General features: G+C 61.6%; 115 protein-coding genes, 5 tRNA genes and 1 riboswitch (1 of these 121 cut by a window edge). Of the genes, 35 read left to right on the plus strand and 85 right to left on the minus strand.

Going from position 1 to position 111,264, the window contains the following annotated elements; translation table 11 throughout:
* On the plus strand, positions 1-418 hold the 3' end of the coding sequence (locus ABI582_RS21110) for a C13 family peptidase (protein WP_442120187.1). Its footprint begins 1,316 nt before the window's first position; the window shows 418 of its 1,734 coding nt (coding positions 1,317-1,734); its start codon lies off the left edge, out of view; its stop codon occupies positions 416-418.
* A gap of 27 nt (positions 419-445) precedes the next feature.
* On the plus strand, positions 446-1,093 hold the full coding sequence (locus ABI582_RS21115) for an oxidoreductase (protein ID WP_043199313.1): 648 nt from the start codon (positions 446-448) through the stop codon (positions 1,091-1,093).
* Between the two features lie 139 nt (positions 1,094-1,232).
* Here the strand turns inward: ABI582_RS21115 and ABI582_RS21120 are convergent, their stop codons facing one another.
* From ABI582_RS21120 to ABI582_RS21135, 4 genes are all read right to left on the minus strand, one after another.
* Entirely contained in the window at positions 1,233-1,520 is a 288-nt protein-coding gene (locus ABI582_RS21120; RefSeq protein WP_019472371.1) for a YceK/YidQ family lipoprotein, read from the minus strand.
* A complete protein-coding gene (ubiX, locus tag ABI582_RS21125) occupies positions 1,517-2,146 on the minus strand; it encodes a flavin prenyltransferase UbiX (protein ID WP_019472370.1) in 630 nt (209 codons plus the stop codon). Before ubiX ends, ABI582_RS21120 begins: the two co-directional genes overlap by 4 nt.
* Positions 2,143-3,492 carry a UDP-N-acetylmuramate:L-alanyl-gamma-D-glutamyl-meso-diaminopimelate ligase gene (mpl, locus tag ABI582_RS21130; protein ID WP_442120188.1) on the minus strand — a complete coding sequence of 450 codons (1,350 nt, stop codon included), beginning with the start codon at positions 3,490-3,492 and terminating at the stop codon, positions 2,143-2,145. The genes ubiX and mpl overlap by 4 nt, the downstream gene beginning before the upstream one ends.
* Before the next feature lie 66 nt (positions 3,493-3,558).
* Positions 3,559-5,547, minus strand: coding sequence for a sigma-54-dependent Fis family transcriptional regulator (locus ABI582_RS21135; RefSeq protein WP_442120189.1), 1,989 nt, complete (start codon positions 5,545-5,547; stop codon positions 3,559-3,561).
* Positions 5,548-5,802: 255 nt separating this feature from the next.
* Here ABI582_RS21135 and exaC point away from each other — a divergent pair, with 255 nt between their 5' ends.
* From exaC to ABI582_RS21180, 9 genes are all read left to right on the plus strand, one after another.
* Positions 5,803-7,323 carry an acetaldehyde dehydrogenase ExaC gene (gene exaC / locus ABI582_RS21140; RefSeq protein ID WP_019472367.1) on the plus strand — a complete coding sequence of 507 codons (1,521 nt, stop codon included), beginning with the start codon at positions 5,803-5,805 and terminating at the stop codon, positions 7,321-7,323.
* A gap of 238 nt (positions 7,324-7,561) precedes the next feature.
* Complete coding sequence (gene eat, locus ABI582_RS21145; protein WP_049277561.1) at positions 7,562-9,010, plus strand: ethanolamine permease; 1,449 nt, start codon at positions 7,562-7,564, stop codon at positions 9,008-9,010.
* A 46-nt stretch (positions 9,011-9,056) separates the two neighbouring features.
* A complete protein-coding gene (locus ABI582_RS21150; RefSeq protein ID WP_442120190.1) occupies positions 9,057-10,451 on the plus strand; it encodes an ethanolamine ammonia-lyase subunit EutB in 1,395 nt (464 codons plus the stop codon).
* A gap of 8 nt (positions 10,452-10,459) precedes the next feature.
* Positions 10,460-11,278, plus strand: coding sequence for an ethanolamine ammonia-lyase subunit EutC (gene eutC, locus ABI582_RS21155; protein ID WP_442120191.1), 819 nt, complete (start codon positions 10,460-10,462; stop codon positions 11,276-11,278).
* Between the two features lie 107 nt (positions 11,279-11,385).
* The gene (locus tag ABI582_RS21160) at positions 11,386-11,844 is read left to right on the plus strand and encodes a GNAT family N-acetyltransferase (RefSeq protein ID WP_016484718.1); all 459 of its coding nucleotides are present in this window, start codon (positions 11,386-11,388) and stop codon (positions 11,842-11,844) included.
* A 269-nt stretch (positions 11,845-12,113) separates the two neighbouring features.
* A complete protein-coding gene (locus ABI582_RS21165) occupies positions 12,114-12,761 on the plus strand; it encodes a DedA family protein (RefSeq protein ID WP_442120192.1) in 648 nt (215 codons plus the stop codon).
* A gap of 20 nt (positions 12,762-12,781) precedes the next feature.
* Entirely contained in the window at positions 12,782-13,597 is an 816-nt protein-coding gene (locus ABI582_RS21170; RefSeq protein WP_338745957.1) for a zinc-dependent peptidase, read from the plus strand.
* A 93-nt stretch (positions 13,598-13,690) separates the two neighbouring features.
* Positions 13,691-14,218, plus strand: coding sequence for an inorganic diphosphatase (gene ppa / locus ABI582_RS21175; RefSeq protein ID WP_016484715.1), 528 nt, complete (start codon positions 13,691-13,693; stop codon positions 14,216-14,218).
* A 183-nt stretch (positions 14,219-14,401) separates the two neighbouring features.
* Positions 14,402-15,103 (plus strand): LexA family transcriptional regulator, encoded by a 702-nt coding sequence (locus tag ABI582_RS21180; protein ID WP_442120193.1) that lies wholly within the window; start codon positions 14,402-14,404, stop codon positions 15,101-15,103.
* 288 nt (positions 15,104-15,391) lie between these two features.
* Here ABI582_RS21180 and ABI582_RS21185 read toward each other — a convergent pair whose 3' ends face one another.
* A complete protein-coding gene (locus tag ABI582_RS21185) occupies positions 15,392-18,331 on the minus strand; it encodes a TonB-dependent receptor domain-containing protein (RefSeq protein WP_442120194.1) in 2,940 nt (979 codons plus the stop codon).
* 189 nt (positions 18,332-18,520) lie between these two features.
* Between ABI582_RS21185 and ABI582_RS21190 the strand changes: the two genes are divergently transcribed.
* The gene (locus ABI582_RS21190) at positions 18,521-19,060 is read left to right on the plus strand and encodes a sigma-70 family RNA polymerase sigma factor (protein ID WP_338745953.1); all 540 of its coding nucleotides are present in this window, start codon (positions 18,521-18,523) and stop codon (positions 19,058-19,060) included.
* Positions 19,053-20,009 carry a FecR domain-containing protein gene (locus ABI582_RS21195; RefSeq protein ID WP_442120195.1) on the plus strand — a complete coding sequence of 319 codons (957 nt, stop codon included), beginning with the start codon at positions 19,053-19,055 and terminating at the stop codon, positions 20,007-20,009. The genes ABI582_RS21190 and ABI582_RS21195 overlap by 8 nt, the downstream gene beginning before the upstream one ends.
* A 15-nt stretch (positions 20,010-20,024) precedes the next feature.
* Here ABI582_RS21195 and ABI582_RS21200 read toward each other — a convergent pair whose 3' ends face one another.
* Positions 20,025-21,245, minus strand: a complete 1,221-nt coding sequence (locus ABI582_RS21200; protein WP_338745951.1) for a glycosyltransferase family 4 protein — start codon at positions 21,243-21,245, stop codon at positions 20,025-20,027.
* Between the two features lie 353 nt (positions 21,246-21,598).
* Positions 21,599-23,776 carry a TonB-dependent siderophore receptor gene (locus tag ABI582_RS21205; RefSeq protein WP_442120196.1) on the minus strand — a complete coding sequence of 726 codons (2,178 nt, stop codon included), beginning with the start codon at positions 23,774-23,776 and terminating at the stop codon, positions 21,599-21,601.
* 181 nt (positions 23,777-23,957) lie between these two features.
* Between ABI582_RS21205 and ABI582_RS21210 the strand changes: the two genes are divergently transcribed.
* The 3 genes from ABI582_RS21210 to ABI582_RS21220 all read left to right on the plus strand — a co-directional run bounded on the left by ABI582_RS21210 (position 23,958) and on the right by ABI582_RS21220 (position 26,969).
* Positions 23,958-24,650, plus strand: a complete 693-nt coding sequence (locus ABI582_RS21210) for a response regulator transcription factor (protein ID WP_442120197.1) — start codon at positions 23,958-23,960, stop codon at positions 24,648-24,650.
* A complete protein-coding gene (locus ABI582_RS21215) occupies positions 24,650-25,996 on the plus strand; it encodes a HAMP domain-containing sensor histidine kinase (RefSeq protein ID WP_442120198.1) in 1,347 nt (448 codons plus the stop codon). Before ABI582_RS21210 ends, ABI582_RS21215 begins: the two co-directional genes overlap by 1 nt.
* Before the next feature lie 82 nt (positions 25,997-26,078).
* Positions 26,079-26,969, plus strand: a complete 891-nt coding sequence (locus ABI582_RS21220; protein ID WP_442120199.1) for an alpha/beta hydrolase — start codon at positions 26,079-26,081, stop codon at positions 26,967-26,969.
* 38 nt (positions 26,970-27,007) lie between these two features.
* Here the strand turns inward: ABI582_RS21220 and ABI582_RS21225 are convergent, their stop codons facing one another.
* Positions 27,008-27,994, minus strand: a complete 987-nt coding sequence (locus ABI582_RS21225; protein ID WP_442120200.1) for a zeta toxin family protein — start codon at positions 27,992-27,994, stop codon at positions 27,008-27,010.
* Between the two features lie 95 nt (positions 27,995-28,089).
* The gene (locus ABI582_RS21230) at positions 28,090-29,316 is read right to left on the minus strand and encodes an RtcB family protein (RefSeq protein WP_442120201.1); all 1,227 of its coding nucleotides are present in this window, start codon (positions 29,314-29,316) and stop codon (positions 28,090-28,092) included.
* 70 nt (positions 29,317-29,386) lie between these two features.
* Positions 29,387-29,528, plus strand: a riboswitch (FMN riboswitch).
* Between the two features lie 80 nt (positions 29,529-29,608).
* On the opposite strand from ABI582_RS21230, the gene ribB reads away from it, so the two are divergent.
* The 5 genes from ribB (at position 29,609) to ABI582_RS21255 (ending at position 35,583) form a co-directional block, all read left to right on the plus strand.
* Positions 29,609-30,259, plus strand: a complete 651-nt coding sequence (gene ribB, locus ABI582_RS21235) for a 3,4-dihydroxy-2-butanone-4-phosphate synthase (protein ID WP_019472349.1) — start codon at positions 29,609-29,611, stop codon at positions 30,257-30,259.
* Between the two features lie 131 nt (positions 30,260-30,390).
* Positions 30,391-30,633, plus strand: a complete 243-nt coding sequence (locus ABI582_RS21240; protein WP_003255380.1) for an exodeoxyribonuclease VII small subunit — start codon at positions 30,391-30,393, stop codon at positions 30,631-30,633.
* Positions 30,630-31,517: a (2E,6E)-farnesyl diphosphate synthase gene (gene ispA / locus ABI582_RS21245; protein ID WP_442120202.1), complete on the plus strand. Its 888-nt coding sequence runs from the start codon at positions 30,630-30,632 to the stop codon at positions 31,515-31,517. The genes ABI582_RS21240 and ispA overlap by 4 nt, the downstream gene beginning before the upstream one ends.
* Positions 31,518-31,693: 176 nt before the next feature.
* The gene (dxs, locus tag ABI582_RS21250) at positions 31,694-33,589 is read left to right on the plus strand and encodes a 1-deoxy-D-xylulose-5-phosphate synthase (RefSeq protein WP_442120203.1); all 1,896 of its coding nucleotides are present in this window, start codon (positions 31,694-31,696) and stop codon (positions 33,587-33,589) included.
* Between the two features lie 122 nt (positions 33,590-33,711).
* Positions 33,712-35,583 carry a TonB-dependent receptor domain-containing protein gene (locus tag ABI582_RS21255; RefSeq protein ID WP_442120204.1) on the plus strand — a complete coding sequence of 624 codons (1,872 nt, stop codon included), beginning with the start codon at positions 33,712-33,714 and terminating at the stop codon, positions 35,581-35,583.
* Here ABI582_RS21255 and ABI582_RS21260 read toward each other — a convergent pair.
* The 12 genes from ABI582_RS21260 to nrdR form a co-directional block, all read right to left on the minus strand.
* A complete protein-coding gene (locus ABI582_RS21260) occupies positions 35,561-36,373 on the minus strand; it encodes a cobalamin-binding protein (protein WP_442120205.1) in 813 nt (270 codons plus the stop codon). The two genes, ABI582_RS21255 and ABI582_RS21260, sit on opposite strands and share 23 nt — an antisense overlap.
* Positions 36,373-36,792, minus strand: coding sequence for an MFS transporter (locus ABI582_RS21265; RefSeq protein WP_442120206.1), 420 nt, complete (start codon positions 36,790-36,792; stop codon positions 36,373-36,375). The genes ABI582_RS21260 and ABI582_RS21265 overlap by 1 nt, the downstream gene beginning before the upstream one ends.
* The gene (gene ribA, locus ABI582_RS21270; protein WP_016484701.1) at positions 36,789-37,406 is read right to left on the minus strand and encodes a GTP cyclohydrolase II; all 618 of its coding nucleotides are present in this window, start codon (positions 37,404-37,406) and stop codon (positions 36,789-36,791) included. The genes ABI582_RS21265 and ribA overlap by 4 nt, the downstream gene beginning before the upstream one ends.
* 244 nt (positions 37,407-37,650) lie before the next feature.
* Positions 37,651-38,394, minus strand: coding sequence for a substrate-binding periplasmic protein (locus ABI582_RS21275; protein WP_338745940.1), 744 nt, complete (start codon positions 38,392-38,394; stop codon positions 37,651-37,653).
* 15 nt (positions 38,395-38,409) lie between these two features.
* Complete coding sequence (locus ABI582_RS21280; RefSeq protein ID WP_442120207.1) at positions 38,410-38,913, minus strand: phosphatidylglycerophosphatase A family protein; 504 nt, start codon at positions 38,911-38,913, stop codon at positions 38,410-38,412.
* Entirely contained in the window at positions 38,910-39,878 is a 969-nt protein-coding gene (gene thiL / locus ABI582_RS21285; RefSeq protein ID WP_063424852.1) for a thiamine-phosphate kinase, read from the minus strand. The genes ABI582_RS21280 and thiL overlap by 4 nt, the downstream gene beginning before the upstream one ends.
* An 18-nt stretch (positions 39,879-39,896) precedes the next feature.
* Entirely contained in the window at positions 39,897-40,397 is a 501-nt protein-coding gene (gene nusB, locus ABI582_RS21290; RefSeq protein ID WP_016497782.1) for a transcription antitermination factor NusB, read from the minus strand.
* Entirely contained in the window at positions 40,394-40,870 is a 477-nt protein-coding gene (gene ribH / locus ABI582_RS21295) for a 6,7-dimethyl-8-ribityllumazine synthase (RefSeq protein ID WP_003255395.1), read from the minus strand. The genes nusB and ribH overlap by 4 nt, the downstream gene beginning before the upstream one ends.
* A gap of 91 nt (positions 40,871-40,961) precedes the next feature.
* Positions 40,962-42,053, minus strand: a complete 1,092-nt coding sequence (gene ribBA / locus ABI582_RS21300) for a bifunctional 3,4-dihydroxy-2-butanone-4-phosphate synthase/GTP cyclohydrolase II (RefSeq protein WP_019472340.1) — start codon at positions 42,051-42,053, stop codon at positions 40,962-40,964.
* 18 nt (positions 42,054-42,071) lie between these two features.
* Positions 42,072-42,737, minus strand: coding sequence for a riboflavin synthase (locus ABI582_RS21305; protein WP_016497780.1), 666 nt, complete (start codon positions 42,735-42,737; stop codon positions 42,072-42,074).
* A gap of 42 nt (positions 42,738-42,779) precedes the next feature.
* Positions 42,780-43,910, minus strand: coding sequence for a bifunctional diaminohydroxyphosphoribosylaminopyrimidine deaminase/5-amino-6-(5-phosphoribosylamino)uracil reductase RibD (ribD, locus tag ABI582_RS21310; RefSeq protein ID WP_019472339.1), 1,131 nt, complete (start codon positions 43,908-43,910; stop codon positions 42,780-42,782).
* A gap of 2 nt (positions 43,911-43,912) precedes the next feature.
* Positions 43,913-44,377 carry a transcriptional regulator NrdR gene (gene nrdR / locus ABI582_RS21315; RefSeq protein ID WP_003255402.1) on the minus strand — a complete coding sequence of 155 codons (465 nt, stop codon included), beginning with the start codon at positions 44,375-44,377 and terminating at the stop codon, positions 43,913-43,915.
* A gap of 107 nt (positions 44,378-44,484) precedes the next feature.
* Here nrdR and ABI582_RS21320 point away from each other — a divergent pair, with 107 nt between their 5' ends.
* The 3 genes from ABI582_RS21320 to trxA are packed head-to-tail and all read left to right on the plus strand — an operon-like array spanning position 44,485 to position 46,501.
* A complete protein-coding gene (locus tag ABI582_RS21320; protein ID WP_442120208.1) occupies positions 44,485-44,937 on the plus strand; it encodes a YbaY family lipoprotein in 453 nt (150 codons plus the stop codon).
* Complete coding sequence (locus ABI582_RS21325; RefSeq protein WP_019472337.1) at positions 44,938-45,597, plus strand: class I SAM-dependent methyltransferase; 660 nt, start codon at positions 44,938-44,940, stop codon at positions 45,595-45,597.
* Positions 45,598-45,628: 31 nt separating this feature from the next.
* The gene (trxA, locus tag ABI582_RS21330; RefSeq protein WP_442120209.1) at positions 45,629-46,501 is read left to right on the plus strand and encodes a thioredoxin; all 873 of its coding nucleotides are present in this window, start codon (positions 45,629-45,631) and stop codon (positions 46,499-46,501) included.
* A gap of 144 nt (positions 46,502-46,645) precedes the next feature.
* On the opposite strand, the gene ABI582_RS21335 is transcribed toward trxA, so the two are convergent.
* Entirely contained in the window at positions 46,646-46,990 is a 345-nt protein-coding gene (locus tag ABI582_RS21335) for a hypothetical protein (protein WP_442120210.1), read from the minus strand.
* A 130-nt stretch (positions 46,991-47,120) separates the two neighbouring features.
* Here ABI582_RS21335 and ABI582_RS21340 point away from each other — a divergent pair, with 130 nt between their 5' ends.
* The 5 genes from ABI582_RS21340 to ABI582_RS21360 all read left to right on the plus strand — a co-directional run bounded on the left by ABI582_RS21340 (position 47,121) and on the right by ABI582_RS21360 (position 51,104).
* A complete protein-coding gene (locus ABI582_RS21340; protein WP_442120211.1) occupies positions 47,121-47,696 on the plus strand; it encodes a DUF2796 domain-containing protein in 576 nt (191 codons plus the stop codon).
* Positions 47,697-48,407 carry an ABC transporter ATP-binding protein gene (locus ABI582_RS21345; RefSeq protein ID WP_442120212.1) on the plus strand — a complete coding sequence of 237 codons (711 nt, stop codon included), beginning with the start codon at positions 47,697-47,699 and terminating at the stop codon, positions 48,405-48,407.
* Positions 48,407-49,672 carry an ABC transporter permease gene (locus ABI582_RS21350; protein WP_442120213.1) on the plus strand — a complete coding sequence of 422 codons (1,266 nt, stop codon included), beginning with the start codon at positions 48,407-48,409 and terminating at the stop codon, positions 49,670-49,672. The genes ABI582_RS21345 and ABI582_RS21350 overlap by 1 nt, the downstream gene beginning before the upstream one ends.
* Before the next feature lie 126 nt (positions 49,673-49,798).
* A complete protein-coding gene (locus ABI582_RS21355) occupies positions 49,799-50,311 on the plus strand; it encodes a DUF3299 domain-containing protein (RefSeq protein WP_059395824.1) in 513 nt (170 codons plus the stop codon).
* 109 nt (positions 50,312-50,420) lie between these two features.
* Positions 50,421-51,104, plus strand: coding sequence for an OmpW/AlkL family protein (locus tag ABI582_RS21360; protein ID WP_014589498.1), 684 nt, complete (start codon positions 50,421-50,423; stop codon positions 51,102-51,104).
* Here the strand turns inward: ABI582_RS21360 and ABI582_RS21365 are convergent.
* Positions 51,092-52,297 carry an MFS transporter gene (locus ABI582_RS21365; RefSeq protein WP_442120214.1) on the minus strand — a complete coding sequence of 402 codons (1,206 nt, stop codon included), beginning with the start codon at positions 52,295-52,297 and terminating at the stop codon, positions 51,092-51,094. The two genes, ABI582_RS21360 and ABI582_RS21365, sit on opposite strands and share 13 nt — an antisense overlap.
* A gap of 101 nt (positions 52,298-52,398) precedes the next feature.
* Here ABI582_RS21365 and ABI582_RS21370 point away from each other — a divergent pair, with 101 nt between their 5' ends.
* Positions 52,399-52,842, plus strand: coding sequence for a winged helix-turn-helix transcriptional regulator (locus ABI582_RS21370; RefSeq protein WP_442120215.1), 444 nt, complete (start codon positions 52,399-52,401; stop codon positions 52,840-52,842).
* A gap of 132 nt (positions 52,843-52,974) precedes the next feature.
* On the opposite strand, the gene ABI582_RS21375 is transcribed toward ABI582_RS21370, so the two are convergent.
* The gene (locus ABI582_RS21375; protein WP_338745930.1) at positions 52,975-53,907 is read right to left on the minus strand and encodes an NAD-dependent epimerase/dehydratase family protein; all 933 of its coding nucleotides are present in this window, start codon (positions 53,905-53,907) and stop codon (positions 52,975-52,977) included.
* A complete protein-coding gene (locus tag ABI582_RS21380) occupies positions 53,900-54,784 on the minus strand; it encodes a sugar nucleotide-binding protein (protein WP_016497765.1) in 885 nt (294 codons plus the stop codon). Before ABI582_RS21380 ends, ABI582_RS21375 begins: the two co-directional genes overlap by 8 nt.
* A gap of 227 nt (positions 54,785-55,011) precedes the next feature.
* Here ABI582_RS21380 and ABI582_RS21385 point away from each other — a divergent pair, with 227 nt between their 5' ends.
* Positions 55,012-55,857 (plus strand): alpha/beta hydrolase, encoded by an 846-nt coding sequence (locus tag ABI582_RS21385; protein ID WP_442120216.1) that lies wholly within the window; start codon positions 55,012-55,014, stop codon positions 55,855-55,857.
* 11 nt (positions 55,858-55,868) lie between these two features.
* On the opposite strand, the gene ABI582_RS21390 is transcribed toward ABI582_RS21385, so the two are convergent.
* Entirely contained in the window at positions 55,869-56,678 is an 810-nt protein-coding gene (locus tag ABI582_RS21390; protein ID WP_016497761.1) for a helix-turn-helix domain-containing protein, read from the minus strand.
* A gap of 178 nt (positions 56,679-56,856) precedes the next feature.
* Between ABI582_RS21390 and ABI582_RS21395 the strand changes: the two genes are divergently transcribed.
* Positions 56,857-58,299 carry an alanine/glycine:cation symporter family protein gene (locus tag ABI582_RS21395; protein ID WP_061202630.1) on the plus strand — a complete coding sequence of 481 codons (1,443 nt, stop codon included), beginning with the start codon at positions 56,857-56,859 and terminating at the stop codon, positions 58,297-58,299.
* A 72-nt stretch (positions 58,300-58,371) separates the two neighbouring features.
* A complete protein-coding gene (locus ABI582_RS21400; protein WP_442120217.1) occupies positions 58,372-59,361 on the plus strand; it encodes an asparaginase in 990 nt (329 codons plus the stop codon).
* A 105-nt stretch (positions 59,362-59,466) separates the two neighbouring features.
* Here ABI582_RS21400 and ABI582_RS21405 read toward each other — a convergent pair.
* The 7 genes from ABI582_RS21405 to fdnG form a co-directional block, all read right to left on the minus strand.
* Positions 59,467-59,562 (minus strand) — tRNA-Sec (locus tag ABI582_RS21405).
* 6 nt (positions 59,563-59,568) lie between these two features.
* Complete coding sequence (gene selB / locus ABI582_RS21410; protein WP_442120228.1) at positions 59,569-61,491, minus strand: selenocysteine-specific translation elongation factor; 1,923 nt, start codon at positions 61,489-61,491, stop codon at positions 59,569-59,571.
* A complete protein-coding gene (gene selA, locus ABI582_RS21415; protein WP_442120218.1) occupies positions 61,488-62,915 on the minus strand; it encodes an L-seryl-tRNA(Sec) selenium transferase in 1,428 nt (475 codons plus the stop codon). Before selA ends, selB begins: the two co-directional genes overlap by 4 nt.
* Before the next feature lie 159 nt (positions 62,916-63,074).
* On the minus strand, positions 63,075-63,995 hold the full coding sequence (gene fdhE / locus ABI582_RS21420) for a formate dehydrogenase accessory protein FdhE (RefSeq protein ID WP_442120219.1): 921 nt from the start codon (positions 63,993-63,995) through the stop codon (positions 63,075-63,077).
* 4 nt (positions 63,996-63,999) lie between these two features.
* Positions 64,000-64,656: a formate dehydrogenase subunit gamma gene (locus ABI582_RS21425; RefSeq protein WP_442120220.1), complete on the minus strand. Its 657-nt coding sequence runs from the start codon at positions 64,654-64,656 to the stop codon at positions 64,000-64,002.
* Positions 64,653-65,603: a formate dehydrogenase subunit beta gene (gene fdxH, locus ABI582_RS21430; RefSeq protein WP_338745922.1), complete on the minus strand. Its 951-nt coding sequence runs from the start codon at positions 65,601-65,603 to the stop codon at positions 64,653-64,655. Before fdxH ends, ABI582_RS21425 begins: the two co-directional genes overlap by 4 nt.
* Positions 65,603-68,671, minus strand: a complete 3,069-nt coding sequence (fdnG, locus tag ABI582_RS21435) for a formate dehydrogenase-N subunit alpha (protein WP_442120221.1) — start codon at positions 68,669-68,671, stop codon at positions 65,603-65,605. The genes fdxH and fdnG overlap by 1 nt, the downstream gene beginning before the upstream one ends.
* A 322-nt stretch (positions 68,672-68,993) precedes the next feature.
* Here fdnG and ABI582_RS21440 point away from each other — a divergent pair, with 322 nt between their 5' ends.
* Entirely contained in the window at positions 68,994-69,482 is a 489-nt protein-coding gene (locus ABI582_RS21440; RefSeq protein WP_442120222.1) for a GlcG/HbpS family heme-binding protein, read from the plus strand.
* 70 nt (positions 69,483-69,552) lie between these two features.
* Here ABI582_RS21440 and ABI582_RS21445 read toward each other — a convergent pair whose 3' ends face one another.
* Entirely contained in the window at positions 69,553-70,104 is a 552-nt protein-coding gene (locus ABI582_RS21445; protein ID WP_016497749.1) for a single-stranded DNA-binding protein, read from the minus strand.
* A 9-nt stretch (positions 70,105-70,113) separates the two neighbouring features.
* Entirely contained in the window at positions 70,114-71,508 is a 1,395-nt protein-coding gene (locus ABI582_RS21450; RefSeq protein ID WP_442120223.1) for an MFS transporter, read from the minus strand.
* Positions 71,509-71,637: 129 nt separating this feature from the next.
* On the opposite strand from ABI582_RS21450, the gene uvrA reads away from it, so the two are divergent.
* Positions 71,638-74,472 carry an excinuclease ABC subunit UvrA gene (gene uvrA, locus ABI582_RS21455; protein WP_442120224.1) on the plus strand — a complete coding sequence of 945 codons (2,835 nt, stop codon included), beginning with the start codon at positions 71,638-71,640 and terminating at the stop codon, positions 74,470-74,472.
* 72 nt (positions 74,473-74,544) lie between these two features.
* On the opposite strand, the gene bfr is transcribed toward uvrA, so the two are convergent.
* The 50 genes from bfr to birA form a co-directional block, all read right to left on the minus strand.
* The gene (gene bfr, locus ABI582_RS21460; protein ID WP_003257116.1) at positions 74,545-75,009 is read right to left on the minus strand and encodes a bacterioferritin; all 465 of its coding nucleotides are present in this window, start codon (positions 75,007-75,009) and stop codon (positions 74,545-74,547) included.
* A 163-nt stretch (positions 75,010-75,172) separates the two neighbouring features.
* A complete protein-coding gene (locus tag ABI582_RS21465) occupies positions 75,173-76,612 on the minus strand; it encodes a catalase (RefSeq protein WP_338745917.1) in 1,440 nt (479 codons plus the stop codon).
* A gap of 171 nt (positions 76,613-76,783) precedes the next feature.
* Positions 76,784-77,170 (minus strand): 50S ribosomal protein L17, encoded by a 387-nt coding sequence (rplQ, locus tag ABI582_RS21470; protein WP_003255451.1) that lies wholly within the window; start codon positions 77,168-77,170, stop codon positions 76,784-76,786.
* A 42-nt stretch (positions 77,171-77,212) separates the two neighbouring features.
* A complete protein-coding gene (locus tag ABI582_RS21475; RefSeq protein ID WP_003255452.1) occupies positions 77,213-78,214 on the minus strand; it encodes a DNA-directed RNA polymerase subunit alpha in 1,002 nt (333 codons plus the stop codon).
* A gap of 22 nt (positions 78,215-78,236) precedes the next feature.
* A complete protein-coding gene (gene rpsD, locus ABI582_RS21480; RefSeq protein ID WP_012270238.1) occupies positions 78,237-78,857 on the minus strand; it encodes a 30S ribosomal protein S4 in 621 nt (206 codons plus the stop codon).
* A 15-nt stretch (positions 78,858-78,872) separates the two neighbouring features.
* Complete coding sequence (gene rpsK, locus ABI582_RS21485) at positions 78,873-79,262, minus strand: 30S ribosomal protein S11 (protein WP_003255454.1); 390 nt, start codon at positions 79,260-79,262, stop codon at positions 78,873-78,875.
* An 18-nt stretch (positions 79,263-79,280) separates the two neighbouring features.
* Positions 79,281-79,637 (minus strand): 30S ribosomal protein S13, encoded by a 357-nt coding sequence (gene rpsM, locus ABI582_RS21490; protein WP_003255457.1) that lies wholly within the window; start codon positions 79,635-79,637, stop codon positions 79,281-79,283.
* 131 nt (positions 79,638-79,768) lie between these two features.
* Entirely contained in the window at positions 79,769-79,885 is a 117-nt protein-coding gene (rpmJ, locus tag ABI582_RS21495) for a 50S ribosomal protein L36 (protein ID WP_002555468.1), read from the minus strand.
* A 28-nt stretch (positions 79,886-79,913) separates the two neighbouring features.
* A complete protein-coding gene (gene secY / locus ABI582_RS21500; RefSeq protein WP_003255459.1) occupies positions 79,914-81,245 on the minus strand; it encodes a preprotein translocase subunit SecY in 1,332 nt (443 codons plus the stop codon).
* Positions 81,246-81,680: a 50S ribosomal protein L15 gene (gene rplO / locus ABI582_RS21505; RefSeq protein ID WP_003255461.1), complete on the minus strand. Its 435-nt coding sequence runs from the start codon at positions 81,678-81,680 to the stop codon at positions 81,246-81,248.
* A 3-nt stretch (positions 81,681-81,683) separates the two neighbouring features.
* A complete protein-coding gene (gene rpmD / locus ABI582_RS21510; RefSeq protein WP_016393393.1) occupies positions 81,684-81,860 on the minus strand; it encodes a 50S ribosomal protein L30 in 177 nt (58 codons plus the stop codon).
* A gap of 2 nt (positions 81,861-81,862) precedes the next feature.
* Positions 81,863-82,363, minus strand: a complete 501-nt coding sequence (gene rpsE / locus ABI582_RS21515; protein WP_003255465.1) for a 30S ribosomal protein S5 — start codon at positions 82,361-82,363, stop codon at positions 81,863-81,865.
* A 3-nt stretch (positions 82,364-82,366) separates the two neighbouring features.
* Complete coding sequence (gene rplR, locus ABI582_RS21520; protein WP_003255467.1) at positions 82,367-82,717, minus strand: 50S ribosomal protein L18; 351 nt, start codon at positions 82,715-82,717, stop codon at positions 82,367-82,369.
* A gap of 10 nt (positions 82,718-82,727) precedes the next feature.
* Positions 82,728-83,261 carry a 50S ribosomal protein L6 gene (rplF, locus tag ABI582_RS21525; protein WP_003255469.1) on the minus strand — a complete coding sequence of 178 codons (534 nt, stop codon included), beginning with the start codon at positions 83,259-83,261 and terminating at the stop codon, positions 82,728-82,730.
* Positions 83,262-83,273: 12 nt separating this feature from the next.
* Positions 83,274-83,666, minus strand: coding sequence for a 30S ribosomal protein S8 (gene rpsH, locus ABI582_RS21530; protein WP_003255471.1), 393 nt, complete (start codon positions 83,664-83,666; stop codon positions 83,274-83,276).
* A 209-nt stretch (positions 83,667-83,875) separates the two neighbouring features.
* The gene (gene rpsN / locus ABI582_RS21535; RefSeq protein WP_009681970.1) at positions 83,876-84,181 is read right to left on the minus strand and encodes a 30S ribosomal protein S14; all 306 of its coding nucleotides are present in this window, start codon (positions 84,179-84,181) and stop codon (positions 83,876-83,878) included.
* Between the two features lie 13 nt (positions 84,182-84,194).
* The gene (gene rplE, locus ABI582_RS21540) at positions 84,195-84,734 is read right to left on the minus strand and encodes a 50S ribosomal protein L5 (protein ID WP_003255474.1); all 540 of its coding nucleotides are present in this window, start codon (positions 84,732-84,734) and stop codon (positions 84,195-84,197) included.
* A gap of 20 nt (positions 84,735-84,754) precedes the next feature.
* Positions 84,755-85,069: a 50S ribosomal protein L24 gene (gene rplX, locus ABI582_RS21545; RefSeq protein ID WP_003255476.1), complete on the minus strand. Its 315-nt coding sequence runs from the start codon at positions 85,067-85,069 to the stop codon at positions 84,755-84,757.
* 11 nt (positions 85,070-85,080) lie between these two features.
* Entirely contained in the window at positions 85,081-85,449 is a 369-nt protein-coding gene (gene rplN, locus ABI582_RS21550; RefSeq protein ID WP_002555479.1) for a 50S ribosomal protein L14, read from the minus strand.
* Between the two features lie 23 nt (positions 85,450-85,472).
* The gene (rpsQ, locus tag ABI582_RS21555) at positions 85,473-85,739 is read right to left on the minus strand and encodes a 30S ribosomal protein S17 (RefSeq protein WP_023534981.1); all 267 of its coding nucleotides are present in this window, start codon (positions 85,737-85,739) and stop codon (positions 85,473-85,475) included.
* 2 nt (positions 85,740-85,741) lie between these two features.
* Positions 85,742-85,933: a 50S ribosomal protein L29 gene (gene rpmC / locus ABI582_RS21560; protein WP_002555481.1), complete on the minus strand. Its 192-nt coding sequence runs from the start codon at positions 85,931-85,933 to the stop codon at positions 85,742-85,744.
* Positions 85,933-86,346: a 50S ribosomal protein L16 gene (gene rplP / locus ABI582_RS21565; protein ID WP_003255479.1), complete on the minus strand. Its 414-nt coding sequence runs from the start codon at positions 86,344-86,346 to the stop codon at positions 85,933-85,935. Before rplP ends, rpmC begins: the two co-directional genes overlap by 1 nt.
* Positions 86,347-86,358: 12 nt before the next feature.
* Entirely contained in the window at positions 86,359-87,045 is a 687-nt protein-coding gene (rpsC, locus tag ABI582_RS21570; protein WP_003255481.1) for a 30S ribosomal protein S3, read from the minus strand.
* 13 nt (positions 87,046-87,058) lie between these two features.
* The gene (gene rplV / locus ABI582_RS21575; RefSeq protein ID WP_003103908.1) at positions 87,059-87,391 is read right to left on the minus strand and encodes a 50S ribosomal protein L22; all 333 of its coding nucleotides are present in this window, start codon (positions 87,389-87,391) and stop codon (positions 87,059-87,061) included.
* A gap of 11 nt (positions 87,392-87,402) precedes the next feature.
* Positions 87,403-87,678, minus strand: a complete 276-nt coding sequence (gene rpsS / locus ABI582_RS21580) for a 30S ribosomal protein S19 (protein ID WP_003255482.1) — start codon at positions 87,676-87,678, stop codon at positions 87,403-87,405.
* A 16-nt stretch (positions 87,679-87,694) separates the two neighbouring features.
* Positions 87,695-88,519, minus strand: coding sequence for a 50S ribosomal protein L2 (rplB, locus tag ABI582_RS21585; RefSeq protein ID WP_008089816.1), 825 nt, complete (start codon positions 88,517-88,519; stop codon positions 87,695-87,697).
* A gap of 14 nt (positions 88,520-88,533) precedes the next feature.
* The gene (gene rplW, locus ABI582_RS21590; RefSeq protein ID WP_003255484.1) at positions 88,534-88,833 is read right to left on the minus strand and encodes a 50S ribosomal protein L23; all 300 of its coding nucleotides are present in this window, start codon (positions 88,831-88,833) and stop codon (positions 88,534-88,536) included.
* Entirely contained in the window at positions 88,830-89,432 is a 603-nt protein-coding gene (rplD, locus tag ABI582_RS21595; RefSeq protein ID WP_003255485.1) for a 50S ribosomal protein L4, read from the minus strand. The genes rplW and rplD overlap by 4 nt, the downstream gene beginning before the upstream one ends.
* Positions 89,433-89,444: 12 nt before the next feature.
* Positions 89,445-90,080, minus strand: a complete 636-nt coding sequence (gene rplC / locus ABI582_RS21600) for a 50S ribosomal protein L3 (RefSeq protein WP_003257089.1) — start codon at positions 90,078-90,080, stop codon at positions 89,445-89,447.
* A gap of 80 nt (positions 90,081-90,160) precedes the next feature.
* Complete coding sequence (rpsJ, locus tag ABI582_RS21605; protein ID WP_003186070.1) at positions 90,161-90,472, minus strand: 30S ribosomal protein S10; 312 nt, start codon at positions 90,470-90,472, stop codon at positions 90,161-90,163.
* 142 nt (positions 90,473-90,614) lie between these two features.
* On the minus strand, positions 90,615-91,808 hold the full coding sequence (tuf, locus tag ABI582_RS21610) for an elongation factor Tu (protein ID WP_016497741.1): 1,194 nt from the start codon (positions 91,806-91,808) through the stop codon (positions 90,615-90,617).
* A gap of 27 nt (positions 91,809-91,835) precedes the next feature.
* On the minus strand, positions 91,836-93,980 hold the full coding sequence (gene fusA, locus ABI582_RS21615) for an elongation factor G (protein ID WP_346614690.1): 2,145 nt from the start codon (positions 93,978-93,980) through the stop codon (positions 91,836-91,838).
* A gap of 30 nt (positions 93,981-94,010) precedes the next feature.
* A complete protein-coding gene (gene rpsG / locus ABI582_RS21620) occupies positions 94,011-94,481 on the minus strand; it encodes a 30S ribosomal protein S7 (protein WP_003246741.1) in 471 nt (156 codons plus the stop codon).
* Positions 94,482-94,587: 106 nt separating this feature from the next.
* Positions 94,588-94,959 (minus strand): 30S ribosomal protein S12, encoded by a 372-nt coding sequence (gene rpsL / locus ABI582_RS21625; protein ID WP_003255492.1) that lies wholly within the window; start codon positions 94,957-94,959, stop codon positions 94,588-94,590.
* Between the two features lie 211 nt (positions 94,960-95,170).
* The gene (rpoC, locus tag ABI582_RS21630; RefSeq protein WP_019472122.1) at positions 95,171-99,370 is read right to left on the minus strand and encodes a DNA-directed RNA polymerase subunit beta'; all 4,200 of its coding nucleotides are present in this window, start codon (positions 99,368-99,370) and stop codon (positions 95,171-95,173) included.
* A gap of 64 nt (positions 99,371-99,434) precedes the next feature.
* Positions 99,435-103,508: a DNA-directed RNA polymerase subunit beta gene (gene rpoB / locus ABI582_RS21635; protein WP_442120225.1), complete on the minus strand. Its 4,074-nt coding sequence runs from the start codon at positions 103,506-103,508 to the stop codon at positions 99,435-99,437.
* A 220-nt stretch (positions 103,509-103,728) separates the two neighbouring features.
* Positions 103,729-104,094, minus strand: coding sequence for a 50S ribosomal protein L7/L12 (rplL, locus tag ABI582_RS21640; protein WP_007957596.1), 366 nt, complete (start codon positions 104,092-104,094; stop codon positions 103,729-103,731).
* 77 nt (positions 104,095-104,171) lie between these two features.
* On the minus strand, positions 104,172-104,672 hold the full coding sequence (gene rplJ / locus ABI582_RS21645) for a 50S ribosomal protein L10 (RefSeq protein ID WP_016484649.1): 501 nt from the start codon (positions 104,670-104,672) through the stop codon (positions 104,172-104,174).
* Positions 104,673-104,869: 197 nt separating this feature from the next.
* Complete coding sequence (gene rplA, locus ABI582_RS21650) at positions 104,870-105,565, minus strand: 50S ribosomal protein L1 (protein ID WP_338745912.1); 696 nt, start codon at positions 105,563-105,565, stop codon at positions 104,870-104,872.
* Positions 105,565-105,996 carry a 50S ribosomal protein L11 gene (rplK, locus tag ABI582_RS21655; RefSeq protein WP_003255500.1) on the minus strand — a complete coding sequence of 144 codons (432 nt, stop codon included), beginning with the start codon at positions 105,994-105,996 and terminating at the stop codon, positions 105,565-105,567. The genes rplA and rplK overlap by 1 nt, the downstream gene beginning before the upstream one ends.
* Before the next feature lie 119 nt (positions 105,997-106,115).
* Positions 106,116-106,649, minus strand: coding sequence for a transcription termination/antitermination protein NusG (nusG, locus tag ABI582_RS21660; RefSeq protein ID WP_003255501.1), 534 nt, complete (start codon positions 106,647-106,649; stop codon positions 106,116-106,118).
* A gap of 9 nt (positions 106,650-106,658) precedes the next feature.
* On the minus strand, positions 106,659-107,027 hold the full coding sequence (gene secE / locus ABI582_RS21665; RefSeq protein ID WP_016484648.1) for a preprotein translocase subunit SecE: 369 nt from the start codon (positions 107,025-107,027) through the stop codon (positions 106,659-106,661).
* Between the two features lie 44 nt (positions 107,028-107,071).
* Positions 107,072-107,147: transfer RNA gene (locus tag ABI582_RS21670), tRNA-Trp, on the minus strand.
* 54 nt (positions 107,148-107,201) lie between these two features.
* A complete protein-coding gene (gene tuf, locus ABI582_RS21675; protein WP_016484647.1) occupies positions 107,202-108,395 on the minus strand; it encodes an elongation factor Tu in 1,194 nt (397 codons plus the stop codon).
* Between the two features lie 79 nt (positions 108,396-108,474).
* Positions 108,475-108,550 (minus strand) — tRNA-Thr (locus ABI582_RS21680).
* Positions 108,551-108,579: 29 nt separating this feature from the next.
* Positions 108,580-108,653 (minus strand) — tRNA-Gly (locus ABI582_RS21685).
* A 24-nt stretch (positions 108,654-108,677) separates the two neighbouring features.
* Positions 108,678-108,761: transfer RNA gene (locus ABI582_RS21690), tRNA-Tyr, on the minus strand.
* A 152-nt stretch (positions 108,762-108,913) separates the two neighbouring features.
* Positions 108,914-109,339 carry a hypothetical protein gene (locus tag ABI582_RS21695; RefSeq protein ID WP_338745911.1) on the minus strand — a complete coding sequence of 142 codons (426 nt, stop codon included), beginning with the start codon at positions 109,337-109,339 and terminating at the stop codon, positions 108,914-108,916.
* 7 nt (positions 109,340-109,346) lie between these two features.
* Positions 109,347-110,096, minus strand: coding sequence for a pantothenate kinase (locus ABI582_RS21700; RefSeq protein ID WP_442120226.1), 750 nt, complete (start codon positions 110,094-110,096; stop codon positions 109,347-109,349).
* Entirely contained in the window at positions 110,086-111,045 is a 960-nt protein-coding gene (birA, locus tag ABI582_RS21705; RefSeq protein ID WP_442120227.1) for a bifunctional biotin--[acetyl-CoA-carboxylase] ligase/biotin operon repressor BirA, read from the minus strand. Before birA ends, ABI582_RS21700 begins: the two co-directional genes overlap by 11 nt.
* Positions 111,046-111,264: the final 219 nt, after the last annotated feature.

Below are 111,264 nucleotides of genomic sequence, written 5' to 3' on the forward strand. Positions count from 1 at the left end.
CACTGCCTTGGCGCCATTGAAGGACCGCGACAAGGTAATCGTCATCTCGGCTTGCTATTCAGGGGGCTACATCGCCCCGCTCAAGGACGAGCGCACGCTGATCATGACCGCCGCCCGTGCCGACCGCGTGTCCTTCGGGTGCTCGGAAGAAGCCGACTTCACCTACTTTGGCGATGCGCTGTTCGCTGAAGCACTGAATCAGACCGACAACTTGAAACAGGCGTTTGAACTGGCACGCGCCAGCGTTGCCGAAAGAGAACAAAGGGAAGGCTTCGAGGCCTCGGAGCCGCAGCTGTGGGCACCGCCAGCAGTCCTTGAACACTGGCAGCGCCTGCGTCGGCAACAGGCCGAAGAAGCATTGCGCAGCGCCGCACAGGCCAAGGTGGGGGTACAGGCAAAATCGCCTGGCAGCCACTAGAATTGTGTGTAACAAGGGAGAGACATCATGTATTTGACGCCTCAGCATGTCCTGCTTGCCGGTGCCACCGGCCTGACCGGTGAACACCTGCTGGACCGCCTGCTCAACGAACCCACCATCACCCGCGTACTGGCGCCTACCCGCCGGCCGCTGGCTGAGCACCCGCACCTGGAAAACCCGGTGGGCGACCCGGCGGTATTCCTTCCACAGCTGGCCGGGCGGGTCGATATCGCCTACTGCTGCCTGGGTACCACGCTGAAACAGGCCGGCTCCGAATCGGCCTTCCGCGCAGTGGACCTGGACATGGTAGTGGCGTTCAGCAAGCGTGCCCGGGAGATGGGCGCACGGCATCTGCTGGTGGTCAGTGCGCTGGGCGCCGACCCGAAATCGTCGATTTTCTACAACCGGGTGAAGGGCGAGATGGAAGAGGCGCTCAAGGCCCAGGACTGGCCGCAGCTGACCATCGTGCGGCCGTCTTTGCTACTGGGCGAGCGAATCGAGCCACGGCTGGCAGAACAATTGGTTTCGCCGTTTTCCAGGTTGATACCTGGCAAGTACCGGGGGATCGAGGCGTGTACCTTGGCCCGGGCCTTGTGGCGGTTGGCGCTGGAGGAAGAAGACGGGGTGCGGATTGTGGAGTCGGATGAGCTGCGCAAGTTGGGCAAAACCCCCTGAAAGCTGCACTGTACCGTTGTAGGAGCGGCCTTGTGTCGCGATGGGCCGCAAAGCGGCCCCAGATTTAGTGATAGCGCAACAACTGCTGGGGCCGCTTCGCGGCCCTATCGCGACACAAGGCCGCTCCTACAAGGGCTGGCTAGAGGCCGCCGGTGGCCTGGAAGCCGACGCCGGCCGCAGTCAGCAATGACAACGGCAACAACAGGGTATCGAGCAGCATGCTGCCGGGCAGGTCCAGGCCTGGATACGCCGGTGCATCAGCCCCGTAATGATCGCGTGGGCAGCACCCGCCATTGATCACGTACAAATCCAGCCGGGTACCGGCATACACCACCGGCGCCCCAGGTTTTGCAGCATCCAGCGTGCGCACCGTGGCGCAGCCACCCAGCATCACCAGCGCCGCCACACCCAACAGCGCTCGCTTCAATCATCCACCCCGAAGTGGTGCTCGCCCCAACGCGGCAACATGTCCTGGGGAATGGCCAGCAGGTTGAGAATGCGCGCCACGACAAAGTCGACCAGGTCGTCGATGGTCTGCGGCTGGTGATAGAAGCCGGGCGCCGCCGGCAGGATCACCGCGCCCATTTGCGACAGCTTGAGCATGTTCTCCAGGTGGATGGTGGAGAACGGCGCTTCGCGCGGCACCAGGATCAGCTGGCGACGCTCCTTGAGGGTAACGTCGGCAGCCCGTTCGATCAGGTTGTTGCAGGCGCCCGTGGCAATCGCCGAAAGCGTACCGGTGGAACAAGGCACCACCACCATCGCCGCTGGGGCGCCGGAGCCTGAGGCTACCGGCGACATCCAGTCTTCCTTGCCGTACACACGGATCTGCCCATCGGCGGCGCCGGTGTATTCGGTGAGAAATGCCTGCATCGCCTGGGGCTTGGCCGGCAGCACCACGTCGGTCTCGGTGGCCATCACCAGTTGCGCGGCCTTGGAGATCAGGAAATGCACCTCGCGGTCCTCGCGCACCAGGCAATCGAGCAGGCGCAGGCCGTACTGGGCGCCCGAGGCGCCCGTCATGGCCAGGGTGATGCGTTCCGGCCCGCTCACTTCAGGGCCTCGGCCAACTTGCCGTGCAGGCCGCCAAAGCCGCCGTTGCTCATGATCACCACGTGGGTGCCCGGGCGTGCCTGGCCTTTGACCCGCTCGATGATCGCGTCGAGGCTGTCGGCCACCACGCTCGGTACCTCGCACTTCGCCGCAGTGGCAGCCAAGTCCCAGCCGAGGTTGGCCGGGGCGTACCAGATCACCTGGTCGGCGTCGTTGACGCTTTCCGGCAAACCGTCACGGTGGGCGCCGAGCTTCATCGAATTGGAGCGGGGCTCGATAACGGCAATCACCGGCGCCTCGCCTACGCGCTTGCGCAGGCCGTCGAGGGTGGTGGCGATGGCGGTCGGGTGGTGGGCGAAGTCATCGTAGATGGTCACGCCCTGTACTTCGGCAACCTTCTCCATGCGCCGCTTGACGCTCTTGAAGGCGCTCAGGCCCTCAATACCCATGGCCGGCACCACGCCGACATGGCGGGCCGCTGCCAAGGTAGCCAGGGCGTTGGCGACGTTGTGCTGGCCAGTCAGTGCCCAGTCCACCACGCCCTGCGCCTCGCCCTCGAACAGCACTTCGAAACGCGAGCCGTCGGGGCTGAGCAGGCGCGCCTGCCACTGGCCACCTTCGCCGGTCGTCTGCACCGGGGTCCAGCAGCCCATGCCGATCACCCGCTCCAGCGCTTGCTCGGTGGTGGGGTGAATGACCAGGCCTTCGCCGGGGATGGTGCGCACCAGGTGGTGGAACTGCCGCTCGATCGAGGCCAGATCCGGGAAGATGTCCGCATGATCGAACTCAAGGTTGTTGAGGATCGCGGTACGTGGGTGGTAGTGGACAAACTTAGAGCGTTTGTCGAAGAAGGCGCTGTCGTACTCGTCGGCTTCGACCACGAAGAACGGCGTGTCGCCCAGGCGCGCCGACACCGAGAAATTCTGCGGCACACCGCCAATCAGGAAGCCCGGGCTCATGCCGGCATGTTCCAGCACCCAGGCCAGCATGCTGCTGGTGGTGGTCTTGCCGTGGGTGCCGGCAACGGCCAGTACCCAACGGCCTTGCAGCACGTGGTCAGCCAGCCATTGCGGGCCGGACACATAAGGCAGGCCCTTGTTCAGCACGTACTCCACCGCCGGGTTGCCACGCGACATGGCATTGCCGATGACCACCAGGTCTGGCGCCGGGTCCAGCTGGGCCGGGTCATAGCCTTGGGTCAACTCGATGCCCTGGGCTTCGAGCTGGGTGCTCATCGGGGGATAGACGTTGGCGTCCGAGCCGGTGACGCGGTGGCCAAGTTCCTTGGCCAGCACCGCCAGCGAACCCATGAAAGTGCCGCAAATACCGAGAATGTGAATATGCATGGTCGACCTCGCAAAACATCGAGGCAGGGTAGCCCAGGGCGCGACAAATCGCACCCGCTGTTTCGCTCAGCCAGCCCTGGTGATGCCGTGTTTGCGCAGTTTTCGATACAAGGTATTGCGGCTGATGCCCAGGTGCTCGGCGACGCGGGTCAGGTGCCAGTGTTTTGCCTTCAGCATCTCCATGAGCGCTTGCCGCTCCGCATCCTGCAGGATCGGCCTCTTGTCGCGATCGGGCTGCAAAGCAGCCCCAGCGGCTTTTGTACCGCCGCTGAAACCCTGGGGCCGCTCTGCGGCCCTTTCGCGACACAAGGCCGCTCCTACAAGGGCGGGGCTGCTGCGGACAATGGCGGGGAGATCCGCGAATTCAATTCGGGCATCTTCGCAAAGCGCCACGAGCGTACGCAGCACATTGCGCATCTGCCGCACGTTCCCTGGCCAGGCGAAATCGAGCAGCGCCTGCCGCGCCCTGGGTTCGATATCGACCCGTTGCCCCTGCGCCTCCTGACGCAGCAGGAAGTCCAGCAACTGCGCCTTGTCACTGCGATCGCGCACCGCCGGCAGCGCCACCTCCAGGCCATTCAGGCGGTAATACAGGTCCTCGCGGAAACTGCCCTGCTCCACCCGCTCCAGCAGGTCGCGGTGGGTAGCACTGACAATGCGCACGTCAACCGCCTGCGGTTCACCCCCGATCGGCACCACCTGGCGCTCTTCCAGCACCCGCAGCAGGCGGGTTTGCAGGGCCAGCGGCATGTCGCCGATCTCGTCCAGTAGCAAAGTCCCGCCGTCAGCCTGCAACAGCTTGCCGCGCATGCCTTCCTTGCGTGCGCCGGTAAAGCTGCCACCGCGGTAACCGAACAGCTCGCTTTCAATCAGGCTCTCCGGGATCGAGGCGCAGTTGATGGCGACAAACGGCTTACCGCGCCGCTCGCTGGCCTGGTGCACGGCCTGGGCGAACGCCTCCTTGCCACAACCGGTTTCGCCGCGCAGCAACAACGGCACGTCACGCTCGAACACCCGCACACAGCGGCGAAAATCGTGTTGCAACGCCGGGTCGAGCAGGCAGATGGCCGGCTCCACCTCGCGCACGGGCTGCCGGTAGGCGGTGGGCACAGACCACACCGGCGTACGTGCCTGGCCGCGCAGGCTGGCGAACACCTGGCGGCCGTCCACCGTGCGTAGCGGCCAGACCGCACTGCCCGCAGGCATGGCGCGGTTGAACAACTCGTCGTGGCTGCAGGCAAAGAAGCGCTGCACGGGTTTGCCCAGCACGCCACCGCGCACGGTACCCAGCAGGTTCAGCGCACTCTGGTTGGCCGCGCAGATGCGCCCGTCACCGTCGAAGGCCAGCAGCCCTTCGCTGAACAGGCCGACCGACTCGGCCTGCAGGTGGAAACGCAGCAGCCACTGCTGCTCGAAATGACGCAGGAAATAGCAGCTTTCGATCATCTTCGCCGAAAGGTTGACCAATGCCATGGTGTGAAACTGGCTCTGGCGCGAAACATCGGGCCGGGCCGACGACACATCAAGCACCGCCAGCAGTTCACCGTGGGGGTCGAACACCGGGCTTGCCGAGCAGGTCAGCCCGGTATGGCGGCCACGGAAGTGCTCGTTCTGGTGGATGGTCAGGGCCTGGCGCTCGACCAGGCAGGTGCCGATGCCGTTGGTGCCTTCGCGCGCTTCGCTCCAGTCGGCGCCCAGCCACAGCCCCGCACGCTCGAAGCTGCGCCGCTCGGTGGGCGCGCTGACGCAATTGAGGATCACCCCGCGGGCGTCGGTCAGCAGTACCGCGTGGCCGGCCCCGGAAAGCTGCTGGTGCAGGCTGTTCATTTCAGGGTCGGCAATTTGCAGCACCTGGCACAGCCGCTCGCGGCTTTCCAGCAGGCGCCCGTGCTCAAGCACCACCGGGGCCGCGATCACAGCAGGGTCGAGGTGGTAGTCCTCCAGGCAACGCAGCCAGGAGCGGGCGATGGACGGGTCACTGCCGCCCTCCCCGGCGCCACCATGGGCAACGGTATGGACTTGCTGGGCATGGCGACTGAAAGGGTTGCTCTGCATTGTTGTAGTTCTCCGCAGATAGAGAGTCTGGTCAGCATCCTCCACCCGGGAAGCCTTTGCAATGCACCCGGCCATGACGTGTCGCAAATGGCACAAAGTGTCACCCCTGCGTGTACCGGCGCTGGCACAGCGTACGTTTACCGGGCCCAGGCAACTGCCCCAAGCCCTTGATTTGCCTGGCGTGCGAAACGCTGGCCCAACCTTTGCTCTACGCTTCTCAACTCCCCAACAAACATAACAGCCAGGAGACACACCATGCGTTACGCACATCCCGGTACCGACGGCGCGAAGGTTTCCTTCAAGAACCGCTACGGCAACTACATCGGTGGCGAGTTCGTAGCTCCGGTCAAGGGGCAGTATTTCGAAAACACGTCCCCGGTGAATGGCAAACTGATCGCCGAATTCCCCCGCTCCACTGCCGAAGACATCGATAAAGCGCTCGACGCCGCCCACGCCGCTGCCGACGCCTGGGGCCGCACTTCGGTGCAGGACCGCTCCAACGTGCTGCTGAAGATTGCCGACCGCATCGAGCAGAACCTTGAACTGCTGGCCATTACCGAAACCTGGGACAACGGCAAACCCATCCGCGAAACCCTCAACGCCGACATTCCGCTGGCCGTCGACCACTTCCGCTACTTCGCCGGCTGCATCCGCGCCCAGGAAGGCGGCGCTGCCGAGATCAACGAAGGCACCGTGGCCTATCACATCCACGAGCCGCTGGGCGTCGTCGGGCAGATCATTCCGTGGAACTTCCCGATCCTGATGGCAGCCTGGAAGCTGGCGCCTGCGCTGGCCGCCGGTAACTGCGTGGTGCTAAAGCCTGCCGAGCAGACGCCACTGGGCATCACCGTGCTGCTGGAAGTGATCGGCGACCTGCTGCCACCTGGCGTACTCAACGTGGTGCAAGGCTATGGCCGCGAAGCCGGTGAAGCCCTGGCCACCAGCAAGCGTATCGCCAAGATCGCTTTCACCGGGTCTACCCCGGTGGGCTCGCACATCATGAAATGCGCGGCCGAAAACATCATTCCGTCCACCGTCGAGCTGGGCGGCAAGTCGCCGAACGTGTACTTCGAAGACATCATGCAGGCCGAGCCAAGCTTCATCGAGAAGGCTGCCGAGGGCATGGTGCTGGCGTTCTTCAACCAGGGCGAGGTGTGCACCTGCCCGTCGCGTGCCTTGGTGCAGGAGTCGATCTACCCGCAGTTCATGGAAGTGGTGATGAAGAAGGTGCTGCAGATCAAGCGCGGCGACCCGCTGGACACCGACACCATGGTCGGCGCCCAGGCTTCGCAGCAGCAGTTCGAGAAGATTCTTTCGTACCTGCAGATTGCCCAGGACGAAGGCGCCGAGCTGCTGACCGGCGGCAAGGTCGAGAAGCTGGAAGGCTCGCTGGCCACCGGTTACTACATCCAGCCGACCCTGCTCAAGGGCAACAACAAGATGCGCGTGTTCCAGGAAGAAATCTTCGGCCCGGTGGTCAGCGTCACCACCTTCAAGGACGAAGCCGAAGCACTGGCGATTGCCAACGACACCGAGTTCGGCCTGGGTGCCGGCGTGTGGACCCGCGACATCAACCGTGCCTACCGCATGGGCCGCGGCATCAAGGCTGGCCGCGTGTGGACCAACTGCTACCACCTGTACCCGGCGCATGCGGCGTTTGGCGGGTACAAGAAGTCCGGCGTCGGCCGTGAGACCCACAAGATGATGCTCGACCACTATCAGCAGACCAAGAACCTGCTGGTGAGCTACGACATCAACCCGTTGGGCTTCTTCTAAAAATCCGGGATGGCCTCGGGGGCTGCTTTGCAGCCCATCGCGGCGCAAGGCCGCTCCTACAGGGACCGCACTGATCTCGAAAACTGTGCAGTACCTGTGGGAGCTGGCTTGCCGGCGATGAGGCCGGACCTGCATCACACAAACCCCGGGGCACCAACCGCTCTGGCTCGCTTCCTGCAGTACACATCACCATCGGCCCGAACCCTTCCGGCCACCAAGAAAAACAACAGGTGAATCTATGCCAAGCGATCATTCCGCCGGCTCGCCGGCAGGCTCTTCCGTCGACTTCGAAAAAGTCGGGTCGGACTACTTCCAGCAACGTGAACTGAAAAAAGGCGCGGCCGGCTGGGTACTGCTGGTTGGCCTGGGCGTGGCCTATGTCATCTCCGGCGACTATGCCGGCTGGAACTTCGGCCTGGCCCAGGGCGGCTGGGGCGGCATGTTCCTCGCCACCCTGCTGATGGCCACCATGTACCTGTGCATGTGCTTCTCGCTGGCCGAACTGTCGTCGATGATCCCCACCGCAGGCGGCGGCTACGGCTTTGCCCGCAGTGCCTTCGGCCCGTGGGGCGGCTTCCTGACCGGCACGGCAATCCTCATCGAATACGCCATTGCGCCCGCGGCCATCGCCGTGTTCATCGGCGCCTACTGCGAGTCACTGTTCGGCATCGGCGGCTGGGTGATCTACCTGGCGTTCTATATCGTGTTCATCGGCATCCACATCTTCGGTGTGGGTGAAGCGTTGAAACTGATGTTCATCATCACCGCCGTCGCCGCCATCGCCCTGGCGGTGTTCCTGGTGAGCATGGTGCCCCATTTTGATGCAGCCAACCTGTTCGACATCGCCAAAACGGACGCAGTAGGCGCCAGCAGCTTCCTGCCGTTCGGCTATGTCGGCGTGTGGGCGGCCATCCCTTACGCCATCTGGTTCTTCCTTGCCGTCGAAGGCGTGCCGCTGGCCGCCGAAGAAACCAAGAACCCCAAGCGTGACCTGCCACGCGGCCTGATCGGCGCCATGCTGGTACTGCTGGCCTTCGCCCTGCTGATCCTGGTGGTCGGCCCTGGCGGCGCCGGCTCCGAAGCGCTGAAGGCATCCGGCAACCCGCTGGTCGAAGCGCTGTCCAAGGCCTACGGCGGCAGCACCTGGATGGGCGGCTTCGTCAACCTGGTCGGCCTGGCCGGGCTGATCGCCAGCTTCTTCTCGATTATCTACGCCTATTCCCGGCAGATCTTTGCCCTGTCCCGTGCCGGCTACCTGCCGCGCAAACTGTCGGAGACCAACAAAAGCAAGGCCCCGGTACTGGCCCTGATCATCCCCGGCATCATCGGCTTTGCCCTGTCGCTGACCGGCCAGGGCGACTTGCTGATCCTGGTGGCGGTGTTCGGCGCTACGCTGTCCTATGTGCTGATGATGGCCGCGCACATCACCCTGCGCATCCGCCGGCCGAAGATGGAGCGCCCGTACCGTACCCCCGGTGGCATCTTCACTTCGGGTGTGGCGCTGGTGCTGGCGTGCATCGCCGTGGTTGCCGGCTTCCTGGTCGACCCACGGGTGGTGATTGGCGCCGCAGTGATCTATGCGGTACTAATTGCCTACTTTGCTTTCTACAGCCGCCACCACCTGGTCGCGGGCACGCCGGAAGAGGAATTCGCCGCCATCCAGCAGGCCGAAGAGGCCTTGCACTGATTGGCGCCACCCGCCGCGGGGCAACCCGCGGCTCTGGAGATTCTGTATGGCAAGTTTCGTACACACGGTAGGCCACCTGGTCTACCGCTTCGACAGCCTCAAGGACGTGATGGCCAAGGCCAGCCCGGCACGCTCGGGGGACTTCCTGGCAGGCGTCGCGGCCAGCAATGACGGCGAGCGTGTCGCCGCGCAAATGGCGTTGGCCAATATCCCGCTGACCCACTTCCTCAATGAAGCACTGATCCCTTACGAAGCCGATGAAGTCACCCGGCTGATCATCGACACCCACGATGCCCAGGCCTTTGCCCCGGTCAGCCACCTGACCGTGGGCGGCCTGCGCGACTGGCTGCTGAGCGAAGAGGCCAATGAAGACAGCCTGCGCGCCCTGGCGCCGGGGCTTACGCCGGAAATGGCTGCGGCCGTGTCGAAGATCATGCGCGTGCAGGACCTGGTGCTGGTGGCGCAGAAGATTCGCGTGGTCACCCGGTTCCGCGGCACCATGGGCTTGCGCGGGCGCTTGTCTACGCGCTTGCAGCCCAACCACCCGACCGACGAGCCGGCCGGTATCGCCGCCAGCATTCTTGATGGCCTGCTGTACGGCAACGGCGACGCAATGATCGGCATCAACCCGGCCACCGACAGCATCGCCTCGATCTGTGCCCTGCTGGAAATGCTCGACGCCATCATCCAGCGCTACGACATCCCCACCCAGGCCTGCGTGCTGACCCATGTCACCACCTCGATCGAGGCGATCAACCGTGGCGTGCCGCTGGACCTGGTGTTCCAGTCCATTGCCGGCACCGAGGCGGCCAACGCCGGGTTTGGCATCAACCTGAACGTGTTGCAGGAGGGCTACGAAGCGGGCCTGTCGCTGAATCGCGGCACCCTCGGGCAAAACCTGATGTATTTCGAAACCGGCCAGGGCAGCGCACTGTCAGCCAACGCCCACCATGGCGTCGACCAGCAAACCTGCGAGACCCGCGCCTATGCCGTAGCCCGCCATTTCAAGCCGTTTCTGGTCAACACCGTGGTCGGTTTCATCGGCCCGGAGTACCTGTACAACGGCAAGCAGATCATCCGCGCGGGCCTGGAAGACCACTTCTGCGGCAAGCTGCTGGGCGTGCCGATGGGCTGCGACATCTGCTACACCAACCACGCCGAAGCCGACCAGGACGACATGGACACCCTGCTGACCCTGCTGGGGGTGGCCGGGATCAACTTCATCATGGGCATCCCCGGCTCCGACGACATCATGCTCAACTACCAGACCACCTCGTTCCACGACGCGCTGTACGCGCGCCAGACCCTGGGCCTGAAGCCCGGGCCGGAATTCGAGGCATGGCTGGCCCGCACCGGCATCTTCACCCAGGCCGATGGCCGGGTGCGCTTTGGTGACAACCTGCCACCGGCCTTCCGCCAGGCCTTGGCACAGCTTGCATAGGGATGACCATGGACCATCGCACGCCTACCCCCGACAACCCTTGGCTGGCCCTGCGCAACCTGACCCCGGCGCGCATCGCCCTGGGCCGTGCCGGCACCAGCTTGCCGACCGGCGCGCAGCTGGACTTCCAGTTCGCCCATGCCCAGGCCCGCGACGCCGTGCACCTGGCCTTCGACCATGCCGGCCTGGCTACCCAGCTGGGTGACCGCGGGCGCGAAAGCCTGGTGCTGCACAGCGCCGCCAGTGACCGCCACCAGTACCTGCAGCGCCCGGACCTGGGCCGGCGCCTGAACGAAGCGTCGATTGCGACCCTGCGCCAGCATGCCCAGGCCAACCCCGGCGGCGTCGACCTGGCCATTGTGGTCGCCGATGGCCTGTCGGCGCTGGCCGTGCACCGCCACACCTTGCCGTTCCTGGCCCGTTTCGAGGAACAGGCCGCCGCTGACGGCTGGACCAGCGCCCCGGTGGTGTTGGTGGAGCAAGGCCGCGTGGCGGTGGCTGACGAGGTCGGTGAACTGCTGGGCGCACGGATGACGGTGATGCTGATCGGCGAGCGCCCAGGGCTGAGCTCGCCCGACAGCCTTGGCCTGTATTTCACCTACGGGCCAAAGGTCGGCCTGACCGATGCCTACCGCAACTGCATCTCCAACATCCGCCTGGAGGGGTTGAGCTATGGCATGGCGGCGCACCGCCTGCTGTACCTGATGCGCGAAGCCTGCCGTCGGCAGCTTTCGGGGGTGAATTTAAAGGACGAAGCCGAGGTCCATAGCCTGGAAACTGAACACACCAGCAACCAGAAGGGCAACTTCCTGCTGGGCAAAGGGTAAAAAACCTGTCACGGAAGGCGGATTGCACTTGTGACCTGCATTGGGCAGGATGCCCTTGAAAGCTGCTGGCATTCCGCTGTTTCCCCAATGGACTCTGAGGGCCGCACATGCGCATCATCAAGGCAACCCTGGAACACCTCGACCTGCTCACGCCGTTGTTCGTCAAATACCGGGAGTTCTATGGGCAGCTGCCCTACCCCGACAGCTCGCGCAGCTTTTTGGAAAAACGCCTGAAGCGGGATGAATCGGTGATCTACCTGGCCCTTCCCGATGATGACGACAGCAAGCTGATGGGCTTTTGCCAGCTTTACCCAAGCTACTCGTCGCTGTCGTTGAAGCGGGTGTGGATTCTCAACGACATCTACGTGGCCGAAGACTCGCGGCGCATGCTGGTGGCCGACCACCTGATGCGTGAAGCGAAGAAGATGGCCAAGGAAACCAACGCCGTGCGCATGCGGGTGTCGACCAGCGCCGACAATGAAGTAGCGCACAAGACCTACGAATCCATCGGGTTTCGTGAAGATACCGAGTTCAAGAGCTACATCCTGCCCATCAGCCAGGATTGACCCGCATGCCTGTACCGGCCTCATCGCCGGCAAGCCAGCTCCCACAGGTTGACCACTATCTCAGGTCGGTAGTCGACCTGTGGGAGCTGGCTGGCCGGCGATGAGGCCGGTACAGTCGATACAACCATCCAGGCCTTTCACCGTAACCCCCCGCTACAAACTCTCCGGGCATGATCCTCACTTCGCCGTATAATGCCCCTCCTGTCATGTGTGAAAATTTACCCATCCGCAGGTAACTGAGCCTACGCCCCAGAACACAGGTGCTGTACATGGATTTCAACCCGCTGGACCTTATCCTGCATCTCGATGCCTACCTCGATCTGCTGGTCACCAATTACGGTCCCTGGATCTACGCCATCCTTTTCACAGTGATCTTCTGCGAAACCGGGCTGGTGGTCATGCCCTTCCTGCCGGGCGACTCGCTACTGTTCATCGCCGGCGCCGTAGCGGCGGGTGGCGGGATGGACCCGGTGCTGCTGGCTGGCCTGTTGATGGCTGCCGCAATCCTGGGCGACAGCACCAACTACGTGATCGGCCGAACAGCCGGCGAGCGGTTGTTCAACAACCCCAACTCGAAAATCTTCCGCCGCGACTACCTGCAGCGCACCCACGAGTTCTATGAACGCCATGGCGGCAAGACCGTGACCCTTGCGCGCTTCCTGCCAATCCTGCGCACCTTCGCACCGTTCGTCGCCGGCATCGCCCGCATGCATTACCCACGCTTCCTTGGCTTCAGCGTTGCCGGTTCGCTGCTGTGGGTCGGCGGCCTGGTCACACTGGGCTACTTCTTCGGCAATGTGCCATTCATCAAGCAGCACCTGTCGCTGATGGTGGTGGGCATCATCGTCCTGTCGCTGGTGCCGATGCTCCTCGGCCTGTTACGCGGCCGCCTGGGCCGTGCGGCCAAGGCTCATTGAACCCTTAGAGAACAGCAGGCATGTGGTCGTTCAGCGCCTGGCGGCGCAAGCGTGCGCTGGCGCGTTACCCCATCGAGCCAAAGCAGTGGCAGGCCGTGCGCGCGCGCCTGCCCATGCTGGACGGCATCAGCGACGATGAAGACAACTGGCTGCGCGAAGCCTGCATCCTGTTCCTGCTCGACAAGCACCTTACCTGCTTGCCGGGTGTCGAACCCGACGACGAGCAGCGCCTGTTGTTGGCCGCCCAGGCGCAGCTGCCGCTGCTGCACCTGGGTGAGCTGAACTGGTACCAGGGCTTCCACGAAATCATCCTGTACCCCGACGACTTCAAGAGCCCCCAGCGCCACCGCGATGCCAGTGGCGTGGAGCATGTGTGGGACGGAGAGCACAGCGGCGAGGCCTGGCAACAGGGGCCGATCATTCTGGCCTGGAACGGCGTGCTGGCCAGCGGTGGCTGGGAGGCCTACAACCTGGTCATCCATGAGCTGGCGCACAAGCTCGACATGCTCAATGGCGATGCCAACGGCCTGCCGCCGCTGCACAGCGGCATGCCGGTGGATGAGTGGGCAACGGCCATGCAGCAGGCCTACGACGACCTCAACCGCCAGCTGGACAACAACCCCGACGCCGAAACCGCCATCGACCCGTATGCCGCAGAAAACCCGGCGGAGTTCTTTGCCGTCACCAGCGAATACTTCTTTAGTGCCCCCGACCTGCTGCACCAGGCTTATCCGTTGGTCTACCGCCAGTTGTCGCAGTTCTATCGGCAAGACCCGCTGGCGCGGCTGCACCGGCTGCAGGCCGAACACCCCGAATACCGCGAAAGCCACGCCTGACGGGGCCGCACATCAGGCCAGGCGTGGCATGCCCCGGCAGAATGTGCCTATAATCGCCGCCACTTTTTTGGTCAAACACGGGGGCACTGCCCAATGAGCTACAGCAAGATTCCGGCGGGCAAAGACCTGCCGAACGACATCTACGTCGCCATCGAAATCCCGGCCAACCACGCGCCGATCAAATACGAGATCGACAAGGACAGCGACACCCTGTTCGTCGACCGTTTCATGGCCACCCCGATGTTCTACCCAGCCAACTACGGTTTCATCCCGAACACTCTGGCTGACGACGGTGACCCGCTGGACGTGCTGGTGGTTACCCCTTACCCGGTAGCGCCAGGCTCGGTTATCCGCGCTCGTCCGGTTGGCGTGCTGAACATGACCGACGACGGCGGCGGCGACGCCAAGGTCATCGCTGTTCCTCACGACAAGCTGTCGCAGCTGTACGTCGACGTGAAGGAATACACCGACCTGCCAGCCCTGCTGATCCAGCAGATCGAGCACTTCTTTGCCAACTACAAAGATCTCGAGAAGGGCAAGTGGGTCAAGATCGAAGGCTGGGATGGCGCTGACGCCGCACGCGCCGCCATCACCAAATCGGTTGCTGCCTACAAAGGCTGATACCGGTTGCAAAAAAAACCCGCCTCGGCGGGTTTTTTTATGCCCGAATCAGCGACGAAAGCTTCCTCGGTAAAAAGTCCTACGCAGTCCTACAGCAACGCCCTACAAACAGGCATTTTTCGTACAAATTCCGTCAACAACCGGTTCATTTCCTTGCGGGTACCGCGTCGCTACACTCGCCCCATGAACACGTCCGGCGACCGCCTGAAAGCCCTCCTCCACGAATGTGGCCTGTCCCCTTCCGATTTCGCCGCCCAGCGCAGCGTCACACCGCAACACGTCAACAACTGGTTCAACCGCGGCGTACCCCTGGCCCGCCTGGACGAACTGGCCGACCTGTTCTGTGTGCATCGGCGTTGGCTGCGCACGGGCGAAGGGCCAAAATACCCAAACCCTGTCCAGCGCAACTACCCGCCCCGCCGGGCACTGATAAACCCGCCCAGCCCACTGTCGGCACCCCGTGCCCGCGAGCTGAAGGTGCCTTTTTACGAGCTGCAAAACGGCCTGCTTTCGCCGGTGGCCAGCAAACACCTGCGCCTGCCCGCAAAAGCGCTGAAAAGGTTGGGTGTGCACGCCGATAACGCCATCTGCCTGGCCATGCCTGCCAGCAATATGGTTCCGCTGGTGCCGCTGGAGGCCATCATGGCTGTCGACCTGGGCATGACGCGGGTAATTGAGGGCGAAACCTATGCGCTGCTGCATGATGGCGTGCTCAGGGTAAACAACCTCAGCCTCGGCCCACAGGGCACCCTGTACCTGCACAGCCATGACCGGCGCAATTACGCCGTCGAACGCTACACCCCCGCCCAGCGCCAGGCGCAGGGCCTGGAGATTATCGGGTGGGTATTTCACTGGTCGCATTTCCGCCAGCAGCGGCCCGGCTGAAACAACCTGTGCCATTTTTTGCTGGGCATCCTGCGCGTGCCCTTGTATGCTACGCCGCACATTAAGCCCCGACCGGCGCGAGCCGCGGTCCAGAGGGCTCGGCGATATCCCACACGGGCATCTGCCATCTCTTTCAGGCCCTTGATGGCCACACAGTTAAGGCGATTGCGGCTTACCATAAATTAGTCGGAAGCGTCCCCGAGAAGCCGGCCACAAGCCGGCTTTTTAATGCCCGCAGAAATGTCGGGGCGCTGGCGAAACCCTCTGCACCAACGCCCTCTGCGGCCTTCAGAACCGCGTCACTACCCCCACCCGCAGCGTGCGCCCCGGTGCCGGCATGAAGCTTTGCGCCAGCGGGTCCAGATAGTAGCGATCGGTCAGGTTCTGCAGCGAAGCATTCACCTCGGTGTTCTCGAGCAACTTGTACTTGAGGAACAGATCAAACAGCGCAACCGAGCGGTATTCCACCTGCGGCGTGGTGGCACCGGACTGCCAGGGCTTGTCGAGGGTATTGGTCGGCCCGGAGGTGTAGGTCACCCGACCACCCACGGTCAACGCCTCGTCGAGGAAGCGCACGCCGCTTGTCAGGTTGGCTGAAAACCGTGGCGGGTTCTGGGTGTTGGTATAAGAGCCCATGAAACTGCCCGGCGTACAGTTGGGTGTGTTCTCGGTCTTCTGGTACGGGTTGGCCGTAGCGCGAAGTTTGCCGGCGAAGTCCGCGTCGCAGGTCTCGGTCTTGAGGTAGTAGGTGGCCGAGAGGTCGGCGAACACACGGCCGGCATCGTAGTGCGATTGCAGCTCAAGGCCGCGGGTGCTGAAGCTGTCGGTGTTGCTGAAGGTCATCAGGCCCCAAAGCCCCGGGCTTGGATCGTAGTAACGGGTGATGTAGTTCTTTATCACGTTGTCGAAGTAGGCGAGCTTGAGCGCGGCCGAATCGTGCTCGGTAAACAGGTTGTCGCGCAGCGCACTGACGCCGATCTCCCAGCTCTGCGAGCGTTCGGGCTTCAGGCTTTTACCGGGGGCGACTTGCTGGGTACCCTGGCTGGTCTCGAACAAAGACGGCAGGCGCAGGCCCTGGGTGTAGGTGACATAGAAGAACGTGTCCGGCATCAGCTCGACGTTGATGCCGAATGCCGGCGAGAAGCCGCCGCCACTGCTGCTGCCCTGCGGGCTATGGTCGTAGCCTGTGACCACGCTGCTGATGCCTTCGGTGCCGACCTCCACGCTGGTCGCGCCGAAGTCGTTGAAACGCACACCATTGAATGGCTCGTTGCTGTTGCCGAAGACGATGCCGTTGTTCAGCCTGGGGTCGGTGGCATCGGTGTACTGGCCGTTCTGGTCGGGGAACCAGGTCATGCTGCCCCAGCCTTTCGGGCCACTCGCCGAGATGTATCGAACCTCGCGGTCCTGACGCCGGGCGGTGGCCAGTACGGTGTTGTCCCTGGTGTGGAAGTGGCTGTAACGGCCACCGCCCCACAGGGTCAGTTGCTCGATCGGCTGGTACTCGAGCTTGCCGTTAAAGCTGAACTCCTGCCGGGAGGCATCGCGCAGGGTGCGGTTGGCATCGATGTCATGCTGGGTGATAAGCACACTTTTCTGCGGCTGCAGGTCTTCGAGCTGGAAAGCGCCGCCCAGGTCGAGCTTGAAGTCGCCATGGGTCGTTTCGAACCGGGAGACGTTGTTCAGGTCGCCACCAATACGGCGGTTGTCCTGGCGGGTCCAGCTGCGGTCAGAACGAAACAACTGCGAAGCAGGCGCCGTCCAGGCCGAGCTCAAGCTGCTGGTTTTGGCGTCTGTCATCCACAGGTTGCTGGTCAGGTCGACCCAGGGGTTGCCGGCAGGCAGGTAATGGTAGCGCGCCGTGTAGGTGTCGATCTTCACCTCACCCAAGGGGTACTGATAGATACCCGCGGTGCCGAAACGGTAGATGTCGGAAGGCATGATCTCGGCAGTGCGACCGTCGTAGCGGCGATAGCCCAGGTCCAGCGTGTGGTCGTCGGCTATCCGCCAGGTTGCCTTCAGCAGGTACGAGTCGGTTTTCGATGAAGAGTTGAGCACTTCTTCCCCGGCGTTGTAGGTCATTGCCACGCTCGGCTGCTCCCGGCCGTATTTGTCATGGATGCGATAGCGGTCCTGGCCTTTCTTGCCGGAAAAGTAGTTGCCCTGGTTGCGGTGTGCATACGCCGCCACCACGTCCAGCCGCTCTGTGGTGAAGGCAAAGGCAGCACTGCCAGACTCAGCCTCCGAGCCAAACAGGCTGCCGCGGCTGTCGCGTGGCGGCGCGGTCAGGCTTTCATCCCTGGAACTGGCGCTGCGGTGAGCGGGGGCTACGCCGTTGTCCCAGAAGTCGCCCTTGAGGCGCACGCCGACCTGGTTGCCGTCCACCAGAATGTCCTGCACACCGATCGTCTGCATCTCCACCGTGCCGCCTATCGCCCCGGACTTGGTCGACGGCCCTTTGTTCACGGTCAGACTGCTGATCAGGTCGGGATCGATATAGCTGCGCTGCTGGGTTCCGCCATAACCTCGATAGACATCCAGGGCCTGCTCGGAACCATCGACCTTGACCGCTACCCGGCTCTGGCCCTGGATGCCGCGGATGTTGACGTCCAGGGCACCGCCATTGCGGGTGTCACCAACCTGCACACCAGGGATACCATTGAGCAGGTCGCCCGCAGACACCCGGCCAAAGCGGTCGATCTGCTCGCTGGTCAGGTGCACGGACGAACGTGGCGCTGTGTAGGTTTCCACCTCTGGGCCCTGTGCGGCGGCCTCGACCATCGTCGGCGACAACTCTGCTGCAGCACGGGCACCTGTGCCCTGCGCCATCACCACGTAGGTGCCGGTAGCACTTGGCACCAGCTGCAAACCGGTATTGGCGAGCAACCGCTGCATGCCCTCGCTGACCGTATACCGCCCTTTCAAGGCGGGCGCCGTTCGCCCGCGGATCAGGTCAGGCTCGTACGACAGCAGCAGCCCGGCCTGGCTGCTGAAGCTGCCGAGGGCTGCCCCCAACGGGCCTTGGGCAATGTTGTAGTCACGCAGCGTGGCGTCGTCCAGGCGGGTAGCCGTGAGCGCAGCCTTGTGGGCATCCTGGGCCAAAACCGCGCTGCTGTGCAGCAGGCCTGAAGCGCAGCAACTGGTCAGCGTGCAACGCAGCACAAAGTTGATGGGCGACAGGCAAGGCCGAGGGCGCGGAGCAGGTGAAGGACAACGTACTGGGAGCATGCTTTTCTCGCTCGTGGGGTTCGCGCCCACCACTGGCAGCGGGCTGTTACCTCCTCTGTCGCACGAGATCGAAAAAAGGATATGAATGGATAGGAAGCGTCCGAATTTACCGAACTGGCCTTGTGACTTGAGCAATTCTAGTGATAATGGTTTGCATTTGCGACAGCCCATGTATCAATTCAATCGACGATGAATGCCCCCTTCTCCCCGCCGAACAGTACCGAGCCGTGCAGTATCGAAACGCTGTACATCGAGAATCACGCCTGGCTGCGCAACTGGCTTGCCTACCGGCTGAGGTCATGGGGGCGCGGGGTGGCCGACGATCTGGCCCAGGATACGTTCCTGCGTGTGCTGGCCAGCCGCGAGGGCGCGCGGGTCGAGCCGATTCGTCAACCCCGCGCCTACCTGACGCGCATCGCGAACTGCGTGCTGGTGAGCTGGCGGCGCCGGCAGTCGCTGGAGCAGGCGTGGCTCGAAGCGCTGCTGTTGCTGCCAGAGCCCGAGCATCCTTCGCCTGAGCTGCAATGCGTGATCCTCGAGACCCTGCATGAGATCGACGCAGTTCTAGACAAGCTGCGACCGCGTGCAAGGCAGGCATTCCTGATGGCGACCCTGGACGGCATGAAGCAGAAGGACATCGCCGTGGCCTTGAACATAGCGCTGCCGACGGTGAAGAAGTACATCCACGACGGCTACCTGGCCTGCCTGACGCAGATGCCCGATGACTAATGGTACTGCAACGCCCGACGATGCCATCGCGCAGCATGTGCTTGCCCAGGCAGCCTCGTGGCTGATGCTGATGCAGGAAGGGCCGCTGCTGCCTGCCCAGCAGCTCGAACTGGAACGCTGGCGGCTCGCCAGTGAGGAGCACGAACGGGCATGGAAAAGGGCGCAGCGCCTGCTTTCACGCCTGGGCAGCCTGCCGCCAACGCTGGCCAGGCACACCCTGCAACGCCCCCCGGGCAGGCGCGCGGTACTGCGCGGGCTGGTTCTGCTGATGGGTGCCGCACCGCTTGGCTGGTGGGGCTGGCGCTCGCAGGTCGAGCGTTTTGCCAGTGATTACCAGACGGCTGTGGGCGAGCGCACACACGCGCGGCTGGCCGACGGCACGCAGATCATCCTCAATACCGACAGTGCCCTGCAGCTGCTTTTCGATAGCGCGCAACGGCTGCTGCATCTGCGCCGTGGCGAGGTGTACATCGTGACCGCTGCCGACCCACGGCCGCTGAAGGTGCAGACCGTGGATGGGCAGTTGCTTGCACTGGGCACGCGGTTCAGCGTGCGCCAGCTGGCCGATGAAACCTTGCTCGAGGTGTACGAAGGCGCCGTGCAGGTACGCCCCGAAAGCACCAGCGTGGCGGCAGGCGAGAACATCATCCGCGCCGGGCAGCAGGTTCGATTCAGCCGGGAGCGTCTGGGCCTTGTCAGGGAGGTGCATGAAACCAGCCTGGCTTGGCAACGCGGCTTGCTGGTGGCCGATGACATGCCATTGCACCAGTGGGCCCAGGCATTGATGCGCTACGCCGACCAGCGCCTGGAGTGCGACCCGGCGTTGAGCGAACTGCGGGTGTCTGGCACCTTCCCGGTCGATGATCTGCCGCTGGCGTTGGCCATGCTGGCCCAGACCTATGGGCTGCAGGTTCGCCAGGGTGCTGGGCGCCTGGTTATCAGTCGGTGATAGGGGCGCCCGTCGTCAGTCATTTGGGGCGCGCGGGTGGGCAGAGGGCGTCAAACTGCTTTTCAGAAATTCCTCGCGCACCTGATGCATCTGCAAGTGTGTTTTCCCGGTCGCATAATCCAACCCCGCAAGCCCCATTTCCAGCGCCAGCTCGGGATGCCGGGCAGCATGACGAATACGGTCTGCCAGGCTGGACGGGTTTCCGGTTTCAAACGTGAGCGTGTTGTGCTTGCTGGTTATGTCCAGCACCCCGGATGTGTCAGAACCGATGACGGGAACGCCCTGGCTGAATGCGTCAAAAATGATGCGGGGTTGTTCCTGTTTCAATGTCGGCACCAACAGCCAGTCATGCTGGGCAATGATGCTGAAAAAGTCTTTGCCGTAATCAACTGCGTTCAAGAACCTCACCTCGATGCCGCCATGGTTTTCAGCTGCAAAGCGTCGGCAGTGCTCTTTCAAATCACCCTCGCCCATAATGGTGACGGTGATATCAATGCTTTCGGCTTCCAGTTGCTCAATGGCTTCAAGGACCACCAGAACACCCTTATCCAGGACAAGGCGCGATGGGTAAAGCACGTTGAGTGTACGGTTGCGTCTGGCTTCGAATCTTTTTCTGACGGCCTCGGGCGTTGCCATGTATTTTTTATCGAGCCAGCTGGCAGGGTTGATCAACGTGTGACTGTTATTACTCCCAAGAAAATATTCCTTGTAAAAGGATTGCGTGAATATCCTGGCATTCGCCAGCTTCAGGCAGCACTTCAATAACAGGGTGTGCACATGGTGTTCGATGATTGCTCTGAGGGTTCGCGCCTGCCCCTGAGCCAACATCCAGAATGAAGATTCTATGACAATCACCCATTGGAAGCGGAACAACGGCTTGAGCGGCAATAGGTAAAAGGACAAGGGGAATGCCCAACCGGCCCCGTCAGAATGAACGATCCGGGCATGCTTGCAGGCAGTGATGACAGTTATGAAATTCGGAAAGAAGTTCTTTAATACTGACGACAGCCCATAGTCTTTGCGCAACCCATAAAGCCATTTAACATCCAGATGGCTAATGCTTTGCAGCCCGTCGACGTTGCCGCCTCTCTCGACAGGGCAGCACATGCCGAAGTTTTCTATATAGGTGAGATGAAGCTCTATATCTTTGACCCACAGGGGGTCTGTAAACAAACCACCTTGCTCGTCTACGACAACAGGAATTCGGGTGAACAGCATGTATGGGTCTTCAATCATATTCCCCTCACAGGGATGCCAGGACACTAACGTTTGAATTGTTTACATGGGGCTTACTCCTCAATACCAGCCGTCCATCTCAACAACGTTGTAGCGTCCTTGCAGACCTCCTGCGTACGCAGCAAGCGCTTCGCATGGGTTCACTCTAGTGCGGCTTAACAGATTGCACACGCGGTGTAGCAACAATTTCTCATCGTTTGCTGCCCCCTTGTAGGAGCGGCCTTGTGCCGCGATGGGGTGCGCAGCGGCCCCGACAATATCTGCGTGAAGCTGAAATTGCCGGGGCCGCTGCGCGTCCCATCGCGGCACAAGGCCGCTCCTACCGGGACCGCACGCGTGCCGGAACGAGCCGATCAGAAGTCGTAACGCGCCCCAACCATCATGCTGCGCGACGGCCCGTAGAAGTTGAACGTGGACGTCGACCCCACCCGCGACAGGTAGTCCCGGTCGAACAGGTTGTTGACGTTGAACGTGGCCGTCAGCTTCGAGGTAACCGGGTACGACAGCATGGCGTCGACCGTGGCATAGCCCGGTGCATCGATACGCACGCCACCGTTCTCGGAATAGAAGCTGCTCATCGCCGATACCCCGCCGCCAATGGCCAGGCCGGTCAGCGGGCCTTGGCTGATGGTGTACTTGCTCCACAGCGAAGCCTGGTTGCGCGGCATGATGAAGAAGGTGGTTTCGGCATCACCCTTGAGGGTTTCGGTTTCCATCCAGGTGTAGCCGGCCAGCAGCTCCCAGTTCGGCGTCAGCTTGCCGCTCACTTCCACTTCCGCGCCTTTGACGCGGGTCTTGCCGGAGGCCACCGAGAAGTTGGTGTCTACACCATCCTCATCGTATTCGGTGGTGGCGCGGTTCTCGTCGGTCAGGCGGAATACCGAGAAACGGGTATTCAGGTCGCCGCCAAAGTAGCTGCTCTTGAGGCCGAATTCGTACTGCTCGCCTTCACGCGGCTTCAGCACCCGGCCGTTGCTGTCGGTGTCGGACTGCGGCTTGAACACCTGCGAGTAGCTGGCGTACAGCGCATGGTTCTCGGTCAGGTCGTAGACCAGGCCGCCATACGGCGTGAAGTGGCCGTCCACGCGCTTGCTGTCGTTGGTGCTGGCACCGCTGCTCAGGGTGGTGGTGTAGAAATCACCGCGGTACCAGCTGAAGCGGCCACCGGCAATCAGCGCCAGGCGCTCGATCGGGCGGAAGGTGACCTTGGAATACAGGCCGTATTCCTCTTCCTGCATGCCGGTCTCGGTGCTGTAGTTGGGCGACGGTTTGGCGAACTGCTTGGGCGAGTAGGTGTTGACGTTGATGGCGCCCAGGTTGGTGGTGCCGTTGAGGTACTCGGTGTCGTAGTTCTTGTAGTCAGTGCCGACCACAAACTCACTGACCTGGCCGAGGGTTTCGAACGGCTGGCTGTAGCTGGCGTCCAGCGAGTAGGTGTCCTGGGTGAAGTCGCGGGCGCTGGCACGCTCGGAGTTGGCACCGGTGGTGGCATTGGTTGCGGTAAAGGCGTACAGGTAGTTGGTGTCGCGGTGCGAGCCGCGCGCCGCGATACGCCCATAGCCGCCGTTGTCGAAGCGGTGGGTCAGCTCGGCGACCAGGTCGGTGGTCTTGCCGTCGAAGTAGTTCCAGTCCGCCCCCAGGAAACGCGAATGGCTGAAGTCGGGCACATCACCGGACAACGTTGCCGGGTAGCCATTGTGCGGTGTGATGTTCTTCACTTCATGCATCAGGCCGAACGAAAGCGTGGTGGCGTCGTCCAGGTCGACATCCAGCGCGCCGTAGTAGCTGTTGCTGGTGTTGGCGTTGTAATCGACTTCGCCATTGGTGTCGTCACGGGACGCGACGAAGCGCCCGCGCACGCGGCCGGCGTCATCCAGCGGCCCGCTCAGGTCGATTTCTTCGTGGTTGGTGTCCCAGGTGCCATAGCTGCCTTCGACGTGGCCCTGGAACTCGGCAGTCGGGCGCTTGCGCACCATGTTGACGATGCCACCCAGTTCACTGGTGCTGCTGAACAGCCCGGCCGGGCCGCGCATGATTTCGACACGGTCGAACGCCGCCAGCGACGGCACGGTACCGAAGATGCTGGCCATCGGCGCCGGCAGGCCGTCAATATTGAACTCGCTGTACTCGTAGCCACGGGCGTAGATCGACGACCGGCCGCTGTCGTTGGTCAGGGTGCGCAGGCCGGCGGTGTACTTGGCCAGGTCATCCAGGTGTACGAACTGGCGGTCTTTGACGTAGTCCTGGGTGTACACGGTGATCGACTGGGGGATGTCCTTCAGCGCGGCAGGCGTCTTGGTGCCCACGGTCGCGGCATCGACGCTGTAGCCGCCGGTCGCTTCCGAGGGCAGCATGTCGTACAGCCGGTTACCTTCGATGGTCAGTGCCGGCAGGTCGAGCGAGGTGTCCTCGGCTGCCGCCTGGGTCGCTACCGTTTCGGCCAGTGCCGACACCGAAAACGGCGCCAGCAACCCCAGCACCAGCCAGCCCCGAGCCCGTCGCGAGCTCCCCACACCTTTGAAACCGTTCATGACACACCCTTCGCCCAAATGATAGTAATTCGCAAACGAAACAAGTTGCTTTTTGCGAACGATACCGGAGGGAAAACGGGGGCGCAGCAGGATTAACCTTCTTAACACACCCAGGCGTTGCCCTCGCCTGCTGGCAATGGGATGATTCGTAACTGATACAGGTTCTCATTCAAGGCTCGCCGTGCCCACCTCACTTCTCCTCGCCGAAGACGACGCAAGCCTGCGTCAGGACCTGGAACGCCATTTCCTCAAACGCGGTTTCCGGGTGCACGCCTGCGCCACGGGCACCCAGGCCCTGGACGCGATTCGGCAATCACCGTTCGAACTGGTGTTGCTGGACATCATGCTGCCGGGTATCGATGGCCTCAGCCTGCTCGACGAGTTGCGCCGGCAGCAGGCGGTGCCGGTCATGCTGATGTCGGCGCTGGGCGCCGAGCAGGACCGCATCAGTGGCTTTACCCGTGGTGCCGACGACTACCTGCCCAAGCCCTTCAGCCTGGCGGAGCTGGACGCACGGGTCGATGCCTTGCTGCGGCGCGTGGCATTTGATCGCGGCACGGCGCTGCGTGCCGACGTCGGCGAAGTGATGCTGGACCACGACCGCCAGGACGTTATCCACAACGGCAATGCCGCTGGCCTCACCGCATCCGAATTCCGCTTGCTGATGACGCTGCGGGCGCACCCCGGCGAAGCCTTGAGCAAACCCTTCCTGTACCAGACCGTGCTGCACCGGGCCTATACCCGCCTGGACCGGGGCCTGGATGTGCATGTGTGCAACCTGCGCCGCAAACTGGCCGACATCAATGCCCAGCATCTGCAGATCCAGGCCGTGCGCGGGCAGGGGTACATCCTGGTCGACACGGAACAGCCCTGATGCGGCGCCACCCGTTGCTGTGGAAACTGGCGGTCCTGCAGGTCAGCTTCTGCCTGCTGCTGATCTGGCTGATCTGGACCTGGGGCCTGTCCGTGGAGCGCAGCACCTATTTTCTGTCCCGGGCCGACCAGGATTACCTGGCGCGCTATGCGCAACAAGCTGAAGACGCCTGGAACCAGGGCGGTGCAGTAGGCGCCGAGGCCTGGCGCAGGCAACTGGAACAGGCCGAGGACACCTGGGTGGCGGTGATCGGCCCGCACCTGCAAAGCCTCGGCACCACGCCGCTGAGCGCCGAGGAGGCCAGCCACCTGACCTTCATGCGCAAACTGGACTGGCCCATGAGCCGGCGCCTGCAGGATGAGCTGCCCTACGTCAGCATCGAGTTCCCGCAACACCCCGAGCGCGGCCGCCTGGTGCTGCAACTGCCCGAACGCCTGCTGCCCACCGGCCTGACGCCGTGGACCCATGTGATCACCCACGGCGTTGCACCTGCACTGCTCGCCCTACTGCTGGGCCTGGCGTTGTACCGGCACTTGGTAGTGCCGCTGAACCGCCTGCGCGACCGCGCCGACGCCCTGCGTGCCGATGACCTGGACAGCCCCGCCCTGCCCCTGCTGGCACGCCGTGACGAACTGGGTGAACTGGCACAGGCCTTCGAGCACATGGCCGGGCGCCTGCGCCAGAGCCTGGAGCAACAGCGCATGCTGCTGCGCACGCTGTCTCACGAGCTGCGCACGCCCCTGGCACGCTTGCGCATCGCCCATGACAGCGATTTGCCGCCGGTGCAGTTGCGCGAGCGCCTGGACCGTGAAGTCGCCGACATGCAGAAACTGCTGGAAGACACGCTGGACCTGGCCTGGATGGACACCGAACAGCCCAGCTTGCCGACCGAGCCGATACTGATGGTTTCCGTATGGGAAGCACTGTGCCAGGACGTCTGCTTCGAAAGTGGCTGGGACCGCGCACGCCTGCCGTGTTCGCTTGGCACCGATTGCCTGGTACAGGCCCATCTGGACAGCCTGGCCCAGGCCCTGGAAAACCTGATGCGCAATGCCATTCGCCACTCGCCGGCCGAGGGCCGGGTCAGCCTGGAGGGCTGGCGTGAAGGCGACTGCTGGCACCTGCGCCTGAGCGACCAGGGCCCCGGCGTACCTGACGCCGACCTTGAACGCATCTTCAAGCCTTACCAGCGCCTGGCCGACAGCGGCGCGGGTTTCGGCCTGGGGTTGGCCATCGCCCGACGCGCCATCGAGCTGCAAGGCGGCCGCTTGTGGGCCAGCAATGGCCACCCTGGGCTGCGCCTGCACTTGACCTTGCCGATGGCCAAGGACTGTTTAGAAAGTTAATGCGCTTTACGCTCAATCAGGACTGATTATCATCTGGGCGTTCCAGCCTTGCGTTCTTCGCAAAGCCCTGACGAGACGCCTGATGAGCAAGATGACCCTGACGCTGGCTTTGGCACTGGCCCTTGCAGCCCCCGTTGCCCTGGCACAGCCCGAGCGCAACCAGAAGATGGACACCTCGCTGCTGCAGCGTCAGGACCTGGCCTACCGCTTCACCCAGCTCGACCTGGACTCGGCCGATGGCCAGCGTCATTACCGTTTGTGGGTCGGTACACCGAACCGCCCGGCGCCAGCATCGGGGTACCCGGTACTGTGGATGCTCGACGGCAATGCTGCGCTTGGCGCGCTGGACAGCCAGCAACTGGCCAAGCTTGCCGCCGGCCAGGCGCCCTTGCTGGTAGCCGTGGGTTACCAGACCGAGCAGCGTATCGAGCGGGCTGGGCGGACTTATGACTACACCCCAGCGTTGCCTGGGCAGGCCGAGCAGCGTGACCCGCTGACCGGCCAGCCCAGTGGCGGCGTGGATGCATTTCTGGACCTGCTGACCGAGCGCATGCGGCCGATGGTGGCCGGGCTGGCCCCCATCGACCTGCAGCGACAGACGCTGTGGGGCCATTCCTACGGCGGGCTGGCCGTGCTGCATGCGCTGTTCACCCGGCCCGGGGCGTTCAGTGACTATGCCGCGGCGAGCCCTTCGCTGTGGTGGCATGACGGGGCAATCGTGCATGAGGCGCAGGGGCTTGAACAACGCTTGGGCAACACCCCGGCGCGGCTGCTACTGATGCGCGGCAGCGAGGAGCCTGCCAACCCCAGGGCGCAGGTAAAGGGCGATGTCGAGAGACCTGCGCGCGAACTGGCAGCGGACCTGGCCAAGGTAAAAGGCCTGCAGGTGCGTTTCGAACGGTTCGAGGGGCTGGACCATGGGCAAATGCTGGGGGCATCGTTGAAGACGGTGGTCGAGCAGCTGGCCAGATAACGCCCTGTTCGCCTCGGGCCTGCTGCGCCCTCTTATCATCAGGGGTAGGTGTACTTGAGCAGGTACTGGCTCAGGTCGCGGAAGGCATCCCTGGAAATTCGGGGTACCAGCTCGGTGCTCCGGCCAAGGGTCTTGCAGCAGGCCATGACCATCTGTTGGCGCACCGGCTCATCAAGCATGCCGGCATGCACGACCTGGAAGAATTGCAGGTAGGCCCCAGAATCGCTGCCTTCAGGGCTGCGCCGGATTTCAACCGGTGTGTCATGGTAAGGCGCCCGGAAAAACGGCTGGCCATCGTAGTCCGGCTGCGGGGTCAGCACGCCAGGGGCATCACAGGTGCTGTGGCACAGCACCTTGCTCTGCTGATCCGTTTCGAAACCACGTTCATAAAGCGTGACCTGCGAGCCAGGGGCCTGCGTGCAGGCGTGTTCGAAAGCGTTCAGGATCTTTTTCGCATTCGCCTGTGAGGCCTGGATCTGCGACAACGCCACGAATCGCTCGATTTCGCCCTTGGCGACGCTCTTCACACCGCGGTCGAGGGTCGCCCAATGGCTGAATTCCACCTTGCAGGCGATCATGTGAATCTCGAAGCGGTAACCCGCCTCTACGGCCGCAGGCGGGAAGCTGGCGAATGCTTCGTCGTCCAGTGCCGTTTCCATGATGATGTTGTAGCGGTTGGCGAAGGCGTACCCAAAAACTTTGCCGCTCAGTGCCCTGATGAAGGCTTCGGTGTGCTCGTATACGTGCAGCACACCGTGCTCGCTCATTTCGGTGTAGTGCGGGTGCAGTTTGCGAAATTCTGGCAGGTAAAGCCGCACATGGTTCTGGTAGCGCTCGCTGGGCAGCAACTGCTTCTCCAGCAGGTAGGTCTTGCCTGACCCTTGCGCACCGGCAACGATGAGCATGTTCGGGGTTGGGTCACTTTCAGGCCCATCAGCTTCGCGCGCTTTGTCGAACAGTGCATGGTCGAGCTGGGCGAAGGCATCATCGACGTCGCTGTCGGTGAACGGGTAAAGCGTGGCCATATCTGCAATCCTCAGGTGTCTGCCCCAAGTGGGCTGCGCGACACTCTAGGAATTCCCCCGGCGCACTGTGTGGTAGTTAGTTAAAGGACTGCTCGCTACCCCTTCACACACACAACCTGGCGCAGGGTATGAACCACCTCTACAAGCGCCTGCTGGGCACGCATCACCGCGTCGATGTCTTTGTACGCCATCGGGATCTCGTCGATGACGTCCTTGTCCTTGCGGCACTCCACATGCGCCGTGGCCCGCCGTTGGTCCTCGACGGTAAAGCGGCTTTTGGCCTTGGTCCGGCTCATCACCCGGCCGGCGCCATGGCTGCACGAACAGAACGACTCCTCGTTGCCCAGCCCACGCACGATGAAGCTCTTGGCCCCCATCGAGCCCGGGATGATGCCCAGCTGCCCCTTCTGTGCCGACACCGCCCCTTTGCGCGTGACCAGCACTTCGCGGCCAAAATGCTGCTCACGCTGTACATAGTTGTGGTGGCAGTTCACCGCTTCCAGGCTGGCCTCGAACGGTTTGCCCAGCGCCTTGCGAGCAGCGCCGACCACGGCCAGCATCATCAGCTCGCGGTTCTGCCGGGCATACTCCTGCGCCCACTCCACCGCTTCGACATAGTCGGCGAAATGGCGGCTGCCTTCTTCGAAGTACGCCAGGTCCTTGTCCGGCAGGTTGGCCAGGTGCTGGCGCATATCGGCCTGGGCCAGCTCGATAAACAGGTTGCCGATGGCATTGCCCACACCGCGCGAGCCGCTGTGCAGCATGAACCAGACGCGGTCGGCTTCATCCAGGCACACCTCGATGAAGTGATTGCCACCACCCAGGGTACCCAGGTGGTGGCGGTTATTGGTCTTCTCCAGCCGCGGGTATTTGTCGGTAATGGCCTTGAAGCGCCCGGCCAGCTGGCCCCAGGCCTTGTCAGTCTTGGCCGGCACATCGGCCCAGGCGCCCTGGTCACGTTTGCCGAAGCTCTTGCCATGCGGCACCGCCTGCTCGATTGCACTGCGCAGGCCATGCAGGTTGTCTGGCAGGTCACGGGCGTGCAGCGAGGTGCGCGCGGCGATCATGCCGCAGCCGATGTCCACGCCAACCGCAGCGGGGATGATCGCCCCGACGGTGGGGATGACGCTGCCGATGGTCGAGCCCTTGCCCAGGTGCACGTCGGGCATCACCGCCAGGTGCTTGAAGATGAACGGCATCCTGGCCGTGTTCAGCAGTTGTTGGCGGGCCTCGTCTTCGACCGGCACGCCATCGGTCCACAGCTTGACCGGCTTGCCACCGGCGACCTGGATAATATCCATGGGCTTGTTCCTCGAATGCATGACGGCATGATACCGCCAAAGGTCGTAGAGCCGTGGGTTGCCAGCGGGGTGGCAAGGTGCTGTATGCTTGGGCGGTCTTCAGGGCGGGGTGCAAGTCCCCACCGGCGGTAAATCGAAAGATGAGCCCGCGAGCGCCCCGTCCATGCCGGGGGTCAGCAGATCTGGTGCAACTCCAGAGCCGACGGTCATAGTCCGGATGAAAGAAGGCGTCAGGCAGGGGCCATCCGGGCGCCCCTGCGCGCGCATTTTGTTCGCCCCGAGACGTTCATCGATCATTCACGAGGAGCGTTTCATGTCCACCCGTAACCACCCGCAATTCCCCGCTGTTTCCGCCGCCATCGCCGCCTTCCAGGCCGGGCGCCCTGTGCTGCTGCTTGACGATGACGACCGCGAGGACGAAGCGGACATCATTGCGGCGGCCGAGAACATTACGTTGCAAACCATGGCCATGATGATTCGCGACTGCAGCGGCATCGTCTGCCTGTGCCTGGACGAAGCCACCGTCGACGCACTGCAACTGGCGCCGATGGTGCAGAACAACCAGGCCCGTCATGGCACCGGCTTCACGGTCACCATCGAGGCCGCAGAAGGCATCACCACCGGGGTTTCTGCCCAGGACCGCATCACCACCATTGCCGCGGCACTGCGCTCCAGCGCCGAACAGCGTCATATCGTCAGCCCGGGGCATGTGTTCCCGCTGCGCGCCCGCAATGGCGGGGTGCTGACCCGCCGTGGGCACACCGAAGGCTCGGTGGACCTGGCGCGCCTGGCCGGCCTGCGCCCGGCGGCGGTGCTGTGCGAGCTGATGAACCCCGATGGCAGCATGGCCCGTGGCGAGCAGGTGGCGGTGTATGCGCGGCAGTACAACTTGCCGGTGCTGACCATCGAGGAGCTGGCGCGGTACCGCGAGGCGATGCTGGAACGGGAAGCAGAGCCGGCCTGATCCACCGAACAGGGCCGCTTTGCGGCCCTTTTGGAAGCGGCCTGTATCAGCCGGGCAGCTGTCGGAAGTTTGCTCCCCCCGCCCCGCTCTGCTAGTGTCGCGCCGTTCTGAATGCCACCGAGAAAGTCGCCATGGCCCGCAAAAAAGCCTCCCTCGATTTCGAGCAATCCCTCGCAGACCTGCAAGCACTGGTCGAGCGCCTGGAGAACGGCGAGTTGTCGCTGGAAGAGTCGCTGGCCGCCTTCGAGCAAGGCATCGCCCTGACCCGTGATTGCCAGGGTGCCCTGGCCCAGGCCGAACAGAAGGTACAAATCCTCCTGGAACGCGACGGCGAACTGGCCGCGCAGCCCTTCGACGCGGAGCCGGAAGCATGATCGGCACCTACCAGGCCAGTTGCCAGGCTCGGGTCGACGCAGCCCTCGAACCGCTGTTCGTTGCCCCGTCCAAAGAGCTGGAACGCCTGTACGCCGCCATGCGCTACAGCGTGATGAACGGCGGCAAGCGCGTACGCCCGCTGCTGGCCTACGCGGCCTGCGAAGCCTTGGGCGCCCCGGCCGAACAGGCCAACGGCGCGGCCTGCGCGGTCGAACTGATCCACGCCTACTCGCTGGTGCATGACGACCTGCCAGCCATGGACGACGACGACCTGCGTCGCGGCCAACCCACTACCCACAAAGCATTTGACGAAGCCTGCGCCATCCTCGCTGGCGACGGTTTGCAGAGCCTGGCGTTCAGTGCCCTGCTCGACCCAGGCCTGAGCCCGCAGGCCGACAGCATTCGCCTGGCCATGGTCCAGGCCCTGGCCAAGGCTGCCGGCCCGGCAGGCATGGTCGGCGGCCAGGCCATCGACCTCGGTTCGGTAGGCCTGAAGCTGGACCAGCAGGCACTGGAGTTCATGCACCGGCACAAGACCGGCGCGCTGATCGAAGCCAGCGTACGCCTCGGCGCCCTGGCCAGCGCCCGTGCCGAACAGGCGCAGCTGGATGCCCTGCAGGTTTATGCACAGGCCATCGGCCTGGCATTCCAGGTGCAGGACGACATCCTCGACGTGGAGAGCGACACCGCCACCCTGGGCAAACGCCAGGGTGCCGATATAGCGCGTGACAAACCGACCTACCCGGCCCTGCTGGGCCTGGAAGCGGCCAAGGCCTATGCAATCGAACTGCGCGACCAGGCGCTGGTCGCACTGCAAGGGTTCGGTGAAACGGCCGAGCCGCTGCGGGCCTTGGCGCGTTACATTGTCGAACGCCGTAACTGAGCAGCTACACCATTCCCTGTGGGAGCGGGTTGACCCGCGAATGCGATGTTGAATTTACGGACGCATTCGCGGGTAAACCCGCTCCCACAGGGGCCGCGTAACCTGTGGTCGAATGGGCACTTTTCCCACAATGGGGTAAACTGCCGCGTCTTCACACACCTATAACGACTCGCCTGATGCCCACGACGTTTCAAGAGATCCCCCGCGAACGCCCGGTCACGCCGTTGCTCGACCGCGCTGACACGCCTGCCGGCCTGCGCCGGCTGGCCGAAGCCGACCTGGAGACCCTGGCCGACGAACTGCGCCAGGAACTGCTCTACACCGTGGGACAGACCGGTGGGCATTTTGGCGCCGGTCTGGGCGTGATCGAGCTGACCATCGCCCTGCACTACGTGTTCGACACCCCGGACGACCGGCTGGTGTGGGACGTGGGCCACCAGGCCTACCCGCACAAGATCCTCACCGGGCGCCGTAACCGCATGCTCAGCCTGCGCCAGAAGGACGGCATCGCCGCCTTCCCGCGCCGCAGCGAGAGCGAGTACGACACCTTTGGCGTCGGCCACTCCAGCACCTCGATCAGCGCCGCACTGGGCATGGCCATTGCCGCCCGTCTGCAGAACAGCGCACGCAAGTCGATTGCGGTGATCGGGGACGGTGCGCTGACCGCCGGCATGGCCTTCGAGGCGTTGAACCACGCCCAGGAAGTCAACGCCGACATGCTGGTGATCCTCAACGACAACGACATGTCGATTTCGCGCAATGTCGGCGGCCTGTCCAACTACCTGGCCAAGATCCTCTCCAGCCGCACCTACGCGAGCATGCGCGAAGGCAGCAAGAAAGTGCTGTCGCGCCTGCCAGGCGCCTGGGAAATCGCCCGCCGCACCGAGGAATACGCCAAGGGCATGCTGGTGCCGGGCACGCTGTTCGAAGAACTGGGCTGGAACTACATCGGCCCCATCGACGGCCACGACCTGCCGACCATGATCGCCACCCTGCGCAACATGCGTGACCTGAAGGGCCCGCAGTTCCTGCACGTGGTGACCAAGAAGGGCAAGGGCTTCGCCCCGGCCGAGGTAGACCCGATCGGCTACCACGCCATCACCAAGCTGGAGCCGGCCGACAAGCCTGCCGCGCCGAAGAAAGTCAGCGGCCCGAAATACTCTGCCGTGTTCGGCCAGTGGCTGTGCGACATGGCCGCCGCCGACAACCGCCTGGTGGGCATTACCCCGGCGATGAAGGAAGGCTCCGACCTGGTCGACTTCAGCGAGCGCTACCCGGAGCGCTACTTCGACGTGGCGATCGCCGAGCAGCACGCCGTCACCCTGGCGGCCGGCATGGCCTGCGAGGGTAGCAAGCCGGTGGTGGCGATCTACTCCACGTTCCTGCAGCGTGCCTACGACCAGCTGATCCACGACGTGGCGGTGCAGAACCTCGATGTGCTGTTTGCCATCGACCGCGCCGGCCTCGTTGGCGAAGACGGCCCGACCCATGCGGGCAGCTACGACCTGTCGTACCTGCGCTGCATCCCGGGCATGCTGGTGATGACCCCGAGCGACGAGAACGAGCTGCGCAAGATGCTCAGCACCGGCCACCTGTACAACGGCCCGGCAGCCGTGCGCTACCCGCGTGGCACCGGCCCGAATGCGCCGATCAGCGGCGACCTGGAGCCACTGGAGATCGGCAAGGGCGTAATTCGCCGCCAAGGCGAGAACGTCGCCCTGCTGGTGTTTGGCGTGCAGCTGGCCGAGGCCATGCAGGTGGCCGAGCAGATCAACGCCACGGTGGTCGACATGCGCTTCGTCAAGCCGCTGGACGAGGCCCTGGTGCTGGAACTGGCTGGCAGCCACGCGCTGCTGGTGACCATTGAAGAAAACGCCATCATGGGTGGCGCGGGTGCTGCGGTGGGTGAGTTCCTGGCCAGCCAGGCAGTGCTCAAGCCGCTGCTGCACCTGGGCTTGCCCGACATCTACGTCGAGCATGCCAAGCCTGCGCAGATGCTGGCTGAGTGCGGGCTGGATGCGGCCGGGATCGAGGCTTCGGTAAAAGCCCGCATGGCCAAGCTCGGCTTGTAATACCTGGGGCCGCTCTGCGGCCCATCGCGACACAAGGCCGCTCCTACACAGGAACGCGCATTCCTGTAGGAGCGGCCTTGTGTCGCGATCGAGGGCGCAGCCCTCGCAAAATGGTACTGCCCATGAAAGCCCCAACTTTTGCCACCCTGCTCTGCCTCCCCCTCCCGCTGCTGGCCGCTGAGCGCGACGACGCCCTCAAGCTCCCCGACGTGCTCATAAGCGCTAGCCGCCAGGTCGAATCGCGCACCGCCACCAGTGCTGCCAATACCGTCTTCACCCGCACCGACATCGACCGCCTGCAACCCACCAGCGTCACCGACCTGCTCAGCCGCGTGCCTGGCGTGCAAGTGGCGCCTACCGGTGGCCGTGGCAGCCTGCCCGGCATCTTCATCCGCGGCACCAAGGCCGCACAAAGCCTGGTACTGGTGGATGGCGTGCGCATTGCCAACGCCACCTCCGGCGACAGCGGCCTGCAGTTTCTCGACGTTGACCAGATCGAGCGGGTGGAAGTGCTGCGCGGCTCGCGCTCGGCGGTGTACGGCAGCGATGCCATTGGCGGAGTGATCCAGATCTTTACCCGCCGCAGCAGCGGGCCCGGCCTGCAACCACGCCTGCGCCTGGCGGCGGGCAGCAACCAGACGTTCCAACGCAGCTTGGAGCTTTCAGGCGGGGATGGCGCAACCCGCTTCAACCTGGGCGCCAGCCTGGATGAAACGGCCGGCATCGACTCGACCGGGCCGTCCTTCGCCAGCGATGGCGACCACGACGCTTACCGCAACAAGGCATTCAACCTGAGCCTGAGCCACACCTTCGGTGAGCGCTTCGAGGCCGGGCTGAACCTGCTCGACAGCCGTGGCCGCAGTGAGTACGACAACCCGTTCGGCGGCTTCGACCCGGTCACCTTCGAAAGCTTCGGCCAACAACCCTACACCGATTTCAGCGTTAGCAGCCTGGGCAGCTACTTCGATGCCCAGCTCACCGACGCCTGGCATTCGCGGCTGGAACTGGCCCACAGCGAGAACCGCGACGACAAGCGCGACAAGCTCAGCGCCGAACGCTTCGTGTTCAACACCTACCGTGATCAGGTCACCTGGCAGAACGACCTGGCCCTGGGCGAGCGACACAGCGTGTTGCTGGGTGGCGACTGGTACGAAGACCGCGTGCACGCCAGCACCGACTTCACCGAAGACAGCCGCTGGAACCGCGCCGTCTTCGTCCAGCACCGCTACCAGGGCGAGCAGTTTTCCACCGAAGTAGGCGTGCGCCATGACCGTAACCAGCAGTTCGGCGGCCAGACCACCTGGAGCGGCAGCCTGACCGTACCGTTGAACGCACAGAATGATGTGCTGCTGTCCTACAGCGAAGGCTTTCGGGCGCCAACCTTCAACGACCTGTATTACCCCCAGTTCAGCAACCCGGACCTGAACCCCGAGCACTCCAGAAGCTACGAGCTGCAATGGCGCAGCCAGCTGACTGCGGACAGCCGCCTGGAAGCCTCGCTGTACCGCACCGACCTGCACGATGCGATCGTGTTCGGCCAGGACTCGATACCCCGCAACGTCGCCTCGGCCCGTATCAACGGCTTCGAAATGGCCTTGGCGCAACAATGGGGCGCTTGGCACAGCCAACTGGGCCTGGCACTGATCGACCCTCGTGACCGTGACAGCGGCCACACCCTCGCCCGCCGTGCACGCCGCACGTTGAGCCTGGACCTGGACCGTGAACTCGGGCGTTTCACCGTGGGCGCAGGCTGGCAAGCGGTCAGCGGCAGCTACGACGATGAGGCCAACCGCAACCACATCGGCGGCTATGGCCTGCTCGGTTTGCGCGGTAGCTGGGCAGCCACTGACGAACTGAAACTGGAAGCGAAGCTGGATAACCTGCTGGACCACACTCACAGCCGTGCCCTGTACAGCTACGAGGGTGCCTACCACCCCTACCGCGAAGAAGGCCGCACGCTGTTGTTCAGCGTTACCTGGACGCCGGCGCTTTAGCCGCGAGCAACGCGCACAAACGGGCGGTGGCTTCGATCATCTGCCCACTGGGCCGCTCAATACCTTTGTCGGGTACCACCAGCAAACCGCCATCGGCAACCGCACGTAGTTGCGGCCAGGCCTTCCAGCTGGCCAGTTGCGCCTGATCGCCCGCCAGGATGACCTGTGGATTGCGCAGCAGCACAGACTCCACATTCACCTGCGGTGCCGGCTGGCTGAGGTCGGCGAACACATTGCGCGCCCCGCACACGGCCAAGGCATCGCTCACCACCTGCCGGCCACCCAGGGTGTACAACGGCTGGTCCCATACCTGGTAGAACACCTGCAATGGCTCGTCACGCCGGTACTGCTCACGTAACTGCTGCAGCCGCTCTCGCAGGGCCTTAGCGTACTGATGGCCTTGTTCGGCACGGCCAATACGCTCGGCGATGGCTTCGATGTGCGCGATCAACTGGTCGATATCATGGGGTTCTGCACTGAAGGTGGCGATGCCCAGGCGCTTGAGCTGGTCACGCTGGGCAGGTGGCACGCTGCCCGGCCACAGCAGCAACAGCTCGGGGCGCAGGCTGAGCAGGCGCTCCATGTTCAGTTGCCCTTGGCGCCCAACCGAGGGCAGGTCGCGCAGCGCTGCCGGCCGCTCGCCACCGTCGAGCACCCCCACCAGCAGGTCATCGGCCCGCAGTTCGAGCATGATTTCAGTCATCGAGGGCGCCAGGCTGACCACCCGCAGGGGGTCAGCGGCCAGCGCGGTGCAGGCGAACAGCGCAAGCAGGCCTGGCAGCAGGCGCATCAGCCGAGCTGGCGTGGAATGCGATAGAGGTACAGCACCACCACGGTAGACAGTGCCAGCAGGATTTGCGGCACCGCCTCAAGGCCGACCAGCACCGACAATGCGGCAACCCAGGCCGGGAAGCACGCGTAGAGCATGGCCATGCGCCGTACCCGGGCCAGTTCGATCCAGGCAGCGGGCTCTTCGCCCGTGCCGAGCACCTTGGAGGTGGCGATCAGTACGCGCTTGTAGGCGCCGAAGCGCGGCAAGCTGAGGAACATGGTCGCCGCACCGGCGATGAACAGTGGCATGGCCAGCACCGGGATCAGCGCGTCACCACCACCAAAGGCCCAGGCCATGACCGGCAGCGGCACCAGGCCCATCGCCAGGTACTGCCACCAGGCCAGTGCCAGGCGCCGCTTGACCTGGGCGCGGGTCACGCCTGGGGCACCTCGCCCTGGTGTTCATTGCCCAGCATGTGGCCGAGTTTGCCGGCCTTGGTCGCCAGGTAGTAACGGTTGTGCGGGTTGTGGCCGGTGTGCAGCGGCACACGTTCGGCAACCACGATGTTCATGTCGGTCAGGGCTTTGACCTTGCGCGGGTTATTGGTCATCAGGCGCAGGGCTTTCACGCCCAAGTGCTCCAGCATCGGCAAGCAGATGGCGTAGTCGCGCTGGTCGGCGGCAAAGCCCAGGCGTTCATTGGCTTCGACGGTATCGGCGCCACCATCCTGCAGCTCGTAGGCGCGGATCTTGTTCAACAGGCCGATGCCACGGCCTTCCTGACGCAGATACAGCAGTACCCCACGGCCTTCACGGGCGATGGCCTGCAGCGCGGCTTCCAACTGCGAACCGCAGTCGCAGCGCTGGCTGAACAAGGCATCGCCGGTCAGGCACTCGGAGTGCAGGCGCCCCAGCACCGGCTGGCCGTCCGCAATGTCACCCAGGCTGAGCACTACGTGCTCGCGGCCAGTGGCTTCGTCGAGGAAGCCATGCATGGTGAAGGTCGCGAATGGCGTCGGGAGTTTAGAGGCGGCAACAAAGACGACGGGCACGTTGTGCTCCTGGAATAAGTTGGAAATTTCTCGTGGGCCGATTGTATCAGCCGGTTGCAGGCTGTGGGCGGGCTGAATACCGCGGGTTAAGATCGAAAAGTTCGATGCTTAGCAGCGCGGGCTTGGCAGGCTCTCTGTTGGAGCGGGTTTACCCGCGAAGCAGACAACGCGGTGCCTGGCACCGGCTCCGCCGGTGTTCGCGGGTAAACCCGCTCCTACAGGGACCGCGCAAGCCCTCTGAATGCTAATGCGGGCGGCTATCAGGGCCGAAAGGATACGGCTGTTTCCAGTGCTCGAAAATCGGCTTGAGCTCGCCGCTGCGCACCAGTTCGTCCATGCGCTTGTCGAACAGGTCACACAGCGCCTTGGCCTGGCCGTTGCGCGCAAACGCCAGGTACAGCGGCAACTCGGCCACATGGGTACGACGAAAGCGCTCGGGCTGGGATGACTGGCTCAGGACATAATCGACTTCGGTCTGTGCATCGATGTAGAAGTCCACCCGGTCATGCTCGAGCATCGGCAGAATGCCTTCGCGGCGCTGAATTTCACGGTATTCATGCACATCTGGCAGGTAGCTGCCGTAGTCGTAGCCGCGCACCCAGGCCAGGCGATACTTGCCCACATTCTGTGCAGTAGGCGCAGGTTTGCTGGCCAGCCCCAGGGCGTAGATGTGGTCCATGTCGAAGTGCCAGCGCGGGTACAGGTTGTCGTCGTTCTCTTGCTTGTACGAGCCCACCCAGGCATCGGCTTCGCCCCGTTTGACCAGCCCGACTGCACGGCTGTAGGGCGCGCTCTGCGCCACCACCTTGACCCCTGCCGGCTCGAACACCTTGCGCAGTACGTCCCAGGCCACCCCGGTACCGTCAGCGTTGGTGTAATCGAGCCACTCTTCACTGACCAGGTGGATCTGCTTTGGCACGCCTTCAGCAGCTGCCACCCATGGGGCAACGCTCAGCAGCATTGCCAACAGCAACGTCCTTATGGCCATTCACGCGCTCCCTGTTCAGGCAACCGCCCACACCAGAATCTGCATGCCCAGCCAGGCAAACACGCCGGCCAGGATATCGTCGAGCATGATGCCGACGCCCCCGTGCACATGGCGGTCGATCCAGCGGATCGGCCATGGCTTGAGGATGTCGAAGAAGCGGAACATCAGGAACCCTGCCAGCAGCCACTGCCAGCCTTCTGGCACCAGCCAGAGGGTGATCCACATGCCGACGATCTCATCCCAGACAATGCCTTCATGGTCGTGTACGCGCAAGTCATTGGCGACTTTGCCGCACAACCAGAAGCCAAACAGCATGCTCACGCCCAGCAACAGCCAGTAGCCCCAGTCCGGCAGCATCTGCCACAACGGGATGAACGGTATGGCCACCAGCGAGCCCCAGGTACCCGGGGCCTTGGGCAAGGTGCCAGAACCAAAGCCAAACGCGATGAAGTGCCACGGGTTGCGCCAGACCGAAGGCGGAACAAACTCCGCAGGCACCTGATTGGGGTGATCGGTCACGGTGTCTCCCTAAAGTGTTGATAGCCCCGCTGAACGGGGGTGATGTCCCGGCCCTGCGCGTCGCGCAAGGTCACGCCCTGCCCTTCGAGCACACGGCCAATGGTATGCACCTCGACCAGGCCGAGGTCAGCCAGGGGCGCCAGCGCCTCAGGCGGCAGCGTGAAGGCCAGCACGTAATCGTCGCCACCGGCGAGGGCGGCCTGCACGGCAGCCTCGCGCCCGAGGAACGCCTCTACAGCAGGAGACACTGGCACCTGGGCCAGGTTCACCTCCAGCGCAACGCCGGACGCCTTGGCGATGTGCCCGCAATCTGCGAGCAGGCCGTCGGAGATGTCCAGCGCCGCCGTGGCCCGGCCACGCAGCAGCGTGCCGAGGGTGAGCTGCGGCATTGGCGACCAGTAATGGGCCAGCAGCGGCTCGGCCTGCTCGGCCGGCGCCTCACGCTCGCCCAGCACCAGCGGCAGCGCGCCGGCCGCCTTGCCCAGCACACCGCCGACGCACAGCAGGTCGCCTGGCCGTGCACCGCTACGGCGCAACGCCTGGCCTGCCGGCACGCGGCCAAACACGGTGACGGTGATGCTCAGCGGGCCCCGGGTAGTGTCACCCCCGATCAGGCTCATGCGGCAACGGTGGGCCATGCGGCTGAGGCCGTCGGCATACGCCGCCAGCCAGTCAGGGCCAACGTCAGGCAGGGTCAGGGCGAGGGTGAAGCCGATCGCGGTCGCGCCCATGGCGGCCAGGTCACTGGCGGCCACGGCCAACGAACGCTGGCCAAGCAGCAGCGGATCGCAGACAGCGGGAAAATGCACCCCGGCGACCAGGGTGTCGGTCGACACCGCCAGTTGCTCACCGGGGGGAAGGGCTAGCAGGGCGCAGTCGTCGCCGATACCCAGGGCCACGCCCTCGCCGCCCTGCGCACAAGGCGCGGCGGCGAAGTAATGGTTGATCAGCTCGAACTCACCCATGGCTCTACAGCGCCAGAATCAGCGCTTGTTCGCCTTGACTTCGGCTTCACGCAGCGACGGTGCCAGCTTGTCCAGCACGCCGTTGACAAACTTGTGGCCGTCGGTGGCACCGAAGACCTTGGCCAGCTCGACACCTTCGTTGATCACCACGCGGTATGGTACGTCGACGCGCTTGATGAACTCCCAGGTGGACAGACGCAGCACAGCCAGCTCGACCGGGTCGAGCTCTTCCAGCGTCATGGTCATGCAAGGCACCAGCGCCTTGTCGATTTCGCCCTTGATTGCCGGAACCCCATGCAGGATTTCACGGAAATAGGCACCGTCGACATCGGTGAAATCGTTATCCACCCGGAACTGCGCTTCGATCTCGTTCAGCGAATGCTGCGCCATGTGCCACTGGTACAGTGCCTGGGTCGCGAGCTTGCGGGCTTCGCGGCGCTTGGCGCTTTTCGAGGGCTTGCCGGCATCCGCAGGTTTTGGATCGCGCGGGTTGAAACGATCGCTTTCGTCGCTAATCACTTGGCCTCCAACTGCGCCAGCAGGCTGACCATTTCCAGTGCGGACAGGGCAGCTTCAGCACCTTTGTTGCCGGCTTTGGTGCCGGAACGCTCGATGGCTTGTTCGATGGAATCGACGGTCAGTACGCCGAAGGCCACCGGAACACCGAACTCCATGGACACCTGGGCCAGGCCCTTGGTGCATTCGCCCGCCACGTATTCGAAGTGCGGGGTACCACCACGGATCACGGCGCCCAGGGCGATGATCGCGTCGTAGGCGCCTTGCTGGGCGACCTTTTGTGCTACCAGCGGGATTTCAAATGCGCCCGGGGCACGGATGATGGTGATGTCGCTTTCGCTGACACCGTGGCGTACCAGGGCATCAACGGCACCGCTTACCAGGCTTTCAACGACGAAGCTGTTGAAGCGGCCAACCACCAAAGCATAGCGACCTTTGGGGGCGATGAAGGTACCTTCGATGGTCTTCAGGGTCATTCCGATATTCTCATCTTCAAGAGCGAGGCCGCATACAAGCGGCCTCGACAGGGGTCTGGACTCGAGCAGAGGGCGTCAATGCCGCCTCAAGTCACTCGGAGGGCACGTATTCTACAACTTCCAGATCGAATCCGGATATCGCGTTGAACTTCATCGGCGAACTCATCAGGCGCATCTTGCGCACACCAAGGTCGCGCAGGATCTGCGAACCGGCGCCCACCGTGCTGTAAGTGGTCGGTGCCTTGGTCGGCGCGTCGCCCGCGCTTTCGCGGATGTGCGCCAGCAGCACGTCGCCGTCCAGCGGGTGGCCCAGCAGCAATACCACGCCGCTGCCGGCCTCGGCCACGGCGGCCATGGCAGCACGCAGGCTCCAGCGGCCTGGCTGCTTGACCAGCAGCAGGTCGCGCAGCGGGTCCATGTTGTGCACACGTACCAGGGTCGGCTCTTCGGCGCAGATCTTGCCCAGGGTCAGGGCCAGGTGCACGTCGCCTTCCACCGCGTCGCGGTAGGTGACCAGGTTGAACTCGCCCAGCTCGCTCTCCACCGGCTGCTCGGATACACGCTGCACGGTGCGCTCGTGAATCATGCGGTAGTGGATCAGGTCGGCGATGGTGCCGATCTTCAGGCCGTGCTCGGCGGCGAACACTTCCAGCTCGGCGCGGCGCGACATGGTGCCGTCGTCGTTCATCACTTCGCAGATCACGCCGCTTGGCTCGAAACCGGCCATGCGCGCCAGGTCGCAGGCAGCTTCGGTGTGGCCGGCGCGGGCCAGGGTACCGCCGGGCTGGGCCATCAGCGGGAAGATGTGGCCTGGGCTGACGATGTCTTCGGCCTTGGCATCCTTGGCGGCAGCGGCCTGCACGGTGCGTGCACGGTCGGCGGCGGAGATGCCGGTGGTGACGCCTTCGGCGGCTTCGATCGACACGGTGAACTTGGTGCCGAAGCCCGAGCCGTTGCGCGGCGCCATCAGCGGCAGCTTCAGCGTTTCGCAACGCTCACGGGTCATCGGCATGCAGATCAGGCCACGGGCGTGCTTGGCCATGAAGTTGATGTGCTCGGGCAGGCAGCATTCGGCTGCCATGATGATGTCGCCTTCGTTCTCGCGGTCTTCGTCATCCATGAGGATGACCATTTTGCCCTGGCGGATGTCTTCGACCAGTTCTTCGATGCTGTTGAGCGCCACGCGGCACCCCCTTCTCAATCAGGATTTCAAGAAGCCGTTGGCGGCCAGGAAGCTTTCGGTAATGCCACTGCCCTTGCTCGGTTCGGCAGCCTTGTCACCCAGCAGCAAGCGCTCCAGATAACGGGCCAGCAGGTCGACCTCAAGGTTTACCCGACGCCCTGCGCGGTAGTCGGCCATGATGGTTTCGGACAGGGTGTGCGGGACAATGGTCAGCTCGAACTCGGCGCCATTGACCTCATTGACCGTCAGGCTGGTGCCGTCGACGGTGATCGAACCCTTGTGGGCGATATACTTGGCCAGCTCCTTGGGTGCACGCACACGGAACTGGATGGCGCGGGCGTTATCGCTGCGCGAGATGATTTCGCCGACGCCGTCGACATGGCCGCTGACCAGGTGCCCACCCAGGCGGGTGGTGGGGGTCAGGGCCTTTTCCAGGTTGACCTTGCTGCCGCTCTTGAGGTCGATGAACGCGGTGCGTTTGAGGGTTTCGACGCTGACGTCGGCCCAGAAGCCATTGCCCGGCAGTTCGACGGCGGTCAGGCATACCCCGTTGACGGCGATGCTGTCGCCGAGCTTGACGTCGCCCAGGTCGAGCTTGCCGGTTTCGACGTAGACGCGCACATCGCCACCCTTGGGGGTGAGGCTGCGGATGGTGCCGATGGATTCGATGATGCCGGTAAACATGGGGTCTTCCTCAAAAACGGTTTGCACGGGGCAAGCCCGGCATTATACGCCGGGTGCCGGCAGGGGGATGGCTGTGACCCGCCAGTCATCGCCCACTGCGCGCATTTCGGTAATTTTCAATCGCGGCGCTTCACTCATCTTGTCCAGCGGCCAGTCCAGCAACGGGCGGGCCTGGGAGCCGAGGAAGGTGCCGGCAACGAACAGCTGATATTCGTCCACCAGGCCTTGCCGGGCAAAGGCACCGACCAGGCCGGCACCGGCTTCCAGCAGGATTTCGTTGACGCCTCGGGCCGCCAGGGCCTGCAGCAGCGCCGGCAGGTCGACCTGGCCATTGTCACCTGGCAGGCTCAACAATTCGTGGCCGGCAGCGGCATAGCGTGGGTCATCTGCGACAGCGGTCACCACCAGTGCCGGGCCGGCCTGGAAGAACGGCGCATCCAGCGGCAGGCGCAGGCGGCCATCGACCAGTACGCGCAGCGGCGTACGGCTGAGAGCCAGGGCTGTGGTTTCGGCATCCAGGCCCAGCTCGGTGCCACGCACGGTCATGCGGGCGTTGTCGGCCAGCACGCTGGCAGCGCTGGTCAGCACCACGCTGGAGCGGGCGCGCAGGCGCTGTACCGCCGAACGGGCAGCCGGGCCGGTAATCCACTGGCTTTCGCCACTGGCCATCGCGGTGCGGCCGTCCAGGCTCATGGCCAACTTGGCGCGCACGAACGGCAGGCCAGTTTCCATGCGTTTGAGAAAACCCGGGTTGAGTGCGCGGGCCTCGGCTTCGAGCACGCCACTGGCCACCTCGATACCGGCCTCGGCGAGGCGACGCAGGCCTTGCCCCGCCACTTGCGGGTTAGGGTCCTGCATGGCTGCCACCACCCGCGCCACACCGGCCTTGACCAGCGCCTCGGCACACGGTGGCGTGCGCCCATGGTGGCTGCACGGTTCAAGGGTAACGTAGGCACAGGCGCCACGGGCACGCTCACCGGCCTGGCGCAGGGCATGCACTTCGGCATGCGGCTCGCCGGCGCGCACGTGCCAGCCTTCGCCGACCACTTCGCCATCGCGCACGATCACGCAGCCAACGCGCGGATTCGGGTGGGTGGTGTACAGGCCCTTGCGCGCCAGCTCCAGCGCGCGGGCCATGTAGTGGGCGTCAAGGATGGCGGCTTGGCTGGGCATGTTCACTCTTTGGCCGGCTCACGGGCCAGGCGGTCGATTTCTTCGCGGAACTCGTCCAGGTCCTGGAAGCGTCGGTACACCGAGGCAAAGCGGATATAGGCCACTTCGTCGAGCTTGCGCAGCTCGGCCATGACCATTTCACCCACCACCAGCGATTTGACTTCGCGCTCGCCAGTGGCACGCAGGCGGCTCTTGATGTGGGCCAGCGCCGCTTCCAGGCGCTCGACGCTGACCGGGCGCTTTTCCAGCGCCCGTTGCATGCCGGCGCGCAGCTTTTCTTCGTCGAAAGGCTGGCGCGTGCCGTCCTGCTTGATCAGCCGGGGCAGCACCAGCTCGGCGGTTTCGAAAGTGGTAAAGCGCTCGCCACAGGCCACGCATTCGCGGCGGCGGCGCACCTGCTCGCCCTCGGCAACGAGGCGAGAGTCGATGACCTTGGTGTCGTTGGCACCGCAAAAGGGACAGTGCATGGTGGCAGGCAACAAAAAAAGGGAGGGCCATGGTAGCGCATTGCACTGGCAAGACAAGCCAAAGGGGTTAACATCCATGGGAAATCTGCCCGTTAAGGACTCCCCCCATGCACTACCGAGCGCTCGTCGTGCTGTGCTGCGCCGCCCTGCTCGCCGCTTGCGGCAGCGACAGGCCGAAGACCGATACGCCCCCGGCGCCCACGCCAACCCGCTCGGCCAAGCCGGCCGAAGTATTGGGCCCGTTGCCGGCCTACCAGCGCGAACTGAGCGGCACCTTGCTGGAAATCCCGGCCGGTGCCGACGTGGAACTGGCCTTGCTGGTCATCGACGAACGCGACCGCCCGCAACGCCTGCTGGCCAGCAGCAACCTGACCGGCACCGGCCAGGCCCTGCCCTACCACCTGCGCTTCAACCCCGAAGCCTTCCCGGCCGGCGCGCGGGTCGAGCTACGTGGCCGCGCCAGCAGTTCCGGCCAGCTGATCATGCACCTGCCCCCCGTGCGCATTACCCAAGCCCAGACCCAGGCCACCGGCCCGCTGCGTTTCGAGAAGGCGCCGTAAGTGGCGCCGCTGGCCCTGCAGCAGGCCCTCAGCGGCCTGATCGGCGAAGCGCGCCTGATCGTCAGCGAGCTGCCCGGCTGTGACCTGAAGCTGTGGTTGATCGACGACCAGAACATGGACCGCGCCTTCAGCAGCGACGAAACCCGGCGCATTCTTGAAGAGCCGCCCTACTGGAGCTTTTGCTGGGCCAGTGGCCTGGCCATGGCCCGCTACCTGGCCGAGCGCCCGGAATGGGTGGCCGGCAAGCGCGTGCTGGACTTTGGCGCCGGCTCCGGTATCGCCGGCATTGCCGCAGCGCGCGCCGGGGCACTGGAAGTGGTGGCCTGCGACCTCGACCCGCTGGCCCTCGATGCGTGCCGGGCCAACGCCGCGCTGAACGGGGTAGAGCTGAGTTACAGCAGCGACTTCTTTGCCGAGGACGACCGCTTCGACCTGATCCTGGTCGCCGATGTGCTGTACGACCGCGCCAACCTGCCGCTGCTGGATGCCTTCCTCGGCCGCGGCCGCCAGGCGCTGGTGGCGGACTCGCGGGTACGCGACTTCAGCCACCCGCTGTACCAGCAGTTGGGCGTGCTCGAAGCGCTGACCCTGCCGGACCTGGCCGAGCCACACGAATTCCGCAGGGTCAGCCTGTACCACGCCAGCCGCGACGCCTTATAGTGGTGCCATTCACGAGTTTGCGAGAGTCGCGATGACCCAAGACACGCCTTACATTTTCGACGCTACCGATGCCAACTTCCAGCAACTGGTAATCGAGAACTCCTTCCACAAGCCGGTGCTGGTGGACTTCTGGGCCGAGTGGTGCGCACCCTGCAAGGCACTGATGCCGTTGCTGGCCAAGATCGCCGAGGGTTACCAGGGCGAGCTGCTGCTGGCCAAGATCAACTGCGACGTGGAGCAACAGGTGGTTGCCCAGTTCGGTATCCGCAGCCTGCCGACCGTGGTGCTGTTCAAGGACGGCCAGCCGGTGGACGGTTTTGCCGGGGCTCAGCCGGAATCGGCGATTCGCGCCATGCTCGAGCCGCACGTGCAGATGCCCGCCGCCCCCACCGCTTCGCCACTGGAGCAGGCCAAGGCGCTGTTTGCCGAAAGCCGCTTTGCCGAAGCCGAAGCGCTGTTGCAGGCGCTGCTGGGTGAAGACAACAGCAATGCCGAGGCGCTGATTCTGTACGCCCGCTGCCTGGCCGAACGTGGTGAGTTGGGCGAAGCCCAGGTGGTGCTGGATGCGGTGAAGACCGACGAGCACAAAGCTGCGCTGGCCGGTGCCAAGGCCCAGCTGACCTTCCTGCGTCAGGCGGCCAGCCTGCCGGAAGTGGCCGACCTGAAAACCCGCCTGGCGCAGAACCCGCAAGACGATGAAGCGGCTTACCAACTGAGCATCCAGCAACTGGCGCGCCAGCAGTACGAGGCGGCGCTGGATGGGCTGCTGAAACTGTTCCAGCGTAACCGTGGCTACGAGAACGGCTTGCCGCAGAAGGCGATGCTGCAGGTGTTCGAGTTGCTGGGGGGGGATCACCCGCTGGTGGGCGTTTATCGCCGCAAGCTGTCGGCGGCGATGTTCTGAGAATGCCGGGGGCCGCTTTGCGGCCCATTCGCAGCACAAGGCTGCTCCTACAGGGACCGTACGAAACCCACGGCCACCTGATCCTTGTAGGAGCAGCCTTGTGCTGCGAACGGGCTGCAAAGCAGCCCCAAATTCCTGGTCCTTTCACCCAACCCAGTGATAGACCGGCGAGTCCACGCCACTTTCCACCTTCACCTCACTGCTGTGCCGCAAGCGCACCAGCAGCCGTTTGCCCGCAGCCGTGCTCCCCGTCAGCCCTTCCAGCTGGTCCAGCAACTCCGGCCCGCTCATCTGCCCGGCAAGGCGCAGCACATCACGCGCTGCGGTCCATTGCCCGTCATCCTGGCGCGGTGCCGCAACAGTAGACGTCGCAGCCCCCTGCGCCGCCACAGGCACCTCGATTTGCCTACCCAGTTGCGCCCACTCTTCAGGCGCCAGCTCGATGGTCAGGTCCACCGGCCAGTCACCAATCTGTCCACGAATTCTCATGATGCATTCCTTGAGCCCAGGTCAATGCAACCATGCTACCGCAACATGAAACCTTAGCCACGCAGGCTGGCGGCGCGCAGAAAAGTTGTTATAACATAACCCAATCTTCCAGCCCGCCCCGGAGTCGTCCATGCGTCGCCTGCTGCTCGCCCTGCCCTTCGCCTTGCTGCCACTGGCCGTGGCCCATGCCCACGATGACGACCATGATCATGACCACGCCCACGGCACGCTCGGCGCCCACGAGCATGGCGTGGCCAAGCTCAACGTCGTGCTTGATGACAACACCCTGGAGCTGGAGCTGGACAGCCCGGCAATGAACCTGGTGGGCTTCGAGCATGCCGCCAGCAGCGATGCCGACAAGGCCAAGGTCGCTGCCGTGCGCCAGCAACTCGAACAACCACTGAAGCTGTTCGGCCTTTCTGCAGCAGCAAACTGCAAAGAGGAGCAGCAGGAGCTGGAAAGCCCGCTGTTCGGTGATGCCGCGAAAGCTGACGACGATGATGAGCACGCGCATGGCCACCAGCACAGCGACATCGGCGCCCATTACCAGCTGACCTGCGCCAACCCCGACAAACTGGCACAGGTGGACCTGGCGCCCCTGTTCAATGCCTTCCCGGCCACCCAGAAAATCAACGTGCAACTGATCGGCCCTAACGGCCAGAAAGGCGTGGAAACCACGCCGGCCAAGGCAGCGGTCGCCTTCTGAATGAGCCAGCCGTTGATCGAACTGCATGACCTGGTATTCGCGTGGCCAGGTCAGCCACCGTTGCTGGATATTCCGGCATTCCACCTGGACGCCGGTGAAGCCCTGTTCCTCAAGGGCCCCAGCGGCAGTGGCAAGACCACCTTGCTCGGCCTGCTGGGCGGGGTGACCGTGCCGGCCCAGGGCCGCATCCAGTTGCTCGGGCAGGACCTCGGCAAATTAGGCCAGGGCGCCCGCGACCGCTTTCGGGTCGATCACACAGGCTACATTTTCCAGCAGTTCAACCTGCTGCCATTCCTCTCGGTACGTGAAAACGTCGAGCTGCCCTGCTACTTCTCGCGCAGCCGCAAGGCCCGCGCCGAACAGCGCCATGGCAGTGTCGACCAGGCGGCCGGCACGCTGCTGGCCCACCTGGGCCTGGACGACCCCGCCCTGCTCGCCCGCCGCGCCGACAGCCTGTCGATCGGCCAGCAACAGCGGGTCGCCGCCGCACGCGCCCTGATCGGCCAGCCAGAACTGGTGATTGCCGACGAACCGACCTCGGCGCTGGATGCCGACACACGCGAAGCGTTCATCCGCCTACTGTTCGATGAATGCCGCGCCGCCGGTGCCAGCCTGCTGTTCGTCAGCCACGACCAGAGCCTGGCGCCACTGTTCGACCGTCACCTTTCCCTGGCCGACCTCAACCGCGCCGCCAAGCCCCGGGAGGCCTGATGTACCTGCTCCGCCTTGCCCTGGCCAGCCTGGCCAACCGCCGCTTCACCGCCTTGCTCACCGCCTTCGCCATCGCCCTGTCAGTGTGCCTGCTGCTGGCGGTAGAACGTGTTCGCACAGAAGCGCGCGCCAGCTTCGCCAGCACCATCAGCGGCACCGACCTGATCGTCGGCGCCCGCTCCGGTTCGGTGAACCTGCTGCTGTATTCGGTGTTCCGCATTGGCAACGCCACCAATAACATCCGCTGGGACAGCTTCCAGCACTATGCACAGGACCCGCGCGTGAAGTGGGCGATCCCGATCTCGCTGGGCGATTCGCACCGCGGCTACAGGGTGATGGGCACCACGACGGATTACTTCAGCCATTACCAGTACGGCCGCCGCCAGCATCTGCAACTGAGCCAGGGGCGTGAGTTTGCCAGCGACCCGTTCGAGGTGGTGCTCGGCGCTGAAGTGGCCGAGGCGTTGCACTACAAGCTGGGTGACAAGCTGGTGCTGGCCCACGGCGTGGCAGCCATCAGCCTGGTCAAGCACGACGACAAGCCGTTCACCGTGGTCGGTGTGCTCAAGCGCACCGGCACACCGGTCGACCGCACGCTGCATATCGGCCTGGGCGGTATGGAGGCCATCCATATCGACTGGCACAACGGCGTCCCGGCCCGAGGCGCCGGGCGCATCAGCGCCGACCAGGCACGAACGATGGACCTGCAACCTGCCGCCATTACCGCGTTCATGCTGGGCCTGAACAACAAGATCGCGACCTTCAGCCTGCAGCGCGAGATCAACGAGTACCGCAACGAGCCGTTGCTGGCGATCCTGCCAGGTGTGGCCCTGCAAGAGCTGTGGAGCCTGATGGGCACGGCGGAACAAGCGTTGTTCGTGGTGTCGCTGTTCGTGGTGCTGACCGGCTTGATCGGCATGCTGACGGCGATTCTCACCAGCCTCAACGAGCGCCGCCGGGAGATGGCGATCCTGCGTTCGGTCGGGGCCAGGCCGTGGCATATCGCGGGGCTGCTGGTACTGGAGGCGCTGTCACTGGCGGCGGTCGGGATCGTGGCCGGGCTTGGCTTGCTGTATGCGGGGATTGCCCTGGCGCAGGGGTACGTGCAGGCCAACTATGGCTTGTATCTGCCACTGGCCCTGCCGAGTGCTCATGAATGGACCTTGCTGGCTATCATCCTGGGGGCGGCGTTGCTGATGGGCAGCGTGCCGGCGTGGCGGGCCTATCGGCAGTCGCTGGCCGATGGCCTGTCCATACACCTCTGAGTGCGCGTAATGATCAGACACCTCACCGCCTGCTTCGCGGGCACGCCCGCTCCCACAGGGAGCCCCGCAGGCTTCGAACCTTGTGCAGGACCTGTGGGAGCGGGCATGCCCGCGAAGAGGCCGGCAATGCGCATGCTGCTGACCCTGCTGTTGCTGGTAGCAATGCCGCTATGGGCCGCCGAACCCAAGGAGCTGGACTGGCCGGCCCTGATCCCCGAAGGCGCCCCGGTCATCCCACCACAATTGGCGCCGCTGCATGACATGTCACAGCTCAGCAACGCCCTGTCTGCCGAGTCCGCGCCCGCCGCGCGCCAGCAAGCCCCCGATGCCCCAGTGGTGAAGGGCCTCGACGGCCAGCAGGTCAAGCTGCCGGGCTACATCGTGCCGCTGGAGGTAAGCGAAGAAGGCCGCACCACCGAGTTCCTGCTGGTCCCTTACTACGGGGCGTGCATCCACGTGCCGCCGCCACCGTCGAACCAGATCGTGCATATTTTCAGCGAGATGGGCGTGCGCGTCGAAGACCTCTACCAACCCTACTGGATCGAGGGAAAGATGCAGGTTAGAGCCTCCAGCAGCGAACTGGCCGACGCCGGCTACCAGATGGAAGCCGAGAAAATCTACGTTTATGAGCTGAGATGAGAACTGTTTCGAATTCGTGAAGACGCTTCTTTGAGCTGGGTCAAACTTTCTGTTTAACCACCTCCGTACCATTGGACTACTCGATTAATAACGTCCTTTGGGAGCTTCCATGAACAAGTCCTTGCTCGGCGCCTCGCTTGTGGCCCTTGCGCTCGCCGCCCCTGCCGCCCACGCCTATCAGGCGGGGGACATGATCCTGCGCGCAGGCGCCATCACCACTGCCCCGAACGAGAGCAGCGGCGACCTGAAGTTCGACGGCAACAAGGTGTCGGGCACCAAAGCGACCCTGGACAGCGACACCCAGCTGGGCCTGACCTTTGCCTACATGCTCACCGACCACATTGGCCTGGAGCTGCTGGCAGCCACCCCGTTCAAGCACACCGTCGGCGTAAAAGGCCTGGGCGGCGGGCTGGACGGCAAGCTGGCCGACATCAAGCAACTGCCACCGACCCTGTCGCTGCAGTACTACCCGATGGAGCCGAATTCGCGCTTCCAGCCGTACGCCGGCGTGGGTATCAACTACACCCTGTTCTTCGACGAAGACCTGAGCAGCGCACGCAAGCAACAAGGCTTCAGCAACCTCAAGCTGCAGGATTCGGTAGGTATTGCCGGCCAACTGGGCATGGACTACATGCTGACCGACAACCTGCTGGTCAACGCCTCGGTCTGGTACGTCGACATCGACACCAAAGCCAGCGTCAACGGCCCGACCGCGCTTGGCTATAGCAAGACCAAGGTCGACGTCGACGTCGACCCGTGGGTGTACATGGTCGGCCTTGGCTACAAGTTCTGACCTGAACACTGCAGGGCGGCTTCGGCCGCCCTCGTGCGTTGCAGCCATAGCCAGTAACCCAGCGCGGCCGCGCTGATGGCCATGCCAAGCCCACACACCGCAGCCCACCCCCAATGGGCATGCACCCAACTCGCAAGCACCGCCCCCAGCCCGCTGCCAAGCGAATAGCAGCACATGTAGGCGCCGATCAAGCGGCTGGCCATCGCGCCACGCCCGGCCAGCAACAGGCTCTGGCTGGTGACATGCACCGCCTGCACGGCAAAGTCCAGCATCAGCACACCTAGCACAAAGGCCATCAGCGACTGCCCGACAAAAGCTGTGGGCAACCACGACAGCGTCAGCAGCGCCAGCGCCAGCCCGGTGGTGCGCTCTCCCAGCCCCTGGTCGGCCAAGCGACCGGCGCGCGCAGCCGCCAACGTCCCCGCAACACCTGCCAGGCCGAACAGGCCAATCTCGGTATGGCTCAACGCCAATGGCGCAGCGCTGAGGGGCATGACCATGGCACTCCACAGCACGCTGAACGCAGCAAAGATCAACACGCCAAACACGCCGCGCTGGCGCAGCAGCCTGTCTTCCCGATACAAACGCAACTGGGCCACGATCAGCGCCCGGTAACCCGGCCGGTGTACGAGCGGCTGCCCGCCGGGCAAGCTGCGCCACAGCACCAGGGCCACCAGCATCAGCAGCCCTGCGGCAACCAGATACACACTGCGCCAACCGGCCAAGTCGGCAAGCCCACCTGCCACCAGGCGCGCCAATAGAATCCCCAGTACCACGCCACTGGTGACGGTGCCCACGGCCTGCCCCTGCTCACCGGGTGAAGCCAGGCTGGCCGCATGCGCCACCATTATCTGCACCATGACGGCCATCAGCCCGGTGATGGCCAAGGCCAGCAGCAACATCGCCCAGTTGGGCGCCATGCCGACGCCGACCAGCGCCAGGGCCGAAAACAGCAACTGGCCCAGCAACAGGCGTTTGCGGTCGATCAGGTCCCCCAGTGGCACGATCAACAGCAGCCCCAGGGCATAACCTGCCTGGGTCACGCCGACTACCCAGCCAATTTGCTGCTGCGCCACACCCAGGTCGGCGGCCATCGATTCAAGCAAAGGTTGGGCGAAGTACACCGTCGCCACCGCCATGGCGCTGGTGATGGCAAGCAGCAGAGTTATCCCGCGTGTCAGCGCAGATGTCATCGGTCAGGCCTCGTCAATCTGGTTTCGATTTGAAACCACTTCTGGCTATTTAACAAATGTGGTTTTAATCTGCAACCAGATAACCAGGAAAGGCCCACCCCATGCTCGATGAAAACAATGCGCAATGCCCCGTGGCCCGAGCCCTGGGGGTATTGGGTGATCGCTGGGCACTGATGATTCTGCGCGATGCCTTCGATGGCCTGCGGCGGTTCAGTGAGTTTCAGAAGAACCTGGGGCTGGCGAAGAACATCCTCGCCTCACGGCTCAAGCTGCTGGTGGAAAGCGGGTTGCTGATGACACAGCCGGCGTCGGATGGCAGTGCCTACAAGGAATATGTGCTGACCGAAAAAGGGCTGTCGGTGTTTCCGGTAGTGGTTGGCTTGAGGCAGTGGGGGGAGCGATACCTGTTTGAAGCGGGGGAAGCGCGTTCTGAATTGGTGGAGGGTGTTACGGGGCAGGCGCTTGAGACTTTGCAGGTGCGGGCTATGGATGGGCGGGTACTGGGGGCCGAGGATTGCCTGCGCAGGGTTGTGCGGCATGGGTAATTTTCAGGGCTGCTGCGCAGCCCATCGCGACACAAGGCCGCTCCTACAGTGACCGCAAGTCCATTGGCTTTACACTGTCGTTGTAGGAGCGGCCTTGTGCCGCGAAAGGGCCGCAAAGCGGCCCCAGCGCTATCAGCTTTTACCCAGTAGCCGCGCCAGACCTTCAACCATCGGCGTCGCCTGCGGAAACTCGAACCGCGCCAGCAACCGCTGGTTGTCCGCCCGCGAATGGCGAATGTCACCGGCACGCGCCGCCACATGCGTGATCGCCGGCAAGCTGCCCACCACCTTCTCCAGCGCCACCAACAACTGGTTCAGCGAGGTGGCCTGGTTGAGGCCGATGTTCACCGCCCCCTCCTCGACCTGCGGCTGCTCCAGTGCCTGCACCATCACCTGCACCAGGTCGCCCACGTAGAGGAAATCGCGGGTCTGCTCGCCATCGCCGAAGATGGTGATCGGCAAGCCCTGCACTGCGCGCTCGCAGAAGATGCTGATTACCCCGGAATACGGCGAGGACGGGTCCTGGCGTGGCCCGAAGATATTGAAGAAGCGGAACACCACCGGCTCCAGGCCATGCTGACGGCGGTAGAAGTCCAGATACTGCTCACTGGCCAGCTTGTCCACGGCGTAGGGCGTCAGCGGCGCCTTGGGCGTGTCCTCGGCAATCGATTCACCCTCGCCATTGTTGCCGTACACCGCCGCACTGGAGGCGAACAGCACCCGGCGCAGACCATGCACGCGCATGGCTTCGCACACGTTGAGGGTGCCAATGAAGTTGCTCTGGTGGGTACGCACCGGGTCTTCGACCGAGGCCTGCACCGAGGCCACCGCCGCCAGGTGCACCACGGCACTGCAGCCTGCCGCAGCCTGCGTGACCAGCCCGGCGTCGGCGACATCGCCTTCAATCAGCTCTAGCCGTGGGTGGTCAACCTGCAGGTTGCTGCGCCGGCCGGTGGAGAAGTCGTCGAGAATGCGTACGGCGTAGCCTTTGTCCAACAACGCATCGCACAGGTGGGAGCCAATGAAGCCGGCACCGCCGGTGATCAGGATGGGGGCGTCAGCCATGGCGGTAGAACCGGTCCAGTAGAGGCGGCAGGCCGGCGCGCCAGGCGCGCGGCTTGATGCCGAAGGTATGAAGGATTTTCTTGCAGGCCAGTACAGCGTTCTGCGGCTCTTCGCTGGCATCCGGCCGTGCGGCATGGGCCTGCGGTGTCGGCGCCTGCACCGCCAGTTGGCGGTATTGGCCTGCTTCGGTAAGGATAGCCTGGCCCAGCGCCAGCGGCGTGGTCGCCTCGTTGCCGGCGTAATGGTAAGTGCCCCACAGCGGCGCACTGCAATCGAGCTGCTTGAGCACCGACAGAATCACCCGTGCGGCATCGTCGACCGGTGTCGGGTTACCGCGCCGGTCATCGGCCAGTAGCAGCTCTTGCGGCTGCTCTGCACGGGTCAGGAAGCGGCCCAGCGAGCCGTCGATGCTTTCGTCGAGCAACCAGCCGAAGCGCAGCAGCACATGCTGCGGGCAGGTTGCTCGCACACTCTGCTCGATGCGCCACAACGCCTGGCCACGCAGGCCAAGCGGTACCGGCTCGTCCTTTTCGCTGTAGGCGGTGGCCCGCGAACCATCGAATACCCGGTAGCTGGATGGCTGCACCAGGGTGATCTGGTGGTGCTGGCACAGCTCTGCCAGCCGCTCCACTGCCCGCTCCTGTTGAGCCAGGCGTTGCTCGCTGACCGACTCGGCCTGGAACCAGTCGAAGTAATAGGCCAGGTTGACCAAGGCGTCGGGGCGGTGATCGTCGAGCAACTGAGTGAGGTTGGCCGGCGTCCAGCCGTTCTCGGGCGGGCGCGGTGCCAGGAAAGCAATGTCCTCCTCGGCCCCAAGACGAATCAGCGCTTGCCCGAGGGCATTGCCACCACCCAACAGCATTAGGCGCATACGCATAGAGTCAGCAGATCCGAGAGGTTGATGAAGGAAAGGGGCCATTTTGCGGTTTCCGGGCGGGGAAGTCCAACGCAGGGCCCGGTGAATGCCATGGACGGATTTGCTGATGCTGATTACCGTCTGCTTCACCTGCCCTCAATGTCGAACGTACAGCCGCGCAAGGGGGAGATCTCGACTAGCCTCTTTTGCGTGACAATAGCGCCAATCATGGCTTTTCAGAGCCCATCATGCACTTGCAAACTGGCACCCAGCAGCGCCTGAAATGGCAATTCGACGAGCCGGCCCCGGGCAAAGAGCTGTTCATCGACGAACAATTCGGAAGCTACCAGCAACAGGCCCGGTTGCTTGTACCTGATACCGAGCGCGCAGCGCCGGCATTGGTGCTGGGTGGCGCGCGCTCGGACTTTACCCGGCTCAACCCACTGCTCTATCGCTTGCAAGCCGCTGGCATCGGGTCGCTCACCGGCAATCTTTCTGGTCACAGCCTCGCCAGCGAGCCAGGCGCAGTGGCACCGTCACTGGCTACCAACCTCGAAGAGGCACAGCGGTTTCATACGCATATCGCACCTCGATGCCGAACACTGATCGGCCACAGCCTGGGCGCGGCAATCACGCTGAAACTTGCAGCACGGTTGCCGCAAGTGGACAGGATCGTGTTGATCTGCCCAGCGGTTTATCCAGATGATGCCCACCGGGCGCCGTTTGGCCCGGCATTCACCACAGCCATCAGCAAACCCTACGGCTTTCTGGACAGCGACAGCTACGCCTTCCTCAAGCAGTTCCAAGGCAGAGTGCTGATGGTGATTGGCGAGTATGACGGGCTCAACTCACAACGATTCGGCAAAGGCCCAGGGACCAGTGCAGGTAGCCTGTGGCTGGCCGGTGCCAAGCGCTACAGCCCGATTCCTGAAGAAGTTACCCAGGCCCTGATGCAATCAGTTCCAGCAGCGCATTTGCAATGCCTGTTTCTTACCGACTGCGACCATGGCATCGCTTCCCACTTACGCAGTACGCCAGCCATTGCGGATCAGGTTGCCAGCGCCGTGGCGGAATTCATCCTCGAAGACGCCTGACTTGTTGAGCATTACTCGATCTCGAACAAACTGTTGCGCAACGGCCCCACACTCAACCTCTCACGCACATCATCATCTATACGTGGGTCATCCGGCCGGTACAGTTTTACCTGACGATAAGCATTGATGCGATTGATCTCCTCGCCCAGGTACTCCCACACCACCCGGGTGCAGGCCGGGTTGCGCCGGTCGCCGCTGGAGACCCCGGCCTTGAGGCCGTTCAGGCGGGTGATGCGGCTTTTGAAGCTGGGGATGAGAATGGTCTGGCTCATTTCGTTGAAGGTGAGCGACTCGTAGTCGATGAGGAACACCCGGTCCTGCAGCTGAAACGCCGCGCCCAGGTAGCGGCAGCGCACCTCGGCATGCTGGTCCGTGGCACTGGAACGCTCCTGGCGCTCCTGGCGCTCGAACAGGAAACGGCCGCGCTCCTCCCACAGGTGCACCAGCGACACCAGGATCGTGCCCGGCACCGACATGCAGTTGGAATACTCGAAGTAGTAACCGCAATAGCGCGACAGGTTGCCCGCATGATCATGCAGCGGGCGGAACAGTTCGCTGATCGGATCGCTGGGCTGCTCGGCCAGGGTCGACACCCGTGCGCCGATCAGCCGGGCGAACTGCTCGGCCGGCAGGTTCAGTTCGTAATCCTCGACCCCGAAGAAATCACCAATGCGCTTGAGGTTGAAAGCCGTCGGACGGCTCTGACCGCTCAGGTACTTGTTGAACTGCGCGCGGTTGATCGAGAGCTGCCGGCAGACTTCGGAGATAGAGCGGTAGTGGCTGCAGGCCAGTTTGAGGTTGGTGGCGAAATGATCGCTCATGTGCGGAACCCAGGTGACGCGAATGACGCCATTGTAGCATCAACTAGCATCAAATCAGAGCAACCCGCGAAATTGTAACGACTCTTGTCATGGCCAACCATTCGCCCCAACGAATAGCGGTGCGCCTGCCGTCCGCTGGTCATTCCACACGAAGAATAAGAATCGAGGTCATTTTCCAATGCTCGAAGTACTCAACGATTTCCTTTCGGGGAAACTCCTCATCGTGCTGATCGTAGGGCTGGGTAGCTACTTCACTATCCGTTCGCGTTTCGTTCAGTTCCGCCATTTCGGCCACATGTTCACCGTTTTCAAGGAATCGCTGCGTGGCCAGGCAGGCCAGCTGAGCTCCTTCCAGGCCCTGATGCTGAGCCTGGCCGGCCGCGTTGGCGCCGGTAACATTGCCGGTGTCGGTATCGCCGTGACCCTGGGTGGCCCGGGCGCCGTGTTCTGGATGTGGGTCACCGCACTGGTGGGCATGTCCAGCAGCTTCTTCGAATGCACCCTGGCCCAGGTCTACAAGCGCGCCGACGGCGACGGCCTGTACCGTGGCGGCCCGGCCTACTACATCCAGCATGGCCTGAAGCGCAAAAGCATGGCCATCGTGTTCTCGATCCTGCTGCTGGTCACCTACGGCTTCGCCTTCATCGGCCTGCAGTCGTACACCGTCACCCACTCGCTGCAGAACGCCTTTGACTTTGCCCCTAGCCAGACCGGTATCGTCCTGGCAGTGCTGCTGGCCATCACCTTCATCGGCGGCATCAAGCGCATCGCCGCGGTGTCGGACCTGCTGGTACCGATCAAGACCCTGGCCTACATCGGCGTGACCCTGTACGTGATCGGCACACAGATCGAACACGTGCCGGCCATGCTGGAAACCATCTTCAAGAGCGCCTTCGGCCTCGACCCGGCGTTTGGCGGCCTGCTGGGCAGCGCCATCGTCATGGGTGTGAAGCGTGGTGTGTTCGCCAACGAAGCCGGCCTGGGCAGTGCGCCGAACGTCGCCGCCGTGGCAGCCGTGAAACACCCGGGCGCCCAAGGCGTGGTCCAGGCCTTCAGTGTGTTCCTCGATACCTTCGTGATCTGCACCTGCACCGCGCTGCTGATCCTGCTGTCGGGCTTCTACACCCCGGGCTTCGAGGGTGACGGCATTGTCCTGACCCAGAACTCGCTGGCCGCCGTGGTCGGTGACTGGGGCCGTGTGTTCGTCAGCGTGGCGCTGTCGCTGTTCGTGTTCACCTGCATCCTCTACAACTACTACCTGGGCGAGAACAGCCTGCAGTTCCTCACCCGTAACCGCGTGGTGCTGATGGTGTTCCGTGGCCTGGTGCTGGCACTGGTGGTGTGGGGCTCGATGCAAGACCTGTCGACCGTGTTCGCCTTCGCCGACATCACCATGACCTGCCTGGCTTTCGTCAACCTGGTGGCCCTGGCCCTGCTGTTCAAGGTCGGCCTGCGCGTGATGCGCGACTACGACGACCAGCGCAAAGCCGGTATCGGCCAGCCTGTGTTCGACTCGAGCAAGTTCGCCGACCTGGACCTGGACCGCAATGCCTGGCCTGCCAACCCACAGGTGGAAACAGCCGCTGACAAAGCAGCCGTCCAGGCTCAGCCGCAGCGCTGATATCCTCCCCTGCCCAGCCGCCCCTTCCGCGGGCGGCTTTTCTTTCTCGGCTCACCGCTACGGATGTTTTCCATGCGTGCAGTAAAGAATCTTCTCGTTCTCTATACCGGTGGCACCATCGGCATGCTCGAAACCCCCGAGGGCCTGGCGCCAGCCGGTGGCTTCGAAGCGCGGATGCGCGAACACTTCGCCCACATGGCCGATGCGCCACAGCTGCAATGGACCCTGCAGGAACTGAACCCGCTGCTCGACAGCGCCAACATGCAGCAACACAACTGGCTGGCGATGCGCGATGCCATCGTCGAAGCCGTGGATGTGGCAGGCCATGATGGCGTGCTGGTGCTGCACGGCACCGACAGCATGGCTTACAGCGCCGCGGCGTTGTCGTTTTTGCTGCTGGGCCTGCCAGTACCGGTGCTGCTGACCGGCTCGATGCTGCCGGCAGGTGCCGCAGACAGCGATGCCTGGGCCAACCTGTGCGGTGCGCTGCGCCAGTTCGAACAAGGGCTGGAGAATGGCGTGCAGCTGTACTTCCACGATCAGCTGCTGCATGGCTGCCGGGCGTCGAAGCTGCGCAGCGAGGCGTTCGATGCCTTTGCTGCGTTGCCGCGCCATCGCGACGGCGAGCGGGCCGGGGCGATTCCCGCCGAGCTCGGCTACAAGCACCCGCGCCAGCCGGTCAACCTGGCGATAGTGCCGGTGTTCCCCGGGCTGCAAGCCGGGCACTTGCAGGCCTTGGTCGACAGTGGTGTGCAGGGTTTGCTGCTGGAGTGCTACGGCAGCGGTACCGGGCCGTCGGATGACCAGGCGCTGCTGAATGTGCTGCGTGCGGCGCGCCAGCGTGGCGTGATGTTGGCAGCGATCAGCCAGTGCCCTGAGGGTTCGGTGGTGTTCGATACCTATGCGGCGGGTAACCGCTTGCGTGGGGCTGGGCTGGTCAGTGGCGGTGGCATGACCCGTGAGGCGGCGCTTGGCAAGATGGTTGCGCTGCTGGGGGCGGGGCTGGATGTGGATACCGCAGAACAGTGGTTTGCCCTGGATCTGTGTGGGGAGCGGGCTTAGGCTTCACCTTCAGGGCCTCTTCGCGGGTGAACCCGCTCCCACAGGTACCGTGCAAGTCCCAAGAGCTGTGAAGCGCCCCGTAGAGCCTCGACAGGCGAATGAAAATGGCGGAAGGCAGCGGGAGTCGAACCTGCCCGGGAACGGCTGCCGTCCCCAACCGGGTTTGAAGCCCGGCCGCGCCACCGGGCGCGATTGCCTTCCTTGAACTCAGTGCCTGGCCTGTTGCTGGGCCAGGGCGCTGTCGGCGCGGATGTGACGCTGGTCGGCCACCCTCCGGGTCAGGCCGATGCGGTCGAAATATTCCAGAATCTGCACACTGCGCTTGCGACCGATGCCCAACATATCGCGAAACGCGGCCACCTGCACTATCGGCGTTTCGCTGGCCTGCCCCAGCAACAGCTCTGCCATGCGCTGTAGCGTCGCCTCGGGGTAGAACAGGTCACGCACCACCTGGTGCACCACACCAAGCCTAGCCAGCTTGCGCAGCAGCAGGCGCACTTCGGCTTCGGCGCAATTCTCCTCAGTTGCCAGCGTCCTGACCCAGGGCGGATCGTATTGCCCCTCCAGCAACTTCGGCTGCAAGCGCGCCCACAACGCACTGTCGGCTTCGCTCAACTGCACCTTGTGATCGGGCAAATGCAGCCAAGGCCCGCTGCTGGCGATGGCGCCGTCATCGAGCAGTTTATCCAGCAGGCTGACGAAAGCCGGCCGCTCCACCGGCAAGGCCGCAAAGCGACGCAGGCGGTCACGGTCCGGGCCCAGCTGGTCAGGCTCTTGCTCATGAAAACGCGCCAAGTGCTCCAGCACCTGTTGCTTCAGCGCCTGCCACTGGGCGTTGGCGAACAGCAGCTGGCCCTGCCGCGTGGCCACCACCAATACCCCTTCTGGCAACTGCCAGGTCGCGCGCGGTCGATTGAACTGCCGTTCAAGCCGCTGGGGGTCGAGGCCACCGGGAGCGCTGGCGAGCAGTGCCGGCAGGGCCTGTTCCAGGTCCTCGGCATCCCGCAGCACCTGCAACTGGCGCAGGCGCTCATCGCTGCGGCGCTGTCGGCTTGGTGCGAATGGGTCCAATACCTTGCCGCCCCCCAAGGTGCGCTGGGCACGCTGGTCACGCAGCACCAGGCGATCGCCGTGCACGGCCTGCAACGGCGCATTGAGCAGCAACTGGGCGAACATGCGCTGCCCCGCTGCCAGCGACTCACCTTCGAGCAAGGCCACCCGGGCCGTTACATCCTGGGTGCCGAGGTGCACGTGTACAGCGCTGAAATGTTCAAACGCGCGGGGCTCGCCCGGCAGCAGGTTCAGCTCGATATCCACCCGCACGCTGGGCGCATACAGCCACTCGGGCACCAGCCAGTCACCCCGATGCACCTGCTCCATCGCCAGCCGTTCGGCCGTGATATTCAACGCCACTCGCTGGCCTGCCTCGGCCACCAGCGCGGCCTGGTTCTGCGCATGCAGGCCACGCACCCGCACCGGTTTGCCGACCTTGCCCAGCAACAAGGTGTCGCCGGCACTGACCCGCCCGGCCAGCGCCGTGCCCGTGACCACCACGCCGGCACCGGTAACCGCGAAAGCGCGGTCGACGGCCAGGCGAAAACCTCCGCTATCGCTGCGTTGCCGCACCGCGGCTTCGGCCTCCAGCAATGCCTTACGCAGTGCAGCTATGCCTTCCCCGCTGATGCTAGACAATGGAAACTGCTGCGCCCCGGCATACGGCCCGGATGCCAGCAGTTCGCTGACTTGCAGCTGAACCTCGGCCACGCGCGCCGGCTCGACCCGGTCGCATTTGCTGATCGCCACCAAGGCCTGGGGAATGCCCAACAGCTCGATGATCGCCAGGTGCTCGCGGGTCTGCGGCATGACCCCGTCGTCGGCAGCCACCACCAACAACACCAGGTCGATACCGTGGGCACCGGCCAGCATGTTGTGGATAAAACGCTCGTGGCCCGGCACGTCGATGAAGCCAGTCAGCGGTGCACCTTCGGCCAACGCCGCGTAGCGGTACCCCAGGTCGATGGTCATGCCGCGGGCACGTTCCTCCTGACGCTGGTCGCCGGCCTGCCCGGTCAACGCCTGCAGCAGTGCGGTCTTGCCATGGTCGATATGGCCGGCGGTACCGACGATCACTGCACCGGCCCCAGCTGCAGGGCGGGTAACTGCGCCAGCCACTGGGCTTCTTCATCCAGTTGGCGCAGGTCCAGCCACAGGGCGTCGTCATCGATACGGCCGAGCACCGGTACCGGCAGGCCACGCAGTGCCCGCTCCAGCACATGCAGGCTGCGGCCTCGCAACTTCTTCGACACCTGCGGGCGCAGGCACAGGGCTGCACTGGGCAGGCGCGCCACCGGCTGGCTGCCACTGCCGATCATGCCCAGCGCGGGCTCCACGCTGACAGCCCATTGCTCGCCGAGGTGAGCCTTTAGCCCAGGGGCCAGACGCTCGGCCTGGGCCTGTATCTCGGCCTGGCTGCGGGTCAACAGACGCAGGCTGGGCAGGCGCTCGGCCAGGCGGTCGGGGTTACGGTACAGCGCCAGCACCGCTTCGAGTGCAGCGAGGGTGATCTTGTCGACGCGCAGCGCACGCTTGAGCGGGTTTTTCTTGATCCTGGCAATCAAGTCCTTGCGACCGACGATGATCCCGGCTTGCGGCCCGCCCAGCAGTTTGTCGCCACTGAAGGTGACGATATCGGCCCCGTCGGCCAGCGCCTGGCGCACCGTCGGCTCGGCGGGCAAGCCCCAGCGGGTAAGGTCTAGCAGGCTGCCACTGCCCAGGTCTTCAAGCAGCGGCAGCTCATGTTGGTGGGCGATGCGCGCCAGCTCGGCCGTGGGCACCTGGGTGGTGAAGCCCTGGATGCTGTAGTTGCTGCAATGCACGCGCATCAGCAGGCCGGTACGTGGGCCGATGGCAGCTTCGTAGTCGCGGGCGTGGGTGCGGTTGGTGGTGCCGATCTCGTGCAGTTTCACACCGGCCCGGGCCATGATGTCGGGGATACGAAAGGCACCGCCGATCTCGATCAGCTCGCCGCGGGAGATGATGCCCTCCTTGCGCGCGCCCAGGCTGTTGAGCGCCAGCAGCACAGCGGCGGCATTGTTGTTGACTACGGTGACGGCTTCGGCGCCGGTCAACTCGCGGATCAAACCTTCGATCAAATCGTCACGGTCGCCGCGCTTACCGGTAGCCAGGTCGAATTCCAGATTGAGGGGATAGCGGGCGGCGGTTTGCATGGCCTCGATCGCTTCTTCGGGCAACAGGGCGCGACCGAGGTTGGTGTGCAGTACGGTGCCGGTGAGGTTGAACACGCGGCGGACCTGGCTGCGCTGCTGAACGGCCAGGCGTTCGCCGGTGCGGCCCAAGAGGATTTCGGGGGCCAGTTCGGCGGGGGTGAGTTCACCGTTGCGGGCGGGGGCGCGCAGGTCGTCGAGCAACTGGCGCAGGGTGGCCAGGACCGCGTCGCGGCCGTGGCGGTCGATCAGTGCGAGGCCGGCCGAATGGCGCAGGAGGGTGTCGATGGAAGGCAGGCGTGGGGTGTCGCTGGCGAGGCTTGAAGACATGCGGTACTACCTTGGCTAATCCGGTGTCTGTACTGGCCTCTTCGCGGGTGAACCCGCTCCCACAGGTTCCGCGCTGCATTCAAGGCTTGCGCAGTACCTGTGGGAGCGGGTTTACCCGCGAAGCAGGCAACTCGGTGGTTCAGTGTAGACACTCACCCACTACCCGGGGGCGAACATCAGATTCGGTGCCAGGCGATGAAAGCCATCCTCGTCCAGGCGCATATCCAGCGCCAGGCTGGCCAGGTCGTCGGCCAGCGGCTCGGCCGCCGCGTCGTTTTCCAGATAATTCTGCTTCAGGTACGTATTGCACCCGGGGCAGCACTCCGCACGCAGCGGCGCCTTGCCCGGCGCATGGCGTTCATCCTCAAGACTGGTGTAGCGCAAGTCCTTGCTCGACTCGCAGTACACGCACTTCACCCGCACCACATGCCATTCACAGGCACACAGCGAACACGCCAGATAGCGCAGGCCATTGTGCTTGCCGCGGTTACGCACCACCCCGGCCATTGCCGGTGAACCGCACGCCGGACACTGGGCCAGGCTACCGGCGGGTTTGAGCTCCGGCGCCGGCAGCGCCAGCAACCAACTGGACCAGGCCGCTTGCAACGCAGCGCCCAGAAACGGCACCAATGCCGCAGGCACCGCGTCGTACTGGCCCGCCAGCAAGGCGATGCCCCAGCCCTTGCGCTGATGGTCATCACTGCTGCGCAGCACCTGTAATGCTTCACCCAACGGGCCGCCTGTAGCGCCGCTGCAGTGCTCCAGCAGGGCCTGCAACCAGACAAGCCAAGGCCCTTCACGCACCAGGCTGTCGGCCGCCAGCGGCGGCAAGCCATGACTTATGCACAGGCGTTGACGCTCCTCGGCCACCGGCATGCCACTGGGTGGGTTATCCACCAGCTGCTGCTGGATGCGGCACAACTGCGCGATCAGCTGCAGATAGTCGCCAAGGGCATTGCCATCGGCCAGTTGCTCAAGGCGCGCAGCGCGCAGTTCGAACAGATTGGCGGGGGGCAGATGCAAGAACGGCGGCGCTACTGCCGACGCTTCGATCTGCCCGGGTTCAAGTATCGTGCTCAAGCATTCATCCTTCTTTTCGTCCGTGATCGGCCGGCGTCTTGTCGCCGGTCACTTCGCGGTACCACAACGCATGGTGCTTGCGCGCCCAGGCACGACTGACCCAGCCATGCAGCATGGCGCCGATCGAGCCCTTGATCCAGATGCCGGCATAGATGTGCACGATGATGCTGAGGATCAGCACGAAGCCCGCCAGTGCGTGGGCAAGCGATGCCAGGCGAATCGAGCCTATGTCAAAGAAATGACTGAAATAGGCCCGCCAGATCACCACGCCGCTGATCAACAACACCAGCATGCACAGCAACAACGTCCAGAACAGCAGTTTCTGCCCGGCGTTGTATTTACCGATGGGGGGCACGCCGTCTTCGCTGTTGACCATCACCCGATCAATGCGACGCAACCACAGGCGGTCGTTGGCGGTGATGAAATTGGCACGCCAGAAGCGGAACACCAGGCCGAGGAAAAACACGAACATCGCCACACCCATGAACGGGTGCAGGATGCGCGTCCACGGCCCACCGCCGAACAGATGGCTTAACCAGAACAGCGCCGGGTGAAACAGCGCCAGCCCGGAAAGCCCGGCCATGAAGAACAGGATGGCAACGATCCAGTGGTTGGTCCGCTCATTGGCGTTGTAGCGCAGGATGGGTTTGTTGTCGTTCATGGCCGCTGCTCCCCTTGCCCACCGGGCTGCTTCGGATCGTAGACATGCACCGCCGGGTCTACCTGGTGCACGCTGCCATCGGGCGGCGTGGGGTGCTCGTCCTCCTCTACCCGCTGCGGGCCAACCCGCACGTAGTGGAAGAACCCGGCCAGCACCGCCGCGCCCATGGCCAGTAGCGCCAGCGGTTTGGTGAAGCCCTTCCACAGCCCCACCAGCGGGCTGATCACCGGCTGGTCCGGCAGGCCGGCGTACAGCCTCGGCGTGTCGGCATGGTGCAGCACGTACATCACATGGGTGCCGCCGACCCCGTCCGGGTCGTACAGCCCGGCGTTGTCGTAACCGCGCGACTTCAGGTCGACGATGCGCTCGGCGGCATGCACCTTCATTTCGTCCTTGCTGCCGAACACGATCGCCCCGGTCGGGCAGGTTTTCACGCAGGCCGGCTCCAGGCCCACGCTCACGCGGTCGGAACACAGGGTGCACTTGTACGCCTTGTGGTCCTTCTGCGAGATGCGCGGGATGTTGAACGGGCAGCCGGTGATGCAGTAGCCGCAACCGATGCAGTGGTCCTGGTTGAAGTCGACGATGCCGTTGGCGTGCTTGATGATTGCCCCCGGGCTCGGGCAGGCCTTCAGGCAACCTGGGTCGGCGCAGTGCATGCAACCATCCTTGCGGATCAGCCACTCCAGGTTGCCGTCGTCGCGCTCGTGCTCGGTGAAGCGCATCAGGGTCCAGGTCTCGGCAGTGAGGTCCTGGGGGTTGTCGTAGGTGCCGTGGTTGTGGCCGACCTCGTCACGCAGTTCGTTCCACTCCGAGCACGCCACCTGGCAGGCCTTGCAGCCAATGCACTTGGTGGTGTCGATCAGCTTGGCGACTTCCTGCTGCTGGCGTACCGAAGGCGGTACAGTGGTGGTGGCCGAGCGGGCGATGATGTCTTGGCTGGCCATCAGAGTTTCTCCACTTTGACGAGGAACGACTTGGACTCCGGCGTCTGCGTGTTGCCGTCACCCAGGAATGGCACCAGGGTGTTGGTCAGGTAGCCATGCCGCGTTGCACCGGTGAAGCCCCAATGCAACGGGATGCCGATCTGGTGCACGGTCTGGTTGTTGACCTGCAGCGGGCGAATCCGCTTGGTCACCACCGCCACCGCATCGATATGCCCGCGCTTGCTCGACACCCGCACCCGGTCGCCGGCCTTGATGCCTTTCTCATTGGCCAGCACCTCGCCGATCTCGACAAACTGCTCGGGCTGAGCAATGGCGTTGAGCCGGCAATGCTTGCTCCAGAAGTGGAAGTGCTCGGTCAGCCGGTAGGTGGTCGCCGCATAGGGGAACTCGTCGTGGGTGCCGAGGGTATCCCACACCGAGTCGAAGATGCGCCCGGCCGGGTTGCTGACCACCTTCTTGTTCTGCGGGTGCAACGGGTTGATGCCGATCGGCGTTTCAAATGGCTCGTAGTGCTCGGGGAACGGGCCTTCGGCCATCTTGTCGATGGCGAAGAAACGCGCCACGCCCTCGGGGTTCATGATGAACGGGTTCATCCCCGCTTCCGGTGGCGAGTCGACCTTGAAGTCCGGCACGTCGGTGCCGGTCCAGGCCTTGCCGTTCCACCACACCAGGCGCTTTTTCTCCGGGTCCCACGGCTTGCCTTGCGGGTCGCTGGAGGCACGGTTGTAGAGGATGCGGCGGTTGGCCGGCCAGGCCCAGGCCCAGTTCTGCACCTGATGCATGCCGTAGGGGTCGCTGTTGTCACGACGGGCCATCTGGTTGCCCTGCTCGGTCCAGCTGCCGGCGAAGATCCAGCAGCCGGACGCGGTGCTGCCATCGTCCTTCAACTGCCCGAAGCCCGACAGCTGCTGGCCGGTTTTGAGCGAGGCGCCGGTGGCGTCGGTAAGGTCGGTGACTGCCCAGCCGTTCATCTCTTTGGCCAATTCCTCCGGGGATGGCTCTTCGGGAATCTTGTACGGCCAGCTGATGTTCATCATCGCGTCAGGGTAGGCGCCGCCCTCCGCCTGGTAGCGTTGGCGCATGCGCAGGAACAGCTCGCTCATGATCTGCACGTCGGTGCGGGTTTCGCCCGGGCCGTCGGCGCCCTTCCAGTGCCACTGCAGCCAGCGGCTGCTGTTGACCAGGGAGCCGTCCTCCTCGGCGAAGCAGGTGGTGGGCAGGCGGATCACTTCGGTCTGGATACTGGCCGTATCGACATCGTTGAATGGCCCGGCGTTGCGCCAGAACTCCGAGGTCTCGGTAGCCAACGGGTCCATGATCACCAGCCACTTGAGCTTGCCTAACGCCGCTGTCACGCGGTTCTTGTCCGGCAACGCAGCGATCGGGTTGAAGCCTTGGCACACGTAGCCGTTGACCTTGCCCTGGCTCATCATCTCGAACATGCGCAGCACGTCATAGGCAGGCACGTCGAGCTTGGGCAGCCAGTCATAACCCCAGTTGTTTTCTACCGTGGCGTTGGCGCCGTACCAGGCCTTCATCAGGCTGACGTGGAACTTGCCGTAGTTCTGCCAGTACGACAGTTGCCCCGGGCGCAGCGGTTTGGATGCGCGCTTGTCGATGTAGGTGGCGTAGTCCTGCTCGGCATCGCCAGCCAGGGTCAGGTAACCCGGCAGCGAGTTGGACAGCAGGCCGAGGTCGGTCAGGCCCTGGATGTTGGAATGCCCGCGCAGGGCATTGACGCCGCCACCTGGCATGCCGACGTTGCCCAGCAGCAGTTGGACCATGGCCGCGCTGCGGATGATCTGCGCACCGATCGAGTGTTGCGTCCAGCCCAGTGCATAGAGAATCGTCATGGTCTTGCCCGGTACCGAGCAGGTGGCGATCTCTTCCCAGACCTTCATCATGGCGTCCTGTGGCATGCCACAGATCATGCTCGCCAGTTCCGGGGTGTAGCGGCTGTAATGCTGCTTCATCAGCTGGAACACGCAACGCGGGTGCTGCAGCGTCGGGTCGACCTTGGCAAAACCGTCGTCACCCAGCTCGTAACCCCAGCCGGACTTGTCGGCATACACGCGCTTGGCCTCGTCGTAGCCGCTGAACAGCCCGTCCTCGAAGCCATAGCTCTCTTTGACGATGAACGACACATCGGTGTAGTTGCGCACGTATTCGTGCTGGATCTTGTCGGTGCTCAGCAGGTAATTGATCAGCCCGCCCATGAAGGCGATGTCGGTGCCGGTACGGATCGGCGCGTAGTAGTCCGCCACCGAAGCGGTACGGGTAAACCGTGGGTCGACCACGATCAGCCGCGCCTTGTTGTGCGCCTTGGCCTCGGTCACCCATTTGAAGCCGCACGGGTGCGCTTCTGCTGCGTTGCCACCCATCACCAGGACCAGATTCGCGTTGGCGATATCGGACCAGTGGTTGGTCATGGCGCCACGGCCGTACGTCGGGGCAAGACTTGCCACCGTCGGGCCATGTCAGACACGTGCCTGGTTATCGAACCCCAGCATGCCTGTTGCGCGGACGACCTTGTGGGTCAGGTAGCCAGCCTCGCTGGAGGCGGCGGAGGCAGCAAGAAAACCGGTGGTAAGCCAGCGGTTGACCGTTTGCCCCTGGGCGTTCTTCTCGATGAAGTTGGCGTCGCGGTCCTGCTTCATCAGGTCGGCGACGCGGTCGAGCGCCTCGTCCCAGCTCACCCGCACCCACTCCTTGCTGCCCGGCTTGCGTACCTCGGGGTACTGCAGGCGGCTTGGGCTGTGGATAAAGTCCAGCAGGCCGGCGCCTTTCGGGCACAGAGTGCCGCGGTTGACCGGATGGTCGGCGTCACCTTCAATATGAATGATGCTCTGTTTGACGTTCTTGCCCGCATCGCCCTGGCTGTACATGATCAGGCCACAGCCGACCGAGCAGTAGGGGCAGGTGTTACGAGCTTCTTTCGTGTGCGCCAGCTTGAAGTGACGCACCTGCTCGGCGAATGCCGGCGTCGGGGCCATGCCCAACGCCGCCAGGCTCGAGCCTCCAAGGCCGACGGCGGCGACCTTGAAGAATTGCCGACGGTTGAGGTCCATCGTGCACTCCTGATCAGGTGGTGGACGCGCGGAACATTGCCGGCGCCTCTTGGTAGTCACGGTGGCGGTTTTGACGGCCGCCAACAGGTAAGACTAGTCAAGAATCCGAAACGTGCGATGACCTGGGTCAGGGGCGATGCTGTTGGTGCATGGCTTGTGGTTGCCTGAGTACCTAGCGGCCCACTTCATTGCCTGACATGTAACTAAAAGCAAAAAAAACCCTCTGCCAGGCACTAGCCCCACGTCAACTTCAGAAACGGACTACATCCAAGGGTGACTGTCGCTTGCTAGCTTCGCGAAAAATCCTAGGGATGGTGCTCACATGAACAAGAACTGCAGCCGCGTCACACTCTTGATGGTCTCGCTATTACTGGCGGCACCGTCGCTGGCTGACCCTGCGAAAACCACGCCTACGTCCCCCATCACTTCCGAAGCCGCCCGAACAATGGCCGCCAACGCCGAGCGCGCAGCCCGTGCCCACGGTCATGCCATCGTCATCAGCATCGTCGACAGCCATGGCAACCTGAAGCACTTCCACCGCATGGACGGCACCAGCAGCGGCAGCATCCAGGTCGCGCAACTCAAGGCCTCGACTTCTGCCCGCTTTCCGCTTTCCTCCAGCTCGCTGGCGGACCGCAGCGCGGCACTACCAGCCAATCCCTACGCGTCCTTGCCAGGCTTCACCCTGTTGGGCGGCGGTTTGCCGATCATCGACGGCGACGGCCAGCATATCGGTGGCATCGGCATCAGCGGCGCAACGCCAGAGCTGGACGCGCAGTTTGCCCAGGCAGCGCTGGATGGCGATGCCTGAGTTCACGCATAAAAAAACCCAGGGCAGCTGCCCTGGGTTTGTGGTTTTGCTTGACGCCTGACCGCTCGAATCAGAACGGAATATCGTCATCGAAGCTGTCGAAGTCAGCGGCCGGCTGCGGCGCAGGCTGCTGGGGCGCTGGGCGCTGAGGGGCCTGTTGCGGGCGCTGGGCCTGCTGGCGAGGCGGAGCCTGGTTGTACTGTTGCTGCTGGCCGCCACCCTGGTTGTAATTACCGCCACCCTGATTGTACGGGTCGCCGCCTTGCTGCTGGCCCTGAGGACGGCCGCCAAGCAGCTGCATGGTGCCGTTGATGTCGACGATGATCTCGGTGGTGTAGCGCTTGATACCGTCTTTTTCCCACTCGCGGGTCTGCAGCTTGCCTTCGATGTAGCACTGCGAACCCTTGCGCAGGTACTCGCCGGCGATTTCGGCAACCTTGCCGAACAGCGACACACGGTGCCACTCGGTACGCTCGACCTTCTGGCCCGACTGCTTGTCGGTCCACTGCTCGCTGGTAGCCAGGCTCAGGTTGGTCACGGCGTTACCGTTGGGCAGGTAGCGGACTTCGGGATCCTGGCCACAGGTGCCGACCAGAATGACTTTGTTAACCCCACGGGCCATAACGTTCTCCTAGGCTTCGCACGCCGAAGAGGCCGGGTTCACCAGGCGCTCGAGGGTCGTACGGTCCAAAATTTTCGTATCCAGTTTGATATAGATGGCGGCTTCTTCAGCCACCACAACGGCGTCGGTCACACCCGGCACGGCCATCAGGCGCTTGGTCAGGCCGGCTTCCCGGACTGCCTCTGGCGTCAGCGGCATGCGCAGGCTGGTCACATAGGGTGGCTCGTTCATGCGCAACGCGACGACCAACCAGATGGCACACAGTACCGCGCAACCGAGGAACACCATGTTCAGCCCACCGTGCTGGAACAACCAGCCACCGAGGATTCCTCCCAAGGCAGCGCCAAGGAACTGGCTGGTGGAATAAACCCCCATCGCCGTCCCCTTGCCACCGGCAGGCGACACCTTGCTGACCAGCGAAGGCAGCGAAGCCTCCAGCAGGTTGAATGCGGTAAAGAATACCACGGTGCCAATCACCAGTCCGCGCAAACCGTCAGCCCACTCCCAGAAGTATATCTCTGTCAGCAGCAGGACACTGACCGCACCGGCCAACACGCGTTTCATCTTGCGCTTTTTTTCGCCGTAGATGATGAACGGGACCATTGCAAAAAATGAGATGAACAGCGCGGTCAGGTAGACCCACCAGTGCTCCTCCTTGGGCAGCCCCCCGCGCTCGACAAAGGCCAGTGGCAATGCGACGAAGCTGGCCATGAGAATGGCGTGCAGAACAAAAATGCCCACGTCCAGGCGCAGAAGGTCCGGATGGCGCAGAGTCGGGCCGATGGCCTGGCGTGCCACACCCGACTCGCGGTGCTGCAAAATGCTGTGCGTGTTGGGCACTACAAAGGCGACCAACAGGATGCCAACCAGGGCAAGCCCGGCCGTGGCCAGGAACAATCCTGACAAACCAAAGGCACTTGTCAGCAATGGGCCGACGACCATGGCGACGGCGAACGACAGGCCGATGCTCATGCCGATCATGGCCATGGCCTTGGTCCGGTGCTGCTCGCGGGTGAGGTCGGACAGCAGCGCCATGACGGCGGCAGAAATCGCCCCGGCGCCCTGCAGGATGCGCCCGGCGATCACCCCCCAGATGGAATCGGCCTGGGCCGCCAGCACACTGCCCAGGGCAAAGATCACCAGCCCCAGGTAAATCACCGGGCGACGGCCGATGCGGTCGGAAATCATGCCGAACGGGATCTGCAGTACCGCCTGGGTCAGGCCATAGGCACCGATGGCCAGGCCGATCAGCGCTGGCGTGGCGCCGGCCAGGTCCATGCCGTAGGTGGCCAGTACCGGCAAGACCATGAACATGCCCAGCATACGAAAGGCAAAGACCAGGGCAAGGCCGCCAGCGGCGCGGGTTTCGCCGCCACTCATGCGCTCGTTGTGGGTGTCGTGCATGGATTAACCTCGTGTGAACCGGCGGCGATTCTATCAGTCCGACAGCTTGACGGCATCTACGCGACGCTTTGCCGCGTAGTGGCAGGGCGCCGTATACTTCTTTGTTTATGCCCGCCAAGCGAGGCTGCAGTGGACAAGATCCTGATTCGTGGGGCACGGACCCACAACCTGAAGAACATCGACCTGACCCTGCCCCGGGACAAGCTGATCGTGATCACCGGCCTGTCCGGTTCCGGCAAGTCGTCCCTGGCGTTCGATACCTTGTACGCCGAAGGCCAGCGCCGTTACGTGGAGTCGCTGTCGGCCTACGCCCGGCAGTTCCTGTCGATGATGGAAAAGCCCGACGTCGACACCATCGAAGGCCTGTCGCCGGCCATTTCCATCGAGCAGAAATCGACCTCGCACAACCCACGCTCCACGGTTGGCACCATCACCGAAATCTACGACTACCTGCGCCTGCTGTATGCCCGCGTCGGCACGCCTCGTTGCCCGGACCACGATATCCCGCTGGAGGCGCAAACGATCAGCCAGATGGTCGACCTGGTGCTGGAGCGCCCGGAAGGCACCAAGCTGATGCTGCTGGCACCGGTGGTGCGCGAGCGCAAGGGTGAGCACCTGGCGGTGTTCGACGAAATGCGCGCCCAGGGCTTTGTGCGGGCCCGGGTAAACGGCAAGCTCTTCGAGCTAGATGAACTGCCCAAGCTGGACAAGCAGAAGAAGCACAGCATCGATGTGGTAGTGGACCGCTTCAAAGTCCGCGCCGACCTGCAGCAGCGCCTGGCCGAGTCGTTCGAGACCGCGCTCAAGCTGGCCGACGGCATCGCCCTGGTCGCGCCAATGGACGACGAAAAAGGCGAAGAGATGATCTTCTCCGCCCGCTTCGCCTGCCCGGTCTGCGGCCATGCCATCAGTGAGCTGGAACCGAAGCTGTTCTCCTTCAACAACCCGGCTGGCGCCTGCCCGACCTGTGATGGCCTGGGGGTCAAACAGTTCTTCGACACCAAGCGCCTGGTCAATGCCGAACTCACCTTGGCCGAAGGCGCGATCCGTGGCTGGGACCGGCGCAACGTGTACTACTTCCAGATGCTTGGCTCGCTGGCCGCGCATTACGGCTTCAGCCTGGAAGAACCGTTCGGCGAGCTGTCGGCCGAACACCAGAAGGTCATCCTGCAAGGCAGTGGCAAGCAGACTGTCGACTTCAAGTACCTCAACGACCGTGGCGACATCGTCAAGCGCTCGCACCCGTTCGAAGGCATCGTGCCAAACCTTGAGCGCCGCTACCGCGAGACCGAATCGGCCACCGTGCGTGAAGAGCTGGCCAAGTTCCTCGGCACCCAGCCCTGCCCGGATTGCCGCGGTACCCGCCTGCGCCGCGAGGCGCGGCATGTATGGGTTGGCGAAAAGACCCTGCCGGCGGTGACCAACCTGCCGATCGGTGAAGCCAGCAACTACTTCGGCGAGCTGACCCTCACCGGCCGCCGCGGCGAGATTGCCTCAAAAATCCTCAAGGAAATCTGCGAACGCCTGCAGTTCCTGGTCAACGTCGGCCTCGACTACCTCACCCTCGACCGCAGTGCCGATACCCTGTCCGGTGGCGAAGCGCAGCGTATCCGCCTGGCCAGCCAGATCGGCGCTGGCCTGGTCGGGGTGATGTACATCCTCGATGAACCGTCCATCGGCCTTCATCAGCGCGACAACGACCGCCTGCTGGCCACCCTCAACCACCTGCGCGATCTGGGTAACACTGTGATCGTGGTGGAGCATGACGAGGACGCCATTCGCCTGGCCGACTACGTGGTCGACATTGGCCCGGGTGCCGGGGTGCACGGCGGCCAGATCGTCGCCGAGGGCACGCCGCAGGAGGTCATGGACCACCCTGACTCGCTGACCGGCAAGTACCTGTCCGGGCGCAAGAAGATCGTCGTGCCGGCCAAGCGCACACCGCGCAACAAGAAGCTGCAGCTCAAGCTCAAAGGCGCGCGCGGCAACAACCTGCAGAACGTCGACCTGGAAGTCCCGATCGGCCTGCTGACCTGTGTGACCGGGGTATCCGGCTCGGGCAAGTCGACCCTTATCAACAACACCCTGTTCCCGCTGGCAGCCACTGCCCTCAATGGTGCAAGCACCCTGGAAGCGGCCCCGCACAGCAGCATGGACGGCTTGCAGCACCTGGACAAGGTGGTGGATATCGACCAAAGCCCGATAGGCCGCACCCCGCGCTCGAACCCGGCGACCTACACCGGCATCTTCACGCCGATCCGCGAGCTGTTCTCCGGCGTGCCGGAATCGCGCTCACGCGGCTACGGCCCGGGGCGCTTCTCGTTCAACGTCAAGGGCGGCCGCTGCGAGGCTTGCCAGGGCGACGGCCTGATCAAGGTGGAGATGCACTTCCTGCCAGACATCTACGTGCCGTGCGACGTGTGCAAGAGCAAGCGCTACAACCGCGAAACCCTGGAGATCAAGTACAAGGGCAAGAACATCCACGAGGTGCTGGAAATGACCATCGAGGACGCCCGCGAGTTCTTCGACGCGGTACCGGCGCTGGCGCGCAAGCTGCAAACGCTGATGGATGTGGGGCTTTCGTACATCAAGCTGGGGCAGTCGGCGACCACACTCTCTGGCGGTGAGGCGCAGCGGGTGAAGCTGTCACGCGAGTTGTCCAAGCGCGATACCGGCAAGACCCTGTACATCCTCGATGAACCCACCACAGGCCTGCACTTTGCAGATATCCAGCAGTTGCTGGACGTGCTGCATCGTTTGCGCGACCACGGCAACACCGTGGTGGTGATCGAGCACAATCTGGATGTGATCAAGACTGCTGACTGGCTAGTGGACCTAGGACCGGAGGGTGGCTCCAAAGGTGGGCAGATCATTGCCTGTGGTACGCCCGAAGAGCTGTGTAAGATGAAACAGTCGTATACCGGGCACTACCTGAAACCGCTGCTGGAGCGGGATCGAGCCTGAGTGTTGCCGCTGCAATGAAAAAGCCCTTGGTACCGTTGGTGCCAGGGGCTTTTTCTTGAGGCTGTGGATAACTTACATCTGCGACTGCAGGTAGTTCTCCAGGCCAATGGCCTTGATCAGCCCTTGCTGCTTCTCCAGCCAGTAGGTGTGATCTTCTTCGGTATCAGCCAATTGGGCACGGAGAATGTCACGGCTGATGTAGTCCTTGTGCAGCTCGCACAGCTCGATGCCTTTGCACAGGGCGCCACGCACCTTGTATTCAAGCTTGAGGTCAGCCTCGATCATTTCCGGCACGGTGCTGCCGACTTCCAGGTCGTCCGCACGCATGTCAGGCGTGCCTTCGAGCATGAGGATGCGACGCATCAGGGCATCGGCGTGCTGCGTCTCTTCTTCCATTTCGTGGTTGATGCGCTCATAGAGCTTGGACAGGCCCCAGTCTTCGTACATGCGCGAATGAATGAAGTACTGGTCGCGTGCCGCCAGTTCGCCCTTCAGCAGCGTGACGAGGTAGTTGATTACATCTGGGTGGCCTTGCATCGCCCTGGTTCTCCATGTGAAAACGTCTATGCCACATAGTGTGAACCAGCTTTTGCCTGCGGTCACTGAAAAACGCGCAATCAGAAGCAAAAAATCGGTTAAACAGTAGTGATATTCATTGAAAAACCGCCCAAATGAGGGCGGTTCTGCTTATCACTTAGAGTCAGGCCAGGTTGATGCCCAACGCCTTGGCAATCCCTTCGCCATAGGCCGGGTCAGCCTTGAAGAAGTACTGCAACTGGCGCTGGATCACGTCTTCGCTGACACCTGCCATGGTGCCGGCAATGTTGCTGATCAGCAGTGCCTTCTGCCCATCGCTCATCAGGCGGAACAACGCGCCGGCGTGGCTGAAGTAGTCGGTGTCCTCGCGGTGATCGTAACGGTCTGCCGAACCGTTCAGGGCCAGCGCGGGTTCAGCATGGCGTGGCGACTGCTTCGGTGCCTCAGCGTAGCTGTTGGGCTCGTAGTTCGGTGCACTACCGTAACTGCCAGTGGCCATGGCGCCGTCGCGCTGGTAGCTGTTGACTGCGCAGCGTGGCGCATTCACCGGCAAATGCTGGTGGTTGGTGCCCACACGGTAGCGGTGTGCGTCTGCGTAGGCGAATACACGGCCCTGCAGCATGCGGTCCGGCGACAGGCCAACCCCTGGCACCATGTTGCTCGGCCCGAACGCAGCCTGCTCGACTTCGGCGAAGTAGTTGAGCGGGTTACGGTTGAGCTCCAGCACGCCCACCTCTATCAACGGATAATCCTTCTGCGACCAGGTCTTGGTGACATCGAAGGGGTTCTCGTCGCGGCTGGCAGCCTCGGCTTCGCTCATCACCTGAATGCATACGGTCCAACGCGGGTAGTCGCCACGTTCAATGGCTTCGAACAGGTCGCGCTGGGCGTAGTCCGGGTCAGTACCCGCCAGGCGTGCAGCATCTGCCGGCGCGAGGTTCTTGATACCTTGCTGGGTCTTGAAATGCCATTTGACCCAGGTACGCTCGCCCTTGGCGTTGATCAAGCTGTACGTGTGGCTGCCGAAGCCGTGCATATGGCGATAGCCGTCCGGAATACCACGGTCCGAGAACAGGATGGTGACCTGGTGCAGCGCCTCGGGCGAGTGCGACCAGAAATCCCACATCATCTGGGCGTTCTTCAGGTTGGATTGCGGATGGCGCTTCTGGGTGTGGATAAAGTCCGGGAACTTCAGCGGGTCGCGAATGAAGAACACCGGCGTGTTGTTACCCACGATGTCCCAGTTGCCTTCCTCGGTGTAGAACTTGACGGCAAAGCCACGAGGATCGCGCTCGGTGTCTGCAGAGCCACGTTCGCCGCCGACAGTGGAGAACCGCAGGAAGGTTTCTGTTTGCTTGCCGATCTGCTCAAACAGCTTGGCGCTGGTGTAGTGGGTGATATCGCGGTTGACGGTAAAGGTGCCGTAGGCGCCCGAGCCTTTGGCGTGCACGCGGCGCTCAGGAATGTTCTCGCGGTTGAAATGGGCGAGCTTCTCGATCAGGTGGAAGTCATCGAGCAACAGAGGGCCACGCGGGCCGGCGGAACGGGAGTTCTGGTTGTCGGCTACTGGTGCACCGCTGGCGGTGGTAAGAATCTTGCTCATGGGCTCTCCTTATCGGTCTTCAAGCGCCGGCTAATCGGCTTGGAGAGAGTATTGCCGAGCAAGGTTACAGGGACAAATTCATTACATGACTTGTATCAATAGAAATTAACAATACAGGCAGACACAAAAAACCGGGCACTAGGCCCGGTTCTTTGTAGCAGACAGAACGTCTTACTCAGCAGCTTCTACAGCACCGCCGACCGGACGATCAACCAGCTCGACGTACGCCATAGGCGCGTTGTCGCCAGCGCGGAAACCGCACTTCAGGATGCGCAGGTAGCCGCCCTGACGGGTGGCGTAACGCTTGCCCAGGTCGTTGAACAGTTTGCCAACAGCGGACTTCGAACGGGTACGGTCGAAGGCCAGACGACGGTTAGCAACGCTGTCTTCCTTGGCCAGGGTGATCAGCGGCTCGGCAACGCGGCGCAGTTCCTTGGCTTTCGGCAGGGTGGTTTTGATCAGCTCGTGCTCGATCAGCGACACTGCCATGTTCTGGAACATAGCCTTGCGGTGAGAGCTGGTACGGCTCAGGTGACGTCCACTTTTACGATGACGCATGATTCATTCCTTACCAAACACTACGTTCGGTGATTACGACGATCAGGCGGTCGCCTTGTCGTCTTTCTTAAGACTTGCAGGCGGCCAGTTGTCGAGGCGCATGCCGAGAGACAGACCACGAGAGGCCAGGACGTCCTTGATTTCAGTCAGGGACTTCTTGCCCAGGTTAGGAGTCTTCAACAACTCTACTTCGGTACGCTGAATCAGGTCGCCGATGTAGTAGATGTTCTCCGCCTTGAGGCAGTTGGCCGAACGTACAGTCAGTTCCAGGTCGTCAACCGGACGCAGCAGGATCGGATCGATCTCGTCTTCCTGCTCGACTACGACGGGCTCACTGTCACCTTTGAGGTCGACGAACGCGGCCAGCTGCTGTTGCAGGATGGTCGCAGCGCGGCGGATAGCCTCTTCAGGATCAAGGGTACCGTTGGTTTCCAGATCAATGACCAGCTTGTCCAAGTTGGTACGCTGTTCAACACGGGCGTTTTCGACCACATAGGCGATACGACGCACCGGGCTGAACGAAGCGTCCAACTGCAGACGGCCAATGCTACGGCTTTCGTCTTCGTCGGTTTGACGGGAGTCAGCCGGCTCGTAACCGCGACCACGAGCTACAGTGAGCTTCATGTTCAGGGCGCCGTTCGACGCCAGGTTCGCGATTACGTGATCGGGGTTGACGATCTCGACATCGTGATCCAGCTGAATATCGGCAGCGGTAACCACCCCCGAACCCTTTTTCGACAAGGTCAGCGTAACTTCGTCACGACCGTGCAGTTTGATAGCCAGGCCTTTCAGGTTCAACAGGATTTCAATTACGTCTTCCTGTACACCTTCGATCGCGGAGTACTCGTGGAGTACGCCATCGATCTCGGCCTCGACTACTGCACAGCCAGGCATGGAGGACAACAGGATGCGGCGCAGCGCGTTGCCCAGGGTATGGCCGAAACCACGCTCGAGAGGCTCGAGCGTAATCTTGGCGCGGGTCGGACTGACTACCTGCACATCAATGTGGCGGGGAGTCAGGAACTCATTTACCGAAATCTGCATGGATGCACCTATTTTCTAGCCCTTACTTGGAGTAGAGCTCGACAATCAGGTTTTCGTTGATGTCGGCAGACAGGTCGCTGCGAGCAGGAACGTTCTTGAAAACGCCCGACTTTTTAGCAGCATCCACGTCAACCCACTCAACGCGGCCACGCTGGGCGCACAGTTCAAGGGCTTGAACAATGCGCAGCTGGGCCAGCGACTTCTCGCGGACCGCGACCACGTCACCCGGACGAACTTGGTAGGATGGAATGTTTACAGTCTTACCGTTGACGCTGATCGCTTTGTGCGAAACCAGCTGACGGGATTCGGAACGAGTCGAACCGAAGCCCATACGGTAGACGACGTTATCCAGACGGCACTCGAGCAGTTGCAGCAGGTTCTCACCGGTTGCGCCTTTTTTCGAGGCTGCAGCTTGGTAGTAACCGCGGAACTGACGCTCCAGAACACCGTAGATACGACGGACTTTTTGTTTCTCGCGCAGCTGGGTACCGTAGTCGGACTGACGGCCACGGCGCTGGCCGTGGATACCTGGGGCTGCTTCGATGTTGCACTTCGATTCCAGAGCGCGAACGCCGCTCTTCAGGAACAGATCGGTGCCTTCACGACGAGACAGTTTGCATTTTGGACCAATGTAACGTGCCATTCTTCTGTCTCCTGATTACACGCGACGCTTCTTCGGCGGACGGCACCCGTTATGCGGGATTGGCGTCACGTCGGTGATGCTGGCGATCTTGTAGCCGCAGCTGTTCAGTGCACGAACGGCGGATTCACGACCCGGACCTGGACCCTTGACGTTGACGTCGAGGTTCTTCAGGCCGTATTCCAGCGCAGCTTGACCAGCACGTTCAGCAGCAATCTGGGCTGCGAACGGAGTGGATTTGCGCGAACCACGGAAACCCGAACCACCGGAGGTCGCCCAGGACAAAGCATTGCCCTGACGGTCGGTGATGGTCACGATGGTGTTGTTGAAAGAAGCGTGGATGTGGGCGATGCCATCAACCACTGTCTTTTTGACTTTCTTACGAGGACGAGCAGCAGGTTTTGCCATGTCTATATTCCTGGGCGGTTACTTGCGGATCGGCTTACGCGGGCCCTTACGGGTGCGTGCGTTGGTCTTGGTGCGCTGACCGCGAACCGGCAGACCTTTACGATGACGCAGGCCGCGGTAGCAACCCAGGTCCATCAAGCGCTTGATCTTCATGTTGATGTCACGACGCAGGTCACCTTCGGTGGTGAACTTCGCAACTTCGCCACGCAGGGTTTCGATTTGCTCGTCGCTCAGATCCTTGATCTTAGCGGCTGGGTTTACACCAGCGTCTGCACAAATCTTCTGTGCAGTTGTGCGACCGACACCATAGATGTAGGTCAGCGAGATAACAGTATGCTTGTTATCTGGAATGTTGACGCCTGCAATACGGGCCATTCAGTGGGACTCCAATTGACAGCTACCTACGCCCCGGAAGCCAAGAAATAGGGCGCGAGATAATATCGCTGTAGAAACGAATAATCAACCCAGCAGCACACTAGCTGCTGGGTTTGAAGCGCAGATCACACTCAGCCTTGGCGCTGTTTGTGACGCGGTTCCGCGCTGCAGATCACTCGAACGACGCCTTCGCGACGGATGATCTTGCAGTTACGGCACAGCTTTTTCACCGATGCACGAACTTTCATTACCGACTCCTCGAACCTTAGGGGCGTATCAGCGCAGCAAACCGCTGCCACCGTAGCCTTTCAGGTTGGCTTTCTTCATCAGGGATTCGTACTGGTGCGAAACGAGGTGCGATTGTACTTGGGACATGAAGTCCATCACAACCACTACCACAATCAGCAACGAGGTCCCGCCAAGGTAGAACGGCACATTTGCTGCCACCACCAGGAACTGGGGCAGAAGGCAGACGGCCATCATGTAAAGAGCACCGAACATGGTCAAACGAGTCAGAACGCCATCAATGTAGCGCGCAGACTGCTCACCAGGACGGATACCCGGAATAAAGGCACCGGACTTCTTCAGGTTTTCCGCTACGTCTTTCGGGTTGAACATCAACGCTGTGTAGAAGAAGCAGAAGAAAATGATCCCTGCACTAAACAGCAAAATGTTCAACGGCTGACCAGGAGCGATCGACTGCGAGATGTCCTGCAGCCAGCCCATACCTTCGGACTGACCGAACCAGGCACCCAGCGAAGCCGGGAACAGCAAAATGCTGCTCGCGAAAATGGCCGGGATAACCCCCGCCATGTTCACTTTCAGCGGCAAGTGGCTGGTCTGCGCAGCAAAGACCTTACGGCCCTGCTGACGCTTGGCGTAGTGAACGGCGATACGACGCTGACCACGCTCAATGAACACCACAAAACCGATAATCGCTACTGCCAGCAAACCGATTGCGACCAGGGCGAAAATGTTGATATCGCCTGTGCGTGCAGACTCGAAAGACTGCCCGATTGCTCTCGGAAGACCGGCAACGATACCTGCGAAGATCAACATCGAGATACCGTTGCCCACACCGCGCTCGGTGATCTGCTCGCCCAGCCACATCATGAACATCGCGCCTGCCACGAACGTGGAGACGGCAACGACATGGAAGCCCAGGCCCGCAGAAAACGCCACGCCCTGGTTGGCCAGGCCAATGGACATGCCAATGGCTTGAACCAGTGCCAGGATAACGGTGCCGTAGCGGGTGTACTGGCTGATCTTGCGACGGCCAGCTTCACCTTCCTTCTTCAACTGCTCCAGTTGCGGGCTGACCGCCGTCATCAGCTGCATGATGATCGATGCCGAAATGTACGGCATGATCCCCAGTGCAAAGATGCTCATGCGCTCAAGCGCGCCACCGGAAAACATGTTGAACAAGCTAAGAATGGTCCCCTCATTCTGCCGAAACAGATCCGCCAGACGGTCCGGATTGATGCCAGGAACCGGGATATGCGCACCTATCCGATAGACGATGATCGCCATGAACAGAAAGCGCAGACGAGCCCAGAGTTCCGACATCCCGCCCTTACCGAGCGAAGAGAGAGCACCTTGCTTAGCCATTTATTCCTCGAATTTGCCGCCAGCTGCTTCGATAGCCGCACGCGCACCCTTGGTGGCTGCGATGCCCTTGATGGTGACTGCGCGAGTAACTTCGCCAGACAGCATGATTTTCACACGCTGAATGTGCTGGTTGATCACGTTGGCATCCTTCAAGGATTGCACGGAGATCACGTCGCCTTCCACTTTGGCCAGCTCGGACAGACGCACTTCTGCGCGGTCCATGGCTTTCAGGGAAACGAAGCCGAATTTCGGCAGACGACGGTGCAGCGGCTGTTGACCGCCTTCGAAGCCCGGAGCGATCGAACCACCCGAACGGGAGGTCTGACCTTTGTGGCCACGGCCGCCGGTTTTACCCAGACCGCTACCGATACCACGACCCGGACGATGCTTCTCGCGACGGGAACCCGGCGCTGGACTCAGATCATTGAGTTTCATCGATTAACCCTCGACGCGCAGCATGTAGTAAGCCTTGTTGATCATCCCGCGATTCTCGGGAGTATCCTGGACTTCTACAGTGTGACCGATGCGACGCAGACCCAGGCCCTTAACACACAGTTTGTGGTTAGGCAGACGGCCCGAGACGCTCTTGATCAGCGTTACTTTTACGGTTGCCATGATCAGAAGATCTCCTCGACGCTCTTGCCGCGCTTGGCAGCAATGGATTCAGGAGATTGCATGGCTTTGAGACCCTTGAAAGTGGCGTAAACCACGTTCACTGGGTTGGTCGAACCGTAGCACTTGGCCAGAACGTTCTGAACACCAGCAACTTCCAGGACAGCACGCATTGCGCCACCGGCGATGATACCGGTACCTTCCGAGGCAGGCTGCATGTAAACCTTCGAGGCGCCGTGGGCAGCCTTGGTGGCGTACTGCAGGGTGGTGCCCTTCAGGTCAACCTGGATCATGTTGCGGCGAGCAGCTTCCATGGCTTTCTGAATCGCAGCAGGTACTTCGCGCGATTTGCCACGGCCGAAGCCGACACGACCCTTACCATCACCTACCACGGTCAACGCGGTGAAGGTGAAGATACGGCCGCCTTTTACGGTCTTGGCAACGCGGTTAACTTGAACCAGCTTCTCGATGTAGCCTTCGTCGCGCTTTTGATCGTTATTTGCCATAACTTAGAACTCCAGCCCGCCTTCACGAGCAGCATCAGCCAGCGCTTTGACGCGGCCATGGTACTTGAAGCCGGAACGGTCAAAGGCAACTTGAGATACACCGGCGGCTTTCGCACGCTCAGCTACCAGCTTGCCAACCTTAGTGGCCGCGTCGATGTTGCCAGTGGCGCCATCACGCAGGTCTTTGTCCAAGGTCGAGGCGCTTGCCAGAACCTTGCTGCCGTCGGCCGAAATGACCTGGGCGTAGATGTGCTGCGAGGAGCGGAACACGCACAGGCGCACGACTTCGAGTTCGTGCATCTTGAGACGTGCTTTGCGAGCGCGACGCAGTCGAATAACTTTTTTGTCGGTCATTTACTAGGCCCTACTTCTTCTTGGCTTCTTTACGACGGACTACTTCGTCCGCGTAACGCACACCTTTGCCTTTGTAAGGCTCTGGCGGACGGAAGTCGCGGATTTCAGCGGCCACCTGACCTACCAGCTGCTTGTCGATACCCTTGATCAGGATGTCGGTCTGGCTAGGCGTTTCAGCGGTGATACCGGCTGGCAGTTCGTAGTCCACTGGGTGCGAGAAGCCCAGGGCCAGGTTCAGGACGGTGCCTTTAGCCTGTGCCTTGTAACCAACACCGACCAGCTGGAGCTTACGCTCGAAGCCTTGGCTTACGCCCTGGACCATGTTGTTAACCAGAGCGCGGGTGGTACCGGCCATGGCACGAGCTTGCTGGTCACCATTGCGAGCGACGAAACGCAGCTCACCAGACTCTTCGGTAACTTCAACAGACGAGTGAACGTTCAGTTCGAGAGTGCCCTTGGCACCCTTCACCGAAAGCTGCTGACCTGCGAATTTGACTTCGACACCGGACGGCAGCTTAACGGGGTTCTTAGCGACGCGAGACATGTCTATCCCCCCTTAGAACACTGTGCACAGAACTTCGCCGCCGACACCGGCAGCGCGCGCAGCGCGATCAGTCATCACACCTTTGTTGGTGGAGACAATAGACACGCCCAGACCGCCACGTACTTTCGGCAGATCGGTGACGGCCTTGTACTGGCGCAGGCCTGGACGGCTGGAGCGCTTCAGTTCCTCGATGACCGGACGGCCTTCGAAGTACTTCAGTTCGATCGACAGGGAAGGCTTGGCTTCACCAGTTACCTGGTAGCCAGCGATGTAACCTTCGTCCTTCAGAACTTTGGCAACCGCGACCTTCAGGGTAGAAGAAGGCATGCTTACGACGGACTTTTCAGCCATCTGGGCATTACGGATGCGAGTTAGCATGTCCGCTAACGGGTCCTGCATACTCATGGGCTAGATGCTCCTGATACAAGAATTATTAGCCTTGCGGCTATGACAACCACCTGAGCGGATTGGGCAAAAAACCCAGGCTCGGGTGAGCCGGTCATTCTAGACACAAGGCAGAAACGAAACAAGCCCCATATAGGGGCTTGTTTCCTGGCGAGGTCACCGGCGGTCGGAAGATCGCTCCCCTTCCGCCGGGATCACACCGACAGCGATTACCAGGAGGCCTTGACCAGACCTGGTACGTCGCCGCGCATTGCAGCTTGACGCAGCATGTTACGGCCCAGGCCGAACTTACGGTATACACCGTGAGGACGACCGGTCAGGCGGCAACGGTTGCGCAGGCGCGAGGCGCTAGCGTCGCGTGGCTGCTTCTGCAGAGCGACAACGGCAGCGAAACGCTCTTCTGGAGAGGCGTTAACGTTGACGATGGTCGCTTTCAGCTCAGCACGCTTCTTAGCGAACTTGGCTACCGTCAGCTGACGCTTCAGCTCACGGTTTTTCATGCTCTTCTTGGCCATTTTCCTACTCCAATCAGTTGCGGAACGGGAACTTGAAAGCACGCAGCAGAGCGCGGCCTTCGTCGTCCGAACGAGCAGTGGTGGTCAGGGTGATGTCCAAACCGCGCAGAGCATCGATCTTGTCGTAATCGATTTCCGGGAAGATGATCTGCTCTTTCACGCCCATGCTGTAGTTGCCACGGCCATCGAAGGACTTGGCATTCAGGCCGCGGAAGTCGCGAACCCGAGGCAGGGAGATCGCCAGCAGGCGGTCCAGGAATTCGTACATCTTGTCGCTACGCAGGGTCACCTTGACACCGATCGGCCACCCTTCGCGGACTTTGAAGCCAGCGATGGATTTACGAGCGAAAGTCACGACCGGCTTTTGACCGGTGATCTTTTCCAGGTCAGCTACTGCGTGCTCGATGACTTTCTTGTCGCCGATCGCTTCGCCCAGACCCATGTTCAGGGTGATTTTGGTAACGCGCGGAACTTCCATCACGTTCGACAGCTTAAGTTCTTCCTTAAGCTTAGGAGCGATTTCGTTCCGGTAAATCTCTTTCAGTCGTGCCATGGTCTTCTACCTAGCAGTGTTCAAGCATCAACCGCTTTTTGGGTCGACTTGAAGACACGAATTTTCTTACCGTCTTCTACTTTGAAACCAACGCGGTCAGCCTTGTTGGTTTCACCGTTGAAGATGGCAACGTTGGAAGCGTGCAGAGGCGCTTCTTTCTCGACGATACCGCCCTGAACGCCCGCCATCGGGTTAGGCTTGGTATGACGCTTGACCAGGTTCACACCACCGATGACCAGACGGTCATCAGCCAGAACCTTCAGCACCTTACCGCGCTTACCTTTGTCTTTGCCGGCGATCACGATGATCTCGTCGTCACGACGAATCTTTTGCATGTCGGATCTCCTTACAGCACTTCAGGGGCGAGCGAGACGATCTTCATGAACTTCTCAGTGCGAAGTTCACGGGTCACTGGCCCGAAGATGCGAGTGCCGATCGGCTCTTGCTTGTTGTTCAGCAGAACAGCAGCGTTGCCGTCGAAACGAATGATGGAACCGTCAGCGCGACGAACACCGTGACGGGTGCGCACGACAACAGCGGTCATCACTTGGCCTTTTTTGACCTTACCGCGCGGAATTGCTTCCTTGACAGTAACCTTGATGATGTCACCGATGCCGGCGTAACGACGGTGCGAGCCGCCGAGCACCTTGATGCACATGACGCGACGAGCGCCGCTGTTATCGGCCACATCGAGCATGGATTGAGTCTGAATCATAAAATTTCTCCGACCCCTAGCCCTTAGACTTCAACAGCGCGTTCGAGGACTTCAACCAGTGCCCAGGACTTGGTCTTGGCCAGCGGACGGGTTTCGGTAATCGAAACTTTGTCGCCGATCTTGCACTGGTTGGTTTCGTCGTGCGCGTGCAGCTTAGTCGAACGCTTAACGTATTTACCGTAGATCGGGTGCTTTACGCGACGCTCGATCAGAACGGTGATGGTCTTGTCCATTTTGTCGCTGACGACACGGCCAGTCAGCGTACGGACGGTTTTTTCAGCTTCAGCCATGATCACTTACCTGCCTGCTGGTTGAGCACAGTTTTCACGCGAGCGATGTCACGCTTAACTTGCGAGAGCAGGTGCGACTGCCCCAACTGGCCAGTTGCTTTCTGCATGCGCAGATTGAACTGGTCGCGCAGCAAGCCGAGCAGTTGCTCGTTCAGCTGCTGTGCCGATTTTTCACGAAGTTCATTCGCTTTCATCACATCACCGTCCGCTTAACAAAGGAGGTGGCGAGAGGCAGCTTTGCAGCAGCCAGGGCGAAAGCTTCGCGCGCCAGCTCTTCAGAAACACCCTCGATCTCGTACAGGACTTTGCCTGGCTGGATCTGGGCAACCCAGTATTCCACGGAGCCCTTACCTTTACCCATACGAACCTCGAGAGGCTTCTTGGAGATCGGCTTGTCCGGGAACACACGGATCCAGATCTTGCCGCCACGTTTAACGTGACGGGTCAGCGCACGACGTGCGGACTCGATCTGGCGAGCGGTGAGGCGACCGCGAGCAACAGCTTTCAGGGCGAATTCGCCGAAGCTGACTTTGCTACCGCGCAGTGCCAGACCACGGTTGTGGCCGGTCATCTGCTTGCGGAATTTTGTACGCTTTGGTTGCAACATTTGGCGTACCCCTTACTTAGCAGCTTTTTTACGAGGCGCTGGTGCTTGTGGTTTCAGTTCTTCTTGGCGACCACCAATAACTTCGCCTTTGAAGATCCAAACCTTCACACCGATCACACCGTAAGTGGTGTGAGCTTCGTAGGTGTTGTAGTCGATATCGGCACGCAGGGTGTGCAGAGGCACACGACCTTCGCGATACCACTCGGTACGAGCAATCTCGGCACCGCCGAGACGACCGCTCACCTGGATCTTGATGCCCTTGGCACCAATACGCATGGCGTTCTGTACGGCGCGCTTCATGGCGCGACGGAACATTACGCGGCGTTCCAGCTGCTGAGCTACGCTCTGCGCAACCAGCATAGCGTCGAGTTCCGGCTTGCGGATCTCTTCGATGTTGATGTGCACAGGCACACCCATCTGCTTGGTCAGGTCCTGACGCAGCTTCTCAACATCTTCACCTTTCTTGCCGATAACGATACCGGGACGAGCAGTGTGGATGGTGATGCGTGCAGTTTGAGCCGGACGATGAATATCGATACGGCTTACGGACGCGCTTTTTAGTTTGTCTTGGAGGTACTCACGTGTTTTCAGATCCTTCAACAGGTAATCTGCGTAAGTAGCACCGTCTGCGTACCAGACGGAGGTGTGCTCCTTGACGATTCCCAGGCGAATGCCAGTGGGATGTACTTTCTGACCCATCTGATCGACTCCGTTACTTGTCCGCAACCTTGACAGTGATATGGCAAGACCGCTTGACGATGCGATCAGCACGGCCTTTGGCACGTGGCATGATACGCTTCAGCGAACGCCCTTCGTTGACGAAGACGGTGGAGACTTTCAGGTCATCAACGTCTGCGCCTTCGTTGTGTTCGGCGTTGGCTACGGCCGACTCGAGGACTTTCTTCATGATTTCAGCGGCTTTTTTGCTGCTGAAGGCCAACAGGTTGAGCGCTTCGCCCACCTTCTTCCCGCGGATCTGGTCGGCGACCAAGCGGGCTTTCTGGGCGGAGATGCGAGCGCCCGACAACTTAGCGGCTACTTCCATTTCCTTACCCCTTAACGCTTGGCTTTCTTGTCAGCCACGTGCCCGCGATAGGTGCGGGTACCGGCGAACTCGCCCAGTTTGTGGCCGACCATGTCTTCGTTCACGAGAACTGGAACATGCTGGCGACCGTTGTGAACCGCGATGGTCAGACCGACCATTTGTGGCAGGATCATCGAGCGACGCGACCAGGTTTTAACTGGCTTGCGATCGTTCTTCTCCACCGCCACTTCGACCTTCTTCAACAGGTGAAGATCGATAAAAGGACCTTTTTTCAGAGAACGTGGCACTGTCGTATCCCTCTAGTTACTTGCGACGACGGACGATCATGTTGTCGGTACGCTTATTACCACGGGTTTTAGCACCCTTGGTTGGGAAGCCCCATGGCGATACCGGATGACGACCACCGGAGGTACGACCTTCACCACCACCATGTGGGTGGTCAACCGGGTTCATGGCAACGCCACGAACGGTTGGGCGAACGCCGCGCCAGCGTTTGGCACCTGCTTTACCCAGCGAACGCAGGCTGTGCTCGGAGTTCGAGACTTCGCCCAGGGTCGCACGGCACTCAGCCAGTACTTTACGCATTTCACCGGAACGCAGACGCAGAGTCACGTATACGCCGTCACGAGCGATCAGCTGAGCCGAAGCACCAGCGGAACGAGCGATCTGAGCACCTTTACCCGGCTTCAGTTCGACGCCGTGAATGGTGCTACCTACTGGGATGTTGCGCAGCTGCAGGGAGTTACCGGCCTTGATTGGGGCCAGGGCACCTGCGATCAGCTGGTCGCCAGCGCTCACGCCTTTAGGGGCGATGATGTAGCGACGCTCACCGTCTGCGTAGCACAGCAGGGCGATGTGAGCAGTACGGTTCGGGTCGTATTCGATACGCTCGACAGTGGCTGGAATGCCATCTTTGTCGTTGCGACGGAAGTCGACCAGACGGTAATGCTGCTTATGACCACCACCAACGTGACGAGTGGTAATACGGCCATTGTTGTTACGACCACCAGACTTCGATTTCTTCTCGAGCAGCGGTGCGTGAGGAGCGCCTTTGTGCAGCTCCTTGTTGACCACCTTGACCACGAAACGGCGGCCAGGGGAAGTCGGTTTGCATTTAACGATTGCCATGATGCACCCCTTCCTTACTCAGCACTGCTGCTGAAATCGAGATCTTGGCCTGGCTGAAGGGAGACGATCGCCTTCTTCCAGTCATTACGCTTGCCCAGACCACGTGCGGTACGCTTGGTTTTACCCAGAACGTTAACAGTCGACACGTTTTCAACTTTTACGTTGAACAGGCCTTCGACAGCTTTCTTGATTTCCAGCTTGGTTGCATCGGTAGCAACCTTGAATACGAACTGGCCTTTTTTCTCAGCCAGAACGGTAGCCTTCTCGGAAACGTGCGGGCCAAGGAGGACTTTAAATACGCGTTCCTGGTTCATCCCAGCAGCTCCTCGAATTTCTTCACGGCCGAGACAGTGATCAACACTTTCTCGTATGCGATCAGACTGACCGGGTCGGAACCCTGTACGTCACGTACATCGACGTGCGGCAGGTTGCGAGCAGCCAGGTACAGGTTCTGATCAACAGCGTCGGAGACGATCAGTACGTCGCTCAGACCCATGCCGTTCAGCTTGTTCAGCAGATCTTTGGTTTTCGGTGCTTCAACAGCGAAGTCCTGAACCACGACCAGACGGTCGCTACGCACCAGCTCAGCAAGGATGGAGCGCAGAGCTGCGCGATACATCTTCTTGTTGAGCTTCTGCGAGTGATCTTGAGGGCGAGCTGCGAAGGTTACACCACCGCCACGCCAGATCGGACCACGAGTGGTACCAGCACGAGCACGGCCAGTACCCTTCTGACGCCATGGGCGCTTACCGCCACCAGCCACGTCGGAACGGGTCTTTTGCTGCTTGGTACCCTGACGGCCGCCAGCCATGTAGGCCACGACTGCTTGGTGAACCAGCGTCTCGTTGAATTCGCCACCGAAAGTCAGTTCGGAAACTTCGATCGCCTGAGCGTCATTTACATTGAGTTGCATGTCAGTTTCCCCTTAACCGCGAGCCTTGACAGCTGGACGTACAACCACGTCGCCGCCAGTAGCGCCAGGAACGGCACCCTTGACGAGCAGCAGGTTGCGTTCAGCGTCTACGCGAACTACTTCCAGGGACTGAACAGTCACGCGCTCGGCGCCCATGTGACCGGACATTTTCTTGCCCTTGAACACACGACCAGGAGTCTGGCACTGGCCGATGGAACCAGGCACACGGTGCGACACGGAGTTACCGTGGGTGTTGTCCTGACCACGGAAGTTCCAGCGCTTGATGGTACCGGCGAAGCCTTTACCTTTGGACTGACCAGTAACGTCTACCAGCTGGCCTGCAGTGAAGAGTTCAGCTTTGATCAGATCGCCAGCCTGGAAATCGCCTTCTTCAAGACGGAACTCCCAAACACCGCGACCAGCGGCAACGTTAGCCTTGGCGAAGTGGCCTGCCTGAGCGGCAGTCACACGCGAAGCACGACGCTCGCCGACAGTGACTTGCACTGCACGGTAGCCATCGGTTTCCTCAGTTTTGAACTGGGTGACGCGATTCGGTTCGATCTCAATGACCGTGACCGGAATGGAGACACCTTCTTCGGTGAAAATGCGGGTCATACCGCATTTGCGACCGATTACACCAATAGTCATGTTGTAAACCTCATGAGTGTACGGGGCTTTCACCCGCTATGGCCGCCCATTTCAGAGCGTTACACGACTAGACCGAAGTCTTAGCCGAGGCTGATCTGAACTTCCACACCTGCCGCCAGATCAAGCTTCATCAGCGCGTCAACGGTTTTATCCGTTGGCTGGACAATGTCCAGAACACGCTTATGAGTGCGAATCTCGTACTGGTCACGCGCGTCTTTGTTGACGTGCGGGGAGACCAGAACGGTGAAACGCTCTTTGCGGGTAGGCAGTGGAATCGGACCACGCACTTGTGCACCAGTACGTTTCGCGGTTTCCACGATTTCCTGGGTGGATTGGTCGATCAGGCGATGGTCGAAAGCCTTCAACCTGATACGGATTTGCTGATTTTGCATTGGATTTCAGACTCCAGGCTGTTCCCAACGGACGCACTACGCCCGCTAAAAGGAGGCGTGATTCTATAGACGCCCCAATTTAGTGTCAACCCAATAAAAAAAGCCCCCGCTGAGCGGAGGCCTTTTTCAATCGGTCGAGTGATTACTCGATGATTTTGGCTACGACGCCGGCGCCGACGGTACGACCGCCTTCACGGATAGCGAAGCGCAGACCGTCTTCCATTGCGATGGTCTTGATCAGGGTGACAGTCATCTGAATGTTGTCACCTGGCATTACCATTTCAACGCCTTCCGGCAGTTCGCAGTTACCGGTCACGTCAGTGGTACGGAAGTAGAACTGAGGACGGTAGCCTTTGAAGAACGGAGTGTGACGGCCGCCTTCTTCCTTCGACAGGACGTAGACTTCTGCGGTGAACTTGGTGTGCGGCTTGACCGAACCTGGCTTGACCAGAACCTGGCCACGCTCAACGTCGTCACGCTTGGTACCACGCAGCAGAACGCCGCAGTTCTCGCCAGCACGACCTTCGTCCAGCAGCTTGCGGAACATCTCAACACCGGTGCAGGTGGTGGTGGTGGTGTCACGCAGACCAACGATTTCCAGCGGATCCTGAACGCGGACGATACCACGCTCGATACGGCCGGTAACAACGGTACCACGACCCGAGATCGAGAATACGTCTTCGATTGGCATCAGGAACGGCTTGTCGATAGCGCGCTCTGGCTCTGGGATGTAGCTGTCCAGAGTTTCAACCAGACGCTTGACAGCGGTGGTGCCCATTTCGTTGTCGTCTTTGCCTTCCAGCGCCATACGAGCCGAACCGATGATGATCGGAGTGTCGTCGCCTGGGAAGTCATAGGTGGACAGCAGGTCGCGAACTTCCATCTCGACCAGTTCCAGCAGCTCAGCGTCGTCTACCAGGTCAGCCTTGTTCAGGAAGACCACGATGTACGGAACGCCAACCTGACGGGACAGCAGGATGTGCTCACGGGTTTGTGGCATCGGACCATCGGCGGCCGAGCAAACCAGGATCGCGCCGTCCATCTGGGCAGCACCGGTGATCATGTTCTTCACGTAGTCAGCGTGACCTGGGCAGTCAACGTGAGCGTAGTGACGAATGTTCGAGTTGTACTCGACGTGAGCGGTGTTGATGGTGATACCGCGCGCTTTTTCTTCCGGAGCCGAGTCGATCTTGTCGAACTCAACGACTGCCGAACCGAAAACTTCGGAGCAGACGCGAGTCAGAGCTGCGGTCAGAGTGGTCTTACCGTGGTCAACGTGGCCGATAGTGCCGACGTTAACGTGGGGAAGGGAACGATCAAATTTTTCTTTAGCCACGACAGTGAACCTCTTGCCTAAAGGGGATTAGCCTTGTTTTTTAACGAGTGCTTCGACGATGTTCGACGGAGCTTCGGCGTATTTGGAGAATTCCATGGAGTAGCTTGCGCGACCCTGAGACATGGAACGAACGTCGGTTGCGTAACCGAACATCTCTCCGAGCGGTACTTCAGCGCGGACGACACGGCCAGAGACCGATTCATCCATACCCTGGACCAGACCACGACGACGGTTCAGGTCACCCATCACGTCACCCAGGTAGTCTTCCGGGGTTACAACTTCAACCTTCATGATCGGCTCGAGAACCACGCCACCGCCCTTCTGGGCCAGTTGCTTGGTCGCCATCGAAGCGGCGATTTTGAACGCCATTTCGTTGGAGTCGACGTCGTGATACGAACCATCGAATACCGCGGCCTTCAGGCCGATCAGAGGATAGCCGGCAACAACGCCGTTCTTCATCTGCTCTTCGATACCCTTCTGGATCGGGGCGATGAATTCCTTAGGAATCACACCACCAACGACTTCGTTGGAGAACACCAGACCTTCGGTGATGTTGCCTTTTTCGTCCTGATCTGGCTCCGAGAAACGGATCCAGCAGTGACCGAACTGACCACGACCGCCCGACTGACGAACGAACTTGCCTTCGATCTCGACGTTGGACTTGGTGATCTTCTCGCGGTACGAAACCTGCGGCTTGCCGATGTTGGCTTCGACGTTGAACTCGCGCTTCATGCGGTCAACGAGGATGTCCAGATGCAGCTCACCCATGCCCGAGATGATGGTCTGGCCAGTCTCTTCGTCGGTCTTGACGCGGAACGACGGGTCTTCCTGGGCCAGCTTGCCCAGTGCAATACCCATCTTCTCCTGGTCAGCCTTGGTTTTCGGCTCTACGGAGAGCGAAATGACCGGCTCAGGGAAGTCCATACGCTCAAGGATGATTGGCTTGTCGATGTCGCACAGGGTTTCGCCGGTGGTCACATCTTTCATGCCGATCAGCGCCGCGATGTCGCCAGCGAGCACTTCCTTGATCTCTTCACGCTGGTTGGCGTGCATCTGCACCATACGACCAACGCGCTCTTTCTTGCCCTTGACCGAGTTGATCACGGAGTCACCGGACTTCAGAACACCCGAGTAGACGCGAACGAAGGTCAGAGTACCTACGAACGGGTCGGTCGCGATCTTGAAGGCCAGAGCCGAGAACGGCTCGTTGTCGTCTGCGTGACGCTCGTCTTTACGAACAGCCGGATCTTCTTTGTCCAGCTCCTTGTCGTCCGGGTTGATACCCTGGATTGCAGGGATCTCGGTCGGAGCAGGCAGGTAGTCGATGACGGCGTCGAGAACCAGGGGAACACCCTTGTTCTTGAACGACGAACCGCAGACAGCCGGTACGATCTCGCTGGCCAGGGTGCGCGCGCGCAGACCGGCTTTGATCTCTTCGACGGTCAGCTCTTCGCCTTCCAGGTACTTGTTCATCAGCTCTTCGCTGGACTCGGCAGCCGCTTCAACCATGTTGGAGCGCCACTCTTGAGCCAGCTCCAGCATATCGGCAGGAATTTCTTCCTCGCGATAAGTGGTGCCTTTGTCGTCGTCGTTCCAGTAGATAGCCTTCATCTTGATCAGGTCAACCTGACCCTGGAAGTTATCTTCCGAACCGATGGCCAGCTGAACAGGAACCGGGGTGTGACCCAGACGGTTCTTGATCTGACCTACGACGCGCAGGAAGTTTGCACCGGCACGGTCCATCTTGTTCACGTAGACAACACGTGGAACGCCGTACTTGTTGGCCTGACGCCATACGGTTTCGGACTGAGGCTCAACGCCAGAGGTACCGCAGAACACAACGACCGCGCCGTCGAGTACGCGCAGCGAACGCTCTACTTCAATGGTGAAGTCAACGTGGCCGGGGGTATCGATGACGTTTACACGGTAGTTGTCATACTGACCAACAGAACCTTTCCAGAAGGTGGTAACGGCAGCGGAGGTAATGGTGATACCCCGCTCCTGCTCCTGCACCATCCAGTCGGTGGTCGCGGCGCCATCATGCACCTCGCCCATCTTGTGGCTCAGACCTGTGTAGAACAGGATCCGCTCGGTAGTGGTGGTCTTGCCCGCGTCAACGTGGGCACAGATACCAATGTTACGATAGCGGTTAATTGCTGTAGTACGAGCCATAAAGCCCTCGCAAAATGATTGATGCTTGAATTAGAAGCGGTAGTGCGAGAACGCTTTGTTGGCTTCAGCCATACGGTGAACGTCTTCACGCTTCTTGACTGCAGCACCTTTGCCTTCAGCAGCATCCAGCAGCTCGCCAGCCAGGCGCAGAGCCATCGACTTCTCGCCGCGCTTGCGGGCGTAGTCTACGAGCCAGCGCATTGCCAGAGCGTTACGACGGGATGGACGAACTTCAACCGGGACCTGGTAAGTGGCACCGCCGACACGACGGGACTTTACTTCGACCAGCGGAGCGATGGCGTCGAGAGCTTTCTCGAAGATTTCCAGGGGGTCGCTGTTCTTGCGCGCTTTGACGGTATCCAGGGCACCGTAAACGATGCGCTCGGCTACAGCCTTCTTGCCGCTTTCCATCACGTGGTTCATGAACTTGGCGAGGATTTGGGATCCGTATTTAGGATCGTCCAGAATCTCACGTTTTGCTGCTACACGACGTCTTGGCATGATAAGCCCTCAAACGGTCTTCAGGTTAGCCCGGGACGTGGGTCTTCGACCCCTGCCCGACCTTACTCTTATCGACTCAAAAAAATGGATATGTGCAAACGGCCGATTACTTCGGACGCTTGGTACCGTACTTCGAACGACCCTGGTTACGGCCTTTGACGCCCGAAGTATCCAGAGAGCCGCGAACGGTGTGGTAACGAACACCTGGCAAGTCTTTTACACGGCCGCCACGGATCAGGACGACGCTGTGCTCTTGCAGGTTGTGGCCTTCACCGCCGATGTACGAGGAAACCTCGAAACCGTTGGTCAGACGCACACGGCATACTTTACGCAGTGCCGAGTTAGGTTTTTTCGGCGTGGTGGTGTACACACGGGTGCACACGCCACGACGTTGCGGGCAGTTCTGCAGCGCAGGAACGTCGGACTTCTCGACCGAACGCTTACGCGGCTGACGTACCAGCTGGTTGATAGTTGCCATCTACTAGCTCCACTGATTGTCTTGCGACTCTATTGTCTTGCAAGAAAGCCAAAAATTGGCGAGACGGAGCCTCACCAAATTTAAGGGTACAAAAGTCTACGGAGGATCTTGCACCCAGTCAAGACGAGGCCCCGGCCCTCCTCGCCCGATCATCGGCAACATTTCATGTCGCCGATGGTCGATCGAAGCTTGCCGGGGCCCTGCCCTGTACTTAGTTACCGCTGGAATTCAGCGCTTCGGTCAGTGCGGCTTCCACCTCACTGGCGCTTACACGCAGCGGTTTGTCGGCTTCACGGCGACGCTTGCGCTCGCTGTGGTAAGCCAGACCGGTACCGGCCGGGATCAGACGACCCACGACCACGTTCTCTTTCAGGCCGCGCAGGTAATCGCGCTTGCCGGTTACCGCCGCTTCGGTCAGTACGCGGGTGGTTTCCTGGAAGGAAGCCGCGGAGATGAACGATTCGGTCGACAGCGACGCCTTGGTGATACCCAGCAGCACGCGAGTGAACTTCGAGATGAACTTGTCTTCGCCGGCGAGACGCTCGTTCTCGACCAGTACGTGAGTCAGTTCCATCTGGTCGCCCTTGATGAAGCTGGAATCGCCCGACTCGGAGATCTCGACCTTGCGCAGCATCTGACGCAGGATGGTCTCGATGTGCTTGTCGTTGATCTTAACGCCTTGCAGACGGTAAACGTCCTGGATCTCGTTGACGATGTACTTCGCCAGCGCGCTCACACCCAGCAGACGCAGGATGTCGTGCGGATCGCTCGGGCCGTCGGAGATAACTTCGCCGCGGTTTACCTGTTCGCCTTCGAAGACGTTCAGGTGGCGCCACTTAGGAATCAGCTCTTCGTACGGATCGCTACCGTCGGTCGGAGTGATGACCAGGCGACGCTTACCCTTGGTCTCTTTACCGAACGCGATGGTGCCGCTGACTTCAGCCAGAATCGAGGCTTCTTTCGGACGACGCGCTTCGAACAAGTCAGCTACGCGTGGCAGACCACCGGTGATGTCACGGGTCTTCGACGTTTCTTGCGGGATACGCGCGATAACGTCACCAACACCGATCTGTGCACCGTCAGCAACACCGACCAAGGCGTTGGCTGGCAGGAAGTACTGCGCCGGTACATCGGTACCTGGCAGGTACAGGTCCTTGCCATTGGCGTCGACCATCTTGATTGCCGGACGAATTTCCTTGCCTGCGGCAGGGCGATCCTTGACGTCCAGTACTTCAATGTTGGTCAGGCCGGTCAGTTCGTCGGTCTGGCGCTTGATGGTGATGTTTTCTTCCATGCCCACGAAGGTCACGGTACCTTTCAGCTCGGTAACGATCGGGTGGGTGTGCGGGTCCCACTTGGCGACGATGGCGCCAGCTTCGACCTTCTCACCTTCCTTGACCGAAATCACCGCACCGTAAGGCAGCTTGTAACGCTCACGCTCACGACCGAATTCGTCAGCAATGGCCAGCTCGCCGGAACGCGAAACAGCAACCAGGTTGCCATCGGCACGCACGACCTGCTTCAGGTTGTGCAGACGTACCATACCGCCGTTCTTCACCTGGACGCTGTCGGCAGCCGAAGTACGGCTTGCAGCACCACCGATGTGGAACGTACGCATGGTCAGCTGGGTACCCGGCTCACCGATCGACTGAGCAGCAATAACGCCGACAGCTTCACCGATGTTCACCTGGTGACCACGCGCCAGGTCACGACCGTAGCACTTGGCGCAGATGCCGTAGCGGGTTTCGCAGTTGATCGGCGAACGCACGATAACTTCGTCGATGCTGTTCAGCTCGATGAACTCGACCCACTGCTCGTCTACCAGCGTACCGGCCGGAACGATGACGTCCTCGGTGCCTGGCTTGAACACGTCACGGGCAATGACACGGCCCAGTACACGCTCACCCAGCGGCTCTACAACGTCACCGCCTTCAATGTGCGGAGTCATCAGCAAGCCATGGTCGGTACCGCAATCGATCTCGGTTACAACCAGGTCTTGCGCAACGTCTACCAGACGACGGGTCAGGTAACCGGAGTTCGCAGTCTTCAACGCGGTATCCGCCAGACCTTTACGAGCACCGTGAGTCGAGATGAAGTACTGGAGTACGCTCAGACCTTCACGGAAGTTCGCAGTGATCGGCGTCTCGATGATCGAGCCGTCCGGCTTGGCCATCAGGCCACGCATACCGGCCAGCTGACGAATCTGTGCTGCGGAACCCCGCGCACCGGAGTCAGCCATCATGTACATCGAGTTGAAGGACTCTTGCTCGACTTCCTTGCCTTCGCGGTCGATGACCTTCTCTTTCGAGAGGTTGGCCATCATCGCCTTGGACACTTCGTCGTTCGCCTTCGACCACAAGTCGATGACCTTGTTGTACTTCTCGCCCTGGGTTACCAGGCCGGAGGCGTACTGGCTTTCGATTTCCTTCACTTCATCGGTAGCGCTGTTGATGATGCGCGCTTTCTCATCAGGGATGACAAAGTCGTTCACACCAATGGACACGCCAGAGATGGTGGAGTAAGCGAAACCGGTGTACATCAGCTGGTCAGCGAAGATGACGGTCTCTTTCAGACCAACCACGCGGTAGCACTGGTTGATCAGCTTGGAGATCGCCTTCTTCTTCATCGGCTGGTTGACCACGTCGTACGGCAGGCCTGCCGGTACAACCTGGAACAGCAGCGCGCGGCCGACAGTGGTGTCGACAATACGGGTGTTCTTTGTAACGCTGCCGTCGCGATCTTTCACGGTTTCGTTGATACGAACCTTGATTTTCGCGTGCAGGGCAGCTTCGCCGGCGCGGAATACGCGATCGACTTCCTGCAGGTCGGCAAATACGCGACCTTCGCCCTTGGCGTTGATGGCTTCACGGGTCATGTAGTACAGACCCAGTACAACGTCCTGCGACGGAACGATGATTGGCTCACCGTTGGCTGGCGACAGGATGTTGTTGGTCGACATCATCAGCGCGCGCGCTTCGAGCTGGGCTTCCAGCGTCAGCGGCACGTGAACGGCCATCTGGTCACCGTCGAAGTCGGCGTTGTACGCGGCACAGACCAGCGGGTGCAGCTGGATAGCCTTACCTTCGATCAGAACCGGTTCAAAGGCCTGGATACCCAGACGGTGCAGGGTCGGTGCACGGTTGAGCAGTACGGGGTGTTCGCGAATCACTTCGGCGAGCACGTCCCACACCTCTGGCAGCTCGCGCTCGACCATCTTCTTGGCAGCCTTGATGGTGGTCGCCAGACCACGCATTTCCAGCTTGCCGAAAATGAACGGCTTGAACAGCTCGAGGGCCATCTTCTTCGGCAGACCGCACTGGTGCAGACGCAGGGTCGGGCCTACGGTAATTACCGAACGGCCGGAGTAGTCCACACGCTTACCGAGCAAGTTCTGACGGAAGCGACCTTGCTTACCTTTGATCATGTCGGCCAGGGACTTCAGCGGACGCTTGTTCGAACCAGTGATGGCGCGACCGCGACGGCCGTTGTCCAGCAGGGCGTCGACCGCTTCCTGCAGCATGCGCTTTTCGTTGCGCACGATGATGTCCGGCGCGGACAGATCGAGCAGGCGCTTCAGACGGTTGTTACGGTTGATCACCCGACGATACAGGTCGTTCAGGTCGGAGGTCGCGAAGCGGCCGCCATCCAGCGGTACCAGCGGACGCAGGTCCGGCGGCAGTACTGGCAGTACGGTCAGGACCATCCACTCAGGCAGGTTGCCCGAGCCCTGGAAAGCTTCCATCAGCTTGAGGCGCTTGGACAGCTTCTTGATTTTGGTTTCCGAGTTGGTCTGCGGAATCTCTTCACGCAGGCGACCGATCTCGTGCTCCAGGTCGATAGCGTGCAGCAGCTCGCGGACAGCCTCGGCACCCATGCGGGCGTCGAAGTCGTCACCGAACTCTTCCAGCGCTTCGAAGTACTGCTCGTCGTTCAGCAGCTGACCCTTTTCAAGGGTGGTCATGCCCGGGTCGATAACGACGTAGCTCTCGAAGTAGAGAACGCGCTCGATATCACGCAGGGTCATGTCCATCAGCAGGCCGATACGGGACGGCAGCGACTTCAGGAACCAGATGTGGGCAACCGGCGAGGCCAGTTCGATGTGCGCCATGCGCTCACGACGAACCTTGGCCAGGGCAACTTCAACGCCGCACTTCTCGCAGATTACGCCGCGGTGCTTGAGGCGCTTGTACTTGCCGCACAGGCACTCGTAGTCCTTGACTGGGCCAAAGATCTTGGCGCAGAACAGGCCGTCACGCTCAGGTTTGAACGTACGGTAGTTGATGGTTTCCGGCTTCTTAACTTCACCGAACGACCACGAACGGATCATCTCAGGTGACGCCAGACCGATACGGATGGCGTCGAACTCTTCGACTTGACCCTGGTTTTTCAGCAAATTCAGTAGGTCTTTCAAGGCCTTTCCTCCTGGCGGAGCAGGGAGCGGGCATTACCTGCCCCACTCCCCTTCGCGTCACGTGTTATTCGGTTTCCAGATCGATATCGATACCGAGCGAACGGATCTCTTTGATCAACACGTTGAAGGACTCGGGCATGCCCGGCTCCATACGGTGATCGCCATCCACGATGTTCTTGTACATCTTGGTACGGCCGTTCACGTCGTCCGACTTCACTGTGAGCATTTCTTGCAGGGTGTATGCCGCGCCGTATGCTTCCAGCGCCCACACTTCCATCTCCCCGAAACGCTGACCACCGAACTGCGCCTTACCACCCAGCGGCTGCTGGGTAACCAGGCTGTAGGAACCAGTGGAACGCGCGTGCATCTTGTCGTCCACCAAGTGGTTCAGCTTGAGCATGTACATGTAACCAACGGTCACTGGACGCTCGAACTTGTTGCCGGTACGGCCATCGAACAGCACCATCTGGCCGCTCTCTGGCAGATCGGCCAGCTTCAGCATGGCCTTGATCTCGCTTTCCTTGGCACCATCGAAGACCGGGGTAGCCATCGGCACGCCTTTCTTCAGGTTATGGGCCAGGGCCAGGATCTCTTCGTCGGTGAACTCGGCGAGGTTTTCCTGACGACCACCGATCTCGTTGTAGACCTCGGTCAGGAATACGCGCAGCTCAGCGGCTTTGCGTTGCTCTTCGATCATGCGGTCGATCTTCTCGCCCAGGCCTTTGGCCGCGAGGCCCAGGTGGGTTTCAAGGATCTGACCGACGTTCATACGCGAAGGTACGCCCAGCGGGTTCAGGACGACGTCGACCGGAGTACCGTTGGCATCGTGCGGCATGTCTTCAACCGGCATGATGACCGAGACAACACCCTTGTTACCGTGACGACCAGCCATCTTGTCACCCGGCTGGATGCGACGGCGGATTGCCAGGTAGACCTTGACGATCTTCAGTACGCCCGGAGCCAGGTCATCGCCCTGCTGCAGCTTGCGCTTCTTGTCTTCGAACTTGTCGTCCAGCAGACGGCGACGGTCGACGATGTACTGCTGAGCCTTTTCCAGCTGCTCATTCAGTGCATCTTCAGCCATGCGCAGTTTGAACCACTGGCCATGCTCCAGACCGTCCAGCACGTCGTCGCTGACCACGGTGCCTTTCTTCAGGCCCGCGCCACCGTCGACCACCTGGCCGTTCAGAGCAGAACGCAGACGTTCGAAGGTTGCGCCTTCGACGATGCGGAACTCTTCGTTGAGGTCCTTGCGGATCTCGTCCAGCTGCATCTTCTCGATGGCCAGGGCGCGGCTGTCGCGCTCGACGCCATCACGGGTGAAGACCTGTACGTCAATGACGGTACCCTTGGTGCCGGTTGGCACGCGCAGGGAGGTGTCCTTAACGTCGCTCGCCTTCTCGCCGAAGATTGCGCGCAGCAGTTTTTCTTCCGGCGTCAGCTGGGTTTCGCCTTTTGGCGTGACCTTGCCAACCAGGATGTCACCAGCGCCGACTTCGGCACCCACGTAGACAATACCGGCTTCGTCCAGTTTGTTCAGTGCAGCTTCACCCACGTTCGGGATGTCCGCAGTGATTTCCTCTGGGCCAAGCTTGGTGTCACGCGCCACACAGGTCAGTTCCTGAATGTGGATGGTGGTGAAGCGATCTTCCTGAACCACACGCTCGGACAGGCAGATGGAGTCTTCGAAGTTGAAGCCGTTCCACGCCATGAACGCGATGCGCATGTTCTGACCCAGTGCCAGTTCACCCATGTCGGTGGACGGACCGTCGGCCATGATGTCGCTACGCTGAACCTTGTCACCCTTGCTCACCAGCGGACGCTGGTTGATGCAGGTGTTCTGGTTCGAACGGGTGTACTTGGTCAGGTTGTAGATATCTACACCTGCTTCGCCGGTTTCCACTTCGTCGTCGTTGACGCGAACAACGATACGGCTGGCGTCGACCGAGTCGATCACGCCACCACGGCGAGCAACCACGCAGACACCGGAGTCACGGGCAACGTTGCGCTCCATGCCGGTACCTACCAGCGGCTTGTCGGCACGCAGGGTCGGTACAGCCTGACGCTGCATGTTCGAACCCATCAACGCACGGTTGGCGTCGTCGTGCTCGAGGAACGGAATCAGCGACGCAGCAACCGAAACAACCTGCTTCGGCGAAACGTCCATCAGGGTGACGTCTTCCGGCGCCTTGACGGTGAATTCGTTCAGGTGACGAACAGCTACCAGCTCATCGATCAGTTGCTTCTTGTCGTTCATCGCGGCCGAAGCCTGGGCGATGACGTGGTCCGCTTCCTCGATTGCCGACAGGAACACGATGTCGTCGCTGACAACGCCTTCCTTCACCACGCGGTACGGGCTTTCCAGGAAGCCGTACTGGTTGGTGCGGGCATAGGCTGCCAGGGAGTTGATCAGGCCGATGTTCGGACCTTCAGGGGTCTCGATCGGGCACACACGGCCGTAGTGGGTCGGGTGTACGTCACGGACTTCGAAGCCAGCACGCTCACGGGTCAGACCGCCCGGGCCGAGTGCAGAGACGCGGCGCTTGTGGGTGATTTCGGAGAGCGGGTTGTTCTGGTCCATGAACTGGGACAGCTGGCTGGAACCGAAGAACTCTTTCACCGCCGCCGCAACCGGCTTGGCGTTGATCAGGTCCTGCGGCATCAAGCCTTCGCTTTCCGCCATCGACAGGCGTTCCTTGACCGCGCGCTCTACACGCACCAGGCCAACGCGGAACTGGTTCTCGGCCATCTCGCCGACGCAACGTACGCGACGGTTACCCAGGTGGTCGATGTCGTCGACGATGCCTTTGCCGTTACGGATATCGACCAGGGTCTTGAGGACCTCGACGATGTCTTCCTTGCTCAGCACGCCAGAACCTTCGATCTCGGTACGACCGATACGACGGTTGAACTTCATGCGGCCTACTGCGGACAGATCGTAACGCTCGGCGCTGAAGAACAGGTTGTTGAACAGGGTCTCGGCAGCATCCTTGGTCGGCGGCTCGCCTGGACGCATCATGCGGTAGATCTCGACCAGGGCTTCCAGCTGGTTGCTGGTGGTATCGATCTTCAGGGTGTCGGAGATGAACGGACCGCAATCGATGTCGTTGGTGTACAGGGTCTCGATACGGACGACCTGTGCCTTGGCGACTTTGATCAGCAGATCGGTGGTCAGCTCGGTATTGCACTCAGCCAGGATCTCGCCAGTAGCCGGGTGCACGATGGCCTTGGCAGTGGTGCGACCCAGGACGTATTCCATTGGAACGTCCAGCTGCTTGACGCCGGCCTTCTCGAGCTGGTTGATGTGGCGCGCAGTGATACGGCGGCCCTGCTCGACGATGACTTTGCCGGTTTCGTCATGGATGTCCATGACTGCAACTTCACCACGCAGACGCTGCGGTACCAGTTCCAGGCTGAGTTTTTCGCCGGAAATGTGGAACACGTTGGTGGTGTAGAAGGTGTTCAGCACTTCTTCAGTGCTGTAACCCAGGGCGCGCAGCAGCACCGACGCCGGCAGCTTGCGGCGACGGTCGATACGCACGAACACGCAGTCTTTCGGGTCGAACTCGAAGTCCAGCCACGAACCGCGGTAAGGGATGATGCGAGCGGAGTACAGCAGCTTGCCGGAGCTGTGAGTCTTGCCACGGTCGTGGTCGAAGAACACACCAGGCGAACGGTGCAGCTGGGAAACGATCACACGCTCGGTACCGTTGATAACGAAGGTACCGTTCTCAGTCATCAGGGGGATTTCACCCATGTAGACTTCTTGCTCTTTGATGTCCTTGATCGCTTTGTTCGACGATTCCTTGTCGAAGATGATCAGGCGCACCTTGACCCGCAGTGGGACCGCGAAGGTCACGCCACGCAGGACACATTCCTTCACATCGAAGGCAGGCTCGCCCAGGCGATAGCCTACGTACTCCAGGGCAGCATTGCCGGAGTAGCTGATGATCGGGAATACCGATTTGAAGGCCGCGTGCAGGCCGACGTCGCGGAACTGATCCTTGGATGCTCCCGCTTGCAGGAATTCGCGATACGAATCCAGCTGGATGGCCAGGAGGTAAGGCACATCCATGACGTCCGGCAACTTGCTAAAGTCCTTGCGGATACGTTTTTTCTCAGTGTATGAGTAAGCCATCAGCGTTCCCCAGCTTGGTCACCTGCTTGTTTGGCTTCTCCCGGCGGGAGCAGCCAGAAAATCGTGCAAACCCCTTGGTTTGCGCCACCCACGTGGGTGTCTTGCAGCTTGTTATCGGGGCCGGCTTGACCGACCGCCAATAACGGAAAAAGGCCGGTGGCATAAGCCACCAGCCATCAGCCTTGTGCTCAACGCTCAGGCTGGCATCGCAAAGTCGAAATTACTTCAGCTCGACTTTAGCGCCTGCTTCTTCCAGCTTCTTCTTAGCGTCTTCAGCGGCTTCTTTCGAAACGCCTTCAGCTACAACCTGAGGAGCGCCATCGACTTTCTCTTTGGCTTCTTTCAGGCCCAGACCGGTCAGCTCGCGAACGGCTTTAATCACGTTCACTTTCTTCTCGCCGGCTTCAACCAGAACAACGTTGAACTCGGTCTGCTCTTCAACAACAGCGGCAGCAGCAGCTGGGCCAGCAGCGGCAACAGCAGCGGTCACGCCGAAGGTTTCTTCCATTGCTTTGATCAGCTCAACAACTTCCAGAACGGTTTTCTGGCCGATTGCTTCGATGATTTGCTCGTTAGTCAGGGACATGACTTAAATCCTGTATTGGGGTGAAGGCCTACGCAGCCATCAAATTAAACAAATGATTTTGAAAGAGTTCGCGTGCCTTAGGCAGCGGTAGCTTCTTTCTGGTCGCGAATGGCTGCCAGAGTACGAGCCAGCTTGCTGGTGGCGCCTTGAATAACGCTCATCAGTCGTGCAATAGCTTCGTCGCGGGTCGGCAGGGTAGCCAACACGTCGATCTGGTTCGCTGCAATGAAATTGCCGTCAAACGCAGCTGCCTTGATCTCGAACTTGTCCTGACCCTTGGCGAACTCTTTGAACAGACGAGCAGCAGCGCCCGGGTGTTCGTTGGAGAAAGCAATCAGGGTCGGGCCTTTGAACGCGTCGTTGAGAACCGAAAATTCGGTGCCTTCAACAGCGCGCTTGAGCAGGGTGTTACGTACAACACGTACGTAAACGCCAGCCTCGCGGGCCTCTTTACGGAGTCCGGTCATTGCGCTTACAGTCACACCACGGGCATCAGCCACAACAGCGGACAGAGCGACTTTGGCAGCCTCGTTGACTTCAGCGACGATGGCCTTCTTGTCTTCGAGTTTAATTGCCACGGGTTTACTCCTGGTTTTTACCGTTTCATCTGGCCGAAGCCGGATGTCGTTTTGGTGTCTGATTCGGTAACGAATCGGGAGCACCATCTGCGTGGGCTGGTGTTTTAAGGCTTGCGCCACCTACGGTCTTGGATAGCCCCCGCCAGGCAGGGACCCCAATTTTTGCTGGCGGCGCGACAAGTCGCACCGCCATGTTCTTACACGCTCAGCGAGCTCTGATCGATGACCAGACCTGGGCCCATGGTGGTGCTCAGGGTAACGCGCTTGACGTAAATACCTTTCGAGGAAGCTGGCTTGATACGCTTCAGATCAGCGATCAGGGCTTCAACGTTTTCCTTCAGCTTGCCAGCTTCGAAGCCGACCTTGCCAACGGAGGTGTGGATGATACCGTTTTTGTCGGTGCGGTAGCGAACCTGACCAGCCTTGGCGTTTTTAACGGCAGTGGCTACGTCTGGGCTAACGGTACCAACTTTCGGGTTAGGCATCAGGCCGCGAGGACCCAGAACCTGACCCAGCTGACCTACAACGCGCATGGCATCAGGCGATGCGATGACAACGTCATAGTTCAGGTCGCCGGCTTTCATTTCGGCAGCCAGATCGTCCATACCTACGCGGTCAGCGCCGGCAGCCAGAGCGGCTTCAGCAGCTGGACCCTGGGTGAAGACAGCAACGCGAACGGTCTTGCCAGTGCCGTGTGGCAGCACAGTAGCGCTACGAACGACCTGGTCGGATTTACGCGGGTCAACACCGAGGTTAACGGCGATGTCGTAGGACTCGACGAACTTGGCAGCAGGCAGCGAGGCCAGCAGAGTTGCCGCTTCTTCGAAGTTGTAGGCCTTGCCTGCTTCGATTTTTTCGGCGATTGCCTTTTGGCGTTTGGTCAGCTTAGCCATTACACACCCTCCACGTTCAGGCCCATGCTGCGGGCAGAGCCAGCGATGGTGCGTACAGCAGCGTCCAGGTCAGCAGCGGTCAGATCAGCCTGTTTTGCCTTGGCGATATCTTCCAGCTGAGCACGGGTAACGGTACCGACTTTAACGGTGTTCGGACGAGCCGAACCACTGGTCAGGCCAGCAGCTTTCTTCAGCAGAACCGAGGCAGGGGTGCTCTTGGTCTCGAAGGTGAAGCTACGGTCGCTGTAGACAGTGATGATCACAGGAGTCGGCAGGCCGGCTTCTTGACCCTGAGTACGGGCGTTGAAGGCCTTGCAGAATTCCATGATGTTCACACCGTGTTGACCCAGTGCTGGACCAACGGGTGGGCTTGGGTTGGCCTGGCCGGCCTTAACTTGCAGCTTGATGTAAGCCTGAATCTTCTTAGCCATGAGCTACTCCAAAATCGGGTACGAACGCCTGATGGCTCCCCGGATGACTTGCGTTTTATCCCAGTGACGACAAAACCCCGCAACACACAGGGCTGCGGGGTTTGGGATGCTTCGTCCGCCTAGACCTTTTCGACCTGGCTGAACTCGAGCTCCACCGGAGTAGAGCGACCGAAAATGAGCACCGCCACTTGGAGGCGACTCTTTTCGTAGTTAACTTCTTCGACACTACCATTGAAGTCAGCGAACGGACCGTCAATGACACGAACCACTTCACCTGGCTCGAACAGCGTCTTCGGCTTCGGCTTGTCGCTACCGTCAGCAACGCGACGCAGGATAGCCTCAGCTTCTTTATCGGTTATCGGTGCAGGCTTGTCTGCGGTACCGCCAATAAAGCCCATCACACGAGGGGTGTCCTTGACCAAGTGCCAAGTCCCTTCGTTCATCTCCATCTGGACCAGTACATAGCCAGGGAAGAATTTACGCTCACTCTTGCGCTTCTGGCCGTTGCGCATTTCGACGACTTCTTCGGTCGGAACCAAAATCTCGCCGAAACCGTCTTCCATGCCAGCCAGCTTGACGCGCTCGATCAGGGAGCGCATCACATGCTTCTCGTAACCCGAGTAAGCATGCACAACATACCAACGCTTAGCCACGGGACACCTTTAGCCAACGATCAGGGAGACCGCCCAGCCGAGCAGGGAATCAAGACCCCACAGCAGCAGTGCCATAACCAGCACGACAGCCACGACAATCAGCGTGGTCTGGGTGGTTTCCTGGCGGGTCGGCCACACGACTTTACGGATTTCGGTACGAGCTTCCTTCGCCAACGCAAAGAACGACTTGCCCTTCGCAGTCTGCAGAGCTACAAAGCCCGCGACAGCAGCCAGGACGAGAAGTGCGAGAACGCGATACAGGATCGGAGAGGCGGAGTAATATTGATTACCCACAACAGCTACAACCACCAAAGCAACTACAGCCAGCCACTTGAACAGATCAAAACGCGATTCTTGGGCTTCAGTTTTGGGAGTCATCAAGGAGGATCCTGTGAGAAGAAAGCCATCACACCGAAGTGAAATGGCAGGTCAGGAGGGAATCGAACCCCCAACCTACGGTTTTGGAGACCGTCGCTCTGCCAATTGAGCTACTGACCTGTAACGCTGTATCAGGCCGGCCATTATACCGGCCTGATCAAGTAAATCAACTACTTATTCAATAATTTTTGCTACGACGCCGGCGCCGACGGTACGACCGCCTTCACGGATAGCGAAGCGCAGACCGTCTTCCATTGCGATGGTCTTGATCAGGGTGACAGTCATCTGAATGTTGTCACCTGGCATTACCATTTCAACGCCTTCCGGCAGTTCGCAGTTACCGGTCACGTCAGTGGTACGGAAGTAGAACTGAGGACGGTAGCCTTTGAAGAACGGAGTGTGACGGCCGCCTTCTTCCTTCGACAGGACGTAGACTTCTGCGGTGAACTTGGTGTGCGGCTTGACCGAACCTGGCTTGACCAGAACCTGGCCACGCTCAACGTCGTCACGCTTGGTACCACGCAGCAGAACGCCGCAGTTCTCGCCAGCACGACCTTCGTCCAGCAGCTTGCGGAACATCTCAACACCGGTGCAGGTGGTGGTGGTGGTGTCACGCAGACCAACGATTTCCAGCGGATCCTGAACGCGGACGATACCACGCTCGATACGGCCGGTAACAACGGTACCGCGACCCGAGATCGAGAATACGTCTTCGATTGGCATCAGGAACGGCTTGTCGATAGCGCGCTCTGGCTCTGGGATGTAGCTGTCCAGAGTTTCAACCAGTTTCTTGACGGCGGAGGTGCCCATCTCGTTGTCGTCTTTGCCTTCCAGCGCCATACGAGCCGAACCGATGATGATCGGGGTGTCGTCGCCTGGGAAGTCATAGGTGGACAGCAGGTCGCGAACTTCCATCTCGACCAGTTCCAGCAGCTCAGCGTCGTCTACCAGGTCAGCCTTGTTCAGGAAGACCACGATGTACGGAACGCCAACCTGACGAGACAGCAGGATGTGCTCACGGGTTTGTGGCATCGGACCATCGGCGGCCGAGCAAACCAGGATCGCGCCGTCCATCTGGGCAGCACCGGTGATCATGTTCTTCACGTAGTCAGCGTGACCTGGGCAGTCGACGTGAGCGTAGTGACGAATGTTCGAGTTGTACTCGACGTGAGCGGTGTTGATGGTGATACCGCGCGCTTTTTCTTCCGGAGCCGAGTCGATCTTGTCGAACTCAACGACTGCCGAACCGAATACTTCGGAGCAGACGCGAGTCAGAGCTGCGGTCAGAGTGGTCTTACCGTGGTCAACGTGGCCGATAGTGCCGACGTTAACGTGGGGAAGGGAACGATCAAACTTTTCCTTAGCCATCGATACAATCCTCCGCAGAAGAAATAGTCTTGCGCTGATAAAACAAAGGCAGATATTTTCATATCTGCCTTGTTTATAATGGAGCTCTTGAGCGGATTTGAACCGCTGACCTCACCCTTACCAAGGGTGTGCTCTACCAACTGAGCTACAAGAGCGAAACACTTTGCGCAAAATCCAGCAAACTTGGAGCGGGTAGCGGGAATCGAACCCGCATCATCAGCTTGGAAGGCTGAGGTTCTACCACTAAACTATACCCGCGGAGCTTGCGGCTCTCGCTAAAACTGGTGGAGGGAGAAGGATTCGAACCTTCGAAGCTCTCGCAACGGATTTACAGTCCGTCCCCTTTGACCGCTCGGGAATCCCTCCAGATGTGGCCGGCATTCTATTTGTCTGCCGTCCTAGTGTCAAGCGTTTTTTCAAATTTTTTCAATCAAATCTGAAACTTAGCTGCTTTGACACCGCTTCCAGTTCTACCACCTGAGTGGTGTTCCCTGTGAAGCGGGCGCCATTCTATCAAGCTATTCACCAGTTGCAATACCCTGGCAGAAAATAATTTTATGTTTTAAGTCTTTGAAATCATTGGAAAGAGCCGAAAGCACCGTTTGGTCCAGCAAACGCTCGCTTTCCGGGGCAACCTTGAGCCAGCGACCATCTGCTCCAGGCAACTGCCCCGCCACTGGCAAGGTGGCAATATCCAGGCTCAGCAAGCGCTGACGCAAGGCGTCCAACTGCTCCCGACCTGCCACTCCCCCCACTACCAGGCATTCGTCACGGCGCCTGGGTGGCGCCGACACACCCGTTTCACGCAACAGACGGATTTCTTGTTGATTCCCCTTGTACAGTGACAAGGGGGCGACTTCCTTGACCCTCAGCGGTGCTTCCTGCTGATGCCACACGTAATAGAAGACGTTAAGCACCAGTAACAACAGAAACAACCAACGCATAGGCACCTCAATCCAATGGGCAGGCCATGGCCAGGCCAACGAAAACCAGGTCAGGGACGACACGCGCTTGCGGCACGGCCTCCCTCACCAGCGGCGCGTCGCCGCCGGTGAGGAACACCGTGAATTCCTCACCCCACAGCGCACGCGCCTGCTCGAGCTGGGTACGCGCAAAGCCTTGCAGCATCAACACGCAACCACGCTCGACCGCTTCGACGGTAGAGCGGCCCGGCGACAGGCTGGTCAATGCGCGCTCGGCGGATGCATCGTCGTAGCGGATACGCCGGGTGTGAGTACGCAACTGACTGCGCATCAACGGCATGCCCGGGCAGATATAACCACCTAGGTGTTCGCCGTCTGCGGCCACAAAGTCCGCTTTGGCTGCGGTACCCAGGTCAATCACCAGGCACGCGCCCTTGGCCAGGTGGAATGCACCCAACGCAGCCAGCCAACGGTCCATGCCCAGGCGCTCATAGTCGTCATAACCGTTGCGCACACCGGCCATGCGCTGCGCCGGATGCGCAACGTGCGCCTGCACGAAAAATGCCTGGGCTATCAACGCACAAAGGGCATCGGTTTCTTCCTCACTGCGCACACTGACAACTCGGCAACCCGTCAGACGCGCCGAAGCCAGCGCAGCCACTTCAGCCAGCAGCGCTTGATCGGAATCGACGATCCCGCCACCTTCAATCACTGCATCAGCGGTATGGATTACCCGCCATTTGATGAAGCTGTTACCGCAGTCGAGCTCAAGAATCATCACGCAACCTCAAACTGAGCTCACCACCACTGAAGCTCTTTTCAACTCCGTCCACCTCAAGGCGCAAGCCGCCCTGCCCGTCGACGCCAAGAACCACGCCATCAATCCGCGTGCTACCTGCAACCAGTGAAACATTGCGCCCCTGCCAAAGGTGCGCCTGTTCCCACTCCTCCTGGAATGCGGCAAACCCGTAGCGACGATGGCGTGCCAATTCGTGCTGCAATTGCTGATTAAGCGAAGCGACCAAGTGGTTACGGTCAATAGCCGCCCCCACCTCACGCCGCATCGAGGTCCACTCCTGGTCAACCTGGTCGTTGGCCTGCATGTTCACATTGATACCGATACCCAGTACCACATGACAGACATCAGCCGGGTCACCCACCAGCTCCAGGAGAATACCGGTGATCTTCTGCCCGCGAACCAGCACGTCATTGGGCCATTTGAGCCCTACATCCTTTACCCCGAACGCCTGCAGCGTGCGCATTACTGCAATTCCCACCACCAGGCTCAAGCCTTCGAGTTGGCGCATGCCGCCATCCACCCGCAAGACAAGGCTGTAATAGAGGTTTTCTGCAAATGGGCTGACCCATTGCCGGCCACGTCGGCCGCGGCCTGCGCTTTGCCGCTCGGCCAAGACGAGAAATGGCGCTACCTGCCCTTGATTGGCAAGCCTCAAGCCTTCGGCGTTGGTCGAGTCGATGATTTCGTGGATAAAAACCGGCCACTGCTCGCCTTCAGCAAACCCGGCGATTGCCTGTGCCTCTAGCAAAGCCAGTGGTGCCGCCAGCTGATAACCGCGCCCACGAACCTTGTGAATGGTGAGGTTCAGCTCGCTCTCCAGGTGCTGCAGCTGCTTCCAAACGGCGCTGCGACTCACCCCGAGGGCTGCCCCCAGAGCTTCTCCGGAATGGAACCGGCCATCCTTGAGGAGATTCAACAACTTCAGCATGCCAGTCTCGACTTGGAATAAGGCAGGCATGATAGCCATGGGCTGGTGGCTTGCATAGGAAAAGGGCCTGGATACCTGGCGTTGCACCCTGCTCTGTAGGCAGCCTTGTGCTGCGAAGAGGCCATTGCAGGCGAAGATAATCTTTAGCCTTACCGGCCTCTTCGCAGCACAAGGCTGCTCCTACAGGGCTTCGGGCAGGGCTGGCAGTTTTTTTCCCGC

The organism is Pseudomonas sp. SAS7 (genome assembly GCF_052112345.1).
Classification (GTDB): Bacteria; Pseudomonadota; Gammaproteobacteria; order Pseudomonadales; family Pseudomonadaceae; genus Aquipseudomonas; species Aquipseudomonas putida_Q.

Bases quoted from the DNA above. Each gene is read 5' to 3' on its own strand.
- ABI582_RS21115 (WP_043199313.1), top strand. From the start codon at position 446: ATGTATTTGACGCCTCAGCATGTCCTGCTTGCCGGTGCCACCGGCCTG.
- mpl (WP_442120188.1), bottom strand. From the start codon at position 3,492: ATGCATATTCACATTCTCGGTATTTGCGGCACTTTCATGGGTTCGCTG.
- ABI582_RS21135 (WP_442120189.1), bottom strand. From the start codon at position 5,547: ATGCAGAGCAACCCTTTCAGTCGCCATGCCCAGCAAGTCCATACCGTT.
- exaC (WP_019472367.1), top strand. From the start codon at position 5,803: ATGCGTTACGCACATCCCGGTACCGACGGCGCGAAGGTTTCCTTCAAG.
- eat (WP_049277561.1), top strand. From the start codon at position 7,562: ATGCCAAGCGATCATTCCGCCGGCTCGCCGGCAGGCTCTTCCGTCGAC.
- ABI582_RS21150 (WP_442120190.1), top strand. From the start codon at position 9,057: ATGGCAAGTTTCGTACACACGGTAGGCCACCTGGTCTACCGCTTCGAC.
- eutC (WP_442120191.1), top strand. From the start codon at position 10,460: ATGGACCATCGCACGCCTACCCCCGACAACCCTTGGCTGGCCCTGCGC.
- ABI582_RS21160 (WP_016484718.1), top strand. From the start codon at position 11,386: ATGCGCATCATCAAGGCAACCCTGGAACACCTCGACCTGCTCACGCCG.
- ABI582_RS21165 (WP_442120192.1), top strand. From the start codon at position 12,114: ATGGATTTCAACCCGCTGGACCTTATCCTGCATCTCGATGCCTACCTC.
- ABI582_RS21170 (WP_338745957.1), top strand. From the start codon at position 12,782: ATGTGGTCGTTCAGCGCCTGGCGGCGCAAGCGTGCGCTGGCGCGTTAC.
- ppa (WP_016484715.1), top strand. From the start codon at position 13,691: ATGAGCTACAGCAAGATTCCGGCGGGCAAAGACCTGCCGAACGACATC.
- ABI582_RS21180 (WP_442120193.1), top strand. From the start codon at position 14,402: ATGAACACGTCCGGCGACCGCCTGAAAGCCCTCCTCCACGAATGTGGC.
- ABI582_RS21185 (WP_442120194.1), bottom strand. From the start codon at position 18,331: ATGCTCCCAGTACGTTGTCCTTCACCTGCTCCGCGCCCTCGGCCTTGC.
- ABI582_RS21190 (WP_338745953.1), top strand. From the start codon at position 18,521: ATGAATGCCCCCTTCTCCCCGCCGAACAGTACCGAGCCGTGCAGTATC.
- ABI582_RS21195 (WP_442120195.1), top strand. From the start codon at position 19,053: ATGACTAATGGTACTGCAACGCCCGACGATGCCATCGCGCAGCATGTG.
- ABI582_RS21200 (WP_338745951.1), bottom strand. From the start codon at position 21,245: ATGATTGAAGACCCATACATGCTGTTCACCCGAATTCCTGTTGTCGTA.
- ABI582_RS21205 (WP_442120196.1), bottom strand. From the start codon at position 23,776: ATGAACGGTTTCAAAGGTGTGGGGAGCTCGCGACGGGCTCGGGGCTGG.
- ABI582_RS21215 (WP_442120198.1), top strand. From the start codon at position 24,650: ATGCGGCGCCACCCGTTGCTGTGGAAACTGGCGGTCCTGCAGGTCAGC.
- ABI582_RS21220 (WP_442120199.1), top strand. From the start codon at position 26,079: ATGAGCAAGATGACCCTGACGCTGGCTTTGGCACTGGCCCTTGCAGCC.
- ABI582_RS21225 (WP_442120200.1), bottom strand. From the start codon at position 27,994: ATGGCCACGCTTTACCCGTTCACCGACAGCGACGTCGATGATGCCTTC.
- ABI582_RS21230 (WP_442120201.1), bottom strand. From the start codon at position 29,316: ATGCATTCGAGGAACAAGCCCATGGATATTATCCAGGTCGCCGGTGGC.
- ribB (WP_019472349.1), top strand. From the start codon at position 29,609: ATGTCCACCCGTAACCACCCGCAATTCCCCGCTGTTTCCGCCGCCATC.
- ABI582_RS21240 (WP_003255380.1), top strand. From the start codon at position 30,391: ATGGCCCGCAAAAAAGCCTCCCTCGATTTCGAGCAATCCCTCGCAGAC.
- ispA (WP_442120202.1), top strand. From the start codon at position 30,630: ATGATCGGCACCTACCAGGCCAGTTGCCAGGCTCGGGTCGACGCAGCC.
- dxs (WP_442120203.1), top strand. From the start codon at position 31,694: ATGCCCACGACGTTTCAAGAGATCCCCCGCGAACGCCCGGTCACGCCG.
- ABI582_RS21255 (WP_442120204.1), top strand. From the start codon at position 33,712: ATGAAAGCCCCAACTTTTGCCACCCTGCTCTGCCTCCCCCTCCCGCTG.
- ABI582_RS21260 (WP_442120205.1), bottom strand. From the start codon at position 36,373: ATGCGCCTGCTGCCAGGCCTGCTTGCGCTGTTCGCCTGCACCGCGCTG.
- ABI582_RS21275 (WP_338745940.1), bottom strand. From the start codon at position 38,394: ATGGCCATAAGGACGTTGCTGTTGGCAATGCTGCTGAGCGTTGCCCCA.
- thiL (WP_063424852.1), bottom strand. From the start codon at position 39,878: ATGGGTGAGTTCGAGCTGATCAACCATTACTTCGCCGCCGCGCCTTGT.
- ribH (WP_003255395.1), bottom strand. From the start codon at position 40,870: ATGACCCTGAAGACCATCGAAGGTACCTTCATCGCCCCCAAAGGTCGC.
- ABI582_RS21305 (WP_016497780.1), bottom strand. From the start codon at position 42,737: ATGTTTACCGGCATCATCGAATCCATCGGCACCATCCGCAGCCTCACC.
- ribD (WP_019472339.1), bottom strand. From the start codon at position 43,910: ATGCCCAGCCAAGCCGCCATCCTTGACGCCCACTACATGGCCCGCGCG.
- nrdR (WP_003255402.1), bottom strand. From the start codon at position 44,377: ATGCACTGTCCCTTTTGCGGTGCCAACGACACCAAGGTCATCGACTCT.
- ABI582_RS21320 (WP_442120208.1), top strand. From the start codon at position 44,485: ATGCACTACCGAGCGCTCGTCGTGCTGTGCTGCGCCGCCCTGCTCGCC.
- trxA (WP_442120209.1), top strand. From the start codon at position 45,629: ATGACCCAAGACACGCCTTACATTTTCGACGCTACCGATGCCAACTTC.
- ABI582_RS21335 (WP_442120210.1), bottom strand. From the start codon at position 46,990: ATGAGAATTCGTGGACAGATTGGTGACTGGCCGGTGGACCTGACCATC.
- ABI582_RS21340 (WP_442120211.1), top strand. From the start codon at position 47,121: ATGCGTCGCCTGCTGCTCGCCCTGCCCTTCGCCTTGCTGCCACTGGCC.
- ABI582_RS21345 (WP_442120212.1), top strand. From the start codon at position 47,697: ATGAGCCAGCCGTTGATCGAACTGCATGACCTGGTATTCGCGTGGCCA.
- ABI582_RS21350 (WP_442120213.1), top strand. From the start codon at position 48,407: ATGTACCTGCTCCGCCTTGCCCTGGCCAGCCTGGCCAACCGCCGCTTC.
- ABI582_RS21355 (WP_059395824.1), top strand. From the start codon at position 49,799: ATGCGCATGCTGCTGACCCTGCTGTTGCTGGTAGCAATGCCGCTATGG.
- ABI582_RS21360 (WP_014589498.1), top strand. From the start codon at position 50,421: ATGAACAAGTCCTTGCTCGGCGCCTCGCTTGTGGCCCTTGCGCTCGCC.
- ABI582_RS21365 (WP_442120214.1), bottom strand. From the start codon at position 52,297: ATGACATCTGCGCTGACACGCGGGATAACTCTGCTGCTTGCCATCACC.
- ABI582_RS21370 (WP_442120215.1), top strand. From the start codon at position 52,399: ATGCTCGATGAAAACAATGCGCAATGCCCCGTGGCCCGAGCCCTGGGG.
- ABI582_RS21375 (WP_338745930.1), bottom strand. From the start codon at position 53,907: ATGGCTGACGCCCCCATCCTGATCACCGGCGGTGCCGGCTTCATTGGC.
- ABI582_RS21380 (WP_016497765.1), bottom strand. From the start codon at position 54,784: ATGCGTATGCGCCTAATGCTGTTGGGTGGTGGCAATGCCCTCGGGCAA.
- ABI582_RS21385 (WP_442120216.1), top strand. From the start codon at position 55,012: ATGCACTTGCAAACTGGCACCCAGCAGCGCCTGAAATGGCAATTCGAC.
- ABI582_RS21390 (WP_016497761.1), bottom strand. From the start codon at position 56,678: ATGAGCGATCATTTCGCCACCAACCTCAAACTGGCCTGCAGCCACTAC.
- ABI582_RS21395 (WP_061202630.1), top strand. From the start codon at position 56,857: ATGCTCGAAGTACTCAACGATTTCCTTTCGGGGAAACTCCTCATCGTG.
- ABI582_RS21400 (WP_442120217.1), top strand. From the start codon at position 58,372: ATGCGTGCAGTAAAGAATCTTCTCGTTCTCTATACCGGTGGCACCATC.
- selA (WP_442120218.1), bottom strand. From the start codon at position 62,915: ATGTCTTCAAGCCTCGCCAGCGACACCCCACGCCTGCCTTCCATCGAC.
- ABI582_RS21425 (WP_442120220.1), bottom strand. From the start codon at position 64,656: ATGAACGACAACAAACCCATCCTGCGCTACAACGCCAATGAGCGGACC.
- fdxH (WP_338745922.1), bottom strand. From the start codon at position 65,603: ATGGCCAGCCAAGACATCATCGCCCGCTCGGCCACCACCACTGTACCG.
- ABI582_RS21440 (WP_442120222.1), top strand. From the start codon at position 68,994: ATGAACAAGAACTGCAGCCGCGTCACACTCTTGATGGTCTCGCTATTA.
- ABI582_RS21445 (WP_016497749.1), bottom strand. From the start codon at position 70,104: ATGGCCCGTGGGGTTAACAAAGTCATTCTGGTCGGCACCTGTGGCCAG.
- ABI582_RS21450 (WP_442120223.1), bottom strand. From the start codon at position 71,508: ATGCACGACACCCACAACGAGCGCATGAGTGGCGGCGAAACCCGCGCC.
- bfr (WP_003257116.1), bottom strand. From the start codon at position 75,009: ATGCAAGGCCACCCAGATGTAATCAACTACCTCGTCACGCTGCTGAAG.
- ABI582_RS21465 (WP_338745917.1), bottom strand. From the start codon at position 76,612: ATGAGCAAGATTCTTACCACCGCCAGCGGTGCACCAGTAGCCGACAAC.
- rplQ (WP_003255451.1), bottom strand. From the start codon at position 77,170: ATGCGTCATCGTAAAAGTGGACGTCACCTGAGCCGTACCAGCTCTCAC.
- ABI582_RS21475 (WP_003255452.1), bottom strand. From the start codon at position 78,214: ATGCAGATTTCGGTAAATGAGTTCCTGACTCCCCGCCACATTGATGTG.
- rpsD (WP_012270238.1), bottom strand. From the start codon at position 78,857: ATGGCACGTTACATTGGTCCAAAATGCAAACTGTCTCGTCGTGAAGGC.
- rpsK (WP_003255454.1), bottom strand. From the start codon at position 79,262: ATGGCAAAACCTGCTGCTCGTCCTCGTAAGAAAGTCAAAAAGACAGTG.
- rpsM (WP_003255457.1), bottom strand. From the start codon at position 79,637: ATGGCCCGTATTGCAGGCGTCAACATTCCAGATAACAAGCATACTGTT.
- rpmJ (WP_002555468.1), bottom strand. From the start codon at position 79,885: ATGAAAGTTCGTGCATCGGTGAAAAAGCTGTGCCGTAACTGCAAGATC.
- secY (WP_003255459.1), bottom strand. From the start codon at position 81,245: ATGGCTAAGCAAGGTGCTCTCTCTTCGCTCGGTAAGGGCGGGATGTCG.
- rplO (WP_003255461.1), bottom strand. From the start codon at position 81,680: ATGAAACTCAATGATCTGAGTCCAGCGCCGGGTTCCCGTCGCGAGAAG.
- rpmD (WP_016393393.1), bottom strand. From the start codon at position 81,860: ATGGCAACCGTAAAAGTAACGCTGATCAAGAGCGTCTCGGGCCGTCTG.
- rpsE (WP_003255465.1), bottom strand. From the start codon at position 82,363: ATGGCAAATAACGATCAAAAGCGCGACGAAGGCTACATCGAGAAGCTG.
- rplR (WP_003255467.1), bottom strand. From the start codon at position 82,717: ATGACCGACAAAAAAGTTATTCGACTGCGTCGCGCTCGCAAAGCACGT.
- rplF (WP_003255469.1), bottom strand. From the start codon at position 83,261: ATGTCTCGCGTCGCTAAGAACCCCGTTAAGCTGCCGTCCGGTGTCGAA.
- rpsH (WP_003255471.1), bottom strand. From the start codon at position 83,666: ATGAGTATGCAGGACCCGTTAGCGGACATGCTAACTCGCATCCGTAAT.
- rpsN (WP_009681970.1), bottom strand. From the start codon at position 84,181: ATGGCCAAGAAGAGCATGAAAAACCGTGAGCTGAAGCGTCAGCTGACG.
- rplE (WP_003255474.1), bottom strand. From the start codon at position 84,734: ATGGCACGACTGAAAGAGATTTACCGGAACGAAATCGCTCCTAAGCTT.
- rplX (WP_003255476.1), bottom strand. From the start codon at position 85,069: ATGCAAAAGATTCGTCGTGACGACGAGATCATCGTGATCGCCGGCAAA.
- rplN (WP_002555479.1), bottom strand. From the start codon at position 85,449: ATGATTCAGACTCAATCCATGCTCGATGTGGCCGATAACAGCGGCGCT.
- rpsQ (WP_023534981.1), bottom strand. From the start codon at position 85,739: ATGGCTGAAGCTGAAAAAACCGTCCGTACGCTGACTGGCCGTGTCGTC.
- rpmC (WP_002555481.1), bottom strand. From the start codon at position 85,933: ATGAAAGCGAATGAACTTCGTGAAAAATCGGCACAGCAGCTGAACGAG.
- rplP (WP_003255479.1), bottom strand. From the start codon at position 86,346: ATGTTGCAACCAAAGCGTACAAAATTCCGCAAGCAGATGACCGGCCAC.
- rpsC (WP_003255481.1), bottom strand. From the start codon at position 87,045: ATGGGTCAGAAAGTACATCCCACTGGCATTCGCCTGGGAATCGTCAAG.
- rplV (WP_003103908.1), bottom strand. From the start codon at position 87,391: ATGGAAGTAGCCGCTAAGTTGTCGGGCGCTCGCATCTCCGCCCAGAAA.
- rplB (WP_008089816.1), bottom strand. From the start codon at position 88,519: ATGGCAATCGTTAAATGCAAACCGACTTCCCCTGGCCGCCGTTTCGTG.
- rplW (WP_003255484.1), bottom strand. From the start codon at position 88,833: ATGAACCAGGAACGCGTATTTAAAGTCCTCCTTGGCCCGCACGTTTCC.
- rplD (WP_003255485.1), bottom strand. From the start codon at position 89,432: ATGCAACTCAATGTAAATGACGCTCAGGCGATCGAAGTTTCCGAACTG.
- rplC (WP_003257089.1), bottom strand. From the start codon at position 90,080: ATGACTATTGGTGTAATCGGTCGCAAATGCGGTATGACCCGCATTTTC.
- rpsJ (WP_003186070.1), bottom strand. From the start codon at position 90,472: ATGCAAAATCAGCAAATCCGTATCAGGTTGAAGGCTTTCGACCATCGC.
- fusA (WP_346614690.1), bottom strand. From the start codon at position 93,980: ATGGCTCGTACTACAGCAATTAACCGCTATCGTAACATTGGTATCTGT.
- rpsG (WP_003246741.1), bottom strand. From the start codon at position 94,481: ATGCCAAGACGTCGTGTAGCAGCAAAACGTGAGATTCTGGACGATCCT.
- rpsL (WP_003255492.1), bottom strand. From the start codon at position 94,959: ATGGCAACTATCAACCAGCTGGTACGTCAGCCGCGTAAGCGTTCGGTC.
- rpoB (WP_442120225.1), bottom strand. From the start codon at position 103,508: ATGGCTTACTCATACACTGAGAAAAAACGTATCCGCAAGGACTTTAGC.
- rplL (WP_007957596.1), bottom strand. From the start codon at position 104,094: ATGTCCCTGACTAACGAGCAAATCATCGAAGCAATCGGCCAGAAAACC.
- rplA (WP_338745912.1), bottom strand. From the start codon at position 105,565: ATGGCTAAGCTGACCAAACGCCAAAAGGCAATCGCCGAAAAAATCGAA.
- rplK (WP_003255500.1), bottom strand. From the start codon at position 105,996: ATGGCTAAGAAGATTCAGGCTTACATCAAGCTGCAAGTTAAGGCCGGC.
- secE (WP_016484648.1), bottom strand. From the start codon at position 107,027: ATGACTCCCAAAACTGAAGCCCAAGAATCGCGTTTTGATCTGTTCAAG.
- tuf (WP_016484647.1), bottom strand. From the start codon at position 108,395: ATGGCTAAGGAAAAGTTTGATCGTTCCCTTCCCCACGTTAACGTCGGC.
- ABI582_RS21695 (WP_338745911.1), bottom strand. From the start codon at position 109,339: ATGCGTTGGTTGTTTCTGTTGTTACTGGTGCTTAACGTCTTCTATTAC.
- ABI582_RS21700 (WP_442120226.1), bottom strand. From the start codon at position 110,096: ATGATTCTTGAGCTCGACTGCGGTAACAGCTTCATCAAATGGCGGGTA.
- birA (WP_442120227.1), bottom strand. From the start codon at position 111,045: ATGCTGAAGTTGTTGAATCTCCTCAAGGATGGCCGGTTCCATTCCGGA.